The sequence below is a fragment of the Pseudophaeobacter sp. TrK17 genome, assembly GCF_042192375.1.
GTDB lineage: Bacteria > Pseudomonadota > Alphaproteobacteria > Rhodobacterales > Rhodobacteraceae > Pseudophaeobacter.
Window position 1 is genome coordinate 57,672 of record NZ_CP071703.1, and the last position, 82,563, is coordinate 140,234.

Genomic DNA, 82,563 nt, shown 5'->3' on the forward strand with positions numbered 1-82,563 from the left:
GGTTGCAACCATCTTGACCGGCATGGGCCAGGACGGGGCCAAGGGACTTTTGGCCCTGCGCAACGCAGGGGCAACCACATTTGCTCAGGATGAGAAATCCTCAGTCGTCTATGGAATGCCGCGTGTCGCCTGGGAAACCGGTGCCGCAGAGAAACAAGTTTCCCTAGCCCGGATGGCTGGGACCCTTTTACAGGCTGCGAAAGCCTGAGTTAGTTGATAAGGAGTGTACTGTGACAACAGTTTTTGCGAATACTACCTCGGTCACGGTGCTTCAGGGCGAGTACCGGGTCTCTACAGATCCCAAAGTAATGTTCTCTACGGTTCTTGGTTCCTGTATTGCGGCCTGCATATATGATGCAGAAAACGGTGTCGGGGGAATGAACCACTTCCTGCTGGCCAATGCCAATGGTGGCGACGTCAGCGCCCGCTACGGCATCCACGCAATGGAGCTACTGATCAACGGTATCATGAAGAAGGGGGCCCAACGCAGAAACCTGAAAGCCAAGGTTTTTGGCGGGGCAAAAATGTCGGCGAACCTGTCTGATATTGGCGCCTCGAATGCGAGTTTTGTACAGAAGTTTCTCTATGACGAAGGCATTCCGGTCATCTCCTCCAGTGTCGGCGGCACCTCTGCCCGGCGTGTGCGCTTTCATGCGGTTTCCGGCAGTGCCCAACAAACCCGCGTCGAGAATGACAGACGTTTGGGCGAACAGGAACTGGCCGCTGCCCGTCCGGCACCAAAGCCGGCTCCGGCCGCAGCCGATCCAGGTGGTCTCACCCTGTTTTGATGACGCAGCAAGAATTTTACAAAGCCAACCCCGTGACTGATCGGGGTTGGCTTTTGCCTGCGTGACGCCCTATTTCGCCGCCCCAAGCGCTGGGTAGCCCACCTCAGCCGGTGCATATTTGACTTGCCCAGTCGCGGTCCCAGAGCTACCCAAAAGGAACGTAGTTGTCACAGGCCGGGGGAGGCTCTGATATCACATCCCGCATCCGATGTTTTCTGTCAGCGCTGATCTGTGCAGGCACTGTGGGGTTTGCCACCGCTGCAGCTGCGGCGGACGTAACCGTTTTTGCAGCAGCGAGCCTGAAAAACGCATTGGATGAAATCTCCACCACATTCGAAGCAGAAACCGGCCACAGCGTGTCGCTGTCCCTGGCCGGATCATCACTGTTGGCACGTCAGATCGCGCTTGGAGCGCCGGCGGATATCTATCTGCCTGCCAACGCCGCGTGGATGGATTATCTCGAGAGCGAGAACCGCCTGGTTTCCGGCAGTCGCCGGGATCTTCTCAGCAATAGGCTTGTCCTGGTCGCGCCCACAGAAAGCACAGCTGCCCTTGCCGGTTTTGACGATCCCGCGCTTTTTGACCACCTGGGCCAAGGCAAACTGGCCATGGCCATGGTCGAGTCAGTGCCCGCAGGGATCTACGGGAAATCTGCCCTGCAATCGCTGGGGCTGTGGCAGGATCTGGCACCGCATATTGCCCAGACCGACAATGTCCGCGCGGCGCTGGCGCTGGTTGCCGCTGGCGCAGCCCCGCTGGGCGTGGTTTATGCCAGCGACGCCCAGGCAGAACCGCGGGTCAGGGTGCTGGCTGAGTTCCCCGCCCGGTCCCATGCGCCAATCCGCTATCCGCTGGCGCTGGTTCAGGGGGCAGGTGGCCCCGCTGTGGAGGCTCTCTTTCACTACCTTCAAGACGCCAGGGCACGAGATGCCTTTTTGTCTGCCGGCTTTGATGTGATTGCGGAGTAGCGGCGCATGAGCTGGCTTGGGCCCGAAGAATGGCAGGCCGTGGCGCTGTCTCTGAAAGTGTCGATCTGGGCCAGCCTGCTGACCCTGCCCTTTGGCATCTTTACCGCCTATGCGCTGGCCCGGTGGCAGTTTCCCGGAAAGCAATTGGTCAACGGGCTGGTACATTTACCGCTGATCCTGCCGCCGGTCGTCACCGGCTATCTATTGCTGCTCACCTTTGGGCCTCAGGCCGGAATGGGCAGCTTTCTGCAACAGTTTGGCATTTCTTTTGCCTTTCGCTGGACCGGAGCCGCCCTGGCGGCAGCGATCATGGGGTTTCCCCTGATGGTGCGGGCCATTCGCCTGTCCATTGAAGCGGTGGATCCGAAACTGGAACAGGCCGCCGCGACGCTTGGGGCCAATCCATTGTGGGTCTTTGTCACTGTCACCCTGCCGCTGATCCTGCCAGGGGTCATCGCTGGCGCCATACTCGCCTTTGCCAAGGCAATGGGGGAGTTTGGCGCAACGATTACCTTTGTATCCAATATTCCGGGGCAGACCCAGACACTTCCCTCGGCGATCTACGCCTTTTTGCAGGTCCCCGGCGGCGAAAGCGCCGCGCTGCGGCTGGTGGTGATCTCAGTGGGTGTTGCCATGGCTGCCTTGATCCTCTCGGAGGTTTTGGCCCGCCGCGCCGCCCGCCGGTTGGGAGGCCTGTGATGCTGAAGGTCTCGCTGTGTCAGCCTCTTGGTCAGTTTACCCTTGATCTGTCTTTTGAGGCCCCGGCTGGCGTAACCGTTTTGTTTGGCGGCTCAGGCGCGGGAAAAACCACGGTGATCAACGCGGTGGCTGGGTTGATACGCCCCAAAACCGGGCGTGTGGCGCTAAATGACAGGCTGCTGTTTGATCTGGAACAGGGGGTCTGGCTGCCGCCACACCGCCGCCGTTTGGGGTATATCTTCCAAGAGGCGCGCCTGTTCCCACATCTGACTGTGCGCCAAAATCTGCTGTTTGGTCGCTGGTTTGCCCCCCGTGGCGCCGCCCGGGAAGATTTTGACCGGATCGTCGCCATGCTGGGTATTGGGGCCTTGTTGCAGCGCCATCCGGTCGCGCTGTCAGGCGGTGAAAAGCAACGGGTCGCCATTGGTCGCGCCCTGTTGTCCAGCCCCGACCTGATCCTGGCAGATGAGCCACTTGCCGCACTGGACGAGGCCCGCAAAGAAGAGATCCTGCCCTATTTTGAGCGACTGCGGGATGAGGTGAAGATCCCTATGCTCTATGTCAGCCACTCTGCCGCAGAGGTGGCACGGCTGGCCACATCCGTGGTGGTTCTAAAAGACGGACAGGTGCAGCGTCAGGGCAGCGCGGCTGAGGTTCTGGGCGATGACCGGGTCATGCCCACCGGGGTGCGTGCCGCTGGCGCCCTGCTGGAGGCGAGAGTGCTGCGCCACCACCCGGATGGGCTCAGCGAGCTGGATGCCGGCGGGTTGTCCTTGTTCTTGCCGCAGGTGCAACAGGCGCCCGGCAGCCTGTTGCGGGTGCGTATCCTGGCGCAGGACGTGATCCTGTCCCGGCAGCGGCCCGAAGGGCTGTCAGCGTTGAATATCCTGCCCGCCGAGGTGGAACAGATCCGCAGCGGCAGCGGTCCTGGCGCCATGGTGTCGCTCAACACCGATGCCGGACGGCTGCTGGCCCGGATCACCCGGCGCTCGGCACAGGCACTTGAACTCTCCCCCGGTGCGGCCTGTTACGCTGTAATCAAATCGGTGGCTATTGCCCGCAGCGATGTGGGTGGCGCCGCAGCGGCGGACCGCTAAGCGGCAAAAAGGCCGGACCTACAGCCCGGCCTTTTGTCAATGTCTTCGCAGACCAACGCCTAAGGCGCGTTACTGCAGCTGCGCCCAGAACAGCTCCAGATGGCGGGCAACGATTTCTTCAAACCGACCTTCCTTCTTGAGCGCCTTGAGGCCCGCATTGATCCGATAAAGGCCCCGTACGCACGAAGGGGTTCAAAAACGGCCACATTTCATGAGAGTGCTGTTGTGCGCTTGATGCGGTCGATTGTTGCGACACCGACGTTGAAGTCGCGCGCGATGGCACGAATGGATTTTCCCTCTTTGAGCATGGCCCTGACCTGATCCTGCTGGTGTGGTGTCAGCTTCAGCTTGCGTCCGAACTTCACGCCGCGTTTCTTTGCGGAGGTCCGTCCTTCTTCTGTGCGTTCATTGATGATGTTGCGTTCAAGTTCAGAAAGTCCAGCAAAAACAGTAAGTAAGAACTTTCCCATGGAGCTTGTTGTGTCGGCCCAGGGTTCCCGCAGGGAGCGGAATGATGCTCCGACGGCCTCTACCTTCTGGGTAATCACGAAGAGATCACTGGTTGATCGGGCCAGACGGTCGAGGCTGGTGACGACCAACGTATCACTGGGCTGTAGGGAAGCGATCATCTTTTCAAGCTGAGGCCTGCGCCGGTCAAACCCCGTGATTTTTTCCTGGAAGATCGTGTCACAACCTTCGCTCTGGAGGTGTTCGATCTGACTTTCTAGGTTCTGGCCAGTCGTCGAGACCCTCGCGTACCCGATCAGCATGGATTTTGCCCGGATTTAAGGCGCCATATACGGAACAAATATACGGATTTTACAAGGCGCTGATTTTGCGCACAAAAAAGGTCGTTCCGTTTGTTATAAGTTTCGGAACGCATCATGCTGCCATCCTCATCTCTTCGAGGGGAAGGCGCGTATCCATATCGAGATCAAAGACACCATATGGGTTGAAGTGGCTGTGCGGCAGCGGGTTCAGCGCTGCCATGTCGCGGGCGGTCATCTTTTCGCGCCAGGGGCGCTCACGAAGTACCTGCTGGATCATGAGCGTATTCACATAGACCATCGCCGCTTGCAGCAGGTGCAGGCTGAGGACAGAGATTTCATGATCGTCACGACGGTTGGACACCAGCTCATTACCATTGCCGTAGAAGATGAAGTCGTTCACCCCGTTCCAGCGCTCTATGACATTGAGCCCGGAATGGATTTCGCGGCGCAGCTCCGCGTTGCCGAGATACCGGCATAGAAAGATCGTTTTGACCGCCTTGCCCAATTCCAGAAGTGCCGAGAACACTGGGTGCGTTTGGCCCCGTGTGAAGCGGCGGAGGATGGTCTCCGCATCGGCTGTCCGCAGCTTGAGGGCAATCGCAAGGCGGATCATCTCATCGTAATGCCGCGCGATCAGATCCCAGTCGATGGGTCGGGCCGTGCAAATCGGCTCAATATTTGCGAAGCGGCGGTCGGCCTGCTTGTCTGCGCGGGAGAGTTTTTGGCCGGCGATACCTCTCAGGCGTGGCATCAAGTCGAAGCCAAGAAGGTGGCAAAAAGCAAACCCCACGACGCTTTGTCCGTGAGTATCAACAAACTGGCGGTCGATATCCAGGTCCGTGCCGTGGTGCAGTACGCCCTCAATCATGGACGCAACCTCGGAAGACGAGACTTGTTTCAACTGTGAATGGACACAGGTGGCCTGCTTATCGACATGCCAATAGATCATTACACCACGCCCGCCATAGCGCTGATGCCACTCGGTCATCAGGTTCTGGTCCCAGGATGCCAGTTGCGTGGAATCCGAGGCGCAGCTCGTACCCGAATCTCCCCAGATATCGGAGCTGCGAATGCGGTAGGTGGCATCTGCAATCCGGCGGGTTGCATCCTGCAGTGCTGTTTTGTGAATGAAGCGTTGCCGGATGTAGAGCAACTCCTTGTAGCTGACCTTATGGGGGCCCGCCGCAATGGCCTTGAGCCCGATATTTGTCCCGATCCCGAACAGGGCGAGCAAGAGACGCCGGGAGACCTCTTCCTGCGGCAAGTTCTGCCGAGACCCCGCTGCACGGAACAGCGGCGTGAACTCTGTGCGCAGATCGACTTCCTTCAGCACATCCAGAAGGCTGGTCATCGGCCACCGTCGGCCAAGCTCCGCTTTAAGGTCTTCCAACCCCACAGGATCAGTCTGTGGACTCAAGGGACGCAAGGATAGGCGCGCGCCTCCGGCCCGAGCCTTGAGTTTGACATCCCTGTTGGCCGGGAAGCCTTGATCAAAGGCGCTCAGGGCCTCTCTCATGCCGTCTCGCAACGCCTGGACAAACTGAGCCGCACTCTGGGGCTGATCAAGCAAGTCGAAGTAGTGCGCGCGGCGCGTATCAAAATCGGCTGGTAGATCTTGGTCCGGATCGCAATATCGCTTTGCACCCTCTATCCAGATTTCTTTTGTCCGCAGCTTCTCACGCAGAGTCTGAAGGACACATATCTCGTAGTTGATGCGATTGACGCGGACCACGTCTCCAGGGCCCACCTCGAGAACAATGTCTCGCCACTTGGGGCGAATAACACCGTCGATCGGAACCTCCTCCTCAGCATAAAATTGTGGCTTCCGGTCCGATGGCTCCGTCAATACGGCAAGGGCGGCCAACAACGGCTCGGCACTGGTGCTGCTCGTCCGGAACGTCAGTGCTCTCAAGATCACTGGCAGGACGCGCCGGTAATGCCGCGCATAAGAGCGGCGGATTGTATGATGCACGCGGGTCGTGAATGAAGGCGTGTCTGCCTGGTAGGTTTTCGCCAGCTCACGGATCGTCTCACGCGGGACGACCGGGTAGATGACCTGCGGGATGTCGCCTTCCGGCTGCCCATCGACTGCGAGCACGATCTTGCCCAAAACCGTGTCTTTGCTTTCCGCCTTCCGAAAGTCAGCGACATATTCCTTGATCACCTTACTCTCAGCGCGCGCAGATATCTTGTGGATGATGCTGATCACCAAATCGCCCAGATCATCTGTCAATTCTGCGGCTCTGATCGCGCAAAAGCAACTGAGCAGGGCATGCCGTACAGCCTCGGGACGGCGGCGCATGTCCCAAGCATCTTCGCTGGCGGCGCGGCGAGCCAGGCTGGCGATATGGTCTGGATGAATGCCCTCCAAGAGATGAGGCGGTAGGCCGATGGCACGAACCATCTCTAACCGCGCCACAGCATCCTGAACGGCCTGTACGCTTGCCCCGCCTGGACCTCGCGCAAGCTGCGCAAATCGCGATGCGGCCTCATCGGTCGTCAGCAAAGCATCCAAGGCGTGTTTGTGCGCCAACGTCAGCCGCCCTGAAATCTTGGCGTATTGCCTGTGATCGAACTGGCGTTCCGATTGAGCCATCAGCTTGTCCAAGCGCGATTGCTCTGGTCGGATGAAACGATTGGCTAGAAACCACGCTGTCATCCGCTCATCAAGCGCCGACACCTGCGGCGCGTTCGGCAAGACCTCAACCACAAGCCATTCCACAAATTCGCCAGAAGCGGCTCGATCAAATCGCCGCAGCCGCAAATGATCCGAAACCAGACGGCGATACCGGCGATCCGAGCGCTCTGGTACATCTGATGGCAGCGGACCGTCATACTCGATCTGTTCCGCCAAAAACTGCACAACAGCCTCTGGCATGGCATCCATTCGGTTAGGAAATCTGGCATGGCGTTGGAAAAACTTCAGGTAGTATCCGAGTACAAGCCGTTTCGGCCCAGGCAACCCCTTCAGCAGCGGCTGCTCTGAGGGTTGCAAAACCCAATGTAAACGCAGGGCCTCTGCTGACCAAAGCTGTTCCATGCACGCTCCAAGTTAATTTATATCGGAGCATATATACGGATCAGTCCGCCATATCAACTCAAAATGCACAACCAGAAAATGTGGCCGTTTTTGACCCCTTTCGTGCGTACAGGGCCAAGAAAGAGGCTGATCGCAGCAAAAATCATGCCGAGCACCATGCCTAGGATTACATGTCCAAGGACCACTTCATCTCTCCCCATCTTGCCTATCAAATGCCCTATAGGTGCCTTGTTTACGCCAGATTTATACAGCTTTCTAAGCCTCGAACAAGGAAAGCTGATTGCGCATGAAGCATGTAGAGAACTCCGCCGCTTGGACCAATGTTATCGCAAGCCTCATGGCAGCAGGAGTCGACAGAATACTCGCTGTCGGGATTATCGATATTTTGGTAGAGAACGCTCGCCAAAATCTTGATGAACATCATACGCCTCTCATCCTTTCGAAATGCCAAATGCTTGATGCGCCCAGGAAAGAGGCAAAGGTGATGGAAGGTGTCGATCAAATCATGCCCCGCTTATTTTCGATCACGCAGCAGCTTCTCACGGCCCCAAATCTAAAGCGCAAACATGAGGCCCACCAATATTGCAGGCACGCAGCTCTTATAGAAGGCGGTCAGCGCAGGGGTGATCTCAGGAAGACTTCCAAATGAGCCGGAGATGCAGGAAGCGCCAACTGTACATCGCAAAATCGACCATCCATTGTAGTGGCAACCGCAGACAATTTGAACTGCTCTGATGCCCACACAAGCCTGAGGGTGGAATCTGCACGTCTCAGAATACCGCCAACGTCGATAACATCACACTGCTGGCCATCAGACCTATCGCTCATGATGATTGTGGAATATTGCTCCAGCGGGAGTTGGTAGAGTTCCTGTAATTGCGTCAAGAAGCGGAATGACACAGAGGCGCCGAGCGAGGCTAGTTCTTTTGCCAGATCGTGAAGTCCAGTTTCCCGCCCCAGGATAAGAATATTTTCGTTCTCCCAAGAAAATTCCCGGAGGACGTTAGCCCGCAAAACAGGGCGAGCCACATAATTTCTATGAGAGGGGCCTTCAGTAGGACCGAGTTTCCTTCTCATCAACAGCTTTTCTATAAACCCTGAAACCCTGAAACCCATAACCTCCGAACTCTATCTGAAAGCCCGTCTTGATCTGGACAGGTGCGGATAGCAGCTTACTCAGCACCCCTGTTGCGCGCAATATCTCAGATGGCGAATCCTGTGAACGGCGGAGCAATACTGGGTCTATCCCAACAAAGGTACGTAACCCACCACAGGAATTTCTGCGTTGACCTGCATTCATGCGCTTTTCGTTGATTTTGGTCCTCCTGTTTTCACTTCATTTCTACGCTGCTTTTTTCGGGGGCAGGATACCGAGCGTGTCGCGGAGCTTTTCTTCTGAGAAGTCGTACTCGCCGAGCATGTTGATGTGAGCCCATGACATGGGGGAGTGGGCTGCAATCAGGCGCAGCAGATTTTCCCTGGCCCCGGCGTCCGGTGCCTTTTCGACCTGTCTGGTGAGGTAAAGATAATTCCAGCAGATGATGGAGTTCCGGATCAGCCGGTTACAGCCCTCTGCGATCTCCTGTTCTTCCTTTTCGGTCTGGGTGTATTCGCGTGGGTTTCCGACTGCCACAGCGCGGGTGAAACGGTTAGCGAGTTCGACCTTGTTGAGCTGTTTCTCGATGGCCTGTCGGAGCGCCAGCCCATCGACATAGCGCAGAATGAAGAGAGATTTGATGATCTGTCCAAAGGCTTTCAAGGTCTGGTATAAGGCATGCTGGCGCGAGTAGGAGTTCAGCCGCCGGAAAATATCGGAGGCGGTGTTTTCCTTGAGTTTGATGGTGGCCACGAGGCGCAGAAGATCATCCCAGTTGTCGCGAATGGCGTCCTCATTGATGGTCTTATCCGGTCGGATGACCCAGTCGGGATCGGCCTGGTTTTTTGGTTTGAAGATATAGAGGGTCTGTTTGCCGATGCCTTTGATACGTGGGGCAAATGAAAACCCCAGCAGATGGGTCAGCCCGAAGACAGCTTCCGTGTACCCATGGCTGTCGGTGGAATGAATATCGCTTTTCACGACGTCGTTGTGCATGAGCCCGTCGATCACATAGGCGCTTTCGCGATCTGCGGCGCTGATCATCAAGGAATGCCAGAGGAAGTTGCGCTCGTCGACAAAGGTATAGGCGCTGACCCCCTGACCTTGCCCGAAGTACTTGAATGATCGGCTGGCATGCAGGCTGTCGCCGCGCACCTCGAACTTTTGACCGTCACTTGCGGTATGGAGCTGATCCCGTGTTTGGCGATAAAGGTTCGGCAACTCCATTCCATCCATGGCCTTGAGCACGGCATCATTGGCCGCCCGGATGTTTTCCAGTGAGAAGCGCCAATTCACGGTGTGATCCAGTTCGCTTTCTGTGACGCTGGACGATATCCGTGCCATCTTGCGCACGCCGATCCCGCAGCCCAGTCCCATGATCCCAGCCAGCAACGCGGGATGCGATGTAGCCTGTCGTACATGGGTTTGCTGCCAGTGTTCGAATGACCGCAGCATGCTGCAGTGATTATTGACGGTCTCCAGCACCTGCGCGAGTGCCACGTCATGGCGCTGCGGAAAAAGATCGCCCAATGGATCAGTGTCGCGGGCATCAAGCGCCGGGGTGGCAATGTGGAATGTACCGTCTTTGCGCAGTTTGAGATGAGGATTACCCGCCGCGCGACCGTTGGTTGCTTTGTATTGTTCCGTGAGTGCCGCATTCAGCCTCGCCAGAATGGGTTCAGGATCAGCAAACTCCGTCAGACCGGCGCGTTCCAACAGCCGGGCCTTTTCCCGGTACCAGCGGTTCTTGTCGATCAGATAGGCGTCCATGGGCCGGTATTTGTAGGAGCGTTTGACATTCAGATCACCGGACTTGATCGCAGCGGTGACCGCCTGAAACAGAAACACCTTGTAGAGCGATACCCGGAAAGAGCCATCACCTCGCATAACCGCCGCCCGCTGTTCAGCGTCGAGAAAACCCATTGGCGCGTGGTTGGCGGACAAATCCCTATCGTTTCTGAAGTGATCAACCGCCTCCAGCAGCGCTGCCGCCCGACTGGATGGCATGAAGGTGAGTGCCCTCAGCAAGGGACTGAGGCGATTTTGCAGCTTCACGGATCGCGCTTCCAGAATGTCATGCCAACCGGATTCACTGGTAGTTGCGGCCAGATCATCCTTGAGCCGGTTGAAATCGTCTGTCTTGCCTTGATCGAGAAGGGCCTGCGTTGCAGTGATCTTTTCTGCGTCTGACAGGTTGGCAGCGGCCATGACGCTGCGGATATCCCGCAGAACACCGAAGACGGATATCTCCAGACCCTCAATGACAATGCCGATCTGCCGCTGCTGATCCTTGCGTTCTTGCACCAGGGCTTCCTGATAGTCCCGAGCCGCCGCTGACTTGAACGACGCCATCACGCTGAGCCAGAGATCGATCATGTTATCCTGACAGCGATAGAACTGATGGGCGACAAAGGCGGCTGCATGGAGGTGACGGTCGTTTCGCTCCCGGCGCTGCATCTGGAAGATTTCCGATCGCAGGACACTGCCTGCAAAATACCGGATACCGGCTGTGCCAAGGTCAAGTATTGAGAGAACGGCGTCCAGCCGATCATGCAACTCTGACAGGACCTCGAAATCGGCCACGGCCTCTTTGATTCTTGAGGGGCTGGTCGATTGCGACAGTTTCTTCAGAAGGGTCAGGCGATACCGGTTCTGATCGTCTGGAGCCGTGAACAGATCATCGAGCAGGTGCCGCGCTTCGGCGGGTAACTGACTGTCCATCAATGCAATCAGCTCTGCTTTGCGGTCATGCAGACCGGCGCGGATTAGATCATTCAGCCGATAGGCGGATGGCACCTGCACACGGTGCTGGATCAAGAAGTCCACGCAGCGATCAAAGATCAGACGCGGCTTGAGATGCATCCGTGCCATTGTCGCAACCTCGGTAGCGAGGGCATAGCTCGCACTTTGATCAAACGGCGGAAACCCATGGAAATCCAGAATTTGACGTTGGTGACGCAGGCGGGTTGTCTCCGTATATTGGGTCGGTTCAAATGCGCTTTCGGGCAATTTCAACTGGTGTATTGCTGCTGCAATGTCACGGTCGCGAAAATCCTGGGGCTGATAAAACCGCTTTGTGGCTTTGAAATACCCACACATCAGCAGGAAGCCGATCTGACTATCAGGCGTGCGCAGGCCCTTTGCGATATCCATCAGCCCTTTGGGGAGAGTCAGGAACTGCTTGCGTTCCTTGTGATCAAAGACGGGTGGTTGATCAAACGCGTCTTGTTCACTGGCGGTAAGAATCCGCATTCTGGCCATGGTCACTCCAAAAAATTGATGTTCTGAAAACCGTCGTTTTTGGAATGCCAACACGTCAGAATGCAAAACGGGATTAAAGCTAGTTAATCATACACAGTTTCCTTGTTCTGAAACGCGAGTTCCGATACAGTTGCGTAAATAGGTTTTAAGAACAAATATCATGCTCATCGGATACGCTCGTGTCTCAACCATGGATCAGAACCCTGCTTTGCAAATGGATGCATTGCAGGCTGCGGGTTGTGAAAAAATCTATATAGAGAAAGCATCCGGCTCTCACCGGGAACGTCCCCAACTCAAAGCAGCCCTCGAATATCTGCGGGAAGGCGACACTCTGGTTGTGTGGAAATTATCGCGTTTGGCGCGATCCCTGACGCAAGTCATCAAAACCGCCGCAGATATCGCGGAACGTGGCATCGCATTGAAAGTACTTACCCAGAATATCGACACCAGCACACCCGAAGGGCGGTTGTTCTTCCACATGACCGCTGCCTTTGATGAATTTCAACGGGAACTGATTGTCGAAAATACCCGTGCCGGTCTTAAGGCTGCTGCAAAACGTGGGCGACGGGGTGGACGGCCAAGGGCTATGAATGAGCAAACCATCAAACATGCCGAGGCAATGCTCAAAGACACTGAAAACTACCCGTTCATCGGAGATGTAATCGATCAGCTCAAGATCGGACGAACAGCGTTCTACCGATACTTCCCAACAGATCGCATCAAACAGCTACGCGCAGACCATGCCGAAGCCCACCAAACGTAGTTAAATCCTGTGGTGGGTTACGTACCTTTGTTGGGATGGACCCAAGTTTGCGCTGACAAAGACGCAGGTCCGCATGGCCCAAGCTGCCATGGCCAGCCGCGACACATCGGTTTCAGAGCTCTGCAAAGATCTCGGGGTGAAACCAGTCACGCTCTACAGATATGTCGATCCGAACGGCAATCTACGCGATTACGGGAAACGAGTTCTCAGCGCTTAGACCAGATGAGCGTTTTGCGGCGCGCGGGCCGCAAGTGTGGTTTCCTGACGAACACGAAGTAGTTCGAAAGGAGAATGCAAATGAACAAAACCACTTACGTTGGGCTGGACGTCCACAAAGACACGATTGTGGTTGCGGTTGCGGAGGATGGTCGCGGTGGTGAGATCCGGTTTTTCGGAACGATCGCGCATACTTCAGATTCTGTTTTGCGGCTAACCAAGCAGCTGGCGGCTGCGGGAAGTACGCCGAGCTTTTGTTACGAGGCGGGCCCCTGCGGCTACGGTCTGCATCGTCATCTCACCAAGCTCGGGTTTGAATGCGCGGTTGTCGCGCCTGCGATGATCCCTCGCAAGGCCGGGGATCGGGTGAAGACTGATCGTCGGGACGCTGAAATGCTGGCACGGCTGTGGCGCGCCGGTGAGCTGACGGCGATCTGGACGCCGGATGAGGAGCAGGAAGCCATGCGCGACCTGATCCGCACCCGCAAGCAGGCGATGGATGCCGTGAAGGTGGCTAAGCAGCAACTGCTCAGCTTCCTGCTTCGGCATGGGTTGCGATACGAGAATGGCAGTTACTGGACGAAGCGCCACCGCCGTTGGCTGGCCGAACTCCGCCGCTTCCGCTTCTCGCACCAGCAGCTGGCCTTCGAGGAGTTGAAGCGGGCTGTCGACCAAGCGGAGACCCGCGTTGCGACGCTGGATCAAGCGATCGATGAAGCGGTTCAGACGTGGCGCTTCGCCCCTGTCGTCGATGGCCTTCGCGCATTGCGCGGCGTGAACACGATCATCGCAGCGACCGTGGTTGCAGAGATTGGCGACATCACCCGCTTTGAAAATCCACGCCAGCTTATGGCCTGGCTCGGGTTGGTCCCAAGCGAGCATTCCAGCGGCAACACGACGCGGCGCGGGCGCCTGACAAAGACTGGGAACGCCTTAGCCCGTACGATGCTTGTCGAAGCGGGATGGTCCTATCGCCACCCACCCAAGGAGGGGCAGCCGTTCCTGAAGCGTTCAGCGCATCTGCCACAGGAGATCAAGGACATCGGCTGGAAGGCGCAGACGCGGCTTTGCAAGCGGTTCCGCCATCTGTCGAACACTGGCAAACCTCAGCCGCGCGTGCTCGCAGCCATCGCGCGCGAACTCGCGGGCTTTATGTGGGACATCGCACGCAAGACGCCGTTGCCCGCGTAATGCGGCGGCTCATACTGCCTGTGCAGTACGCTGGAGACGGTGGCCATTGATAGGGAAATCCTCGGACTACGTTGGGAAACATATCCGTTCTTAGAGAGAGGTAACCCGTATCGAATTTGGTCAGGCGGTAACCAATCCGCGGATGAGAGCATGACAATCATCGGTTCGGCCACCGTCTCCAGCGCTTGCACAGGCTATATCTTTGACGAACCCGTGTCAGCGGGGTAGTTTAATAGTGTCAGGAGACCTGAAAACGCTCATGAGAGCGTAGGATCCTGCACTCTCCGGCATCAGACCCCAGATCCCGCGCGAGCCGGTCTCCGATGGTCTCGGATTGCCCCCGCAGGACATCCGACTGGCGTTTGCGGCACTGCTCCTCCAGATCGGCGTTGAACGCGTCCCAGGACGCAAACCGCGGGATCGGCACCATGAAGTTGCGGCGGGAGTAGCCAACCAGGCCCTCCGCGTTACCTTTGTCATTACCCTTGCCGGGACGGCCGTAGCGATCACGGAACAGGTAATGTGACAGGAACCCGCTGAAGAGCGTCGCCCGCTTGCGCGTTCCGTCCGGCAGGATCTTCGCAACCAGGCACCTGTCGTTGTCGTAGAGAACCGAGACAGGTGCCTTGCCGAAAAAGGCAAAGGCGTGGACGTGGCCGTCGACCCAGGCCTCGGCGGTGGCCGCCGGATAGGCCCGCACGAAGCAGGCATCACTGTGCGGCAGATCAAAGCTTTCCAGGAGCCGAAGCACCTGAATGAACTCTCGGCGCCCTTGGCGGGCATGTCTCGCTTCCATTAGGCGACGCAGGGTTTGCAGCTCGTCGGGCATCTCCCAATCGACCAAAGGGGCGGCTTGGTCCAAGGCCCCGGGCTTCGTCTCCAGAAGGGCAAAGTAATGCACAGGGTCGAAGATCATTTGTTCGCGCTCGTAGCAGCGGGCGTGACGGGCGATGACCCCACCACCACAGCCGATTTCGACCACATCCACAAACGCACGGATCGTCACCTCCCGTAAGCCATAGGTGCTGGGAACCGAGTAATCATTGGATTTGTAGCGCACCAGAGATTGGGAGCTGACCCGGCCCGTTGCCTTGTGGCAGGCTTGGTAAGGCATTGCAGGGAGTGGCGACATGGCAGCCAGATCCCGCTTCAGCCGTTCCCCGATCGTCTCCCGGTGCCCATGCAAGACAGCCGACTGCCGTGTCAGACATTGTTCTTCGAGCCAGACATTGAAGCTGTCCAGATCAGGGAATTCCGGCAGCGGCACCATCAGGTTGCGCCGGGACCAGCCCACCAGACCTTCGACATTGCCTTTATCGTTCCCCTTGCCCGGGCGGCCGTAGCGATCATCAAAAAGGTAGTGTGACAACATCTCCGTGAACATCTGCGTCCGCCGACGCCGCCCTCCGGCTTCGATCTTCGCAACAAGGCAGCTGTCATTGTCATAGACCACCGAGAGCGGCACGCGCCCGAAGAACTCAAAGGCGTGAACATGCCCGTCCATCCAGGCTTCTGTTGTCGCCGCATGATAGGCCCGCACATAGCATGCATCGCTGTAGGGCAGGTCAAAGGCAAAAAAGTGGATCTTCTGTTCCACGCCCCCCAGGATGACAACGGCCTCACCGAAATCGGCCTGCCCGTGACCCGGAGGATGGGCGAGTGGAATGAACATCTCCCGCGCTTTTTGACGATGCCCCCGAACATAGTCCTTCACGGTCGTATGGTAATCCCCCCTAAAAATAGTGGTGTTCCAAAGTAGAATTTTCTCGGCAAGATATCTGAGGAGATTTATGATGAAGAATGGACGATTTAGCGACGCGCAAATCATGGCAGTGTTGAAGCAGGCGGAGGGCGGTGTGCCGGTCTCTGAGCTTTGCCGCGAGCACGGAATGAGCAGCGCGAGTTTTTACAAATGGCGGGCCAAGTTTGGCGGCATGGACGCGTCCTTGATTTCCGAGATGAAGGATATGGCGGAAGAGAACCGTCGTCTGAAGCGCATGTATGCCGAGATGAGCATGCAAAACGACCTGCTGAAAGAAGCGCTTGGAAAAAAGCGTTAAGGCCGTCTCATCGGCGAGAGATGGCCATGAATGCAGTTGCGCAATATGGGGTCAGCATAGCTCTGGCCTGCCGTGCGTTCGAGATCAGCGAGACCTGCTATAGATACAGCCCTGTGCTGAGCGATGACAACGAAGAGATCGCAGATTGGCTTGAACGCTTGACGGCTAACAAGCGGACCTGGGGCTTCGGCCTGTGCTTTTTGTATCTGCGCAACGTGCAGGGCTATGGCTGGAACCATAAACGTGTCTACCGGGTCTACTGTGAGCTGGCGTTGAACCTGCGTATCAAGCCGAAGAAACGCTTGAAGCGGGACAAGCCGGAACCACTGGCTGTGCCTGAAAGACCAAATGAAACTTGGTCCATGGACTTCATGGCGGATCAGCTGGCGGATGGCCGGTCGATCAGGGCATTAAACGTCTTGGATGACTTCAATCGCGAAGGACTGGCTATTGAGGTCGACTTCTCGCTGCCTGCTGAACGTGTCGTGCGTGCGCTGAACCAGATCATTGAGTGGCGCGGAAAGCCCCAAGCTATTCGTGTGGACAACGGCCCAGAATACGTCAGCGGGAAGCTCATGGAATGGGCTGAGAAACGCAATGTGCGGCTCGAATATATCCAGCCCGGTAAGCCCCAACAGAATGCCTATATCGAGCGCTACAACCGCACCGTTCGTGGCGAATGGCTGGGGCAATACATCTTCGAAACCATCGAGGAGGCACAGGACCAGGCAACACAATGGCTCTGGACTTACAACAACGAGCGACCCAACATGGGCATCGGCGGCATGACACCCGCCATGAAACTGAAAACGGCTGCGTGAATTCTACGGCTGGACCCAATTAAAAATGGGGGGATTACCGTATAACCGCCGGTAAAGCCTTCTTCCTCACGGAGCCGTTCAAAGATCCGCTTCGCCGTATGGCGTTGCTTCTTCGGACGGTTCTGATCCTCCAGAAGCCATTGGTCAATTGTATCGGTGAAGGCTTCCAACTTCGGGCGCCGAACTTTCTGGCTCCGGCGGTAACCAGGGGGAGACGAATACGCGCACATCTTGTCGACCGTTCCACGGGCAAGGCCAAAATCACGGGCGATCGAACGTTTGCTGCGCCCCTCATCGAAATGCGCGCGGCGCACGGCTAAATATACTTCCACGGTGAAAATCCTCCGGCCCTCCCTGCAAAGACAGTGAGAGCAAAAGTGGACGACTTTTGCGCCGCCCGCCCCGGCAAAATACCGGCGCTACCGTGGCCTAATTTGCAACCGCCCTATACAAGGACATCCTGATCGCCGTCGTGGATGGGCTGAAGGGCTTCCCGCAGGCCATCGAAGCGGCCTTTCCCCAGACCCAGGTCCAGACCTGCATCGTTCACCTGCTGCGCCATTCCATGAGCTTTGCCAGCTACAAGGACCGCAAGGCCGTCGCCACGGCGCTAAAGACGATCTACACGGCGGTGGATGCCGACGCGGCCGAGGCCGCTCTGGCAGAGTTCGAGGAGAGCGATCTGGCTAGGCGGTATCCGGCCATCGCACCGAGCTGGCGCCGGGCCTGGAACGAGGTGATCCCGTTCCTCGACTACCCGCCCGAGGTGCGCAGGCTGATCTACACCACGAATTCCATTGAGGCATTGAATTCGAAGATCCGGCGCGCCGTCCGAACCCGCGGTCACTTCCCAAGCGATGAGGCAGCAGCGAAATTGATCTATCTGGCGCTCAATGCTACATCCACCGAATGGAAGCGTTCGGTGCGCGAATGGCACGCTGTCAGAAGTCAGCTTGCCATCATGTTCGAAGACCGCTTCCCAATGGCGTAAAAAAACGCGTCAGGCACAAAATTCGGCACAGTCTCGGGGGTGGTTGGTTGGTTTGCGCCCGTTCGGCGCACGGACTGCCAGAATAAACCGTTCAAAGAACGCCCATTCCTCGTCTAACATCAGGTCTCGTGCCAAGCTGGTCTCCATCACAGATAACAGCTTGAATCACGGTCAGCACCCAATGGGAATCCCTTTTGTCAACACGGCCTAAGTCATTAAGGAATCCGATACGAAACCCAAAACTAGGCCTTTGAAAATATGACTCAGAAAAAGGCCGCATAGGGCCAACAAGAAAATTGTCCAAAAACAGGGTCAATGTCCATTTAAATTTCAGCAGAGATCAAAGGCTGATTAAGCCGCCCGCAAACTATGATTAGCATTTTAGTCGCCAGGAGATTTAGACACGGACAAGCTTTTTTGACTGTTCCAATTGTCCAAACTCTGCAGGTGCGCCATGATAACACCCATCAACCCACTGCGAACCCATGCAGCCAAAGTTACATCGTCAAGAGCCGCAAGTTTTTCGGCATCCACAACTTGAAGGTCTGTGACCGTACCAAGAAGTTTTCCACCTTCTTCAACTTTGTAGACTTTTGGAACCAAAATATCTGCGTCCTGTAATGGTTTAAGGAGCGCTTCTGTATTGATCAGTTCTTTTTGAAAATCTGTTAGGAAGGTGCGTGCTCGATCTACAGCACCACCTGTGGGAATTGACCCATCTTTAAAAAGAACCTCGCCATCCGCATTCGTGGAAATTCGGTCCTTCACAATCATGATAAGATATTCGCCCAATTCTTTCTTTTCACCCATGACAAATGGAAATCGGCGTATATGAGCGGGTATGTAGCGGGCCGACCACTGGTTTTCTTTGTCGAGATAAAGGTTACCATCTTTGCGATAGCCCATTTGAGCAACTGGCAAAAACCTACCTGATGTTGGAAAGAAGATTGGGTACTCACGACTAGCTTTAGTGATTTCACTCATAGCCAAGGGCGCGCCTAAAACATTTTTGGCAAACGCAAAGCTGTTAGAACGTTTCAATCGGTGGTCTGCATGCACTTTACTATCAAGCGCGACTACATTTTCAAACATGTGGATCTCCATTTACCAGCAGGTAGGATGAGTTATACATGTCATATAAGCACTATAAGTATCAATCATACAGCGTTGAGATAAACAGTACAGTTGCGCATTTTTCAAGCAAGAAACGGTGGGAGATTCAGAGCAAGTTTCCTCTTCATCCCCCAGCTATCGTTTAATCTATTGAGTGGCCTGCTTGGCCATCAAAAACAATGTTACCATGTCTGGCAGTCCATTAACCGTTATATCGGCTTCGCCTTGCCAAGCTTCAATGCTCAGTGCTGTCTGGGGCCCAAATTTACCATCATCAGAGCCTGTTGGTAACTTACCATCTGCAATCAATATTTTCTGAACGCGACGTACAGTTTCTTCGTTTACTGAAACAGCTTGTCCATTATGGGACAATTGCACGAGTGGGCTGTTTTCAGTCAACTCTAGCGCAGAAAAACTCTCAACCATTGCAAACACCACGTTTTCAAAAAGCTGATCAGGATTATTGGCGCAAATGTTTTGGGCGAGGCTCACCATTGGAGAGTGAGACTTGACAGGGGTAATATCGTACAAGCCTTCTGCCATCCTGTTTTGAGCCGAAATAAAGCCCGATATCCATTCTGCTAATTGGGCTTTGGCTTGAGCAGCTTGCTCACCATTCAGAAGGGTCATGATCGTGTTGCAATCACGTGCGCCCCATCCGTAAACGGCAAATTCACCATCAGATGTTGCGGCCAAAGCAGGAGTAGCAATGCTTAAAGTGAGAGCTGTCGTAAGGGTTGAAAAGATGTTTCGCATGATCCCTGAGACGTCCTTATGTTTGTGTGATTTGGTTCTGCAGAACAAAAAAGGCCCCCGATAGACGGGGGCCTTTGTCTTTTGACCGTTTTTAGCGGTCTGTGCGTGTGACAGTGCTGGATGCAAAGTTACCGATAGAGCTCGCGGAGATGCTGTTGTTAGACACACCAACCGATGCGCTCACGACGCCGCCAGTCGAGAAGGAACCGATTGTGGCACCCGTCGCCAGCGACGTGATTGCACCACTGTTAGACTGTGCATTAAAGACTGCTGCGCTGGAGTCGTTTGCCGCAGTTGACAGAGATGCGAGCGTTACGCTGTTGGTTGCAACGTTACCGAAGGCTGACGCATTGATCGAATTGCCAGACACGGTTGCTGATGCTCCATTGAGAGCGAGACCCAATGTACCGAGTGTACGTGTACCAGAGGTCGTATTAACCTGGTAGTTTGTACCACTTGATGTCGCGTTGATTGCAGCCGCCTGAGACTGTTCATTGAAGACACCGAAGGAAGCATTAAGCACGCCACCAAGTACGCCAGCGGTGGAGTTCAAGCCTGCTGGGCTTACACCTCCAGTGACATTTGCACCATTCGCAACCACAGTGTTCTGCGCCACGTTACCACGCGCAAGTGCAAGAGTGCTGTTGCCCTCTACCATTGCAGTGCCAGTGTTCAAAGCTGTCGCGTCGGTTGTACCAGACAGGCTCACTGTCGTGTTCGTCGATGCTGAAGCGTCAACTGTGCCTGCAGAACCGTTGGTCTGGGAATTCATGACCAGAGCCGTTGAGTCTAGCGATGCAGTTCCGGCCCCACCGATGGTGATGCTGGAGTTGGTCGCCAGGTTGGCCGAGGCACGGGCTTCGGTCACATTGCCCGTTACACCAAGCGTGCTGCCTGATGCTGCCGCGCCGGAACCCGCTACTGTTCCATCCACTGTAGCGCTAGAGATGGTTACGGTGTTGGCTGTGTTGGTCGAGTCGATGGCGCCAGTGTTATCCTGGCTGTTTAAGACCAGATTACCGCCGCTTGCTGTTGTGAACGCGCCAGAGGAGTCAGCAGCGGCATTTGTACCAGCAGCTCCTGATACGATGTTAGCGCCAGACGTTGTCAGAGAGTTTTGCGCTTGGTTACCTGTAGCGCTGGACGCACTGACGTTGCCGGACAGCATAACGCTGCTGCCATTGATCCCAGTTGGCGTGGCACCACCGGTCACATCGACATCCACGACCACCGCGGATCCACCTGTGGCCGTGACAGCACCACTGTTGTCCTGCTCACTCAACAGCTCTGTCGCTGCATCCACGTTTGATGCATTCGCCCCAACAGACACGGCGTTCACCACAGAGTTGGCGAGAGCCGTTGCAGAAGAGACATTGCCAGCCAAGGACACTGTGGAGTTCAGAACGCCGCCACCTGAGCTCGTTGCGCCAGTATCAGATACATCAACTGCCACTCTGGACTGTGATGTCGTGGCTGCGACTGCAGCATCGTTATCCTGGGTTGATCCAAGCACATAGGCTGCAGTTGTAGTGCCACCATCAGTGAAAGATGCATCCGTGCCTGCACCCGCATCAATGCTGTTCCCATCAACTGTCAGCGTATTGCTCGCCACGTTGCTCCGAGCCAGAGCTGTGGTCTGATTACCATCAAGAGACACACTGCTGGATTGGATCGGGATGGAACCTGTGTTGCTGAGGGTGACATCGACATCTTGATTAACCGTCGACGACACTGTCGCAGCACTCGTGACAGCCTGGTTGTTCACCAGAACACCAGTGCGGTCCATGTTGGCCGTTCCAGCATCACCCAAGGTCAGTGTTTGCGTACCATTGTTGCCAGTTGCCTGTGCAATCGTGGAGTTGCTGCTGAGCGAGACGTCACTACTGATAATCTCGTTTCCACCAGTGCGTGTGACGTCTTGGTTGTAGACATCCGTCGTAGCCGAGGCTGTGACGTTTGCGGAAACCGACTGCAGAGAAGCCAATGCGTTGTTCGCGTCAGCCGTGAGAGTCGTCAGAGCAATCGTTGCATCCACCGCTCCGGTTGCTGTCGCGTTGGTCACATCCACTGTTGTGGCATTCGTCGCCACGTTCCCGTTCGCAACCGACTGGTTTACGTTGCCTTCCATCGCGAGTGAGAAAGTTGTGCCGCCAGCATTTGCAACAACATCCAGATCGGATGTTGTTGATACGGTTGCCGTCGACCGCTGAGCGCTCTCAAGTGCGGTGTCGGCGTCCGTATTGGTTGCCGTCAGGTTGACACTGTTTGTCGCCCGGTTTGCCGTCGCATAGGATTGCTGAAGGTTATCAGACACAGTTTGCGTTGAGTCTGCAACGACATCGATCTCCCCATCGCTGAGGATCGCAAATGTTGCAGCAACATCAGATGACAGGGCCGAGGCACTATCCTGCAAGCTTGCTGTCGCCAAATCGGCATTAGCGGGGGCAACATCAAAATCCGCAGCATTGATGCTGGTTGCCGTTGCCGACAAGCCGGTCACAGTTGTGGCCGTTGCAGAGGTTACGTTGGTCGCAACGTTACCCGTCACTTCGCCCACTGCCGTGTTGCCAGACACAGAAACGGTCGAGTCGGTAATACCGTCTCCGCCGGAGACCGACACAATCACACCAGCGCCGTTGACGACACCAGACGACCCAGAACCTGTAAAGCCTGCTACTGTGAAAGATTCGTCAGTATCGGCACCACCACCAGCGGTGGGGTCAATCAAAGTTAGAGAGGTAAGGATGCCAGTTATGTTGTATGTTCCAACAGGAGCAATAACCGTAGTGCTTCCAGCAGTTGCGGTCCAACCGAGGTTGTTCAGAGATGTAGCTTCCTCTGTTGTCAGGGCTTGATCGAACGTAATTGTTACAGGATTGATGGCAATTGTTACGACACCGGTACCACTATTATAGTTGATATCGGACGCGGTAGACGGAGCAGTCGCAGCATTCAAAGAAGTGAACCCCGCAACTGGATCGGACCCTGTGATGCCGATCTCTGCAGTTACAGATCCTGCAGCAGCGGTGGCCTGATAGTTTGCAACCGTGCCGGAAGCTGCAACGGTTGCAGTATTCGCATCACCCAACTGAACTGCGTTATTGGCGCTGTTCGCTGTTGCAACCGCACTCAACACGTTGTCATCAGATACAACTGTGGAGCTATCTTCAATGTCATTTCCGAAAGTCGTTCTGATGGTGTTTGATGTTGTCCCCCCAGAGTCTCTCTGGCTCGCCAAAATATCAGCTCCGGAAAGCTGTGTGGAGGCCGCAACAAAAGAACCTGTTGTCGTTTGAGCGCCAGTGGCTGCGACAATACTTGGCGCCGCCTCACTGCCCGATGTGATATTTGTTGCATCCACAACAACATTATTGCCGCTGGTCACGTTGCCACTGGCGGATGCAGACACGGTGTTTCCGGATGTGGAAACACTTGAGCGGAATACATCACTATCAAAAGCGGTGAGAATTGGAACACCGCCCGTACCAACAACACGTGCTGTCACGGTTGCATTGTCCGCAAGCGTCTGTTCGTTCGCGGCGGCAGCAATAACACCAGTGCCTGCACCAGAAGCTGTTCCAACCAGATTGTTGAACGAAAGCAAGATGCCGTTGTCAGCTGAGTTGGCCGTAGCAGACGCCGACATCCTGTTGTTATCCGTTATAACAGTGGAATCGTTCGCATCCTGCCCTGCTTGGGTCAGTATCTGATTTGCTGTCGTTTCTGCAGACACAACGGCCGTAGATGCCATCGACTGGTCATTGGTCAGTGCCTGACCTGCAGTAACCGAGTATTGGTCGGCCGCACCCGCAGCAGCACTGTTTTGTACAGTCCCAGCATTCGTTACAACACTTAGATTGTTGGTTGCACTTGTGGTTGAAAGTGAATTGGTTGCACTTGCACCCGTTGCAGCTGACGTAACCGCATTTGCGGTTGTACGCATGCTGCTATCATCAAGATTATCAGTGATATTAATAGCATTGGTGATGCTATTTGAAGTGGTTGCTGCAGTGACGGACCCATCAACTTCCTGCACGGAGCCCACGGCGCCTGCTGCACTCATCGTCGCGCCGGAGGTAAGCGACAGCGCGTTGCTGGTGGAAACACCCGTGGCACTTGCCGCCTGACGGTTGCCTGTTACTTCGAGTGTCGAGGTTGTAACAGTACCATCATCAAGACCAGCAACAACAGAACCGATGTTGTTTCCCGAGACTGTACCGGAAACAGTTACACCCGAATCAATTGTCTGTACGTTCCCGATGATGGAGTCGCCAGCTGCTGACAACTGTGTCTTACCATCTGCGGCGGTATCTGCGTCACTAATGACAGCAGCAGCACCTTCACCCGTGATGCTGCTTGCATCTAATGTGATCGATTGCGTGCTTACACTGCCTGTAGCACCTGCAGTCTGATCGTTGCCTGCAACAGAGATCGTAGTGTTGGTTACGTCTCCAGTTGCATTACCGTTTGAGTCAACACCGCTCTGGATTTCAATGGTCGAGCTTGTTGTCGTCGCAGAAATTGATGAAGTGGCAGTTGGTACGATTGTCTGCAAATTGCTGACGGCTGTTGAAGCCGTTATGCTTGCAGTTGTATCCAGGGAAGAAATGCTGCTTGTGGCCGAATTGCCAATTGTGGTTGATGCTTGATCACTGTTGGATACAGTAACTGTCGCGCCATCGAGGCCTTCAACAAGAGTTGTCGTTGCAGCCCCGCCTACGGTAGCGTCCAACGTCCGGTCACCATCGATTTCTTGCGAAGAGCTGACGATCAGATCACCAGCAACATCATTATCGGCTGCTGCCACCAACGAGGAGTCAATATCCAGGCTGGCTTGTCCAGCTGTTGCTTCCACAAGGTCAAGACCACTTGCCGCGGTGATGGTGGATGTCGCGTTGTTGCCGGTTGCTGCGGCTGTGATATCATTATTATCGGACAGGCTTGTCCCCGTCAGAGTGCGTATCCCAGTGCCTGTATTTTCAATAACAATAGAATGCGTATCAGACGATGAGAGCGCAGTAACATCGGCCTCAACTGACTGAAGCGTTCCAACAGCCGCTGTGTCTCCTGCAGTGCTTGGCGAGAACAACAATTCTGCAGCAGCTGTCGAGGAGTTCCCTGTGGCGGACGCAGTGGTCAGGTTGTTCGTCGCCGGTGCCGCTGCTGTAACGACATCAGCAATGGCGTCACTAACCGTGAGGCTGATATTCACATTGTTGTTGCTTGTTGTCGCAGAGGGCGTTGCGGTCAACTCTTGTACGTTTCCAGCTGTAAAGGTCGCTGATGTTACAATGGTTTCGCTCGCACCCATGTTGGTATCTGAGGTCGCCTGCGCCAAAGCGCCAGAGGCCCCAAAGGCAAGCAACAAGGCCGCTGTCGCCGTACTATTACGTAAATTTTTTGATGTGAATTTCATGCTATTTTTTCCTTGTTGGCGATTTTCATTTATTACTACCTGTCACGTCCCGTAAGCTGGTAAGGAATTTTCTTGAACGGCTCTGGTTTGAGTTTGTACCAGTCTTTCATGGCCTGCAAGGGCGTTTTGCTGCCCAAGACTGATTGTGGTAGCTGTTGGTTGTAAAGCCATACGTAGCGCTCGAGGGTCTGTTCGAGATCTTCGCCTGATTTGAAATGGTGGCCTTGCAAGACATCCTCGATGCGTCCGTTGAACCGTTCGACCATACCATTGGTTTGCGGCGACTTCGGTGGGGTCAGGCGATGCTCGATGCCCAGCTCGGCGCAAAGCTTGTCAAACTCGTGCTTCCCTGTCGCAGAGCGCTTACGCATTCCGAACAAGCGGTCCGTGAACTCCTTACCGTTGTCTGTCAGGATTGTGCGGATCTTGAGAGGACAGGCGCGCTCCAGATCCCGGAGGAAGCGCCTGGCGTTAGCTGCAGATTTTGCTGAGAAAATACGGATGAAGACCCACCGTGTGGCACGGTCGATGGCGACGAAGAGGTAACGACGCTTGGTCTCGTCCTGCATCTGAGGCAGGTATTTGACGTCGATGTGGATATAGCCTGGCTCGTAAGCCTTGAAGGTGCTGTGCTTGGGCTTGGGGGCCTTGCCCTTCAGCTCACGCAGGTTGCTCACCCCGTGCCGACGCAAGCAACGATCCAGCCCCGAGCGAGATACATTTGGGTTCAAAAACTCCCGCACCACCGCCAGAAGATCATCCAGGGGAAGCAGCAGCGTCTGGCGCAGAGATACTGCCACGGCCTCTTGCGCAGGTGTCAGGGTTGTCTGAAGGCGATGTGGCGTGTGGCTTTTGTCCTCCACGCTGTCACGGTGACGCCACTTATACACCGTCTGCTCCGAAATCCCGTGTCGGTCAGCCAGAACCCATGCAGCCTCATTGCTGGCCTGGATCTCGGCGCGGATTTTCGGGGTGGTCGTCGCCTCGCTATGCAGTCGAACAAGCATCTGTGCCTCCGTCTCGGATCTCCCTCAGCAGCGAGCGTGCCATAAAAAGCGCCAATCGGCGAGGATCAATGTGATCATCAGGGACGGAACACATAGTCATCGTTGACGACCAAGGGTACAGCAGGTTGACAATCGTTTGGGGTCACATTCGTGACGCTCGGGAGCAGGTCCAAAATGGCGCTCTCAATTGCCATGCGCACTGCCAATTGCAGTGGCTCTTGGTTCTTAGCTCCAGCATATACGTCCCAGAGATCGTTATTGAAGAAGCGGAAAACCTCGGCCCCAACTTCGTAGCCAGTGATTTGCTTCTGAACGGAGACCGTATCGTACACTTTCAGTGTCTGGCTGCCGACGATCCGCATATCAATGCCTACATTCATCGTGTAGACGCGGCCTTTTCCGCCAATGTTGTTTACATTCAGTTCAGCGCCACCTGATTGGATGTTGAAATTCAACTCAGTGATACCACCCACGATGTAATAATCGGATTGCAAGATACTGCCGCCGTAATACGGCTTCCATGGGACCTCGCTGGTTTCACCCGTCTGCGGATCCGTCGTTTCATGCAGTTTCCCGTCGCCTAGCTGGCGATTGCTGGTGTAAGCAAGCTCTGCATCAGCAATCTTAGTATCAAATCGCTCATATAGAGAAATCCCAGGCACCAGATGCCCCAATGCAGTATATGCCATAAGGGCGCCGCCCTGAGTGACCAGGAAGCCTTCTTGATCGTTCTGCTTACCCGTATAATCCCGGATGTCGCCAACAGTGATTGCGATATGGCCCTTATTGGCTGCCGCAAGGTGTTCCCCATAACAGCTCAACTTTGTCGTAAGCGGCGTGTTGTTTGGGGTGGGTCTGGAACTCAACAAGAGAGGAACGTCCCCTTCATTGAGAACTTCCCGACGCATATCCTCTGGAAGGACTGCGCAACCCGCTGTTGCAGCCGCTAGTGTAAGCGCCGTGATTAATTTTGTATAATGAGACATTTTTATGCGCTTTTCTATTTTCATTAATTCAGGCTCAACTTATGGTGCAGGAGGTGCATTTAGTGCCCCAGTTGCAAAACCACCAACTATACTCCCACCAGAAATATCTCCTGTGGTGGTGTTACAAGCTGTGCTGCCATCTACGCCAGACGCTTGATTGCCGGAGTTGTCTTGGTTGTTCGACAGATCCTGATTGGTTGATCCGTTTAAAACCGCACCGGAGCCGCCGATTGAGCTGCCGTCGACGCCAGAAGCAATGGTACCAGAGTTGTCTTGGGATCCGGTCATACTTGCCAAGTCGGCTCCGACTGTACCGGTCCCTGCTGCATTGCCCGTTGCATTTGATGATGTTGTGTCACTGTTGCCGGTGCTGTCTGATGAGATGTTTGATGCGCTGTTGTCTGACGTGCTTGGCCCAGCCTGACTGTTGTCAGCAAGGTTACCTGTTGATTGGGCGTTGTTGCTACAATTGAACTGCGCTCCAATATAGGTTCTCGCATCGATGTTCTGGACTGTTCCAAAACCATCATAATAACCGCCTTTTTTTCTCTCGATAAGGTCTAGAACAGCTGATTTGTTTGCTTTATCTGTAGTAGTCTGGAACTGCCATGGACGGTTTTCTAGCAGACCATTGGCAAATGTGGGAGAGGTCATCACCGCGACAGCAACGCCTGTTGAAGTTAATATCTTCATAAAATTTCGTTTGCCCATTGTAACCTCATATTTTTGCACCAGATTTATAAAAATCTGATCTTTGAAACTTCGTACCATGATCTCATTCTATGATGTACGAAGGATTTTTCTTCAACATACATCTGTATCTTGCCATAACTGTCACGTCCCGTAAGCTGGTAAGGAATTTTCTTGAACGGCTCTGGTTTGAGTTTGTACCAGTCTTTCATGGCCTGCAAGGGCGTTTTGCTGCCCAAGACTGATTGTGGTAGCTGTTGGTTGTAAAGCCATACGTAGCGCTCGAGGGTCTGTTCGAGATCTTCGCCTGATTTGAAATGGTGGCCTTGCAAGACATCCTCGATGCGTCCGTTGAACCGTTCGACCATACCATTGGTTTGCGGCGACTTCGGTGGGGTCAGGCGATGCTCGATGCCCAGCTCGGCGCAAAGCTTGTCAAACTCGTGCTTCCCTGTCGCAGAGCGCTTACGCATTCCGAACAAGCGGTCCGTGAACTCCTTACCGTTGTCTGTCAGGATTGTGCGGATCTTGAGAGGACAGGCGCGCTCCAGATCCCGGAGGAAGCGCCTGGCGTTAGCTGCAGATTTTGCTGAGAAAATACGGATGAAGACCCACCGTGTGGCACGGTCGATGGCGACGAAGAGGTAACGACGCTTGGTCTCGTCCTGCATCTGAGGCAGGTATTTGACGTCGATGTGGATATAGCCTGGCTCGTAAGCCTTGAAGGTGCTGTGCTTGGGCTTGGGGGCCTTGCCCTTCAGCTCACGCAGGTTGCTCACCCCGTGCCGACGCAAGCAACGATCCAGCCCCGAGCGAGATACATTTGGGTTCAAAAACTCCCGCACCACCGCCAGAAGATCATCCAGGGGAAGCAGCAGCGTCTGGCGCAGAGATACTGCCACGGCCTCTTGCGCAGGTGTCAGGGTTGTCTGAAGGCGATGTGGCGTGTGGCTTTTGTCCTCCACGCTGTCACGGTGACGCCACTTATACACCGTCTGCTCCGAAATCCCGTGTCGGTCAGCCAGAACCCATGCAGCCTCATTGCTGGCCTGGATCTCGGCGCGGATTTTCGGGGTGGTCGTCGCCTCGCTATGCAGTCGAACAAGCATCTGTGCCTCCGTCTCGGATCTCCCTCAGCAGCGAGCGTGCCATAAAAAGCGCCAATCGGCGAGGATCAATGTGATCATCAGGGACGGAACAGTTAGACACAAGCAGGGCAAGGTTTCTCAGGCTTTCGGTTCATGTCGCCCTCGGGTGCTGCGAAAGACAAATTCTGGCTTTGGCTTTGCCTTGGGGGGAGGTGGAGGCGGACTTTCCCCGCAGTTGGGGCAATTGTCAGGGTTGTGGGGGCGCTCGCCCTCACAATACGGGCACATCATCATTTCAGGACCTACTCCTTTCGGCTCCCCACAAATTGGGCGTAAACAGTAAAACGAAATCACAGCACAACGGGCATTGAGTGTGAGGACAACATCGCCCGCCGCAGCGTCGATGATCTTTCGCACGGATGCCATTGCGTCCTCATTGCTGACCGTCCGGCCAGCTTTGATATCTGCAAGCCCGCGCTGGATGCCTTCGATGATAGCTTCCTTTGACTTGAAGTGGGTGCTGTCGGGATGCTTGTTGTCATTTCATCGGCTCCCAAGGGTTGATGATCTGCACACCTGTCGGCTCAAAGTCCGCAACATTGCGTGTGACGATGGGCATGGCGTGGGTGATCCCTGTCGCGGCGATAAGGGCGTCTCGGTCACTGCGGGGGTCAGGAACATGCAAAGCCGCACAGCAAAGCGCTACAGGCCCGTCCACGGGCAAAATGCGCCCCTCGAACACTGGAAGCACCCGATCAGCCATCCAAGACCTCAAAACGGCGCCCTGCGTGCTATCACGCCTCTCCATCTGCCGGACGCCCATCTCAAGTTCCAAGAGGGTGATGGCTGACAAAAACAGCGCTGACGGGTCTTGATCCTCGGCCCACGCAACGACATTGGCATCCGCCTTCCCTGCTTTTGCCTTGCGCAGCTCGGACACCACATTCGTATCGAGGATGAACATCAGGACAAATCAGCGGGACGTGTGAGGCGACCCAAGCGATCCGGTTCAAAAGCTACGTCTGCCGCTTCTGGATCGGCGAGCAAATCAAGGATACTTTCTTGGCGTCCCGTAAGCCGTCTGTAGGCTTCTATGCTGAGCAACACATGCGCAGGTTTGCCCCGGTCCGTGATGAACACAGGTCCTTTCTGCGCAGCCCGCTTTGCGCCACTTGCGTCTTGGTTGAACGTTCGGCTGTTGATCGTTGTCATTCCCATGGCTCACATCCTTCTAAGTACCTTATGTAGAAACGTAAATACAAAAGTTGGAATGTCAACCTGAACCCTTCAATGACGAGATCCAGAAGGCAAATGAAGCGCAAAAACCATTCAAATCTTGTAACTCCCAAGCACCCCAGGGGCCAACGGGTTTTTGTCAGTTTTGATGTGGGTCCCGCTGGCTATTTGGCGCATGAATTTTCTGTTGTGGTCTGAATTTCGTGGCGCTGCGCCGATTTCTCTGAACCAGTGGTGAAATGGACCAAGTTTCTACCCTTGAACACTTCCTCGCCACGGCTCTACGCAGGATCGCCGAGTTGGAAGCCTCATTGGCGCGTATGGCGCAAGAGAATGCGGATTTGCGTAGGCAGTTGGCCAAGAACAGCAGTAATAGTAGCAAGCCGCCTTCGAGTGATGGGTTGAAGAAGCCGGCACCGCGTAGCCTGCGTGGTAAGTCCGGTAAGAAAAGTGGTGGCCAAGCTGGCCACCGGGGCGACACATTACGCCAGACAGCAACGCCCGACTTTGTGGAGCGACATGAAACTGCGCAGTGCGGCGGGTGTCAGCGCGCCCTGACGGCGGGGATGATCAAGGGGTTTGAGAGACGTCAGGTGTTTGACGTGCCGCCACCACGCCTGGAGGTCACAGAGCATGAGGCAGCGATTTATTGTTGTGGCCATTGCCGCACTACGGCGACCGCGGCCTTTCCCGATGGCGTGAATGCACACGTGCAATACGGTCAGCGCATTCGAGCGGCGGCGGTCTACTGCAATGTTCAGCAGCTGATCCCCGAGGATCGGGTCTGCCAACTCCTGCGCGATTTGTTCGGTGCCACCAGCCTGTGCGCGGCCAGCGTGACCAACTGGGTGAACGGCGCAGCGCGCACCTTGGGTGGCGTCGTCGAACACATTCTGGCCCGGCTCACTGAAGGCGGCGTTCGGCATCTGGATGAGACCGGACTTCGTGTCGCTGGTAAGCTGCACTGGCTGCACTCAATCAGCGATCACGCCTTCACGCATTATCGCATAAGCGCCAAGCGCGGTGCTGTTCCAGCCTTTCTGACCGGCGGGACAATTGTTCATGACCACTGGAAATCCTATTACGCCCATATGAGTGGGGTGGATACTCACGCCCTGTGCGGGGCGCATCATTTACGCGAACTCAAGGCTATCGAAGAGATCGAAAAGGAGCCGTGGGCGTGTGCAATGAGCGCGCTGCTCACCAGCGCCAATCAACTCAAGTGTGCTGCTCAAGGCCGAGGTGAGACCGAACTTTCGGCGTCGGTTTATCAGGGCATCATCACCAAATACATGGCAATCCTCACCGAGGGCCTCGCCTTCCATGAGCGACAAGCCCCGCTGGTGAGACTCCCTGGCGCGCGAGGCCGAGAAGCCAAACGGCCAGGCCACAACCTCTTGGTCCGCTTGCGTGACTACCGCGATGACGTTCTGAGGTTCCTTGCGGACTTCACAGTGCCCTTCACCAACAATCAGGCCGAACAGGACCTGCGCATGATGAAGTTGCGCATGAAAATTTCGGGAACCTTCCGCACTCTCGAGGGTGCTCAGGTCTTCGCTGACATCAGATCCGTCATCTCGACGGTCAGAAAACACGGGGGCAATATCCTCGAAACACTCACCCTATCACCACAACAGATCATCGCGCGGCTCTAACGGCGCCAGAGTAACCCAAAACCCGATATCCTCTGGAGTACTTGGGAGTTACGTTTGATTACTTATTAGGTGTCACGTCCCGTAAGCTGGTAAGGAATTTTCTTGAACAGCTCTGGTTTGAGTTTGTACCAGTCTTTCATGGCCTGCAAGGGCGTTTTGCTGCCCAAGACTGATTGTGGTAGCTGTTGGTTGTAAAGCCATACGTAGCGCTCGAGGGTCTGTTCGAGATCTTCGCCTGATTTGAAATGGTGGCCTTGCAAGACATCCTCGATGCGTCCGTTGAACCGTTCGACCATACCATTGGTTTGCGGCGACTTCGGTGGGGTCAGGCGATGCTCGATGCCCAGCTCGGCGCAAAGCTTGTCAAACTCGTGCTTCCCTGTCGCAGAGCGCTTACGCATTCCGAACAAGCGGTCCGTGAACTGTATAGGGCGGTTGCAAATTAGGCCACGGTAGCGCCGGTATTTTGCCGGGGCGGGCGGCGCAAAAGTCGTCCACTTTTGCTCTCACTGTCTTTGCAGGGAGGGCCGGAGGATTTTCACCGTGGAAGTATATTTAGCCGTGCGCCGCGCGCATTTCGATGAGGGGCGCAGCAAACGTTCGATCGCCCGTGATTTTGGCCTTGCCCGTGGAACGGTCGACAAGATGTGCGCGTATTCGTCTCCCCCTGGTTACCGCCGGAGCCAGAAAGTTCGGCGCCCGAAGTTGGAAGCCTTCACCGATACAATTGACCAATGGCTTCTGGAGGATCAGAACCGTCCGAAGAAGCAACGCCATACGGCGAAGCGGATCTTTGAACGGCTCCGTGAGGAAGAAGGCTTTACCGGCGGTTATACGACCGTGAAGGACTATGTTCGGGGGCATCGTCAAAAAGCGCGGGAGATGTTCATTCCACTCGCCCATCCTCCGGGTCACGGGCAGGCCGATTTCGGTGAGGCCGTTGTCATCCTGGGGGGCGTGGAACAGAAGATCCACTTTTTTGCCTTTGACCTGCCCTACAGCGATGCATGCTATGTGCGGGCCTATCATGCGGCGACAACAGAAGCCTGGATGGACGGGCATGTTCACGCCTTTGAGTTCTTCGGGCGCGTGCCGCTCTCGGTGGTCTATGACAATGACAGCTGCCTTGTTGCGAAGATCGAAGCCGGAGGGCGGCGTCGGCGGACGCAGATGTTCACGGAGATGTTGTCACACTACCTTTTTGATGATCGCTACGGCCGCCCGGGCAAGGGGAACGATAAAGGCAATGTCGAAGGTCTGGTGGGCTGGTCCCGGCGCAACCTGATGGTGCCGCTGCCGGAATTCCCTGATCTGGACAGCTTCAATGTCTGGCTCGAAGAACAATGTCTGACACGGCAGTCGGCTGTCTTGCATGGGCACCGGGAGACGATCGGGGAACGGCTGAAGCGGGATCTGGCTGCCATGTCGCCACTCCCTGCAATGCCTTACCAAGCCTGCCACAAGGCAACGGGCCGGGTCAGCTCCCAATCTCTGGTGCGCTACAAATCCAATGATTACTCGGTTCCCAGCACCTATGGCTTACGGGAGGTGACGATCCGTGCGTTTGTGGATGTGGTCGAAATCGGCTGTGGTGGTGGGGTCATCGCCCGTCACGCCCGCTGCTACGAGCGCGAACAAATGATCTTCGACCCTGTGCATTACTTTGCCCTTCTGGAGACGAAGCCCGGGGCCTTGGACCAAGCCGCCCCTTTGGTCGATTGGGAGATGCCCGACGAGCTGCAAACCCTGCGTCGCCTAATGGAAGCGAGACATGCCCGCCAAGGGCGCCGAGAGTTCATTCAGGTGCTTCGGCTCCTGGAAAGCTTTGATCTGCCGACTTTGTGCGCGGCGGTGCGGGTGGCGTTGCAAAAGCGGGCGATCGCCTTTGATGCGATCAAGCATCTGGTCCTGTGCCAAGTGGAGCGCCGCCCCGCTCGGCTCGATCTGTCCCTCTACCCCTATCTTCCCCGGACTGCGGTTCAGACGACAAAAGCCGCGAGTTACATGGCGCTCCTGTCGGAGGGAGCCGCATGACGGAAGTCCCGGACCTTCTGCTGGCCCATCACCTCAAGAAGCTCAAACTGCCCACCGTATTGCGCGAATACGAGAAGCAGGCGCGACAGTGCGCCGCCGAGGGGAAGGATCACATCCAGTTCCTCCACAGATTGATCGAATTGGAACTCATCGATCGGGAGCGGCGTATGGTGGAGCGACGGGTCAAGGCGGCGAAGTTCCCGGCGCCCAAAAGTCTGGACAGTTTCGACTTCCAGGCAATCCCCGCCCTGAACAAAGCCAGGGTGTTGGACCTCGCCCGTTGCGGATGGATCGAGCGGCGCGAGAACGTGATCGCTCTGGGGCCAAGTGGCACGGGCAAAACGCATGTCGCTCTTGGGGTCGACTCCGGCTCGGTGCAGAATAGGGCGTTAAGGCCGGATTGGGGCTCTGGAGTTGAGCTCAGGTCTCTTTTTCGCTGAGATAGCGGTAGATGGTGGCCTTTGAGAGGCTGTAATGGGCCATCAGATCTTTGATCAGCATTCCGGCTGCGCGCCGTTGGCGAAGCTCAGCGATCTGATCTTCTGAAAGAGCGGGGCGTTTTCCGAACTGAACGCCTCGATCCTTGGCCTTCTTGATCCCGTCCATCTGACGCTCGGCGCGGATTTCGGTTTCGAACTGACCGATGGCCCCGAGCATGTTGAACAGCAGCCGCCCGGTCGCGTCTGACGTGTCGATGTTCTGATCGAGTACGACCAGATCGACGCCCTTCTGTTTCAGCGTCTCGGCGATCTGACACAGGTGTAGCGTTGAACGCGCCAGCCGGTCGATGCGCGTGACAATGAGCTGATCACCGTCGCGAACGTAATTCAGACATTCTTTCAGCTGAGGGCGAGCATCAGTTGTGCCACTGCGCTTTTCTTCGAAGAGCTTGTCGCAACCAGTGAGCTTTTCACGTTGGACATCCAGTGATTGCCCGACTGAACTGACACGCGCGTATCCGACTTTAGCCATGGGGTCTCGAATAAATTAAGAGGTCTTGCGACTGTCATATTGAGACATTGAAAAAGACATGACAAGCGGATGGTCTCACTATGCCTACTTCATAAGACTCCATCCCATATAGAAAGAACAATCCGATGGCACACCGAGCGGTTCTGACCGCGCGACAGCGCGCGGCGCTTTTTGATCTTCCCACCGATGAAGCTTCGCTGTTGAAGCACTACACCTTGGATGATGAAGATATCGAGCACATCCGCACTCGACGGCGATCTGACAACCAGATCGGCTTTGCGCTTCAGCTTTGTGCCTTTCGGTATCCGGGTCGCTTGCTGAAAGCTGGTGAAGTCATCCCTGAACCTGTTTCCCGCTTTGTGGCCGCACAACTCGGATTAAAACCAGATGACCTCTTGCCATATGCCGCGCGGGAAAAGACTCGCCGGGAACATTTGGATGCTCTGCGAAAGATATACGGCTACAAGATGTTTTCGGGCAAGCGCGCCAAGAAAATGCGGCGCTGGCTGGACGGAAATGCTGAAGCGGCGCAATCCAGTCAGGCTCTGTTGCGTGGCTTCGTAGAAGAATGCCGCAGACAGCAGATCATTCTGCCGGGAACTTCGGTCATCGAACGCCACTGCGCTGATGCGTTGGTCGCCGCTGAACGTAGAATTGAGGCCAGCATTGCCGCTCGTCTCGATGCGAAAATGCGTACCCAACTCGACAATCTGTTGACCGAAGAGGTGGATGGGCGGGTCAGCCGGTTCATCTGGTTGCGACAGTTCGAGGTGGGTAAAAACTCTGCCGATCTCAACCGCCAGCTCGACCGTTTGGAATTTTTGCAACGGATCGCGTTACCGCCAGCAATCTTGGACGGTATTCCGGCGCACCGGGTCATGCAGTTACGCCGCCAAGGCGAACGATATTTCACGGATGGGCTGCGGGACATCACGAGTGATCGTCGTCTGGCCATCCTTGCCACCTGCATCGTGGAGTGGTCTGCTGCCATCGCAGACACTGTGGTCGAGACGCATGACCGGATCGTGGGGTCGATCTGGCGAGAGGCAAAGAGGATTTGCGGTGCCCGTGTTGCAGAGGCGCAATCAGAGATCGCAGCGACTTTAGCGGGGTTCGAGACCTTGGGCACGACATTGCTGCTGGCAAAAGGCGATGACGCGGCTATCGCCAGTGCAGTGGATGCGTCCTGTGGGTGGGGCATGCTGGAAAACCTCGTCGCGAATGCCGGAACGCTTGGGAAAACCGTTAAGGCGGATGCGCTGGCCTATGTCGAGAAGGGCTATCATCGCTTCAAGCTCTATGCCCCGCGAATGCTGGCAGCATTGGATATCGCCGGCGCCAGCGTGGCCGAACCCTTGCTCGCAGCGGCAGATGTGATCCGCGACAAGCATGATATTCCAAGCCGGTCTGCGCCATTTCTCAAACCGCAGTCAAAATGGCGAGGCCACTTGCGGAATCCGGAAAACAACAGGGACCGGCTATGGGTCGTCGCAGTTCTGTTCCATCTGCGCGAGGCCTTCAGATCCAGGGATATCTGGCTTGCTCACTCACGCCGCTACAGCGACCTGAAACAGGCCCTGGTTCCGGTCGAGGCCGCTCAGACTATGGGGCTGTCGATGCCATTGGAGCCGGAAGTCTGGATCGCTGATCGAAAACAACGGTTGGAAGACGGGCTGCACAGGCTTGTCATGGCGGTCAAAAATGGAACTCTGCCTGGCAGTGTCATCGAGGATGGCCGATTACGTGTCGACCGGCTCGAAGCTGATGTACCCGCGGAGGCCGACAGCCTCATCCTTGATCTTTATCGCCGCCTGCCAGAGGTGCGGATCACGGACATCCTTATGGATGTGGACAACGATACCGGGTTCACCGACGCCTTTACCCATCTGCGCACCGGGGCACCGTGCAAAGACAGGCTCGGATTGCTGAACGTCGTTCTGGCAGAAGGCCTGAATCTCGGGTTGAGCAAGATGGCTGGGGCTAGCAGCACACATAGTTTCACCCAACTGGCGCGACTTTCGAACTGGCATGTAGAAAGCGAGGCCATCAATCGGGCGTTGGCCACCGTGCTCGAAGCGCAAGCACAGTTACCAATGGCAAAGCACTGGGGTGCCGGTGAAACTGCTTCCAGTGACGGGCAATTCTTTCCCACCACGCGCCAGGGCGAGGCGATGAACCTGATCAATGCGAAATACGGCAATGAACCCGGCCTGAAAGCCTATACCCATGTGTCCGATCAATACGCACCCTTTGCCACGCAGGTCATCCCAGCAACGGTGAACGAGGCACCATATATACTCGATGGGTTGCTGATGAACCCGACCGGCAAGCGGATCAAAGAACAATATGCTGATACCGGGGGCTTCACCGATCTTGTGTTCGCGGCCACATCACTGCTTGGATACCGGTTCATTCCGCGCATCAGGGATTTGCCGTCAAAACGGCTGCATGTCTTTGATCGCCGAAGTGTTCCGGCTGAACTGAGGGACTTGGTGGGCGACAAAATCCGGGAAAACACCATCATCGCTAACTGGCCAGATGTGCTCCGCTGCATTGCGACAATGCTTTCCGGCAGGATGCAGCCCAGTCAGCTCCTGAAGACACTGGCGGCCCGGCCGAGGCAACATGACCTAGCCGTTGCCCTTCGCGAAATCGGACGTGTCGAGCGAACACTCTTCATCATCGAATGGGCGCTCGACACGGATATGCAGCGCCGTGCCAACATTGGACTAAATAAAGGTGAAGCGCACCATGCTCTGAAAAGTGCCCTACGGATTGGGCGGCAGGGTGAAATCAGAGACCGCAACACGGAAGGCCAGCACTTCCGCATTGCAGGGCTGAACCTGCTCACCGCCATCATTATCTTTTGGAATACAAAACGGCTTGGTGTCGCCGTCGCGCAGCGGAGAAAAGCAGGGTTGGATACGCCAGCATATCTTCTCGCACACATCTCACCCCTCGGCTGGGCACATATTATCCTCACCGGCGAGTATCGGTGGCGACGAATGAACGCTTAAAGCCTTACCGCCCTATTCTGCACCGAGCCGGAGTCGACCCCGACTCCCTGGCGCAGGCCAGCGATCCCGATCTGATCCGTGACTTCGTACGACCGGCTTTGATGTCGTTCATGACCAGTTTCATCGGCTGCGCGCAGGATACGACTGGGCAATTGTATGACAGCATACGCAGTGCAAACAGTGTTGTTTCACATCCGCTGTTGTCGCTGTCAGAACTGCGCAAGATCAATGCGTCCTGCATTCATATCCTAGATAGGATTGAAGAGGACGATCCGGCGGGCGACCAGCACCCGCTGTCGTTCAAAAGCTATCTGAGGGAAAATTCTGGCCCCGGTAGCTGCATCGAAACTCAACACGCGCAGGCGGCCTTTGTTCTGGTCAGTGGGATCACGATGGCTCAATCCCTCGGGCTCACGCTTTATGGCTTGCTGCGCCGCCCCAAGGAGACCTGGAAACAGGTGGCTTTGCCGGGCTGGATTGATGACAATCTATCTGAGCTGTTTTTGACCTACCCCTCTGCTCTGACCATGGTACGCGTGCCCACCCGCGACACAGAGATCGCCGGATGCCCGTTTCACAAAGGCGTTCCCGCGGTGGTCGACGTTGCCAAATGCAATAGCGCGCTGCGCGACACTCGCGCGCCCTATGCGCGACTGGCGGGTCTGTCGTTTGGAGCAGGGGCCCACAAATGCCCCGGCGAAGCCCTGTCCCGGATGTTTTTCAAATCGGCCCTGCCTGCGCTTGCACAGCGGTTCCCGGATCTGTGCCTGCATGTGGATCGCGCACAGTTTCAGGTATCGCCGATGGTACAAGCGCTGCTGGCCTTGCCCTGCGAACGGGAGGGCCAATCGACCTCGGTATCTGCGCGCATGGTGGACATCAAATCATTGGAGGCAGCACGCAGTGTGATCAATTGCGATGCCGATTTTATGCCCCCGGCTATGGAAACACACCTGAAGGCGCTCAGCGAACGCGCCGAACTTGACCTCGATCCCGCGATCACCATTGCGCGCAATGCAATGTTTTTCATGTCTGGCGAACGCCATGCAGTTTTGCGCCGCGTCGTGGCCGGGCATCTGGGGAACAACCGGTTGGACAGATGGCAACCCCGGATCGATGCTGCGATCGACGCCGGGCTGGCGCAACTGGCGCAGGCGCAATCGCCTGATCTGATCCGCGACTTTGCAGACCCGGTTTTTCACGGATCGACGCAGGACATGCTGGGCATTGTGACCCAGGACAGCGCCCGCTTCAACAAACTCGCCCCCGTGTTGCAGGATGTGCTGGAGCCCTGGCTGCATCTGCGTGAATTGCGCCGACTTCAGGGCGTGTTCACCGAGCTGCTGGATACGATGGATCTCCCCGAGAGCGCGCCACAGGCCTCTCTGCTGCAGGTCATGGCCGATCAGGATATGCCGGATTTTACGCTACGCGACAAAAAGGCACTGGTTCTGGTGTTGTACGGCGCCAGTTTCAACCTTGCCCACACGCTGGGCAATATGGCGCATTGGCTGCTGACCCAGCCCAAGGATGAGCGCTCCAACATCGCCGATCCGGTCTGGATTGACAGGAATTTCGAACAGTTTTTATCGACCTGCGCCTCGCCCAAATACATTTACAGGATGGCCCGCGAGGCGGCCACGGTGGACGGCGTGCCCCTGGCCAAGAATGACACCCTGCGCCTGCAACTGCTTTCGATCAACCGCGGTACTGCCGTCGGGAACCTAGCCTTCGGGCATGGGTTGCATCGCTGCGTGGGGGCCGCATTGTCGCGGCGCGTGCTGAAATCCGCACTGCCGCGCCTGTTCCAGCGGTTCCCCGACATCACCCTTCTGCCTCAACAACAGCGCTACTATTCCATGTCACAGACCGTGGCCATGTCCGCGCTGCCCTGCCGCTTATCGCGCGCGTCAGCAATCTAGGAAAACACATGACAACAACGACAACCCTGTCCGACATTCAGGATTTTCTTCTCGAGCGGATCGCCAAGTTCACCAACACCGAGGTCTCGCAACTCGGCCCCGAGTCTGTACTGGTGGATCTTGGTCTGCAATCCACTGATGCAGTCATTCTATCGGGGCAGGTTGAGGATGAATTTCAAACCGATATCAGCCCGTCGATGATTTTTGAACATGAAACCCTTGGCAGCTTTGCGCAGGCCATCCTGAACAATAATTCGCCTCAATGAGCACGTGGTATCTGGGACTTTCGACCTCTGGGCATGACCCGGCGCTGGCGCTAGTCGATGCCGAGGGACAGGTTGTCTTTGCCGAAGCCACAGAGCGGTTTTTGCAGGACAAGCGCGCCTGGGGCCTGGCACCTGACCATGTGTCACATCTGTCGGCAGCCCTGCACCAGTGCGGCTTTGACCGCGCCACAGATAGGCTTATGGTTGCCACCAGCTGGACTCTGATCAAGGGGGATCTGCCGGTTCAGGTGTCCAATACGCTGCTGCCGGCCTCGGATGGGCTGTGGTTGCGCAGCCTGCAGGCTGCGGCGCAATCCAACGCCGGTGCCACGCTGTTGCGTCTGGGCCTGAGCCCCGAAATGCCCGAAGTGATGCGTTTTGACCACCACCTTTGCCATGCGGCAGCGGCGGCCTATCAATCGCCTTTTTCCGATGCGACCTGCGTGGTGATGGACGGCGAGGGCGAGGCCGGATCGATTTCCGTTTTCGACATGAGCGCGCGCGCACTGAAGCGCAGGTGGCGGTCCTGGGGGCCCGGCAGCCTGGGCACCTTCTATGCCTGGATCACCGGCGCCTGCGGATTTGACTGGCGGTTGGGTGAAGAATGGAAAGTGATGGGGCTAGCGGCCTTTGGTCGGCCCATCCCTGAACTGGTCGCCAGCCTCTCTAGGCTTTTGATCGTAGATCGTGGGCGGTTGCAGTTTTGCGACGAGCCTTGCCTTGCTGAGGTGCAGGCCATCGTGGCCCGCCATGCGCGCACGCCCTTTGATCCGATCATGCAGGCTGCCGATCTTGCCGCGTCGGGGCAGGCCGCTTTTGCCCATGTGGCGGATCAGGTTCTGGCAGCCTGCGCCTCCCAAACAAACGGTACTGCGAACCTGATCCTGACAGGTGGCTGTGCGCTCAATTCATCCTACAACGGCTCCATCGCACAACGGCACGGATTTGACAGCGTGTTCGTCCCCTCGGCCCCCGCAGATGATGGCAATGCGATTGGCGCCGCCCTTCTGGCCTGGGCCAAGGATCAGGGTCACGAAACCCTGCCCATGGGGACCGGATCAGCTTACTTGGGCACACAAGTGCCTGCCAAGGCCATTTGCAAGGTACAACAGGGTGCCGGGCCGCTGCTCAGTACGGACCTGACCGGGCAATCCGCGCAGATCATCGCTGGACGCCTGGCCCAGGGCAAGATTTTGGGCGTATTCCGGGGGCAGGCGGAATTCGGGCCAAGAGCGCTCGGCAACCGGTCGATCCTGGCCGACCCGCGCCCCGCCAATATGAAGGACCGTCTCAATCGCGACATCAAGGGACGCGAGGCTTACCGTCCTTTTGCTCCAATCGTCCAGGACACAGATGCGGATCAATGGTTCGAAGCCGCCCAGCCGTCGCCTTATATGTCCTTTACCAAACGCTGGCGCTCTAAGGCGAGGGATCAGGTGCCAGCGGTTGTGCATGAGGATGGCACCGGCCGGCTGCAAACGGTCAACGAAGACAGCAACCCATGGCTCAACGAATTGGTCGGCGCCTTTGGCCGCCTTACATCCGTTCCAGTGGTTCTGAACACCAGTTTCAATATAATGGGCAAGCCCATCGTGCATTCCGTCGAAGACGCGGTCGCGGTGCTGATGACTTCGGGGATGGATGGTATCGTGCTCGAAGACACTCTGTTCGAAAAAGACACCTAGGATCCGGACCCGCTTTGCTGGACCACTTCAGTCGGGGCACTCCACGGCGTTTCAGGTACCTCATAAGCGGACTTCTGGCGCTAGTTTGCAGCGCCGGCCCCCTGTTTCCTCACGGATTTGTCGTATTTCAGGCCGGATATCCTAGGCGCCGTTGCCACCATGGCGGCGGGCATCAAGCCGCCCAGCCAGTTGCTGAAGACGTTTGCGGCCTATCCGCGTCAGCACGAGCTGGCACTTGCCCTGCGTGAAACCGGCCGCATCAAGCGCGCAAGGAGATATCGCGTGCAGCTCAGGCCTAGCCTATCTGAGCCAACAAGTCGGAAAGGGCGCTGCGGTACTGCGCCAGAATCTGATCCCGCGCGACATGGCGTCCCGCCTGGACACAATGACGGCCGGCTGACCACAGATCGGTCACCACCTCATCCTTGGCGGCAAAAACAAGCCCATCCAACAACTGCGTATCCGTCAGGGCGCACAGCGATGGGTGGGTGCTGTCAACGGCAACCAAATCCGCCCATTTTCCCACCGCAATCTCACCCGCAACCCGACCCAAGGCCTGTGCCCCGCCTTTGGCAGCCCCAGTATACAGCGCCCGCCCCACCGAACCCTCTCCCTGTACCAGAACATTGCGCGACAGATCCCGCAGGCGTTGCGAATACTCCAGCGTGCGCAGTTCTTCGGTAAGCGAGATCAATACATTTGAATCCGAACCAACTCCAAATGCGCCACCAGCTTCCAGATAAGTGGCTCCGTTAAAGGGACCATCACCAAGATTGGCCTCGGTAATCGGGCAAAGGCCCGCCACCGCACCAGACGCCGCCATCGCGCGGGTCTCTGCCTGGGTCATATGGGTGGCGTGGATGAGGCACCAGTTCTGATCCACCGGAGCATTGGCCAGCAGCCATTCAACCGGGCGCGCACCAAGCCCGGCCTGCACCTCCTGCACTTCTTTTGGCTGCTCAGCGATGTGAATATGCACCGGGCAACCCGCAGGCTGGACCTGTAAGACCCGCGCCAGGTCATCCGGCGCCGTGGCCCGCAACGAATGCGGCGCGATGCCAACCTGATAATCGGCGGGCAGGGCAGATGCAGCGCGACGCGCCTGCTCCACCAGTTTACAGAACTGGTCGACATCATTACCAAACCGCATCTGGCCAGCTTCCAACGGCACCTTGCCCACCCCGGCATAGCTGTAGAGCACCGGCAGATGTGTCAGACCAATGCCCGTTTGAGCCGCCGCCGCCATGATCCGGTCCGAATGCTCCGCCAGATTGTCATAGGCGCTGCCGTCTTTTTGGTGATGCAGATAATGGAACTCTCCAACCGAAGCATAGCCTGCCTCCTGCATTTCCAGAAACACCAGCGCGGCAATGGCCTCGATCTGTTCCGGGCTCAGATGGGCGGTAAACCGGTACATCAGCTCACGCCAGGTCCAGAAACTGTCCCGCCCCGCCATTCGGTACTCGGTCATCCCTGCCATCGCCCGCTGAAAGCTGTGGCTGTGCAGATTGGCAAGGGCCGGCAAAAGGCTGTCGACCTGGCAGTCATCCTGCTCTGGTCGCGCGTTTGCTGTGATCGCGGATATCTTGCCTTCGCACAGGGTCAAGCGCACCTGCTCGGCCCAGCCAGTCGTCAAAAGTGCGCGTTTAGCAAAGAGTCCCGTCATTTTTCACCTCATTTTATGTCTAGACATATGGCATATTGATTTGTACTAGAAAAGAGGAAATCGAACTATTGCAGAGGTCGCCATGCAGACTGAAGATCACGTCTACACCGAGCTTCGCGCCGCCACCCTGGCCGATGGCCTTGCGCCCTATGGCTTGATTGAGGCGGCGGCCATTGCGGTGGTTGCAGGGAAAATCGCCTGGATTGGCCGCCAGGCAGAGCTCCCCGCCCGCTACGCCGGGCTCAAGGCGACTTCACTCGGAAATCGGCTGATCACCCCCGGGCTGATCGACTGTCACACGCATGTGGTGCATGGTGGCAATCGCGCGGCGGAATTCGAACTGCGCCTCAACGGGGCCTCATACGAAGAGGTCGCGCGGGCAGGCGGTGGTATCATTTCCACCGTCACCGCAACCCGCGCCGCCACTGTAGAAGAGCTGATTACCCAGGCACTGCCCCGCGTTGACGCCATGCTGGCAGAGGGCGTCACCACAATTGAAGTCAAATCCGGCTATGGTCTGGATCTCGAAACCGAGCTGAACATGCTCCGCGCCGCCCGCGCACTGCCAGATCACCGGCCCATCCGGGTGGTGACCAGCTTCCTAGGCGCCCATGCAGTGCCCGCTGAGTACGCTGAGGATGCCGGCGGCTATATAACCAAGGTCTGCCTCCCGGCGCTGCGCGCAGCCCATAGCGAAGGCTTGGTTGATGCAGTTGACGGCTTTTGCGAGGGCATCGCCTTTTCGCCAGCACAAATCGCGCGGGTCTTTGATTTGGCCAAAACCCTGGGCCTGCCGGTGAAGCTCCACGCCGAGCAGCTGTCCAATCTGGGCGGTGCCAAACTGGCTGCCAGCTACGGCGCGCTATCTGCAGATCATATCGAATACCTCGACGGCGACGGGGTTGCCGCCATGGCAGCGGCGGGCACAGTGGCCGTGATCCTGCCCGGTGCATTCTATACCCTGCGCGAAACACAAATGCCGCCAATTGATCTGCTGCGCACAGCAGGCGTACCAATGGCGCTGGCAACGGATTGCAATCCCGGCTCGGCGCCAATGACCTCGCTGCTGCTGGCGATGAACATGGGCTGTACCCTGTTTCGCATGACCCCCGAAGAAGCCCTGCGCGGTGTCACCAGCCACGCCGCCCGCGCGCTTGACCTGTCAGATTGCGGTACACTTGCGGTCGGCAATCGCGCAGATCTCGCCATCTGGGATGTCGCCCACCCGGCAGAGCTGGCCTATCGCATCGGCTTTAACCCGCTTCATACCCGTATTTTTGGAGGCCAGTTGTGACCCCCCAGACCCCGATCCTAACCCTGACCCCCGGCAATGTTTCCCTCGCCGATCTTGAACGGGTTTTCCGCGAAGAATGTGCGATACGTTTGGACGCGTCCTGCCGTCCGGCCATTGAACTGGCCCATAGCCGCATTGCTGCCGCTGCCGCCGGAAACACCGCTGTTTACGGGGTGAACACCGGCTTTGGCAAATTGGCCAGCGTCAAGATTGCTGCAGAGGACACCGCCACCCTGCAACGCAACCTGATCCTCAGCCATTGCTGTGGCGTCGGGCCTGCGATCCCGCGCGCCCATGCCCGGTTGATGATGGCGCTGAAACTGCTCAGCCTGGGGCGCGGCGCATCTGGCGTGCGGCTGGAGGTCATCGACCTGCTGGAAGCAATGCTTGCGACAGGTGTTACCCCGGTTATTCCGGCGCAGGGCTCAGTTGGCGCTTCAGGCGACCTGGCACCGCTGTCGCATATGGCCGCCGTGATGATGGGCGCAGCTGAGGCAGAGTTTGGCGGCACTGTCATGTCTGGTGCGGCTGCGCTGGCGGCGGCAGGTCTCACCCCGATTGAGCTGGGTCCCAAGGAAGGCCTGGCGCTGATCAATGGCACCCAATTTTCAACCGCCTTTGGCCTGGCGGGCCTGTTTGGTGCCTGGGCAGCGGCGCAAAGCGCGCTGGTCACCTCAGCGCTGACCACGGATGCCATCATGGGATCCACCGCGCCACTGCAGCCCGAAATCCACAGCCTGCGCGGCCATCGCGGCCAGATCGAGGCCGGCGCCACCCTGCGCGCCCTGTTGGAGGGGTCGGTGATCCGCGAAAGCCACCGCGAAGACGACGCCCGCGTGCAGGATCCCTATTGCATTCGCTGCCAGCCTCAGGTGGTTGGCGCCGCCATGGATGTGCTGCGACAGGCGGCGCGGACGCTGGAGATCGAGGCCAACGCTGCCACTGACAACCCGCTTGTGCTGGTGGGGGCTGATCTGATTGTTTCGGGCGGAAATTTCCACGCCGAACCCGTTGGCTTTGCTGCCGATATGATCGCGCTGGCCATTGCCGAGATTGGCGCCATCGCCCAACGCCGCATCGCGCTGATTGTCGATCCGGTGCTGAGCCACGATCTGCCGCCCTTCCTGACGCCCAATCCCGGCCTCAACTCAGGCTATATGATCGCCGAGGTCACCACGGCGGCGCTGATGAGCGAGAACAAACATCTGGCCAATCCCTGCGTCACCGACAGCACGCCGACCTCTGCCAATCAGGAAGATCACGTGTCAATGGCCGCCCACGGGGCGCGCCGGTTGGGGCAGATGCTGGTGAACCTGGAACGCATCCTCGGGGTGGAGCTGCTTTGCGCCACCCAGGGGGTCGAGTTCCGGGCACCGCTGGCCACCAGCGCGCCGCTGCAACGGGTGATGGCCAAGCTGCGCCAGACCGTGCCACCGCTTGGCGATGACCGCTACACCGCCCCCGACATCGAAGCCGCATCGGCCTTGGTCATGCGCGGTGAAATTGCCGGCTGCAGCCAGATCCCCATGCCGGAATTGTCGACATGACAGGTCCGGTTGAAATCACCCACGGCGACAGTCCCGTGGTTCTGGGTCTGCCCCATACAGGCACCTATGTCCCACCCGAGGTAGAGGCACAGCTGAACACACGGGGCAGGGGGCTGGATGATACCGACTGGCACATTCACAGGCTCTATGATGGGATTTTAGAGGGGGCAAGCACCGTCCGCGCCACCTTCCACCGCTATGTCATCGACGCCAACCGGGATCCATCGGGGATGTCGCTCTATCCTGGGCAGAACACCACCACGCTGGTGCCGCTGACGGATTTTGACGGTCACCCCATCTGGAACCAGGACCCCGGTGCAGCAGAGATCGAAGCCCGCCGTCAGGCCTATCATGCGCCCTATCATGCCGCCCTAGCGGCCGCGCTGGAACGGGTGAAGGCCCAGCATGGCTTTGCCATTCTCTATGATTGCCACTCGATCCGCAGCACCATCCCCTTCCTGTTCGACGGCACCCTGCCGGATTTCAACACCGGCACCAATATGGGAACGACCTGCGATCCCGCCATCGAGGACATCGTGGTCAAAGCCTGCGCCGCGGCAGAGGGCTACAGCTCTGTTTTGAACGGACGTTTCAAGGGCGGCTGGAGCACCCGGCACTATGGTCGCCCAGAGGAAGGGCTGCACGCTATCCAGATGGAACTGGCGCAAAGCACCTATCTCAGCGCTGAGACGGCACCCTGGAGCTATGACGCCGCCAAGGCAACGCGCCTGCGCGCGCATCTGAACACCATTCTCACCCGCCTGGCCAGCTGGGCACCGATGACCGGAGGAAACACATGACCGATCCCCGCAAGAATACCCGCGACATCTACCCGCCCACCGGCCCGGAGATCACCGCCAAAAGCTGGCTGACCGAGGCGGCAATGCGGATGCTGATGAACAACCTGCACCCGGATGTGGCGGAGAACCCGCATGAACTGGTGGTCTACGGCGGCATTGGACGCGCAGCGCGCACCTGGGCGGATTTTGACCTCATCGTTGACAGCCTCAAGGATCTGGAAGCCGATGAAACCCTGCTGGTGCAGTCGGGCAAGCCGGTGGCCATTGTCAAAACCCATGAAGACGCACCGCGTGTTTTGATTGCCAACTCCAACCTGGTTCCCCATTGGGCCAATTGGGACCACTTCAACGAACTCGATAAAAAGGGCCTGATGATGTATGGCCAGATGACCGCAGGGTCTTGGATTTACATCGGAACCCAGGGCATCGTGCAAGGTACATATGAGACCTTTGCCGAGGCAGGTCGTCAGCATTATGGCGGCGACCTTACTGGCAAATGGATCCTGACGGGGGGCCTGGGTGGTATGGGCGGCGCCCAGCCACTGGCGGCTGTCATGGCCGGGGCCTGTTGTCTGGCAGTTGAATGTAATCCTGACAGCATCGATTTCCGCCTGCGCACCAGGTATCTGGATGAAAAGGCCGAAAGCCTGGACGAGGCCCTGGAAATGATCGCCCGTTGGACCGCAGCAGGTGAGGCAAAATCTGTCGGCCTGCTGGGCAATGCCGCCGATATCTTCCCCGAACTGCTGCGCCGCAGCGAGACCGGCGGCATGCGCCCTGATTTGGTTACCGACCAGACCTCGGCCCATGATCCGGTCAACGGCTACCTGCCCCAGGGCTGGACCATGGCAGAGTGGAAAGCCCGGCGCGAAAGCGATCCAAAAGCAGTGGAACAGGCCGCGCGGGCCTCGATGCGGGTGCAGGTAGAGGCCATGTGCAAATTCCATGCCATGGGTATTCCCACCGTGGATTACGGCAACAATATCCGTCAGATGGCCCTGGACGAAGGGCTGGAGAACGCCTTTGATTTCCCCGGCTTTGTCCCCGCCTATATCCGACCCCTGTTTTGTCGCGGCGTCGGCCCCTTCCGTTGGGTGGCCCTGTCTGGTGATCCCGAAGACATCCGCAAAACCGACGCCAAGATGAAAGAGCTGTTCCCCGACAACACCCATCTGCACAACTGGCTCGATATGGCGCAGGAGCGCATTGCCTTTCAGGGCTTGCCGGCGCGGATTTGCTGGATCGGTCTGGGCGATCGCCACAGGGCGGGGCTGGCCTTTAACGAGATGGTCAAAAATGGCGAGCTGAGCGCGCCGGTGGTGATTGGCCGCGACCACCTGGACTCTGGCTCGGTGGCCTCCCCCAACCGCGAGACCGAAGCAATGATGGATGGCTCGGACGCGGTGTCGGACTGGCCGCTGTTGAACGCGCTGACCAATACGGCGTCGGGGGCCACCTGGGTTTCACTGCACCACGGCGGCGGCGTCGGCATGGGTTTTTCCCAGCACTCCGGTGTGGTGATCTGCGCCGATGGTACGGACGCGGCCGCCAAACGGCTGGAACGCGTGTTGTGGAACGATCCGGCCTCGGGTGTGATGCGCCATGCAGATGCCGGCTATGAGGAGGCCAAGACCTGCGCCCGCGTCCATAATTTGCGCTTACCGGGCATTTTGAAATAGCACCAGAAATAGCAAACAGGCGGCGCGGTTTAGTACCGCGTTGTCATCCGGTGACCGGGACGGAAGGTCTGGCGCACAAAAGTGATCGCCTCTCCCTTGAGCCAGGTCGAGCGCTCGACCATGAACAGAGCCTCGCCTTGTGTACAACTCAGGAACTCTGCCAGATCCTCCGTCGCCGCGGTCGCAGAAAAGGCAATTTCGGCATCGGAAAATGGCACCGTTGAAACCAGCCATTCATTTGGCCCTAGCTCGCTGAAATCCGCGTCGCCTGCCTGAGGCAATATCGACAATGAAATCCAGCGATCCTCAAACTGGTAGGGCAGCCCATCTGCATAATGCATGCAGGTCAGGTGTAGCACCGATGCGCCCTGCGCCAATTGTAGACGCGCGCGCAGCCAATTGGGCGCGTCCATAACCGTTCGGCTGATCAGCGCATAGCGGTAGGTAGAGTTCTGGCCTTCGATCTCGGCGCGTACGATGGGAATGGAAAACCGGGCCTGGCGCAGCGGTGCCATACGAACACGGGTGCCCGCCTTGCGGCGGCGCTCGACCACGCCTTCGTCCACCAATTCCCGCATAGCACGGTTGACGGTGGCGCGGGCGCAGCCATAGCTCTCGGCCAGGTCCAGCTCATTGGGCACCAGCCCCCCGGGGGCCCATTCTCCCGAGACAATCTTGCCCATGATATCCGCTTTGACGTCCCGGAATGTTGCCTTCATAAGCTCTGCGCCTTCTTATTTAAGCACAATCATAAGGCCTTTTTGTCTGCCTGTATAGGCGCGCCATCTGAGCAAAAGCGACCACTGACCGGGCCAAAGCCGCCCACGACGCGCCATAAACAAACTGCCGCAGGTCAGGAAACGCCTAAGGGTGTCAAATTTACTTGGGTTGAAAAGAACAGAAGTGTACAACTGCTTCAGTTTTTAGCCATGGTACTTTAGTCAGTATGAAGAGTTCTTGCGCTGTCTCACATTTTGCGACTCAAGACAGCTTGGGTCATTTTGAGCAATTGGCCACGCCGATTTGGGTCTTTGACGTCGACAATCATAAGATCTGGTGGGCAAACGCGGCTGGCATATTGTTTTGGGAAGCCGAAAGCCTGGACGACCTGCTACAGCGTGATTTTTCCATGGATAGCGACATGGTGCGCACTCGATTACGGCAGGTCGTACGCAATGGTCCTGGCCAAAAACGCATCCAGGACACATGGACGCTCTACCCCAATGACGAACCCAAAAGCGTCATCCTGTCTTTCCTGCCGGTCACCATAAATCAGGGCACAAATGCTGTTTTGATTGAGGTTAAGCAATTTGTCGACAGCATCGTGGACGCGGGATCCCTGCGGATCCTGGAAGCGACCCGAGCCTCGGCATTGATGGTCAGCACCTTTTCCGCAGAGGGGCAATTGCTAGCACAAAATCCTGCTGCGTTTGCCTGCTATGGCCCCGCGAGACCAGGCCTAAACGGCAATGACATGGCCAGCCGCCTGAAAGACCCGAATGTCGCTGTGCAGTTGCTGGAAACGGCCACCAACGGCAAAAGCCTGGATCTGGAAGAGCTGGTCTGGACTCAAAATGGCGCGCGTGTGCACCGGATTCTGGCCAGGCGCGGACGGGATCCAATTACCGGGGCCTTTGCGACGATCATCAGCGAAGAAGACGTCACACAACAAAATGCCCTGCAACTGCAAATGCAGACGCTGAACGGCCAACTGGAACGGAAAGTCGAAGACCGCACCCGGAGGCTCGACACCAGCGAAGAGCGCTATGCCCTGGCCACTCAGAGCGCGGCAGTCTGGGATTGGGATCTAAAGCAAAATCATCTTTATCTCTCACCCAGTTTTCTGCAGGCACTGGAGCTTGAACCCGATTTTGACGCTGACACCTTTCTAGACAGGACCGCCGAAAACGGTGCCCTTAAAACTCTGCACCCTGAGGATGTCACCTCTTTTAAGGCTGAAATGACACGCCACCTGCAAGAGCCGGATGTGCCCTTTAGGCAGGAATTCCGGCTCAAAACCGGGTCAGGCGATTATCGCTGGTTTTATGCCCTAGGCAAATCTATTGCGGACCCGAACGGCCGCGCCACCCGCTCTGCCGGTATTCTGACGGATATCACCGAAAGAAAAGATCTCGAAGCCTCGCTTCTTGCCGCCCATAGATCCGATGCAATTGGCCAGATTTCTGGCGGTATTGCACATGATTTCAACAATTTGCTCACTGTTATCCTAGGCAATGCCGAACTTTTGAACATGGCCCAGGACACCAATCAGGAACTGATAACCGCCATCAAAACGGCCGCCCTGCGCGGCGCCGATCTAACCCGCCACCTGCTGGCCTATTCCCGCAGGCAGACCCTTCGCCCCACACCAGTGGACCTGTCCAAGCTGGTTGCCAGCATGAACAATACCCTGTTACAAAACCTCGGAGACGGCATCTGTATCGAAACCGAGATAGCCGACGAGACATGGTCCGTTCACGCCGATGTCACGCAGGTGGAAAGCGCAATCCTGCACCTCGCGTGCAACGCCCGCGATGCCATGCCGCGGGGCGGCACGGTAGAGATCTCCTGTCAGAACCACCAGATAACTGCCCCCCTCCCTCTGCCAGGGGGTGAGCACAGTTTACAGCCTGGGAATTATGTTGAAATCCTGGTGCACGATACTGGCGAAGGCATGACATCAGAGACCCTAAACCGGGCCTATGAGCCGTTTTTCACCACCCGCAAGACCGGACAGGGCAGCGGGCTCGGCCTGTCCATGGTCTATGGCTTTGCACAGCAATCCGGCGGCGGTGTCGCCCTGCGTAGTCAGCCCGGAACCGGCACCAGCGCCTCTCTTTTCCTGCCCCGCGCCGCTCAGGAGCCTGCGGCAAAGCCCGGATCAAAAACACTGGCTCCGATTACTGGAAACGGAGAGAGTATCCACCTGCTGGAAGACGACGGCGCGGTTCAAAGCACCCTGCGCGGCATGCTGGAGTCACTCAACTACCGCGTGACAGAGTCAAGCGATGCGGCCATGGCGATGCAGGTAATCTCACAGGGGTCGCTGCCTGCGCTAATTCTTGCGGATGTGGTTTTGCCAGGCGGCGAAAGCGGTGTGGAATTTGTGAAGCGCCTTGCCCGCCGCTTTCCACAGATCAAGGTGGTTTTGATGTCAGGCCATAGCCAGGATGAGACAACCCTGGAAGCGCTCTCTGGCCAGGGTCATTTTTTCTTGCAAAAGCCGATGAACAAGGCCCGGCTGTCGCAGATCCTGCACGTGGCATTGCAGGATAACACCGCGCCCAAAGCTTGAAAAAGGCTCAGGCGGTGCCAGCCAGCCTGACACACCGGTTTGCTGCCAACGGGGTTAAAGAATATCCAACGAAACCTTGACCCGGTCCATCACCACCGAGGTATTGAACCGACTGACATTGGCTTCATCAAAAAAGTATTCCTGGGTAAACGCCTCATATTCTTTGACGTCTTTCGTAACCACGATAAGGATAAAGTCAGCCTCACCAGTGGTGTAATAACACTGTTGTACCTGGGGCGCTGATCGCATCCGCTGCTTAAAGGCATCCAGATGCATCCGGCTTTCACGCTCTAAAACGACCTCAACGATCACTGTCATCTCTCGACCCAGTTTGGCCGGAGACAGGACCGCGATTTCGCTTTGAATAACACCAGAGTCGCGCAGCCGCTTAACCCGCTTTTGCACCGCAGGCGGCGACAGGCCAACCTCGGCGCTCAGGGCATCTGCGGTCAGCCGGGTGTTTCCCTGCATCAGCTTCAGTATTTCCAGATCTTTGTCGTCCATGCGCTGATAAAGCGCAGAACACGGTCAAAGAACAACCCGTTTTTACGGTTTGACCCAGTGGATTGCGATCAGATCACCGGCAATTCCGGCGCGGCGCGGGTGGTTAGCAGCTCCGCCCCCTGCGGTCGAATGACGATGTTTTCCTCATGTACCATGATCAGATTGTTCCCGTAGCACAGCGAGGGCTCCAGCGTCAGCACCATGCCAGCCTGCAGCTCGGTTTGGTCAAAACTCGCATGCGAGGGCTGTTCTGTCAGCTGCATCCCCAGCCCATGCCCCAGTCGGCCAATATCGCCCCCCTGATCGTCCAGCTCTGCGATCACGCCTTGCATGGCCAGAAACAAATCCCGGCAACTATTGCCAGGTCGTGCTGCCGCAAGTCCCGCTTCGGTGGCCCGCCACAACACATCATAGGCACGACAGGCGGCGGCATCTGCTGATCCAATGGCAAAGTTGCGGTCAAAGTCGCAGAAATAGCCATCCCAGGTGGCACCAGTGTCCAGCATCAAGACATCGCCCGCCTGCAACGGCCGACGTGACGGTGGCGAGATCACGTCAATATAGCCTCCGGGGCCGGCGCCGCCCACCAGGTAGGGCAGATCATCCGCGCCTTGCGCCAGGGCTTCGCGGCGAAAGGTGCGAAACACCTCTTGCAGCGGCATACCCTGCGAAACCTGTGCTGGCACCTGGTCAAAACTGGCAGAGCCGATGGCGCAAATATGGGCCAGTTTGTCGATCTCCGCCGCGGATTTCACCATCCGCAGCCCCTGGACCAAGCCCGTCGCATCCGCCAGCTGTAGTCCCGGCAGGGCCTGCATCAGCCGCTCCCAATCTCCCAAAGGCATCCGCAGCGCGGTCTCGTGGCCCTTTAGGATCCCAAGGCGGGCATTGCGCTGCGCCAAGGGCGCCAGGAGATCGCGCAGCAGGCTGATGCCATCATCCTGCGGGGCAGGCGCGCTCCAGGTGCGGATATCTTCGATCCAGGTTTGCCGCATCAACGCGGCGCCAATCTCAGGGATCACCGCGATGGGTTTTCCTGCTGCCGGGACAAACAAAAACCAGGGCCGCGTGGGGCTTTGCCAAAACAAGGTGTGAAAACCGCTGAAATAGCGCACATCTGCTTCGCTCATCAGCAGCAGACCCTCCAGGTGCTGCTCCGCCATCAGCGCCTGCGCCTTTTGCGTCCGGGCCTCAAATTCTGCCAGCTCAAAACCGCGTTCTGGTGCCTTAAGCAGCATCACTTTCCCCCATGATCTGGGCAAAAATGGCAGGGTCGGTGACGCCTTCGGAGCCAATCAACAACACCCGCGCCTCCCCCGTCAGCCCCAGCTTTCGCGACAGGTCCGCGTCCTTGCGCGCCGCGATCAGCGCTGCCAGGCCGGCAATAGCGCTTTCGCCAGCCTCAATCGCCGTATCCCCGGGCAGGGGGCGCGCCAACAGACGCACCGAGGGCGCCACCAGGCTCTCGGGGATTGTCAGAAAATCCGAAACCTCCTCGGACAGGATTTCCCAGGCCATGCCCGAGGGCTCACCGCAGGACAGACCCGCCATCAGGGTTTCTGTTTCAATGGCAAAAGTAGTGGCCGCTCCGGTGCGGCCACTCTCAAACAAGCAGGCCGCCAATTCGGGTTCAACAATCACCACACGGGGAGCCTGTGCGCCCCAGTGTTGCCGCAAGCCTGCAACAACCCCCGCCGCCAGCCCGCCAACACCGCCTTGCAGGAACACGTGGGTCGGCGCCTGTTCCAGGCTGTCGCAGATCTCCTGGGTCATCACGCCATAGCCCGCCATCACGTCGCGCGGCGGCTGTGAATACCCCTCCCAAGAGGTATCAGAGACCACAAACCAGCCGTTGTCCGCCGCCTCTTGCTTGGCCAAAATCACCGACGCGTCATAATCGCCCGCGATACGGATCACGTCGGCACCCAGATCGCGCATTGCCTGGGCGCGACCCTCGCTCACCTCCGCATGGATATAGATCCGGCAGGGCGCGCCAAAGCGCTGACAGCCCCAGGCCAGCGAGCGTCCATGATTTCCATCCGTGGCCGAAACCAGCGTAATCTCAGCCGCCTCGGATCTGTATGTCCCGGTTCGGATATCCTCCAACGAGACCTCATGCCCCAGACGCGCCGAGATCTGCCGCTGCAGCAGCCGCTGCGCTGCATAAGATCCGCCAAGCGCCTTGAAACTGCCCAACCCAAACCGGGGACCTTCATCCTTATATAGGATGCCCCCAACGCCGATCTTTGCGGCCAGCGCCGTGAGCGAGACCAATGGCGTCGGCTGGTAGCCCGGCCACTGGGTGATTTCAGCGCGGGAGGTGGCAAAATCCTGACGCGACAAAACCCGCTCCACGGCATCGCCATCGCGTTTTCTGGCTGCAACATGTCCTAGTTTTGCGACAGAAGGAAAATCAAACATTGGCGGTCTTTCGGCTAGGGAGGCGGTCACGGACCAGCTCTGCCCAGAAGGCAGCTCCAATCGGCAACAGCGCATCGTTAAAATCATAGTCAGCGGAATGCAGCGGCTGGCCATGGGCGCCGCTTTCTCCGTTGCCCAGCAACAGAAAACAGCCGGGTATAGCTGCACTGAAATGGGCAAAATCCTCAGAAAAGCTCATGGGGGGACGATCTCCGACCGTCTCCAGCTGGAGCGCCCGCGCCACCCGCACCACGGCCTCTGTCGGGGTTTTGGCATTCAGGGTTTCAATGAACTCCGTATCAAAGCTCATCTCGACGGTAATGCCATGGGCAGCTGCGATGCCACGGGTGATCTGGCGCATGAAGCGCTCCAGCGCCAGACGGTCTTGCGGCAGGCGAGCCCGCACATCGCCCTTGAGCCGCGCCAGACCGGGCAACACGTTTCGCTGTCCATCGGTGATGAATTCGGTGACCGAAACCACCGCCCCAGAGGAGGGCGCCAGTTTGCGGGACACAATCGTTTGCAAGGCCAGGACCATTTCCGCGCCCACAGTGATAACATCCACCCCAACATGGGGCATCGAGGCATGCCCACCCTGACCCTTTAGTGTAATCTCAAACAGGCTTTCGCTGGCGCAAATCTGCCCCGGACGGGTCGAAACCTGCCCCACAGGCGCACCAGGCAGATTGTGAATGGCATAGATTTCTTCCAGTTCAAACCGCTCCAGCAAACCTTCGGCGATCATCGCCTGCGCCCCTAACCCGTGCTCCTCATTTGGTTGAAAAATGAACACCACGGTGCCCTCAAAATCGCGGCTCTGCGCCAAGATTTCCGCCGCGCCCAAGAGCATGGTCATATGACCATCATGGCCGCAGGCATGCATGACCCCAGCGTTTTGCGAGACGTAATCATGATCTGCGATTTCGTGAATGGGCAGGGCGTCCATATCGGCCCGCAACCCAATCGCACGGTTGCCGCCACCCGATTTCAATACACCAATGACGCCGACACCTTCATAGACATCAAATCCCAACTGCCGCAGCCGCTCCGCAACGCAGGCCTTGGTGCGATGCTCAGCAAAGCCAAGCTCTGGCTGTTGGTGAAACTGCCGTCGCAGCGCCGTCAAGACTTTGTCAAATTCGCCCATAGAAAGATCCCCATTGCGCCTCTGAATTTACCCGGAACCTTGCAAGCGGGGCATCAATATCCACCCCTTTCGCAAGTAATTTCCTTGCTATTTTTCCGATCTGTGATTGTTTTCAGAATTCCCAGGGGCAAGACCCCGATCCACCCACAAGGCTTGGCAGCCCCTAAACCTTAAAGACTGGTAGACCTCAAACATCGAAGGACTGAAAAGCCTTGTGGGCGGCGGCGCCATCGGCTCTACCTGCAAATACTGAATAGAGAAAACCAGGCTAAGCACCTAATATTATGAATAGTTTATGAGAGATGATGTGGGGTTCGCGGGCTTGGAGAAGGAAGAAATAATATGCACGAAGACTTAGGAGCGTTGAAACTGCGGTACCCATCGGCCCAGACATTCAAGTTTGGCGATACTCCTGCTTTATGCAGCGCATTGCTGTCCTTGGTGCGGAATGGAAAGAAAGTGGCAACCTGTAGCGCGCTGCACGACTTCCAGAACGGCGAACCTTCCCCCGAAATCGGCCGGCGCGATATTTGTCTCAACTGGGACGGCACTCCAGCTCTTGTGATCGAAACCGTTGAGGTGATCCAGTGCAGGTTCGATGAAGTGACCGAAGACATGGCTCTTGCCGAGGGCGAGGATGAAAGTCTGGATGGTTGGCGCGCAGGGCATCGTGGCTACTTTGAACGGAACGGCGGATTTTCATCGGACATGCAGATTATTTGGGAACGGTTCCTCCTTATCGAGGATTTCGCGCAAGATTGATAAGTCGCTTGATGGCAAATCCATTCTGAACTGTCAGGGGATTAAAACAACCCGACTGCCTTATGCGGGAAGAGTGATAAGTCAGCTTTGCCAAAGCGTGACATTACTGCTTTGCGTGGAATCTCAAGGGTCGTTGCGACGGCTTCCACTATCTTAGTTTCATCAGTTCTTCCCTGAAGGCTTCGGTTGGTGTGCGCCATCCCAGGCACTTTCTGGGCGTGCCGTTTAAGCGCTCACAAATCGACTTCATATCTCGATTTGAGAGCGCGGCCACAGGCGCATCGCGGGGTAGGTAGCGCCGCGCTCGCTTGTTCAGGTTCTCGACAGAACCCTTTTGCCAGGGTGCCTGCGGATCACAAAACCATGCCTCAGTGCCGATGCCAGGCTTCAACTTGCGCCAGCTTCTAAACTCGATTCCACGGTCGAACGTGATCGATTTACGGGCTGGTTGGGGCAGGGGTTCCATCACGCCCATGAGCCGGTTCATCAGATGCGTTGTGCTGCGGTCGTTGTTGCGGAACAGCACGGCAAATCGGGTTTTGCGCTCGACCAGCGAGGCGACGTTCATCTTGCCCTGTGCGCGTTCCAAAATCATCAGATCGCCCTCCCATTCGCCAAAAGTCTCTCGGGTATCGACGTAGTCAGGGCGTTCATGGATGGACCGATCTGGCGGGAATACAAGGTCGCGGGGCCTGCGCGCATGGTGTGGTCGCCGTTTTTTCCGGCGGTTCGGCAGATAACGGGCAAGTTCTCTGGATTGGCCATCAGGACCATAAACATACGCGTAGATCGTCTCGTGGCTGACGCGCACTGCTTGATCTTCAAACTGCAAACGACCCGCGATCTGTTCTGGAGACCAACCTTTTTTGAGCTGCTTGATCACAGCTTTGCGTAAACCAACCAGCCGCACCAGTTTGCGTCGCCGCGCGCGTCTTTGGGTTGCTGCGCGTTGAGCGACAACACCGTAGTATCCGTTCAGTTTTGGCAACTCTTTATCGTCGTAGTGATTGCGTTTGATCTCGCGATACACCGTGGAAACATGCCTGCCGATCTCTGCGGCAATCTCACGCACAGATATCTTCGCATTCAACATATCTTCTATCGCGCGACGTTCACGCAGGTTAAGCTCTTTATGCGCCATCTTTCATTCTCCTTGCTTTCCAGCAAGATAGGGGGAATTTCGCAACCCAGTTTAGAATGTGCCGCGGCGACACACTTTAATCCAATAATCTGGATTATGTTATTTATATCCCGCCAAGATCAACCTCGGCCCCGCAGCTTGCGACGTTGAAGGCCATCAAGACTGAAAATGCGCAAAACCACTGCGCTTTCAAAGCTAAAATTTTCCTAAAACATCCCGAAACCCGACGCCACAAACCGGGGAAAGCACGCCGCTTTTCCTGTTAACCATTAGAAAAATATTAATATTTCTGAGCGGAAGTTTAGCCACCTGCAGGGGTAGTAACACTTCGTCAATAATCCTTATCAATTTGAAAATAAGCGCCCGTTTTTCGCCACATCTTGTGCCCAAGCTGCGCATTCCACCTCTCTAGCTCTGACCTCCAACACAGATTTTACTGCGAGGAGTAAGTTATGAGCGAGCGAGCAAAACGCGTGGTTCCATCCGCAAAAACCGGAACCGCAGGTCGGCTCAAGGCAGGCTTTGGCGCCCTGACCAGAACCCTGGTCGCCACCGCTGCCATCACAATGGGGCTGTTTACCAGTGCTGAAACGGCTTTTGCCGCTGGGCAGGCCCCCTACGTGGTGGGAAATGACCGGGGTGGCTTTGTCCGTGATCGGCTGATTGAACTGCGCAATCTGCGGTCCTCCGGACGGCCAGTCGAAATCCGAGGTCGCGTCTGTTATTCCACCTGCACCATGCTATTGGGTCTGCCCAATACCCGCATTTCACCCAATACGACCTTTGGGTTCCATGGCCCCTCAAAAAGCGGGCGCCGCCTTTCGCCAGAAAAGTTCGACTTTTACTCGCGTATCATTGCCGCCAACTATCCGCAGCAGTTGAACGCCTGGTACATGCAGACGGGTCGTAAGCGGATCAACAGCATCTACAAGATCAAGGGCAGCCAGATCATCCAGATGGGCGTCCGGGCCTGCTAAAAGCAGGTCAATTCCGGCGCCGCAGCGGACAATATCAACGCAGTCTTTGACCCTTGCGCGCCAAAGCTCATGGAATTCGCCCCCCTATGCCCAACAGCTAAAGGCAGCGCTACAGCGCCCGGTCTATGATCTGACAACCTGGCGGCGAGAATGGCCAAGGTGGTGCACTGCCAGGCCTTTCCTGGATTTATTTGAAACCAGGCCAGGCTTAACAAGCGCCTCATGCCACCGTGCCTGTAGGAGGCCCTACCCCAGCAAGGCCTGATTGAGGTCCGAAATCAAATCATCCACGTCTTCAATCCCGATGGAGATCCGCAGCAGGTTTTCCGGGATACCGGTATGGGGCTCAATGGTGTGGCGATGTTCCACCAGGCTTTCTACCCCACCAAGCGAAGTCGCGCGATGAAACAGGTTCAACCGCCCTGCCACCGCCAGCGCCGCCTCGCGACCACCTTTGACCAGAAAAGACATCAGGAACCCATAGCCTCCGGTCATTTGGCGGCTGGCCAGCGCATGACCCGGGTGGCTGGGCAAGCCGGGATAAAGCACATCTTCGACCTCTGGGTGTTGGCTGAGAAACTCCGCGACCGCCATGGCATTGGCGCACATCTTTTCCACTCGCAACGGCAGCGTGCGCATGCTGCGCACCAATAGCCAGGCCTCAAAAGGACCCATCACAGCGCCGGCCTCGTTGCGATCCATGCAGATCGCCTCCCAGAGCGGGGTGCGTGCGCGGGTGCTCAGCACCCCGCCCAGCACATCGGAGTGACCATTGATCACCTTGGTGGCGGAATGCATGACGATATCCGCCCCCATCTCCAGTGGCCGGGTCAGCAGCGGGGTCGCAGCGGTGCTGTCCACAACCAGACTGGCGCCAGCACTCTGCGCGCAGGCTTTAGCCGCTTTGATATCAACAGTTTTCAGCCAGGGGTTTGAGGGCGTCTCGATAAACAAGAGCTGCGCCTGCTGCGCCGCGCAGAGCGCCTGCAAAGCCGCCGTATCGCTGGCCTCGACCTCGTGTAGAGTAATATCACGGCGCGCACAGAAATCGCGGATCCATTTGGTGGTGCCCCAATAGATGCCCGACTGCACAATCACCGCACCGCCATTGGGCACCGTGCGAAACACCGCCGCGATGGCTGCCATACCCGATGGAAACAGCTGAGTATCCGCTGCGCCCTCAAGACGGGACAGAATGTCTTCGCCAAGCCGCACCGCCTCATTATGGGAACGCAGGTAGACGTTGCCCTCATTGACCAGCTGATAGTCCCGGTCCCGCACAAAGGTGGTGGAGGGCTGCAAAGGCGGCACCACACCACCACTGGCCATGTCAATCGCGCCTGCGGCTTGGGCCGCTATCGTCGCCGGTTTCATGTCGTTGCGGTGCATCTCTCTGGCTCCTTGCTTTGGGTGCCCTATCTTTGAAGCCCGCCCTCGCCAAGTTCAATTGCTTTAAGTGCAAAAGACATCACTGCGCCCAAAATTTCGCCGTAGGCGCCGCTTGTGATTTGTGTCCCGCCATGGTCCGATTACTCTGACTTTTTGATGCCCCAAGGACTGCCCGACAATGCCCGTACAAATTCGCCAGGCCCAGCCGCAGGACGCCGCCAGCATTGCCGCTATTGCCAACACATTGATCCGCGACACCTTATTTACCTTTACCACACAGGAGCGTCGGCCCGAAGAAATCGCCACGCGGCTGCAAGAGGACCCCAAGCCGTTCTTACTGGCAGAGCGTGATGGCCGAGCTCTTGGCTTTGCCACCTACGGGGCCTTTCGCTCTGGCCCCGGGTATCGCCACACCCAGGAACACTCAATCCAACTGCTGCCCGAAGCACAGGGGCGAGGGCTGGGACGGGCCTTAATGGCCCAACTGGAAGAGGCCGCCCGTGCCAGGGAGGTACATGTGCTGGTGGCTGGCATCAGCAGCGCCAATCCAAAGGCAGTCGGGTTTCACAGTGCCATCGGGTTCACCCGCACAGGTCTTATGCCTCAGGTCGGGCACAAATGGGGCCAGTGGCTGGACCTCATTTTGATGCAAAAGCAGCTATAAACCGCCCCGGATTTTCAGCGCAGCTGATCCACCGCCCGCGCCAGTCGCGCCAGGGCCTCCCGCAGCTCTGCGGTGCTGGTGGCGTAGGAAATGCGGAAATAGGGCGACAGGCCAAAGGCCCGCCCCGGCACCATGGCAACATCATGCTGTTCCAGCACATAGGCGCAGAAATCCGCATCCGTTTCCAGAATTTCACCCCCTGGTGTGCGGCGCCCCAGAACACCGGCGCAACTGGCAAAGGTGTAAAAGGCGCCTTCAGGGCGTGGGCAGCTGATCCCGTCCAGGGCGTTGAGCCCATCAACCACCAGATCACGGCGGGCCTGAAAGCTGCTGCGCCGCTCTGACAGGATCTGTTGTGAGCCGTTCAGCGCCGCCACTGCTGCCGCCTGGGACACAGACGAGGCACAAGAGGTAGACTGCCCCTGAATCACCGCCATCGCAGCAATCAGCGCAGCGGGGCCGCCCGCATAGCCAATGCGCCAGCCGGTCATGGCATAGGCCTTGGACACCCCGTTGATGGTCAGGCAGCGCGATTTCAATCGCGGCTCAACCGCTGCCGGGGTGGCAAAGTCAAACCCCTCATAGGTGATATGCTCGTACATATCATCGGCCATGATCCAGACATCCGGATGCTGCAGCAATACCTGCAGCAAAGGCGCGTAGTCCTTGGCCCCATAGGCCGCGCCAGAGGGGTTCGAGGGCGAATTGAACAAAACCCAGCGAGTGCGCGACGTCAGCCCCTGTTGCAACTGCGCCGGGGTCATCCGAAAGCCGGTCTCAGCCTCGCAGGGCACCAGCACCGGTTTGCCCCCGGCAAGGGCAATGATATCCACATAAGAAGTCCAGTAAGGGGCTGGAACAATCACCTCGTCGCCGGGTTCAAGACTGGCCATAAAGGCGTTGTAGAGCACCTGTTTCGCCCCGGTTGAGACGATGATTTCATCCAGCCCATAATCCAACCCATGGTCGCGGTTGAATTTGGCGCTGATCGCCTGTTTCAACGCTGTAGTGCCGTCCAGGGCAGTATATTTGGTCTCTCCGGCCCAGATCGCATCAACAGCCGCCTGTTTGATTGCATCCGGAGTGTCAAAATCCGGCTCCCCTGCCCCCAGGATGATCACCGGCCGCCCCTGCTGTTTCAACTCTGCAGCGCGCGCGCCAATTTGCAAAATCTCTGATATCTCGATGGCATCAATACGGCTGGCCTTGCGAAACTCTGACATGGATAGGGTCCTACAGCTGTGAGCACAGGCGTCGGGATCCAACGCCCGACACTCAGACCCAAAGCCTAAGCCTCTTCAACGGGCAAAAGTACTCCCCTTCTTGGACCCAACTCATTCCAAAACCGCATAGATCTGCCCGTTCGGATCCAGAGAAGTTAGGCAAGGTCGCCGGCTTTCTGCCGCAACTGCCGGGTAATCCAGGTCTCGAATTTTTGCACCGCATCCGCCGCGACCCCGTGTGGGCGCACCAGATAATACCGCTTGTTTGAGCGTAGCCCCGGCCCCGGCAACCGCCGCAGCGCCCCCGAGGCAAGCTCATCAGAGACCATGTCAAAGGGCACGATAGCAGCACCCAGCCCAGCAACGGCAGCGCCGATCACCATAGAATACTGATCAAAATAGCGCCCATCCTGGCGCGGCTTGCCCTCCACCCCGGCCTCAAGAAACCAATCTCCCCAGGCGTCGCTGCGGCTGTCCAGATGAACCAGCGGCACCTCTGGCAGGCTCTCCCTGCTGTCCAGCCGATGGCTGGCAAACAACTCTGGCGCCGCAATTGGCACCATCTGCTCGCCAAACAGCTCGACCATACGGGCACCGGGCCAGTTGTCGCCGCCATAGTGGATCGCCAGGTCAAAGGGATCGCGGGCAAAGTCAAAGGGTTCCAGCCGGGTCGACAGGCTCAGCTCAATCTCTGGATGGCGGGCAAAGAAATCCGGCAGGCGCGGAATCAGCCAACGGTTGGCAAAGGTCGGCAACACCGCGATCCGCAGGGCACTGCGCCCTGCCCCCGCGGCCACCGCCTTTTGCACCGAACTACGCAGCGCCCCAAGATCCTGCGCCAAATCCGCCGCCAGCCCTGCGCCCGCGGCTGTCAGCACCACACCGCGCCCCACCCGTTGAAACAGGGCAAAGCCAAGGTCGGTTTCCAGCTCTTTCACCTTCTTGCTGACAGCACTTTGGGTAAGGCCGATTTCTTCCCCCGCCGCCGTAAAGCTCTGATGGCGGGCAGCGCTGTCAAAGCAGCGCAGATGGGTAAGACTGGGCAGACGCATCTCAGAACTCCTCTGTCGCGATCTGCGCAACCAGCCAATTGCGAAACTGAATAAGCGGGTAATCGTCAGCATGGTCGGGCGGCCAAACCAGAAAATACTCTCCCAGCGAGACCGGCGCACCAGAGATTGCCAGCTGCAACCGGCCCGCCGTGATCTCGCTTTCAGCCAGAAAGGTCGGCAGCAGGGCAATGCCCAGGCCATGCACCGCCGCCTGGGTCATGGCAGAGGACTGGTCAAACAACATGCCCTGCAACCGCTCGGCACTAACCTCATGTAGGGCAAACCACTGCTCCCAGCAATCCGGATGGGTTTCCAGATGCAACAACGGGTAGCCCAGCAAATCTGCGGGCTCGGCCAGAGGCGCAGACAAAAAATCAGGGGCGCAGACTGGCAGTACATGTTTGGGCATCAGGGGCAGATACTGCACCCCCGGCCAATCGCGGGTGCCATAGTGAATGGCCGCCTGCGCCGTGCCTGCCTCAAAGCTGAAAGGCAGGTTGTGGGTCTGTAAATTGACCGTGATACCGGGATGCTGAGCCACAAAATCCTTCAGTCGAGGCGCCAGCCAATGCAGCCCAAAGGAGGCCAGAATCGACAGGTTCAAACTGCCGCCATCCGGGTTCGCCCGCAGCTTGATCGAGGCCTGCGCCAGCCGGGACAGTATGACACGGGCTTCTTTGGCATAGTTTGCCCCGCCCGGGGTCAACTGCATGCGCATCTGATCCCGCGCAATCAAATCCACCTCCATCTGCTGCTCCAACTGTTTCAGCTGGCGGCTAATTGCACTTTGGGTAAGGTTCAAATCCTCGGCCGCCGCCGAGGCGCTGCCCAGACGGTCCACCGCCTCCAACGCCAGCAGGGACGAGATCGACGGCAAAAAACGGCGCGGCGCTATCATATGATCTTTCCTCATAGCTTTAGGATTTAGTATCATGTGCATTTTCAAGTTTGCCATGTGATTTATAGGAAAACGCCCTGAGCGGCCAGCGCCAAACCCCGCAATTTGCTCATGGCCAGATAGTTTCCTTGAAAGGATGGCCCATGCCTCATTCCCAAATCCTCACCGCAGCCGGTTTTAGCAAAGACGCGCTGACCGGCGGCAGTCTCAGTGTCAAAACCCCTATCGATGGCAGCGAAATCGCCTGTATTGCCACGCACAGCCTGGCCGATGCAGAGGCGCAGATCGCAAAGGCCAAAGCCGCTTTCAAATCCTGGCGGCTTGTCCCCGCCCCCCGTCGCGGCGAGCTGGTGCGTCTGCTTGGCGAAGAGCTGCGCCGGGAGAAGGAAAATCTTGGGCGGCTGGTGACGCTGGAATGCGGCAAGATCTATCAGGAAGGCCTCGGCGAAGTACAGGAGATGATCGACATCTGCGATTTTGCCGTCGGCCTGTCGCGCCAGCTTTATGGCCTGACCATTGCGTCAGAACGCCCCGGTCATGCCATGCGCGAAAGCTGGCACCCCATGGGCACTTGCGGCGTGATCACCGCCTTCAACTTCCCGGTTGCCCCCTGGTGCTGGAACGCGGCACTGGCGTTGGTCTGCGGCGATCCGGTGATCTGGAAACCCTCGGAAAAAACGCCCCTGACCGCCCTGGCAGTGCAAAAAATCTGTGATCGGGTTACTGCCGCCTTTGGCGCGGAAGCCCCAGAAGGCCTGATCCAGACCCTGATTGGAGAACGGGATCTGGGCGAGGCCCTGACAGCCTCCAAGGATGTTGCGATCATTTCCGCCACCGGATCGGTGCCCATGGGTAAGGCCGTGGCGCAGGACATGTCCCAGCGACTGGGCCGCACCATTCTGGAACTGGGCGGCAATAACGCTATGATCGTTGCCCCCTCGGCGGACCTGGAAATGGCCCTGCGCGCCATTGTGTTTTCTGCGGTTGGAACTGCCGGACAGCGCTGCACCTCGCTGCGCCGCCTGATCGTCCATGCCGATATCTATGACGCGCTGATCCCACGGCTGATCAAGGCCTATGCGGGCCTGCCTATTGGCGACCCACTGGCAGAGGGCTCTTTGGTGGGTCCGCTGATTGATGACCTGGCCTTGGCGGCGATGGACAAGGCCTTGACCCAGGCCAAGACCGAAGGCGGTGTTGTTCATGGTGGCGGACAGGCCCTGGTTGAGAGCCATGGCGCTGCGGCCTATGCGCATCCGGCCATTGTGGAGATGCCAAGCCAGAGCCAGATCATGCACACCGAAACCTTTGCTCCGATTCTTTATGTGGTGAAATATGAGGATCTGGATCACGCCATTGAGATGCAAAACGAGGTGCCCCAGGGGCTGAGCTCCTGCATCTTCTCGACGGATCTGCGCGAGAGTGAATATTTCCTCTCGGCAGCCGGGTCTGATTGCGGTATCGCCAATGTTAACATCGGTCCCTCTGGCGCCGAAATCGGTGGCGCCTTTGGCGGTGAAAAGGAAACCGGCGGCGGACGGGAAAGCGGCTCTGATGCCTGGAAGGGCTATATGCGCCGCCAGACCAATACCGTGAACTACTCGCAGGAACTGCCGCTTGCACAGGGAATTAAATTTGACATCTGACCTGACCTCTAGCCTCTGGCACCAGACCTGCCAGGAACACCCCGCCTCCTCGGTTTTGACCGGGGAGGTGACGGCAGATCTGGTGGTGATCGGTGGCGGCTATACTGGCTGTTCCGCTGCCCTGAAGGCCGCAGAAATGGGCGCCTCCGTGCATCTGATCGAGGCAGAGGTCTTTGGCCATGGCGGGTCGGGGCGCAATGTCGGCCTGTGTAACGCCGGGCTCTGGTTGCCGCCGGAAGATATCAATGTCCGCCTTGGTGCAGAGGTTGGCAACCGGCTGTCACAGGCGCTGGGGAAGGCGCCGGATCTGGTTTACGGATTGATCGAGCGTCACAACATCGCCTGCGAGCCAGTGCGCAATGGCACCCTGCACTGCGCCCACGCCCCCAGCGGCATGCAGGATCTGCAACGCCGTGCCGACCAGCTGCAGGCCATTGGCGCGCCGGTTCAGCTGCTGGAGGAAAGCCAGGCTCAGGCCCGTGTCGGCAGCAAGGCCGTCCATGGCGCCTTGTTTGACCCCCGTGCCGGCACCATCCAGCCGCTGGGATTTGTCCGCGGCCTGGCCCGCGCCGCCATCGAAGCTGGCGCGCAACTCCACGACCAAACCCCCGCCACTGCAATCAGCCGCGACAAGGACAGCTGGCAGGTTACCACCCCCAAAGGCAGCATCCGCGCCAAACATCTGATCATGGCCACAAATGGCTATGCCCGTGCGATGACCGGTTATGACGCCCCGGCGATTGTGCCCGTGCATTATTTCCAAGGTGCAACAGCGCCGCTCACCGCAGCCCAACAAGAACAGATCCTGCCGGGCCTCGAAGGCTGCTGGGACTCTGCCCTGGTGATGTCCTCTTGGCGGATGGACCAACAGGGGCGCCTGGTCATTGGCGCCATGGGCGCACTGGACCATTTTGGCAGCGGCATTCACCAAAGCTGGCTGGCGCGGAAACTGGCCGCTGCATTTCCGACCCTCGCCGGAGCAAAACTGGAAAGCCAGTGGTTTGGCCGCATCGCCATGACCCGCGAATACCTGCCAAAGATTAAAAAGCTGCAGGGGGGCTATGTCAGCTTCGGATATTCCGGTCGCGGCATTGGACCGGGAACGCTTTTTGGTCAGAAAATCGCCGAAGCGCTGATTTCAGGCGATGAAAGCCGCCTGCCATTGCCCGCCACAGCAGACCACAGCCTGCCTTTTGCCGGCCTGCGCGGTGCCTATTACGAAACCGGGGCCACGCTCACGCATCTGGTCAAAGATCGGATCTGAAGCACGCCTGAAACACAAAAGGGCCAGAGTTGCCTCCAGCCCTTTTGAAACGCACCTGTTTGCAGGTCGGTTTGATCTCAGTAACAGTCGGCCATTGCAGCACCCAGCTCTTTCAACAGCGCAGGGTAGAAACCCGCACCTTGTTCCAGGCCCGTTCCCATTGGATCAATGACCACTGTTTTTGCACCGCTACCTTCCAGGACGGTGGCGACAAGGTCCGGGTTGAACTGCGGCTCTGAAAAGACACAAGAGACCTGTTTCTGCGCCACAACCTGCTGAATCTCTGCGATCCGGGCCGGACTTGGATCAGAGGCATCACTCAAGGCGATTGCACCAGCGGCCTGGATGTCAAAGCTGTGCTCGAAATACTGATAGGCATCGTGGAACACCACAAAGCCGCCATCGCGGACAGCGCCCAAACTGGCTTTGATCTCTGCCTGGACCTGTTGAATTTCCACCTTTCCCGCCGCAGCATTGGCGGCATATATGGCCGCATTTTCCCCATCCAGCGCCGAAAGCTCTGCCGCGATCACATCCAACCATAGTGTCGCATTTTCGGGGGCGAGCCAGACGTGGGGGTCCAGACCGTCATGATCATGCCCGTGGTGATCTTCTTCATGCGCATGCCCCTCCTCATGCCCCTCATCATGGTCGTGTTCATGATCATGGGCGTGATCGCTCTCGGCGTGTTCCTCATGCGCCTCTGCAGTGTGGCCATGGTCGTCATGTTCGTCATGGGAATCGCCATGGTCATGAGCCTCAAAACCCACCCCCTGACGGAATGGCAACGCGAGACCGCCTTCCAGGGCCATAAGCTCCACAACCTGCGCATCCTTGGCCAGCTCTTCAACGGCGCCCTCCAGCCAGGGCGTCAACGCCTCACCCACCCAAAAGACCAAATCTGCCTGCGACAGGGCCAGGGCTTCGGAAGGACGCATGGAGTGATCATGTGGAGAAGCACCAACCGGCACCACCAGACTGGGCTCTCCCACCCCCTGCATGACCCGCGCGACCAAACCATGCACAGGAGCAATATCGGTTGCCACCTTGGGCACATCTGCCATGGAAAGACCGGCAAACCCCAAAAGGGCGGCAACAGAAGTCAGGGAGGTTTTTAGCATGGGATCTCTCATGTGATTTTATAACATCTCACGGCTTGTTAAACGTCATATCATAACATATCAAGGGCCAAGTTCATTCACCCTAGACATCAGCCCTGTCAGCGGAGGCCACAGACTATGGAATCCATCGGCTTTGAAGCCCATGATCACACCAGCTGCATTGTCAGCTGCATCGACGCGGTTGATAGCCAGTGCAAAGCACAGGGGCTACAATTTACCCCGGTCCGCAAACGGGTCCTGGAAATTCTGCTGCAAGAGCACCGCGCCCTGGGCGCCTATGAAATCCTCGACCGGCTGCGCGAAGAAGGGCTCGGCTCGCAACCTCCCGTCGCCTACCGGGCGTTGGATTTTCTTGTGACCAATGGGTTTGCCCATAAGATTGAGCGCCTGAATGCATTTATTGCCTGCACCCACCCCGGCGAAGACCACGCCCCGGTTTTTATGATTTGTCGGCTGTGTAAATCCGTGGCTGAGGCCCAGACCATTCCAACAAAGGGCCAATTGGGTCAAGCCGCGCGCGATGCTGGGTTTCAGATCGAGCGCACGGTGGTCGAAGCCGAAGGCCTATGCCCCAAATGCCAAAAAGCCGCAGATAAATGCATCTGATTGCACTACAGAATCTCTCCGTCACCTATGGTGGCAACACAGTGCTGTCAAACGTGACCTTTGGCATCGCCGCGGGGGAGATCGTCACCATCGTCGGTCCCAATGGTTCAGGCAAATCGACCCTGTTGCGCAGCGTCATTGGCGCCCAGATGCCCAGCCAAGGTAGCGTGACCCGCAGCCCGGACCTGCGCATTGGCTATGTGCCACAAAAGCTGCATATCGACCCAACCCTGCCAATGACAGTGCGTCGTTTCCTCAGCCTACCCGACAGGGTGTCAGATCAACAGGCTGTCGAGGCCTTGCAACAGGCCGGGGCCGGGCAATTGTCCAGCCGCCAAATGGCCGATCTGTCGGGCGGCCAGTTCCAGCGTGTTTTGCTGGCGCGAGCACTGCTGTGCAAACCACAGCTGTTGATTCTGGACGAGGCAACGCAGGGGCTGGACCAACCTGGATCGGCGGCCTTTTATCAACAGATCGAAACCCTGCGCGAAACTCTGGGCTGCGCCATTTTGATGGTCAGCCACGAGCTGCATGTGGTGATGGCGGCCTCGGACCGGGTGATTTGTCTCAACGGTCACATCTGCTGTGAGGGAGAGCCGGAACATGTGGCCTCAGCCCCTGAGTATCGCGCCCTGTTTGGCAGCGGCACCCAGGGCGCATTGGCGCTGTATCGCCATGAACACAATCACAGCCACGACCACAGTTGCGGCCATGATCACGGCAAAGATGTGGTTCTTTCCCAAACCCCAGATGTTACCGAAGAGGCCCAACGATGATTCCCCTGTTGGACAGCTTTCTGCTGCGCGCCGCCTTGGCCGGAACCGGCGTTGCCGTTGCCGCTGCCCCTTTGGGCTGCTTTGTGGTCTGGCGCCGCATGGCCTATTTTGGCGATGCCACCGCCCATGCCTCAATTCTGGGCGTGGCACTGGCATTGGGGTTTCAGGTGCCAATCTTTGCCGGGGTGCTGATAATTGCCCTGTTGATGGCCACCGCGGTCTCCAGCCTGAGCGGACGCGGCTTTGCCATGGATACCCTGCTGGGGGTTCTGGCGCATTCCTCGCTGGCCTTTGGGCTGGTGGCGGTCTCCTTTTTGCAGGGGATCCGCATTGATCTGATGGCCTATCTGTTTGGTGATATACTTGCAGTAAGCCGGATGGATCTTGCGGTGATCTGGGGCGGGGCGGCGCTGGTTCTGCTGCTGCTCTGGGCCAGATGGTCTGCCCTGCTCACCGCCACGCTCAGCCCGGATCTGGCCTATGCGGCGGGGATCAACCCCAAGCGCGAACAGCTGGTCCTGACCATTGCTCTGGCCCTGGTTGTCGCCACCGCCATCAAGGTGGTGGGTGTGTTGTTGATTTCAGCCCTGTTGCTGATCCCCGCTGCCGCTGCCCGCCCCTTTGCTGCAACGCCAGAGCGCATGGCCACCATCGCCGTGGGGATCGGTGCTCTCTCGGCCCTTGCCGGTCTGCAGCTGTCCTTTATGCTCGACACCCCCACCGGGCCAACAATTGTCTGCTTTGCCGCAGTGCTTTTTGCCCTGACCAATCTCGTCAGCATTGTCTACCGCCAACTGCGGGCCGCATCAGCCCAGAGCCGCTAGTGCCACCACCAAAGCATCAGTTTTGCCGCAGCCAGAGCTCAGTCGTGGCGCCACAGTGCGGTCGGCTCCATTTGTAAATCGCAGCAAGCAGGGCCTGTTTGTTGATTGGCTTGCTGAGGAAATCATCCATACCTGCGGCCAGGCATTTGTCACGATGAGAGTCCAGCGCATTGGCGGTCAGGGCGATGATAGGGCAGCCTGTCCCGCTGGCCTGAGCGGCGCTTTCAATTGCGCGGATTTTTAGCGTCGCCTCGACCCCATCCATCACCGGCATCATCATATCCATAAGAATAATGTCCGGCTGGACCTCCGTGAACAGCTCGACCGCCTCGGCACCGTTTGCGGCAATGGTGATGTCAAACCCCGCGTCCTTGAGCATCCGTGTCACAACCAGCTGATTGGTGCGGTTGTCCTCTGCGATCAGCAGCTTCATACATTCGGTGTTTTGCGGAGCCACCCGACTGGGAGAGCTGAGGCTGGGCGACTGTTTCTCAGGACTAAGCGCCCGCCCAAGCACCTGTTTCAACTGCGCTGCGCGCAGCGGCTTGAGCACGATTTCACAATCCTTCAACCCATCCTCACCGAACCGGCTCATGGCAAGGTCAACCGAAGACAGCATGACAATTGGCAGTGTTGCATAGTCAGGAATGGCCCGAATGCGCCGTGCCAAGGCGCGACCGTTCATTCCCGGCATCTGGTAATCCAGGATGGCAAAGTCCAAAGACCCAAAGTCCTGACGCGTATTCGCCAGCACCTCCAGGGCCTGCGCTCCGCTACTGGCCTCAAGGCTGCGCACGTCCCAGGTGTTCAGCCGTTCCGTCAGGATCAGCCGGTTCAGCTCCAGATCATCAACAACAAGACCGGTTAGCCCCTTCAGGGTCGGCACGGTCACCGGAACCGCCTCAAGCTGATCGGCGAGCGGCAAATCCAGCTGAACCGTAAAGACCGAGCCCTTCTCTTCTGTGGAATCCACCGAGACAGCGCCGCCCATCAAATTCACCAGACGCGCTGAAATAGCCAGCCCAAGACCGGTGCCTTCGAAGCTGCGCGTTGCGCCAGTATCCACCTGCTCAAAGGCACTAAAGACCGATTGAAGCCGGTTTTCGGGGATACCAATACCGGTATCCGTAACGCTGATTGTCAGACCGTAGTCTTTCGGGTTTTTCTCACCGCTCACATCAATATAGACATAGCCTATGTCCGTAAACTTCACCGCATTACCAATGATATTGGTAATCACTTGGCGGATGCGACCAACATCGCCCTCGAAAAATTCTGGCAGGTCTGGATCATAGCGCAAAATGATCTCGACCCCCTTGCCCGTGGCCTTGGGCGACAGCAGCGTGACCACATCTTCGATGGCTGTCAGTAGATTAAACGGCACCCGGATCAGTTCGAACTTCCCTGCTTCGATCTTGGAGAAGTTGAGAATGTCATTGATAATTGTCAGCAGCGCAGAGCCGGATTTTGAAATGGTTTCAGCATAGATCTGCTGATCCTCATCCAGGTCAGTTTCCATGATCAGTTCTGCCATGCCAATCACGCCATTCATTGGCGTGCGGATTTCATGGCTCATATTGGCTAAAAACTCCGACTTCGCCTGATTGGCAATATCTGCTTCCTCGCAGGCGCGCTCCAAAGCCAGTTCACGTTCATCGCGCTCAGCGAAGGTGTCTTCCAGAACACCCACCGAAAAGTTGAGCGCCCAGAATTCCCGAGAGGCATACCAAGGTAAGGTTCCGGCCCGCCCACGCGCACCGGCTAAAACATCCGACATCCGCAGGTGAATCGTTTTCAGGGGATTCAGAGCCAAAATACTGATCAACCCCAAAACCAGTGCTGACAGCCCAGCAACCGCAAGGACAGTCCACATGATCGTATATCGGACCCTTTCCTGCACCAAGGCCTGCCCTTCCAGCATCGACCACCGCACGACCATCGTGCCGAACTTGAACCCTTCCATTTCGACCGATTGCTCGTAGGTCACAAATTCTTCCTGTGCGGCGATGCCGCGCCTATTGGCAGTCGCAATCGTAGCACCATCACTGTTCAGGATCTGGATAGACAAAATTTTGGGCGTTCGAACCAGGGCCTCTTGAAGACCAGTCTCCAGGACCGGCACGTCTTCCACAATGATGGACTCGAGCATCAACCCGCTCAGCAGCGAAACCGTTAGCCCGGCCTGTTCATTCAATTGATCACGCAACCGGTTGCCTTCGGTCCGTCTGGCAACAGCTCCCACAACCAGCGCAACCAAAAGAGCGGCCAGCGACAGTGAAATCACAATCTGAAACAGGATACCCGTGCGTTTCATGTCTCTGCTTTTCTAGGCTAAAAGCTACGGCTTTGTTCGATTGCGTCGCGGATAATATCGTAATCAGAATCCTGGCTGGCCAAAAATCCATTCTTGGCAACACGTCGAAGAATTTCTTCGTTCTGGGCCGCCAACATGACCTGCCGCATCGCTTGCACAATCTTTGGATCTAGCTCCGCAGAGGCCAGCCAGGGCTTTGTCACATTTTCAAAGGACACCAGAACCCGGATCGAAACCCCTTTGGCCACAAGTTTTATATAGGTGCTTTCTTTCAACGCCCCTGCTGCAAATTTCCCGGCCCCCACCGCCTCTCCGACCAGATCATGTCGGCCCAAATAGGCAAAGCTGTGTAAATCGCTGCCTGTGATACCAGCATCCAGTAACTGCGCCTGCGCCAAATACCGACCGATTGTTGACAGCTCATCACCAAAGGCAAAGGTCAGCCCAACCAGTTCATCCAGGGATTCGACTGAACTGTCGCGGTGGACCACAATCACCCCCTTGAACCGCTTTTCACCCTTTTTGGATTCCATCGCCACGATACGGATCTGCGGATTGAGTTCCTTGACCCTGACGTAAGACGCCGGACCAAACCGGGCAAAGTCCACTTCACCCTCCGCCAACTGGCGCACACCTTCTTCGTATTCCTTGGCGATCGCCATCTTGATCGTGACCCTTTCCCCCAGTCGTACAGACATCCGGTCCGCCAGAAAGGTCAGGAAAGGGCGGTATTTGCGCACTGTTTCGGTAGGTTTGTCAGCGGCATAGGTTCCAAAAGTAAGCGTTATATCCGCACGCGCATCACAGGCCGCCAAGACCAGCATCCCCAGGGCCAGGATAACGGCATAAATACTGCTATTGGACTGCTGCATGGATGAGCCTCCTGGCCAATTTTGAATCTGTCAACCGCATGGGTCTCTTACCTATCAACCATCAATTGAGTTCATCACGTTAATATCCTCGCATCCTTTTCTAAAAAATTTAGTTGAAACTCTTGGTTGCCGCCAACGGTTAACCGTTCAGCAACACTTTAGGTATCTTTTAATTAAAATCACACAACCCTGAATGCTTCCCTAATAGTCAAATAGGACTCTCAGTGCAAACACCGTCCGTCCCCGCCAATACTCGCAAAACTTGTATTGCACTTCTGTTCACTACACTGCTTTTGAGTGTCCCCATTGCTGCCCAGGCTATTCCCTCGCCGGAGTTGGTCATTGGCTCTGTCACCTCACTGACACAGGTTTTTGCAGTCGGGCTGGCGATGATTTCAGGGACTGGCGTGCTTGTGGCCACCAAGCTGGGGTTCAAGCCACAGACCACACAGCAGCGCTATCCGCTCAGGCTTATTTCCGCACTGCTGTTCTTTGTGGCGGTGCTGGCAGCCGCAAACTACTGGCAATTCAAGTCTTTCCAGAACGCCGAGCAGGCCCGATTACAAGAAACCCTGCTCCGCCCGGCGCAGTTTGCCGGTACCCAGATCAAAGACGACACGCTGAAAGAGACCAGCTTCACCAAGCAAGAGGAGAACCCTCTGGCCATCTCCACCGAGCAAGCCGCCGCGCTGCTGGCCGCCGGAGACACCGCCTTCTTTGACATTCGCGAAACTGGCGAAAACGCCATGGGCAGCCTGCCCGGTGCGCTTCATATCCGCTTTCCCGATTTCCTGCAGTCCCGTCCGCTTCAGCCCGGTCAACGCGCAGTGGTGTTTTGCCACAACGGCAACCGCAGCTCTGAAACCTGTGCTGAACTGGCGAAACTTGGCATTGACTGTAGCTTTATCGCCGGCGGCATTGAGAAATGGATCGTCGAAGGGCGGCCTTTTAGCGATGCCGAGGTTCAAACCCTCGCCGATCTGCGCGCCATCCCAGAATATAGCAACAAAGACACCCTGCTCAGCACCGCTGACTTCACCACCTTGGTAGACACCACAGACCTGCAAATCGTTGATACCCGATATCCCGGTGATTTTGCGGCCGGCCATCTGCCCGGGGCGATCAATATCCCAATCCGCGCCCTTCCCACGGATGAGTTGATGCGCCGCATCACCGCCCTGGAAGACAAACCAACAGTGACTGCATGCTACGATCGTCGCAGCTGTTTTATGGGGCAGGTTCTGGGGCTTGAACTGACCCAAAACGGCATCGACTACCAAGGTCGCTACACCCTGCCGTGGGAGTATTTTATTGCACCACCGCCAAAACCGCATGTGCAGACCTGGCTGGCGGAGCAAAACCAAACCTATTGGCAACAGGCGGTTTCTGCAGTGGCAGCGGCACTGATCTGGAGCCATGAGCGCAGCCATCTGTTGCTTGGGCTGTTTGCCTTTTCCCTGTTGACCCGTATTCTGATCTTGCCTGTGGCGTTGAAGGCAGAACGTGATCAGATCATCACCCACAACAGCGCCGATGCGCTCGCAAAGCTCAAATCCAAACTGGCCCAGGACCCCGTGCGCAAAGCCCGCGCCCTTCAGGCCTTTTATGCCTCCAAGGGACTGACCCCGCTGCGCAACTTGACTGCGCTGCTGTTTTTACCCGTGATGATGCTTGGCGTGTCCGCCGCAGGCGAGGCCAGCGGCATGCTCTCTATCCCACTGCTCTGGATTACAGACCTCGGTCAGCCGGATCCTGTCTTTGTCTTGCCGCTGCTGTTTTGCGGATTGGCCGCGATTTATCTGGTCTGGGCCGTTGCCAAGACCGCACGGCAAGTCAAGCTTTGGCTGTTCTTGGGCGTTCCCGTCTTGTTTGCCATGGTCTATGGCCTCAGCGCTGCCGCCAATACCTACCTCTGTTTCAGCCTCAGCCTGTTGCTGCTGCAGCGCGCCTATGTGACCGGGGTACACAGCACTCTGCAACACCGCATCGCCCTGTGGCACCACCAGCGCCGACTTGCGCAATTGCCCGCCGGGGTTATCCCCATGGGCTATACAGAAGAGCTGGCAACAGCCGGAAACAAGGCGCTCCGGTTATCAGTACTCAAAAACGCTGGCCTGCCAGTCCCCGGCGGTGTTGTGCTGCGCCGCGAAGCCGTTGACGACTTCCAAAAGATGACGCGGCCACAGCAAGACAGTTTCGCCGCGCAGATCTGGCAGCTGGTGGGGGAAAAGCCCTGCGCAGTGCGCAGCAGCGCCAGCAATGAAGACGGTGCCGATCAAAGCTTTGCCGGGGTGTTTGATTCCGAACTGAACGTCACCGGCGCCACCATGCGCGCAGCGCTCAACAGCGTGGTGGCAAGCTTCACATCTGACCGGGCCGCCAGCTATGAAACACAGGGGCCAGAGGACTCCTCAGCCAATATCCTGGTGCAGCACATGGTGCAGGCTGACTACGCCGGCGTCCTGTTCACCCAAGACCCCAGTGCCCCCGGCATGACCATGGTGGAATGGGTGCGGGGCTGCGGTGACGATCTGGTCTCAGGTCGGGTCACACCTGTCTCGCTGCGCTTTGGTCGCTGCAGTGGACTGCCCGCCGCCCTAGATCAGGATCAAACCCTGGATCTGGCCCCCCTCTTGGCCCTCGCACGCCGGGTTGAGGCCGCCTTTGGCTGCCCACAAGATATCGAATGGGCCTATGCGGATGGTCAGTTCCAGATCCTGCAAAGCCGCGATATCACCACTCTGGCCCGTGGCCCCGAGGCGGAACAGGCCCGCCTGGCGGAATGGCGCACCATTCTTGACCGCTTTGGCGACGCAGATCCGGATATGGTGATCCTGGAGCAGGATGAAATGTCCGAAGTCCTGCCCCGCCCGACGCCGCTGTCATTCTCCCTTATGGCCAGTCTTTGGGCTCCTGGCGGCAGTGTGGACCACGCCTGCCGCGCCCTGGGCGTTCCCTATGGGCTGCCCGAAGGGCGGGATGGCCATCTCGTCAACCTTTTTGGCAAGACCTATGTGGATGCCAGGTTAAAGCAGGTGATGACGCTGAAACTGACCAAGACCAAAGCGAAACAGCTGCGCCGCCAAGCCCCCCCCCTGGTCGCAGATTTCCGTACCAAGACCATGCCGCAGATCGCGGATCGGCTGGCGATCTGGCAGGCGGTGGACTATGCCGCCCTCCCGCAACACAAGCTGATTGAGACCATTCAAAACCTGCACCACCTCTTTGCCCAGGAAATCTACGTCGAGGCTGAAAAGATCAATATCCTTGCCAGCTTCACCATGGGAGAGGCCAGCGCCGCCACCGCAGGTGACGCCGGTCTGCGCAGATATCTGATGCAGACGGATCTGCCCAACACCCCCTCTGCACTACTGGCGTCCTGTCACGGCAACCGCGAAACTGCCATGGCCCTGATGGGACATCGCTCCATCTTTGATTATGAACTCAGCACTCCGCGCTACAGCGAGGCCCCTGCCCTGCTCTGGCCGCTGCTGGAAAACCCGATTGAGCAGATCTCCGGCCATACAGCGCTGCCAGCCAACCTGCCACATGACCTGAAAAAGACAATTACGCTGGCGCTGACCTTTCAGGATCTCAAGGAGCAGTCCAAACATGAGGCCCTGCGCATTCTCGCCGAGCTGCGCCGTGCGGTGCTTACACTGGGCGCGACTTCAGGCCTGGATGATCTGATTTTCCAGTTCTCCCTTGACGAGCTGCAGCACAACGATTGGTCGGCCCCAAAAGAGTTGCTGCAATTGGCACAAGCACGCAAGTCCCAGGAAGACACACGCAAAGTCGCGGCTCCAACCCAGGTGCAACTGACACTACGGGATTGCGAAATGCTGTCGCTTGGCGCTCAGGTGCCGCTTACAGAGGGGGCTCTGGCAGGTACCTGCGTTGCCGGACACGGCAGGGTGACAGCCCGCGCCTTCTGGGTCACCGATGAAACAGCCACGGGGCCGAAGGTGTTTGAGGGCTTTAACGACGGCGATATCCTGATCTGCCGCATGATCAACCCCGCCTGGCTGCCCTATGTGCAGCGCTCAGGCGCGGTGCTCAGCGAGGTTGGCGGCTGGTTGAGCCACATGGCCATTGTCGCCCGCGAAAAGGATATCCTGATGCAGGTTGCCTGCAAGGGGCTGGGTCAGATTGAAACAGGCGTCCAGGTCACCGTCTGCGAAGATGGCAGTATCACCCTGCCGGAGGACGGGCAGAGGAGGCAGGCCGTCTCTGCCTGAGCGGCCAAACAAAGGCCACCACCTGATCCATCACCCAGGGCAGCCCATCACAAAACCGCCAGAACGGCTGTTTTGAATTCCACCCAGGGCAATCATATGATCTCAATGCCTTATGGATCCACATCTCGACCCGAAACAGACCGCCCGGCTGATTGTCGCCCTTAAAGATCACATCGGGCAAATGCCTGCCAAACTGGCGCAGGCCGCAAAATACATCATCGACAATCCGGGCAGCTTTGCGCTGGATCCCGTACGTGACACTGCACGCAAGGCCCAGATCAGCGCCAACAGCTTTGTGCGCCTTGCTGACCGGCTGGGGTATGACAGTTTTGATGCCCTGCGTCGCCCCTTCCGAGATGCGCTGATCACCTCTAACGAAGGCCCGGGTACTGCAGATTGGATTGGCCAGATGGCCGGGCATGGACCTGCGGCTGCGCTTCAGGCCAGCGCGGTGCAAAGCGAGCTGAACATGGTATCGCGGTCACTACGCCAGATGGGTGCAGACCGCACCCATGCGATTGTCGAAACCCTGCGGGGTGCGAAACAGTGCTACGTGACCGCCAGCCGCGCCAGCTATGCGCTGGCCTATTATTTTCACTACGTGGCGCGCATGGCCCTGCCGGCGATTGATCTGGTCCCGCGCCATGTCGGCACCACCCTGGATGATCTGATTGGTCTGGGGCCTGAGGACTGCCTGATTGCCATCACCTTTGCCCCCTATTCAACCAGCACCATCCAGGCCCTGCGTCAGGCCCGCAAGCTCGGCGCCCGCATCGTGCTGATTTCGGACAGTGAGGTCATCGCGCCGGGGGTTGAGGCGGATCACGTGCTGACGGTCACAACCGCCTCCCTGCACCCCTTTGGCGCCTATGGCGGGGCGATGGCAGTGCTTGATTGCCTGCTGACCCATCTGATTGAGGCCGGCGGCGCAGAAGCACGCCACCGGATTGAGGCCTATGAAGCGCTGAGACAGGACAGTGGCGCCTATTGGACAGGGGCCAAGCTGCCTCAGATCCGCAGCTGAACTGCTGCGCAGAACGGGGCTAGTTCAGAACCGCAGCGACAGGCAGGACATGCCGCCATCCAGTTTCGCACAATCGCTATTGTCGATCTGCACCACTTCAAATCCCGCCTTGTCCAGCATCTCGGCGGTGCGGGGAAATCCTGCCGGGCAGAGCACCAGATTGTTGAACCGAATGGCATTGGCCGCCGCCTCTTCGCCATCGGCCACATCCAGGATCCGATACCCATCAAAGCAGCCCGAGGCCGACAGCCGTTTGGTTGCCAGAATGGTTTCACTGTCCATCAGGGAACAGTCAGTTTTGAAATGCAAAACACCCGGCGGTGTGAAGACTTCGCGCAGGGAATGGCCCCAGTCCGCCACGATCTCAGCCAGCTCGGCGACCCCGGCCGCATCAGTCCGATCCGAGCGCCCAACCAGCACTTCGCGCCCCGTCACCAGGATGTCGCCACCCTCGATATGGCCCGGCCCGCTGATTTCGCGGACATCCGCGTAGCAGTCCCGCAAAGTTGGCGCCATTTCAGCCACTTCACCCATCCGTGACGGCGCACCGGGGCGCATCAGAACCGCCCCCTGCGGCAAGCAAAGCGCAGTATCCTCAACAAAAACCGCATCTGGAAACGCCTCCAGAGGCTCCAGCTCAATCACCTCAGCGCCAGTGCTTTTGAGCGCCGCCACATACTGCGCGTGCGCTGCCAGCATGCCTGTCAGGCTGGGCGTCCCCATTTCGGTGGCCCGCAGCCCATCTACAATGCTGGCGGCAGGGCGGCGGGTAATCGCACGGGAGAATTCAAAACTCGGGTTCGTCATCAGCTTAATCCTCAGCTGGCGCAAAAACAGGCGCGGTTATTTCAACAATGCAGGGCCCCTGGCCCTGGTTTTTGGTAATGGCAGCAGCGATCTCTGCCGGGTCATCGGCAGCACTGAAATGTGGAATTCCAAACGATAGCGCAGTGGCCGCAAAATTTGGCGGCGTCGGATCGCAGCCAATCACCGCAACGCCAACATCCTGCATCGAGGTGGCAATCTCCCGGTAGCCTTGGTTGTTCCAGATCACAAAGGTGATTGGCAGGTTTTCGTCCACCGCCGTCATCACCTCAGGCAGAGAAAACTGCGCACCGCCATCGCCGACAATACAGATCACCGGCCGCTCCGGCGCCGCAATGGCCGCACCAATGGCCGCAGGGATCCCATAGCCAAGCGCACCATATCCCGTAGCCGCATTGAACCACCCGCCGGGATGGTCGTGATCATAATAGAGATTGCCGGCATAGATCGGCTGGGTGGAATCCCCCACCATCACACAGCCGGGCAGGGCATCCCGCATCGCGTTCAAAACCGCAACCTGGGCGCGGTAGTCCGCGCCGATTTCCTGCAGGGCCGCCTGACGCGCCTCGGCTGCTCGCTCTGCTCCGTCTGAACCGGCACATTCAGCCGGCAGGGCTGCCTGTAGTGCCGTGGCAAAGCTGCCAGCCTCTGCCAGGATTGGCAAAACAGCCGGGTGGCGATCCAATTGTTGGTCGCAGATATCCACCCGGATCAGCTGCTGCATCTGTGGCCACTGGTCGGTGGCATACATATCGTAATCCGTAGGACCAAATTCCGTCCCCAAGGCCAGTACAACATCCGCGCTCTCGATCAGCGAACGAACCGCGATAAGGCTGGGGCTGGCCGGGACCCCAAGGGCATGGCGAAACATCAGGCCCCGGCCATTTGCGGTTTGCACAACCGGAGCATCCAGACGTTGCGCCAAGGCACACAGGGCCTCCCCTGCCCGTTTGGCGCCGCCGCCGACCAGAATGACCGGGTGCTTTGCCTGGGCCAAGAGCTGCGCCGCCTGCTGCACCAGGGTATCCGGCACAGGGGCAGGTTCGACGCTGACAGGCGCAGAAAGCTCCGCCGCGGCACTGCCCGCGATATCCAACGGGATCTGAATATGGGTCGGGCCGGGTCGACCAGAGGAAAACGGCTCAAAAGCCATGTTTAGGGCCGGATCCAGCGCCTCTGCCTCTGCTACATGGTGCGAGCTCAACGCCACCGTCTGCGCCAGCGCCTGTTGATCTGGCAATTCATGCAGACAGCCCAGACCCTTGCCCAGGCTTGGCTGCGCATTAACCCCAGAAACCACCAGCATCGGCACCGAATCCGCCCGCGCCTGTGCCATGGGGGTCAGCGTATTGGTCAAGCCCGGCCCGGTGATCACAAAGGCCACGCCGGGCTTGCCGGACACCCGGGCATAGCCATCGGCCATGAACCCTGCACCTTGTTCGTGGCGCGGCGTCACATGGCGCAGCCCCGAAGCCGCTAGCCCACGATAGAGCTCAACCGTATGCACGCCGGGAATGCCAAAAACGCAAGAGACATCGCGCGCTTTCAAACCATCAACAAGGGCTTCGCCGATGGTTTTTACAGGATCTGTCATGCGGCCCCCCTTGTCAGGGTTTGTGTGTGGGAAATGAGACGATTCAACGCCGTTTCAAATTCTGCATCCTCGATGGTCAGCGCCACCCGAACCCAGGAGGTCAGGCTGTCACTAAAGGCTGATCCGGGCATCACCGCGACGCCGTTTTCCAGCAGATCCCAGGCATAGGCATCGCCGGTCAGCCCGGTCGCCGCCACATTGATCATGGCAAACATGCCCGCCTCGGGGCGGTGAACCTGCAGCGCAGTTTCGGCCTCTACCCGGTCTGCAAGCAATTGCGCCCGCCAGCTGAATCGTTGACGCATCCCCAAGGAAACAGAAGATCCCTCACGGATCGCCAGTTCCGTCATATCCGCGATAAACGGCTGGTTGCCGAACAGCATGGTCTCGGAATAGGGCAAAAGCGCATCGCAAAATGCCTTGGGGCCAACACACCAACCACTGCGGAACCCAGGTGAGGCATGGGATTTTGAGATCGATGAAACCGCGATAACCCGATCGGCGTAGTCAGGCAGCGACAGGGGCGAGACAAACTCGGCGCCGTCAAAAACCAATTGCTCATAGACTTCATCCGAGAGGATCCAAAAATCATGGATGCGCGCCAACTCGCATAGCGCCAACAGATCAGACTGGCGCAAAATGGCACCGGTTGGATTATGCGGACTGGTCAGCAGCAGGGCGCGGGTGCGCGGCGTGATCCGGCTGGAAACATCTGCAGCCTGCATCCGAAATCCGTTTTCCGGCTTTAGCGGCACAGGCACCATTTTCGCACCACTGGCCGCAACCACACCTTCGTAGGTGGCATACATCGGATCGCCCACCAGAACTTCGTCCCCGTGCTGCGCCACGCCCATCATCGCGGCAAACAAGGCGGTCTGGGTGCCCGGGAAACATAAGAAGTTGTCTGGCTCGAACTCCCGCCCACGGCTGTTGCTGTAGCTTTCCGCCAGGGCGCGGCGCAGATTGAGCTCGCCACGGCCATCGGAATACCCGGTCCGGCCAGCCCGCATCGAGGCAATAGAGTGATCCATCAGCTCTGCAGGAACCGGGACATCCGGCTCACCGATGGTCATCTCAATAATATCTGCGCCCGCTGCGATACGATCGCGGGCGGCAAGGTGGAGATCCCATTTGGCCCCACCAAGCGAAGCCAATCGTGCAGTAACATCTGTGGTTTTCATGTCTTTCCCGCCCATTCGCGCAGAGACTTTCGAGTGAATTCTACCTGACCTGCCCAATGGCCTAGGTCAGGCAGAGCCCAAGAATCCCCTGCATCCAGTAATTATACAACTGCATAATTACTGGATCGCATAATTTCGGCAAGCCCAAAATCATCCTCACGATTTGCGGGAAACAGCCGTCGCCAAAGGTCTGAAAGACTGCGGCCTAGCCAGGA

The 82,563-nt window shown here is 57.5% G+C and carries 60 protein-coding genes and 9 pseudogenes (1 of these 69 cut by a window edge); 34 read left to right on the top strand and 35 right to left on the bottom strand.

The annotated features are described in order from the left end of the window. The 5 genes from JZI28_RS22800 to modC form a co-directional block, all read left to right on the top strand. Nucleotides 1-208, top strand: the 3' end of a protein-coding gene (locus JZI28_RS22800; protein ID WP_297339121.1) for a CheB methylesterase domain-containing protein. It extends 734 nt beyond the left edge of the window; the window shows 208 of its 942 coding nt (coding positions 735-942); the start codon falls outside the window, past its left edge; the stop codon is at nt 206-208. Nucleotides 209-230: 22 nt separating this feature from the next. Beyond that, nucleotides 231-788 (top strand): chemotaxis protein CheD, encoded by a 558-nt coding sequence (locus tag JZI28_RS22805; RefSeq protein WP_295448997.1) that lies wholly within the window; start codon nt 231-233, stop codon nt 786-788. A 164-nt stretch (nt 789-952) separates the two neighbouring features. Next, nucleotides 953-1,756 (top strand): molybdate ABC transporter substrate-binding protein, encoded by an 804-nt coding sequence (gene modA, locus JZI28_RS22810; RefSeq protein ID WP_375700367.1) that lies wholly within the window; start codon nt 953-955, stop codon nt 1,754-1,756. A gap of 6 nt (nt 1,757-1,762) precedes the next feature. Then, a complete protein-coding gene (gene modB, locus JZI28_RS22815; RefSeq protein WP_295449000.1) occupies nt 1,763-2,455 on the top strand; it encodes a molybdate ABC transporter permease subunit in 693 nt (230 codons plus the stop codon). After that, on the top strand, nt 2,455-3,552 hold the full coding sequence (modC, locus tag JZI28_RS22820; protein WP_375700368.1) for a molybdenum ABC transporter ATP-binding protein: 1,098 nt from the start codon (nt 2,455-2,457) through the stop codon (nt 3,550-3,552). Before modB ends, modC begins: the two co-directional genes overlap by 1 nt. Before the next feature lie 209 nt (nt 3,553-3,761). Here the strand turns inward: modC and JZI28_RS22825 are convergent, their stop codons facing one another. Together JZI28_RS22825 and JZI28_RS22830 are read right to left on the bottom strand one after the other, a co-directional pair. Further along, nucleotides 3,762-4,322 (bottom strand): recombinase family protein, encoded by a 561-nt coding sequence (locus JZI28_RS22825; RefSeq protein WP_047998007.1) that lies wholly within the window; start codon nt 4,320-4,322, stop codon nt 3,762-3,764. Between the two features lie 112 nt (nt 4,323-4,434). Further along, entirely contained in the window at nt 4,435-7,362 is a 2,928-nt protein-coding gene (locus tag JZI28_RS22830; RefSeq protein ID WP_375698918.1) for a Tn3 family transposase, read from the bottom strand. 286 nt (nt 7,363-7,648) lie between these two features. On the opposite strand from JZI28_RS22830, the gene JZI28_RS22835 reads away from it, so the two are divergent. Beyond that, entirely contained in the window at nt 7,649-8,011 is a 363-nt protein-coding gene (locus tag JZI28_RS22835) for a hypothetical protein (protein WP_375700369.1), read from the top strand. 693 nt (nt 8,012-8,704) lie between these two features. Here JZI28_RS22835 and JZI28_RS22840 read toward each other — a convergent pair. Then, nucleotides 8,705-11,719, bottom strand: coding sequence for a Tn3 family transposase (locus JZI28_RS22840; protein WP_375700370.1), 3,015 nt, complete (start codon nt 11,717-11,719; stop codon nt 8,705-8,707). A gap of 160 nt (nt 11,720-11,879) precedes the next feature. On the opposite strand from JZI28_RS22840, the gene JZI28_RS22845 reads away from it, so the two are divergent. The 3 genes and pseudogenes from JZI28_RS22845 (at nt 11,880) to JZI28_RS22855 (ending at nt 13,889) form a co-directional block, all read left to right on the top strand. After that, complete coding sequence (locus JZI28_RS22845; RefSeq protein WP_375700371.1) at nt 11,880-12,482, top strand: recombinase family protein; 603 nt, start codon at nt 11,880-11,882, stop codon at nt 12,480-12,482. Nucleotides 12,483-12,525: 43 nt separating this feature from the next. Further along, nucleotides 12,526-12,699 (top strand): annotated as a pseudogene (locus tag JZI28_RS22850) (transposon DNA-invertase); the annotation flags it as partial. An 80-nt stretch (nt 12,700-12,779) separates the two neighbouring features. Beyond that, complete coding sequence (locus tag JZI28_RS22855) at nt 12,780-13,889, top strand: IS110 family transposase (RefSeq protein ID WP_375699392.1); 1,110 nt, start codon at nt 12,780-12,782, stop codon at nt 13,887-13,889. 292 nt (nt 13,890-14,181) lie between these two features. Here the strand turns inward: JZI28_RS22855 and JZI28_RS22860 are convergent. Beyond that, nucleotides 14,182-14,616, bottom strand: a pseudogene (locus JZI28_RS22860) (IS21 family transposase); the annotation flags it as partial. Then, nucleotides 14,611-15,627 (bottom strand): annotated as a pseudogene (gene istA / locus JZI28_RS22865) (IS21 family transposase); the annotation flags it as partial. The pseudogenes istA (JZI28_RS22865) and JZI28_RS22860, both read right to left, overlap by 6 nt. Before the next feature lie 55 nt (nt 15,628-15,682). Here istA (JZI28_RS22865) and JZI28_RS22870 point away from each other — a divergent pair. Continuing rightward, nucleotides 15,683-16,770, top strand: a protein-coding gene (locus tag JZI28_RS22870; protein WP_375697739.1) for an IS3 family transposase whose coding sequence is annotated in 2 segments (ribosomal slippage) — nt 15,683-15,944 and nt 15,944-16,770 — 1,089 coding nt in all. Because the reading frame shifts where the segments join, the coding sequence is not laid out codon by codon here. Here JZI28_RS22870 and JZI28_RS22875 read toward each other — a convergent pair. Beyond that, nucleotides 16,698-17,102: a hypothetical protein gene (locus JZI28_RS22875; RefSeq protein WP_375697740.1), complete on the bottom strand. Its 405-nt coding sequence runs from the start codon at nt 17,100-17,102 to the stop codon at nt 16,698-16,700. The two genes, JZI28_RS22870 and JZI28_RS22875, sit on opposite strands and share 73 nt — an antisense overlap. 119 nt (nt 17,103-17,221) lie before the next feature. On the opposite strand from JZI28_RS22875, the pseudogene JZI28_RS22880 reads away from it, so the two are divergent. Further along, nucleotides 17,222-17,761: pseudogene (locus JZI28_RS22880) on the top strand (transposase); the annotation flags it as partial. Between the two features lie 39 nt (nt 17,762-17,800). Here the strand turns inward: JZI28_RS22880 and JZI28_RS22885 are convergent. The 10 genes and pseudogenes from JZI28_RS22885 to JZI28_RS22930 all read right to left on the bottom strand — a co-directional run. Next, a pseudogene (locus JZI28_RS22885) lies at nt 17,801-17,908 on the bottom strand (IS5/IS1182 family transposase); the annotation flags it as partial. Between the two features lie 234 nt (nt 17,909-18,142). Then, nucleotides 18,143-18,853, bottom strand: coding sequence for a SapC family protein (locus JZI28_RS22890; protein ID WP_375700307.1), 711 nt, complete (start codon nt 18,851-18,853; stop codon nt 18,143-18,145). Nucleotides 18,854-19,021: 168 nt separating this feature from the next. Next, complete coding sequence (locus tag JZI28_RS22895; RefSeq protein ID WP_375700308.1) at nt 19,022-19,630, bottom strand: peptidoglycan-binding protein; 609 nt, start codon at nt 19,628-19,630, stop codon at nt 19,022-19,024. Between the two features lie 91 nt (nt 19,631-19,721). Then, nucleotides 19,722-25,046 carry a beta strand repeat-containing protein gene (locus tag JZI28_RS22900; RefSeq protein WP_375700309.1) on the bottom strand — a complete coding sequence of 1,775 codons (5,325 nt, stop codon included), beginning with the start codon at nt 25,044-25,046 and terminating at the stop codon, nt 19,722-19,724. Between the two features lie 35 nt (nt 25,047-25,081). Next, entirely contained in the window at nt 25,082-26,053 is a 972-nt protein-coding gene (locus JZI28_RS22905; RefSeq protein WP_375700310.1) for an IS481 family transposase, read from the bottom strand. Nucleotides 26,054-26,130: 77 nt separating this feature from the next. Further along, nucleotides 26,131-27,063 carry a CsgG/HfaB family protein gene (locus JZI28_RS22910; protein ID WP_375700311.1) on the bottom strand — a complete coding sequence of 311 codons (933 nt, stop codon included), beginning with the start codon at nt 27,061-27,063 and terminating at the stop codon, nt 26,131-26,133. A 15-nt stretch (nt 27,064-27,078) separates the two neighbouring features. Next, on the bottom strand, nt 27,079-27,810 hold the full coding sequence (locus JZI28_RS22915) for a hypothetical protein (RefSeq protein WP_375700312.1): 732 nt from the start codon (nt 27,808-27,810) through the stop codon (nt 27,079-27,081). A gap of 62 nt (nt 27,811-27,872) precedes the next feature. After that, nucleotides 27,873-28,838: pseudogene (locus tag JZI28_RS22920) on the bottom strand (IS481 family transposase); the annotation flags it as partial. Nucleotides 28,839-29,355: 517 nt separating this feature from the next. After that, nucleotides 29,356-29,781 carry a type II toxin-antitoxin system VapC family toxin gene (locus tag JZI28_RS22925; RefSeq protein WP_375700313.1) on the bottom strand — a complete coding sequence of 142 codons (426 nt, stop codon included), beginning with the start codon at nt 29,779-29,781 and terminating at the stop codon, nt 29,356-29,358. Beyond that, complete coding sequence (locus JZI28_RS22930) at nt 29,781-30,035, bottom strand: type II toxin-antitoxin system Phd/YefM family antitoxin (protein WP_375700314.1); 255 nt, start codon at nt 30,033-30,035, stop codon at nt 29,781-29,783. The genes JZI28_RS22925 and JZI28_RS22930 overlap by 1 nt, the downstream gene beginning before the upstream one ends. A gap of 257 nt (nt 30,036-30,292) precedes the next feature. Between JZI28_RS22930 and JZI28_RS22935 the strand changes: the two genes are divergently transcribed. After that, entirely contained in the window at nt 30,293-31,708 is a 1,416-nt protein-coding gene (locus JZI28_RS22935; protein WP_375698074.1) for an IS66 family transposase, read from the top strand. A 65-nt stretch (nt 31,709-31,773) separates the two neighbouring features. Here the strand turns inward: JZI28_RS22935 and JZI28_RS22940 are convergent. After that, nucleotides 31,774-32,166: pseudogene (locus JZI28_RS22940) on the bottom strand (integrase core domain-containing protein); the annotation flags it as partial. A gap of 76 nt (nt 32,167-32,242) precedes the next feature. Here JZI28_RS22940 and istA (JZI28_RS22945) point away from each other — a divergent pair. Together istA (JZI28_RS22945) and JZI28_RS22950 are read left to right on the top strand one after the other, a co-directional pair. Next, the gene (istA, locus tag JZI28_RS22945) at nt 32,243-33,742 is read left to right on the top strand and encodes an IS21 family transposase (RefSeq protein ID WP_375700067.1); all 1,500 of its coding nucleotides are present in this window, start codon (nt 32,243-32,245) and stop codon (nt 33,740-33,742) included. Next, nucleotides 33,739-34,122 (top strand): annotated as a pseudogene (locus JZI28_RS22950) (ATP-binding protein); the annotation flags it as partial. The gene istA (JZI28_RS22945) and the pseudogene JZI28_RS22950, both read left to right, overlap by 4 nt. Before the next feature lie 40 nt (nt 34,123-34,162). Here JZI28_RS22950 and JZI28_RS22955 read toward each other — a convergent pair. Continuing rightward, the gene (locus JZI28_RS22955; RefSeq protein ID WP_349387466.1) at nt 34,163-34,714 is read right to left on the bottom strand and encodes a recombinase family protein; all 552 of its coding nucleotides are present in this window, start codon (nt 34,712-34,714) and stop codon (nt 34,163-34,165) included. Nucleotides 34,715-34,839: 125 nt separating this feature from the next. Between JZI28_RS22955 and JZI28_RS22960 the strand changes: the two genes are divergently transcribed. The 5 genes and pseudogenes from JZI28_RS22960 to JZI28_RS22980 all read left to right on the top strand — a co-directional run. Beyond that, the gene (locus tag JZI28_RS22960; protein ID WP_349387465.1) at nt 34,840-37,731 is read left to right on the top strand and encodes a Tn3 family transposase; all 2,892 of its coding nucleotides are present in this window, start codon (nt 34,840-34,842) and stop codon (nt 37,729-37,731) included. Further along, a complete protein-coding gene (locus JZI28_RS22965) occupies nt 37,710-39,653 on the top strand; it encodes a hypothetical protein (RefSeq protein WP_375700315.1) in 1,944 nt (647 codons plus the stop codon). The genes JZI28_RS22960 and JZI28_RS22965 overlap by 22 nt, the downstream gene beginning before the upstream one ends. 8 nt (nt 39,654-39,661) lie before the next feature. Further along, the gene (locus JZI28_RS22970) at nt 39,662-39,919 is read left to right on the top strand and encodes an acyl carrier protein (protein ID WP_295449021.1); all 258 of its coding nucleotides are present in this window, start codon (nt 39,662-39,664) and stop codon (nt 39,917-39,919) included. Next, on the top strand, nt 39,916-41,604 hold the full coding sequence (locus JZI28_RS22975) for a carbamoyltransferase (RefSeq protein WP_375700316.1): 1,689 nt from the start codon (nt 39,916-39,918) through the stop codon (nt 41,602-41,604). Before JZI28_RS22970 ends, JZI28_RS22975 begins: the two co-directional genes overlap by 4 nt. A gap of 132 nt (nt 41,605-41,736) precedes the next feature. Then, nucleotides 41,737-41,871 (top strand): annotated as a pseudogene (locus JZI28_RS22980) (Tn3 family transposase); the annotation flags it as partial. Between the two features lie 28 nt (nt 41,872-41,899). Here JZI28_RS22980 and JZI28_RS22985 read toward each other — a convergent pair. Beyond that, nucleotides 41,900-43,270 carry a formimidoylglutamate deiminase gene (locus JZI28_RS22985; protein ID WP_375700317.1) on the bottom strand — a complete coding sequence of 457 codons (1,371 nt, stop codon included), beginning with the start codon at nt 43,268-43,270 and terminating at the stop codon, nt 41,900-41,902. A gap of 82 nt (nt 43,271-43,352) precedes the next feature. On the opposite strand from JZI28_RS22985, the gene hutI reads away from it, so the two are divergent. From hutI to hutU, 4 genes are read left to right on the top strand one after another with little or no spacing between them, the layout of a single operon-like run. Beyond that, nucleotides 43,353-44,564, top strand: a complete 1,212-nt coding sequence (gene hutI / locus JZI28_RS22990) for an imidazolonepropionase (protein ID WP_375700318.1) — start codon at nt 43,353-43,355, stop codon at nt 44,562-44,564. A gap of 14 nt (nt 44,565-44,578) precedes the next feature. Then, entirely contained in the window at nt 44,579-46,111 is a 1,533-nt protein-coding gene (gene hutH / locus JZI28_RS22995; protein ID WP_375700373.1) for a histidine ammonia-lyase, read from the top strand. Further along, a complete protein-coding gene (gene hutG / locus JZI28_RS23000) occupies nt 46,108-46,911 on the top strand; it encodes an N-formylglutamate deformylase (RefSeq protein ID WP_375700319.1) in 804 nt (267 codons plus the stop codon). Before hutH ends, hutG begins: the two co-directional genes overlap by 4 nt. After that, nucleotides 46,908-48,590 carry a urocanate hydratase gene (gene hutU / locus JZI28_RS23005; protein ID WP_375700320.1) on the top strand — a complete coding sequence of 561 codons (1,683 nt, stop codon included), beginning with the start codon at nt 46,908-46,910 and terminating at the stop codon, nt 48,588-48,590. The genes hutG and hutU overlap by 4 nt, the downstream gene beginning before the upstream one ends. Nucleotides 48,591-48,619: 29 nt before the next feature. Here hutU and JZI28_RS23010 read toward each other — a convergent pair whose 3' ends face one another. Continuing rightward, on the bottom strand, nt 48,620-49,309 hold the full coding sequence (locus JZI28_RS23010) for a UTRA domain-containing protein (protein WP_375700321.1): 690 nt from the start codon (nt 49,307-49,309) through the stop codon (nt 48,620-48,622). Nucleotides 49,310-49,581: 272 nt separating this feature from the next. On the opposite strand from JZI28_RS23010, the gene JZI28_RS23015 reads away from it, so the two are divergent. Beyond that, nucleotides 49,582-51,885 (top strand): response regulator, encoded by a 2,304-nt coding sequence (locus tag JZI28_RS23015; protein ID WP_375700322.1) that lies wholly within the window; start codon nt 49,582-49,584, stop codon nt 51,883-51,885. Nucleotides 51,886-51,939: 54 nt separating this feature from the next. Here the strand turns inward: JZI28_RS23015 and JZI28_RS23020 are convergent, their stop codons facing one another. From JZI28_RS23020 to JZI28_RS23035, 4 genes are all read right to left on the bottom strand, one after another. Then, nucleotides 51,940-52,389, bottom strand: coding sequence for an Lrp/AsnC family transcriptional regulator (locus tag JZI28_RS23020; protein ID WP_297341882.1), 450 nt, complete (start codon nt 52,387-52,389; stop codon nt 51,940-51,942). Nucleotides 52,390-52,457: 68 nt separating this feature from the next. After that, nucleotides 52,458-53,627 (bottom strand): M24 family metallopeptidase, encoded by a 1,170-nt coding sequence (locus JZI28_RS23025; protein ID WP_375700323.1) that lies wholly within the window; start codon nt 53,625-53,627, stop codon nt 52,458-52,460. Beyond that, on the bottom strand, nt 53,617-54,810 hold the full coding sequence (locus JZI28_RS23030; protein WP_375700324.1) for a diaminopropionate ammonia-lyase: 1,194 nt from the start codon (nt 54,808-54,810) through the stop codon (nt 53,617-53,619). The genes JZI28_RS23025 and JZI28_RS23030 overlap by 11 nt, the downstream gene beginning before the upstream one ends. Continuing rightward, complete coding sequence (locus JZI28_RS23035; protein WP_375700325.1) at nt 54,803-55,957, bottom strand: amidohydrolase; 1,155 nt, start codon at nt 55,955-55,957, stop codon at nt 54,803-54,805. Before JZI28_RS23035 ends, JZI28_RS23030 begins: the two co-directional genes overlap by 8 nt. A gap of 342 nt (nt 55,958-56,299) precedes the next feature. On the opposite strand from JZI28_RS23035, the gene JZI28_RS23040 reads away from it, so the two are divergent. Beyond that, a complete protein-coding gene (locus JZI28_RS23040; RefSeq protein ID WP_375700326.1) occupies nt 56,300-56,719 on the top strand; it encodes an ASCH domain-containing protein in 420 nt (139 codons plus the stop codon). 148 nt (nt 56,720-56,867) lie between these two features. Here the strand turns inward: JZI28_RS23040 and JZI28_RS23045 are convergent, their stop codons facing one another. Then, the gene (locus JZI28_RS23045; protein ID WP_375700327.1) at nt 56,868-57,860 is read right to left on the bottom strand and encodes an IS30 family transposase; all 993 of its coding nucleotides are present in this window, start codon (nt 57,858-57,860) and stop codon (nt 56,868-56,870) included. 452 nt (nt 57,861-58,312) lie between these two features. On the opposite strand from JZI28_RS23045, the gene JZI28_RS23050 reads away from it, so the two are divergent. Then, entirely contained in the window at nt 58,313-58,837 is a 525-nt protein-coding gene (locus JZI28_RS23050; protein ID WP_375700328.1) for a hypothetical protein, read from the top strand. 246 nt (nt 58,838-59,083) lie between these two features. Here the strand turns inward: JZI28_RS23050 and JZI28_RS23055 are convergent, their stop codons facing one another. After that, a complete protein-coding gene (locus JZI28_RS23055; RefSeq protein ID WP_375700329.1) occupies nt 59,084-60,226 on the bottom strand; it encodes a trans-sulfuration enzyme family protein in 1,143 nt (380 codons plus the stop codon). A 178-nt stretch (nt 60,227-60,404) separates the two neighbouring features. Here JZI28_RS23055 and JZI28_RS23060 point away from each other — a divergent pair, with 178 nt between their 5' ends. Further along, nucleotides 60,405-60,890 carry a GNAT family N-acetyltransferase gene (locus tag JZI28_RS23060; protein WP_297338811.1) on the top strand — a complete coding sequence of 162 codons (486 nt, stop codon included), beginning with the start codon at nt 60,405-60,407 and terminating at the stop codon, nt 60,888-60,890. Nucleotides 60,891-60,904: 14 nt separating this feature from the next. Here the strand turns inward: JZI28_RS23060 and JZI28_RS23065 are convergent, their stop codons facing one another. From JZI28_RS23065 to JZI28_RS23075, 3 genes are all read right to left on the bottom strand, one after another. Further along, nucleotides 60,905-62,113 (bottom strand): pyridoxal phosphate-dependent aminotransferase, encoded by a 1,209-nt coding sequence (locus tag JZI28_RS23065; protein ID WP_375700330.1) that lies wholly within the window; start codon nt 62,111-62,113, stop codon nt 60,905-60,907. A gap of 155 nt (nt 62,114-62,268) precedes the next feature. Then, nucleotides 62,269-63,165 carry a LysR substrate-binding domain-containing protein gene (locus JZI28_RS23070; protein WP_375700331.1) on the bottom strand — a complete coding sequence of 299 codons (897 nt, stop codon included), beginning with the start codon at nt 63,163-63,165 and terminating at the stop codon, nt 62,269-62,271. 1 nt (nt 63,166) lies between these two features. Then, nucleotides 63,167-64,063, bottom strand: a complete 897-nt coding sequence (locus JZI28_RS23075) for a LysR substrate-binding domain-containing protein (RefSeq protein WP_375700332.1) — start codon at nt 64,061-64,063, stop codon at nt 63,167-63,169. 143 nt (nt 64,064-64,206) lie between these two features. Between JZI28_RS23075 and JZI28_RS23080 the strand changes: the two genes are divergently transcribed. Together JZI28_RS23080 and JZI28_RS23085 are read left to right on the top strand one after the other, a co-directional pair. Further along, nucleotides 64,207-65,709: an aldehyde dehydrogenase family protein gene (locus JZI28_RS23080; RefSeq protein WP_375700333.1), complete on the top strand. Its 1,503-nt coding sequence runs from the start codon at nt 64,207-64,209 to the stop codon at nt 65,707-65,709. Beyond that, nucleotides 65,699-66,973, top strand: coding sequence for an NAD(P)/FAD-dependent oxidoreductase (locus JZI28_RS23085; RefSeq protein WP_375700334.1), 1,275 nt, complete (start codon nt 65,699-65,701; stop codon nt 66,971-66,973). The genes JZI28_RS23080 and JZI28_RS23085 overlap by 11 nt, the downstream gene beginning before the upstream one ends. 77 nt (nt 66,974-67,050) lie before the next feature. Here JZI28_RS23085 and JZI28_RS23090 read toward each other — a convergent pair whose 3' ends face one another. After that, nucleotides 67,051-68,094: a zinc ABC transporter substrate-binding protein gene (locus JZI28_RS23090; protein ID WP_375700335.1), complete on the bottom strand. Its 1,044-nt coding sequence runs from the start codon at nt 68,092-68,094 to the stop codon at nt 67,051-67,053. A gap of 117 nt (nt 68,095-68,211) precedes the next feature. Here JZI28_RS23090 and JZI28_RS23095 point away from each other — a divergent pair, with 117 nt between their 5' ends. From JZI28_RS23095 to JZI28_RS23105, 3 genes are read left to right on the top strand one after another with little or no spacing between them, the layout of a single operon-like run. Further along, nucleotides 68,212-68,700 (top strand): Fur family transcriptional regulator, encoded by a 489-nt coding sequence (locus JZI28_RS23095; protein ID WP_295448833.1) that lies wholly within the window; start codon nt 68,212-68,214, stop codon nt 68,698-68,700. Next, complete coding sequence (locus tag JZI28_RS23100; RefSeq protein WP_375700336.1) at nt 68,691-69,476, top strand: ATP-binding cassette domain-containing protein; 786 nt, start codon at nt 68,691-68,693, stop codon at nt 69,474-69,476. Before JZI28_RS23095 ends, JZI28_RS23100 begins: the two co-directional genes overlap by 10 nt. Next, nucleotides 69,473-70,300: a metal ABC transporter permease gene (locus JZI28_RS23105; RefSeq protein ID WP_375700337.1), complete on the top strand. Its 828-nt coding sequence runs from the start codon at nt 69,473-69,475 to the stop codon at nt 70,298-70,300. The genes JZI28_RS23100 and JZI28_RS23105 overlap by 4 nt, the downstream gene beginning before the upstream one ends. Nucleotides 70,301-70,316: 16 nt before the next feature. Here the strand turns inward: JZI28_RS23105 and JZI28_RS23110 are convergent, their stop codons facing one another. Then, complete coding sequence (locus JZI28_RS23110; RefSeq protein ID WP_375700338.1) at nt 70,317-72,614, bottom strand: response regulator; 2,298 nt, start codon at nt 72,612-72,614, stop codon at nt 70,317-70,319. Nucleotides 72,615-72,631: 17 nt separating this feature from the next. Then, nucleotides 72,632-73,486, bottom strand: coding sequence for a PhnD/SsuA/transferrin family substrate-binding protein (locus JZI28_RS23115; RefSeq protein ID WP_295448845.1), 855 nt, complete (start codon nt 73,484-73,486; stop codon nt 72,632-72,634). 389 nt (nt 73,487-73,875) lie between these two features. On the opposite strand from JZI28_RS23115, the gene JZI28_RS23120 reads away from it, so the two are divergent. Both JZI28_RS23120 and JZI28_RS23125 read left to right on the top strand, forming a co-directional pair. Then, entirely contained in the window at nt 73,876-77,724 is a 3,849-nt protein-coding gene (locus JZI28_RS23120) for a PEP/pyruvate-binding domain-containing protein (protein ID WP_375700374.1), read from the top strand. Nucleotides 77,725-77,836: 112 nt separating this feature from the next. Beyond that, complete coding sequence (locus tag JZI28_RS23125) at nt 77,837-78,748, top strand: MurR/RpiR family transcriptional regulator (RefSeq protein ID WP_375700339.1); 912 nt, start codon at nt 77,837-77,839, stop codon at nt 78,746-78,748. Nucleotides 78,749-78,772: 24 nt separating this feature from the next. Here JZI28_RS23125 and JZI28_RS23130 read toward each other — a convergent pair whose 3' ends face one another. Genes JZI28_RS23130 through JZI28_RS23140 form a run of 3 tightly spaced genes read right to left on the bottom strand, consistent with a single transcriptional unit; the run spans nt 78,773 to nt 82,348 of the window. Continuing rightward, a complete protein-coding gene (locus JZI28_RS23130) occupies nt 78,773-79,555 on the bottom strand; it encodes a dimethylarginine dimethylaminohydrolase family protein (RefSeq protein ID WP_375700340.1) in 783 nt (260 codons plus the stop codon). Between the two features lie 4 nt (nt 79,556-79,559). Next, entirely contained in the window at nt 79,560-81,167 is a 1,608-nt protein-coding gene (locus JZI28_RS23135) for a 5-guanidino-2-oxopentanoate decarboxylase (RefSeq protein ID WP_375700341.1), read from the bottom strand. Then, nucleotides 81,164-82,348: a pyridoxal phosphate-dependent aminotransferase gene (locus JZI28_RS23140; RefSeq protein ID WP_375700342.1), complete on the bottom strand. Its 1,185-nt coding sequence runs from the start codon at nt 82,346-82,348 to the stop codon at nt 81,164-81,166. The genes JZI28_RS23135 and JZI28_RS23140 overlap by 4 nt, the downstream gene beginning before the upstream one ends. Between the last annotated feature and the right edge of the window lie 215 nt (nt 82,349-82,563).

Excerpts from the sequence above, each read along its gene's own strand:
- JZI28_RS23045 (WP_375700327.1), bottom strand. The coding sequence starts at position 57,860 with ATGGCGCATAAAGAGCTTAACCTGCGTGAACGTCGCGCGATAGAAGAT.
- JZI28_RS23010 (WP_375700321.1), bottom strand. The coding sequence starts at position 49,309 with ATGAAGGCAACATTCCGGGACGTCAAAGCGGATATCATGGGCAAGATT.
- JZI28_RS23065 (WP_375700330.1), bottom strand. The coding sequence starts at position 62,113 with ATGTCAGAGTTTCGCAAGGCCAGCCGTATTGATGCCATCGAGATATCA.
- JZI28_RS22845 (WP_375700371.1), top strand. The coding sequence starts at position 11,880 with ATGCTCATCGGATACGCTCGTGTCTCAACCATGGATCAGAACCCTGCT.
- JZI28_RS23140 (WP_375700342.1), bottom strand. The coding sequence starts at position 82,348 with ATGAAAACCACAGATGTTACTGCACGATTGGCTTCGCTTGGTGGGGCC.
- JZI28_RS23075 (WP_375700332.1), bottom strand. The coding sequence starts at position 64,063 with ATGATAGCGCCGCGCCGTTTTTTGCCGTCGATCTCGTCCCTGCTGGCG.
- JZI28_RS23120 (WP_375700374.1), top strand. The coding sequence starts at position 73,876 with ATGATTTCAGGGACTGGCGTGCTTGTGGCCACCAAGCTGGGGTTCAAG.
- JZI28_RS23105 (WP_375700337.1), top strand. The coding sequence starts at position 69,473 with ATGATTCCCCTGTTGGACAGCTTTCTGCTGCGCGCCGCCTTGGCCGGA.
- modB (WP_295449000.1), top strand. The coding sequence starts at position 1,763 with ATGAGCTGGCTTGGGCCCGAAGAATGGCAGGCCGTGGCGCTGTCTCTG.
- JZI28_RS23080 (WP_375700333.1), top strand. The coding sequence starts at position 64,207 with ATGCCTCATTCCCAAATCCTCACCGCAGCCGGTTTTAGCAAAGACGCG.
- JZI28_RS22975 (WP_375700316.1), top strand. The coding sequence starts at position 39,916 with ATGAGCACGTGGTATCTGGGACTTTCGACCTCTGGGCATGACCCGGCG.
- JZI28_RS22970 (WP_295449021.1), top strand. The coding sequence starts at position 39,662 with ATGACAACAACGACAACCCTGTCCGACATTCAGGATTTTCTTCTCGAG.
- JZI28_RS23060 (WP_297338811.1), top strand. The coding sequence starts at position 60,405 with ATGCCCGTACAAATTCGCCAGGCCCAGCCGCAGGACGCCGCCAGCATT.
- JZI28_RS22905 (WP_375700310.1), bottom strand. The coding sequence starts at position 26,053 with ATGCTTGTTCGACTGCATAGCGAGGCGACGACCACCCCGAAAATCCGC.
- JZI28_RS23090 (WP_375700335.1), bottom strand. The coding sequence starts at position 68,094 with ATGCTAAAAACCTCCCTGACTTCTGTTGCCGCCCTTTTGGGGTTTGCC.
- JZI28_RS22910 (WP_375700311.1), bottom strand. The coding sequence starts at position 27,063 with ATGAAAATAGAAAAGCGCATAAAAATGTCTCATTATACAAAATTAATC.
- JZI28_RS23055 (WP_375700329.1), bottom strand. The coding sequence starts at position 60,226 with ATGCACCGCAACGACATGAAACCGGCGACGATAGCGGCCCAAGCCGCA.
- JZI28_RS22935 (WP_375698074.1), top strand. The coding sequence starts at position 30,293 with ATGGACCAAGTTTCTACCCTTGAACACTTCCTCGCCACGGCTCTACGC.
- JZI28_RS22955 (WP_349387466.1), bottom strand. The coding sequence starts at position 34,714 with ATGGCTAAAGTCGGATACGCGCGTGTCAGTTCAGTCGGGCAATCACTG.
- JZI28_RS22855 (WP_375699392.1), top strand. The coding sequence starts at position 12,780 with ATGAACAAAACCACTTACGTTGGGCTGGACGTCCACAAAGACACGATT.
- JZI28_RS23070 (WP_375700331.1), bottom strand. The coding sequence starts at position 63,165 with ATGCGTCTGCCCAGTCTTACCCATCTGCGCTGCTTTGACAGCGCTGCC.
- JZI28_RS23020 (WP_297341882.1), bottom strand. The coding sequence starts at position 52,389 with ATGGACGACAAAGATCTGGAAATACTGAAGCTGATGCAGGGAAACACC.
- JZI28_RS23110 (WP_375700338.1), bottom strand. The coding sequence starts at position 72,614 with ATGAAACGCACGGGTATCCTGTTTCAGATTGTGATTTCACTGTCGCTG.
- JZI28_RS23040 (WP_375700326.1), top strand. The coding sequence starts at position 56,300 with ATGCACGAAGACTTAGGAGCGTTGAAACTGCGGTACCCATCGGCCCAG.
- hutI (WP_375700318.1), top strand. The coding sequence starts at position 43,353 with ATGCAGACTGAAGATCACGTCTACACCGAGCTTCGCGCCGCCACCCTG.
- JZI28_RS22890 (WP_375700307.1), bottom strand. The coding sequence starts at position 18,853 with ATGTTTGAAAATGTAGTCGCGCTTGATAGTAAAGTGCATGCAGACCAC.
- JZI28_RS23100 (WP_375700336.1), top strand. The coding sequence starts at position 68,691 with ATGCATCTGATTGCACTACAGAATCTCTCCGTCACCTATGGTGGCAAC.
- JZI28_RS23050 (WP_375700328.1), top strand. The coding sequence starts at position 58,313 with ATGAGCGAGCGAGCAAAACGCGTGGTTCCATCCGCAAAAACCGGAACC.
- hutU (WP_375700320.1), top strand. The coding sequence starts at position 46,908 with ATGACCGATCCCCGCAAGAATACCCGCGACATCTACCCGCCCACCGGC.
- JZI28_RS22895 (WP_375700308.1), bottom strand. The coding sequence starts at position 19,630 with ATGCGAAACATCTTTTCAACCCTTACGACAGCTCTCACTTTAAGCATT.
- JZI28_RS23035 (WP_375700325.1), bottom strand. The coding sequence starts at position 55,957 with ATGGGCGAATTTGACAAAGTCTTGACGGCGCTGCGACGGCAGTTTCAC.
- JZI28_RS23135 (WP_375700341.1), bottom strand. The coding sequence starts at position 81,167 with ATGACAGATCCTGTAAAAACCATCGGCGAAGCCCTTGTTGATGGTTTG.
- JZI28_RS22830 (WP_375698918.1), bottom strand. The coding sequence starts at position 7,362 with ATGGAACAGCTTTGGTCAGCAGAGGCCCTGCGTTTACATTGGGTTTTG.
- JZI28_RS23125 (WP_375700339.1), top strand. The coding sequence starts at position 77,837 with ATGGATCCACATCTCGACCCGAAACAGACCGCCCGGCTGATTGTCGCC.
- JZI28_RS23130 (WP_375700340.1), bottom strand. The coding sequence starts at position 79,555 with ATGACGAACCCGAGTTTTGAATTCTCCCGTGCGATTACCCGCCGCCCT.
- JZI28_RS22900 (WP_375700309.1), bottom strand. The coding sequence starts at position 25,046 with ATGAAATTCACATCAAAAAATTTACGTAATAGTACGGCGACAGCGGCC.
- JZI28_RS22930 (WP_375700314.1), bottom strand. The coding sequence starts at position 30,035 with ATGGGAATGACAACGATCAACAGCCGAACGTTCAACCAAGACGCAAGT.
- JZI28_RS22985 (WP_375700317.1), bottom strand. The coding sequence starts at position 43,270 with ATGACGGGACTCTTTGCTAAACGCGCACTTTTGACGACTGGCTGGGCC.
- JZI28_RS22840 (WP_375700370.1), bottom strand. The coding sequence starts at position 11,719 with ATGGCCAGAATGCGGATTCTTACCGCCAGTGAACAAGACGCGTTTGAT.
- JZI28_RS22825 (WP_047998007.1), bottom strand. The coding sequence starts at position 4,322 with ATGCTGATCGGGTACGCGAGGGTCTCGACGACTGGCCAGAACCTAGAA.
- JZI28_RS23030 (WP_375700324.1), bottom strand. The coding sequence starts at position 54,810 with ATGTTTGATTTTCCTTCTGTCGCAAAACTAGGACATGTTGCAGCCAGA.
- JZI28_RS22835 (WP_375700369.1), top strand. The coding sequence starts at position 7,649 with ATGAAGCATGTAGAGAACTCCGCCGCTTGGACCAATGTTATCGCAAGC.
- JZI28_RS23115 (WP_295448845.1), bottom strand. The coding sequence starts at position 73,486 with ATGCAGCAGTCCAATAGCAGTATTTATGCCGTTATCCTGGCCCTGGGG.
- JZI28_RS23025 (WP_375700323.1), bottom strand. The coding sequence starts at position 53,627 with ATGCTGCTTAAGGCACCAGAACGCGGTTTTGAGCTGGCAGAATTTGAG.
- JZI28_RS23095 (WP_295448833.1), top strand. The coding sequence starts at position 68,212 with ATGGAATCCATCGGCTTTGAAGCCCATGATCACACCAGCTGCATTGTC.
- modC (WP_375700368.1), top strand. The coding sequence starts at position 2,455 with ATGCTGAAGGTCTCGCTGTGTCAGCCTCTTGGTCAGTTTACCCTTGAT.
- JZI28_RS22925 (WP_375700313.1), bottom strand. The coding sequence starts at position 29,781 with ATGTTCATCCTCGATACGAATGTGGTGTCCGAGCTGCGCAAGGCAAAA.
- hutG (WP_375700319.1), top strand. The coding sequence starts at position 46,108 with ATGACAGGTCCGGTTGAAATCACCCACGGCGACAGTCCCGTGGTTCTG.
- JZI28_RS22960 (WP_349387465.1), top strand. The coding sequence starts at position 34,840 with ATGGCACACCGAGCGGTTCTGACCGCGCGACAGCGCGCGGCGCTTTTT.
- JZI28_RS22915 (WP_375700312.1), bottom strand. The coding sequence starts at position 27,810 with ATGGTACGAAGTTTCAAAGATCAGATTTTTATAAATCTGGTGCAAAAA.